Below are 115,343 nucleotides of genomic sequence, written 5' to 3' on the forward strand. Positions count from 1 at the left end.
ACTCCGAGAGGCCGCTACTAAGCGACCCGTCCGCCGTTAGAACCTTGATAGCCGGCTGCACCCTGTAGGGGTGTGGCGCGGCCTTCGGCTGCCCTGAATACCCTGACTGCCCTGCCGGCGAGCCCGCTGGCGGCCCGCGCCTGCGCGCTTGTCGGGGACCCAACGTGCCCATGGCCAGGGGAATGGCCGTGCGACTAGAGAAAGGAGAAACATGGTGAACATTACACAGCTGAAAGCGGCCCTGCCGCGTGAGTTGCTGGCTTCGGTGGTGGTCTTTCTGGTGGCCCTGCCCTTGTGCATGGGCATTGCCATCGCCTCGGGCATGCCGCCGGCCAAGGGCCTGATTACCGGCATTATCGGCGGTGTCGTCGTCGGCTTCCTCGCCGGTTCGCCGTTGCAAGTCAGTGGTCCGGCGGCGGGCCTTGCGGTGCTGGTCTTCGAGCTGGTCCGCCAGCACGGCATGGCCATGCTCGGGCCGATCCTGTTATTGGCCGGTTTGCTGCAATTGCTGGCCGGGCGCCTGCGCCTGGGCTGCTGGTTCCGCGTCACCGCGCCGGCGGTGGTCTACGGCATGCTGGCAGGCATTGGCGTGTTGATCGTGCTGTCGCAGGTGCATGTGATGTTCGACACCGCACCGCAGCCATCGGGTATGCAGAACCTTGTGCAGTTCCCGGCGACCCTCGCTGCGGCCATGCCGCACGAAAGCGCCGGCGCTGGCTGGATAGCCGGTGCGCTGGGCCTGGGCACCATCGCCATCATGTGGGGCTGGGAACGTTTGCGGCCGCAGCGCCTGCGCTTTGTGCCAGGCGCCCTGCTGGGTGTGGCGAGCATGACCATCATCAGCATGTGGTTGGCCTTGCCCGTGAACCGCGTGGAAGTACCGGCTGACTTGTCCGAAGCCATCGACTGGCTCCGCCCCGGTGACTTGATGCAACTGGCCGACCCTGCCCTGCTCGTCGCCGCCTTTGCCCTGGCATTCATTGCCAGTGCCGAAACCTTGCTGTCAGCGGCTGCGGTCGACCGCATGCACAGTGGCCAGCGTTCGGACTTCGACCGTGAGCTGTCCGCACAGGGCATTGGCAACATGCTCTGCGGGGTGCTGGGTGCACTGCCGATGACCGGTGTGATCGTACGTAGCTCGGCCAACGTGCAGGCAGGTGCGCAAACACGCGCTTCGGCCATTTTCCATGGCTTGTGGCTGCTGGCTTTCGTGGTGGCGTTGAGCAGTGTGCTGCAGCAGATACCGGTAGCCAGCCTGGCAGGTGTGCTGGTGTTCACGGGGATCAAGCTGGTCGACTTCAAGGCGTTCCGTGGGTTGGGCCGTTATGGCCGCATGCCGATGTTCACCTATGCGGCGACGGCGCTGGCGATCATCTTTACCGACCTGCTGACCGGCGTGTTGCTCGGCTTTGCCCTGACCTTGCTGAAGCTGGCATTCAGGGCGGCACGGTTGAAGATCAACCTGGTCGATCTGGCAAAGCCTGGGCACATGGAATTGCGGCTCAGTGGTGCCGCGACCTTCCTCAAGGTACCGGCATTGACCCAGGTGCTCGATGGCGTGCCGGTGGGCACCACGTTGCATGTGCCACTGGGTAACCTGAGCTATATCGACCACTCGTGCCTTGAATTGCTGGAGGACTGGGGGCGCAGCAATGCTGCCAATGGCTCGCGGTTGCTGATCGAACAGCGGCGGTTGAAGCGGCGAATCGAGGGGCGGTTACGGACCACGGCGGGTGTGGGGGCCTGAGGTTGAAGTTCTGTAGTGCCTGAACTGGCCTTTTCGCGGGTGAACCCGCGAAGAGGCCGGCACAGGAGTATCAGGTCGGCTGGCCCAGCTCGACACCCAGCTGACGCGACAGGCACGGCCAGCGCTTCCACGCCTCACCGGTTGCCGGGCTAGTCAGTGTCTCGCGGTAGGCTTCCACCGACTCAGCCGCAAAGCTTGCGTCATTGAGCATCTCATCCACCGAGTGGTGCACCACTTCATCCAGCTGGTTGGCAAATTCTTCGCCGATCAACTGGTGGGCAATCAGGTTGGCGACGGTGGTGTCGACCGGGATCAGCGGCTGCTGGAAGTGACGGATGTACAAGTCATTCACCTCCTCCACCAGGCGGTGCGCCAGGTACGCCTCATCTAGCAGGCAGTCCAGCCCCACATGGCCGTTCATGACCTCGGGTGGCTGCAGGAAGTAAGCCTCGGCAATTTTCAATACAGGCTTGATCTGCGACTCGATGCCGGCCTCAAGGGCGACTTCATGGGCCGCCTCCAGCAGTTCCGGAACCTGTTCGATGTAGGCGCTGACGAAGCGCGCCAAAGTACCCTGTGCGTCCTGCTCAGGCAGTTGGATCGAGGGGTGCAGGTGGGGCAGTTGCAGCTCGAGACGCTGTTTCAATTGGCCAGTCTGGCCTTCATGTTGATGGGCTTGGCTTACCTGCTCGCGTACAGCAGCGATGTTCATGACAACTCCAGGGACATTACGTTTCAAACGGAAGACACTAAATTAGCTCGGTATACGGCATACCTAAGACGAATTTGTTATAGATGATTTCAAATTCTGCGTTACCTGGAATATAGCATGGCCACTATTTGGCCATTCCTCCTCAAGCCTGCGGTTTTCAAGGGATATAGCTGTTTCGTGAAGTTCATTTCATTGCCTTCGTTGCGCGGCATTGGTCGCTGTCTATACTCCCGGTGAACGTGATTCGTTGATGAGGCCCGACTGCTTTTAGCAGGGGCTCGGTCGTTGAAGCCAGGCAGTCTTGACCGCCGTTCCCTCTTGCCGCAGGCCACGCCTCCGGGAAAACAAGAACGAGAAGGGGAACCCGCAATGATGCGACATCCACCTGTCTGGATGGGCCTGCTGTTGTGGTCGGTTCTGGGTCAGGCCAACGCTGCCTGGACCGTGAACATGCACCCGGGGGCGACGGAAGTCTCCAACGCCGTCTTCGATCTGCACATGACCATCTTCTGGATCTGCGTGGTCATCGGCATCGTGGTGTTCGGCGCGATGTTCTGGTCCATGGTCATCCACCGCCGCTCCACCGGCCAGCAGGCCGCGCATTTCCACGAGCATACCTGGGTGGAAATCCTCTGGACCGTGGTCCCGTTCCTGATCCTTGTGGCCATGGCCATACCGGCCACCAAGACCCTGATCGACATCTATGACGCCAGCGAGTCGGATATCGACATCCAGGTCACCGGCTATCAGTGGAAGTGGCATTACAAGTACCTGGGCCAGGACGTGGAGTTCTTCAGCAACCTGGCCACACCCGCCGAGCAGATTCACAACCAGGCGCCCAAAGACGAGCACTACCTGCTGGAAGTCGACCAACCGCTGGTGTTGCCGGTGGGTGCCAAGGTGCGCTTCCTGGTGACGGCGGCCGATGTAATTCACTCATGGTGGGTGCCCGCCTTCGCGGTCAAGCGCGACGCCATTCCCGGCTTCGTCAACGAAGCCTGGACGCGCATCGAGAAGCCAGGCATCTACCGCGGCCAGTGTACCGAGTTGTGCGGCAAGGACCACGGTTTCATGCCCGTTGTAGTCGAGGTCAAGTCCCAGGCCGACTACGACACCTGGCTTGGCGAGCGCAAGGCAGAGGCGGCCAAGCTCAAGGAGCTGACCAGCAAGGAATGGACCCTGGACGAGCTGGTGGCGCGCGGCGACAAGGTCTACCACACCACCTGCGTGGCCTGTCACCAGGCCGAAGGCCAGGGCCTGCCGCCGATGTTCCCGGCGCTGAAAGGCTCGAAGATCGCTACCGGGCCGAAGGAAGGTCACTTGAGCATCGTTTTCCACGGCAAACCCGGTACCGCCATGGCCGCCTTCGGCAAGCAACTGTCGGAGGTCGATATCGCTGCCGTGGTGACCTACGAACGCAACGCCTGGGGCAACAACAAGGGCGACATGGTCACGCCGAAGGACGTGCTGGCGCTGAAGCAGGCAGAAGCCAAGTGAACCGGGTTACTCGCGGCAATCAGTGGATTGCAGGAGACAGGACATGAGTGCAGTGATCGACGACCACGCCCACGGCCATGACCATGCGCACGGCCCGGCCAAGGGCCTGATGCGCTGGGTGCTGACCACCAACCACAAGGATATCGGCACCCTGTACCTGTGGTTCGCCTTCCTCATGTTCCTGTTGGGTGGCTCGTTCGCCATGGTGATCCGCGCCGAGCTGTTCCAGCCGGGGCTGCAGATCGTCGAACCGGCGTTTTTCAACCAGATGACCACCATGCACGGGCTGATCATGGTCTTCGGCGCCGTGATGCCGGCCTTCGTCGGCTTGGCGAACTGGATGATCCCGCTGATGATCGGCGCGCCGGACATGGCCCTGCCGCGCATGAACAACTTCAGCTTCTGGTTGTTGCCGGCGGCGTTCCTGCTGCTGGTTTCAACCTTGTTCAGCCCCGGTGGCGGGCCGAATTTCGGCTGGACCTTCTACGCCCCGCTGTCGACGACCTATGCCCCGGCCAGCGTCACCTTCTTCATCTTCGCCATCCACCTGATGGGTGTCAGCTCGATCATGGGGGCGATCAACGTGATCGCGACCATCCTGAACCTGCGTGCCCCCGGCATGACCTTGATGAAAATGCCACTGTTCGTCTGGACCTGGTTGATCACTGCGTTCCTGCTGATTGCAGTGATGCCGGTGCTGGCAGGGGTGGTTACCATGATGTTGATGGACATCCACTTCGGCACCAGTTTCTTCAGTGCGGCTGGCGGTGGTGACCCGGTGCTGTTCCAGCATGTGTTCTGGTTCTTCGGCCACCCCGAGGTGTACATCATGATCCTGCCCGCCTTTGGCGCGGTCAGCTCGATCATCCCGGCATTCTCGCGCAAGCCCCTGTTTGGCTACACCTCGATGGTGTACGCCACCGGGGCCATCGCCTTCCTGTCGTTCATCGTGTGGGCGCACCACATGTTCGTGGTCGGTATTCCGGTGGTCGGCGAGCTGTTCTTCATGTACGCCACCATGCTGATTGCGGTGCCCACCGGCGTGAAAGTGTTCAACTGGGTCAGCACCATGTGGGAAGGCTCGTTGACCTTCGAAACCCCGATGCTGTTCGCCATCGCCTTTGTCATCCTGTTTACCATCGGCGGCTTCAGTGGGCTGATGCTGGCGATTGCACCGGCCGACTTCCAGTACCACGACACCTACTTCGTGGTGGCGCACTTCCACTATGTGCTGGTGCCGGGGGCGATCTTTGGCATCTTCGCCTCGGCCTACTACTGGCTGCCGAAATGGACCGGCCATATGTATGACGAGACCCTGGGCAGGCTGCATTTCTGGCTGTCGTTCGTCGGCATGAACCTGGCCTTCTTCCCCATGCATTTCGTGGGGCTGGCCGGTATGCCGCGGCGCATACCTGATTACAACCTGCAGTTCGCCGATTTCAACATGGTGTCTTCGATCGGCGCGTTCATGTTCGGTGCCACGCAGATCTTCTTCCTGTTCATCGTCATCAAGTGCATCCGTGGCGGCGCCCCTGCGCCGGCCAAACCCTGGGACGGCGCCGAAGGCCTGGAGTGGTCCATCCCCTCGCCTGCGCCCTACCACACCTTCCAGACACCGCCGGAAGTGAAGTAGGAGCGCCGCCATGACAGGCCTTTCGCTGAAGCGCCTGGTAACGCGCCTGCTGATGCTGACGGTGGTGATGTTCGCCTTCGGCTTTGCCCTGGTGCCGATCTACGACGTGATGTGCAAGGCCTTCGGCATCAATGGCAAGACCGGCGGGCAGTACGAGGGCAGCCAGGTCAGTGACCCCTCGCGGTCGGTCCGGGTGCAGTTCATGTCGACCAACGCCAGCGACATGGTCTGGGACTTCTACTCCAGCGCCGATCAGCTGGAGGTCCACCCTGGTGCGGTCAACCAGATGATCTTCATTGCCCATAACCCGACCGACCGGCCGATGAGTGCCCAGGCGATACCCAGCATTACCCCCGCCGAAGCCGCGGCGTACTTCCACAAGACCGAGTGCTTCTGCTTTACGCAGCAGGTGCTGCAACCCGGCCAACGCATCGAAATGCCGGTGCGCTTCATCGTCGACCGCGACCTGCCGGCCAGCGTGAAGCACCTGACGCTGGCCTACACCTTGTTCGACATCACCGCTCGCCACCCGCCGGTCGCTCAAGTTGCGGCCCAGGCCGTCCAGGGCGCCCGTTAAGGGAAGGAGAACAGCAATGGCAAGTCATGAGCATTACTATGTTCCGGCGCAGAGCAAGTGGCCGATCATCGCTACCCTCGGCATGTTCATCAGCGTGTTCGGCCTGGGTACCTGGTTCAACGACATGAAGGCCGGGCACCCGGAATCGCACGGGCCGTTGATTTTCTTCGTGGGTGCTCTGTTTCTGGCCTACATGTTGTTCGGCTGGTTCGGGGCGGTGGTCAAGGAAAGCCGTGCAGGGCTATACAGCGCGCAGCTGGACCGCTCTTTCCGCTGGGGCATGAGCTGGTTCATCTTCTCGGAAGTGATGTTTTTCCTGGCCTTCTTCGGCGCGCTGTTCTACGTGCGCGTGCTGGCGGGGCCGTGGCTGGGTGGCGAAGGGGCCAAGGGTGTTGCCCATATGCTCTGGCCCGGCTTCGAGTTCACCTGGCCGCTGTTGCACACGCCGGACCCGAAGCTGTTCCCGCCGCCCAAGGAAGTGATCGACCCGTGGCACCTGCCGCTGATCAATACCCTGTTGCTGGTCAGTTCCAGCGTGACCATCACCCTGGCCCACCATGCGTTGCGCCGCGACCACCGCGGGGCGCTGAAAGGCTGGATGGCGCTGACCATCGTGTTGGGCATCAGCTTCATCGCGCTGCAGGCCTTCGAGTACCACGAGGCCTATACCAAGCTGGGGCTGACGCTGGGCTCGGGCATTTATGGCGCTACGTTCTTCATGCTCACGGGTTTCCACGGCGCGCACGTGACCTTGGGCACGATCATCCTCATTGTGATGTTCGTGCGTATTCTGCGTGGTCACTTCAACCCGCAGAAACACTTCGGCTTCGAAGCGGCCAGCTGGTACTGGCACTTCGTGGATGTGGTGTGGGTGGGGCTTTTCATCTTTGTGTATGTGCTGTGACTAGCGAACCCTGTGGGAGCGGGCGCGCCCGCGAATGCGCCGGTGCATTCAACATCGCATTCGCGGGCGTGCCCGCTCCCACAGGGCGAGGTGAAAACGTCAGAAAGGGGCGTGAGATACGAGCTGACCACTGATGAAGCCCCAGGCGACCAGCCCTATGGTCAGCGCCGCCAGGGTCACCCGCACCGTCAGCGCTTTCAGCAGGCGGGTCGAGTTTTCATCATCTTTGACCAGAAACACCAGGCCACTGAACAGACTGGCGATCGTGGCCAACAGCATCAGGACAATCGCGGCCTTGAGCATGGCGCTACTCCCGGGGGGTGCGGTGATGTGGATAAGTATAGCGAGGCGCCCGTGAGGCCGTTTCGCCCAGGTTGGGTACCCACCTTGGTGGTACTTGCACTGCTACCGGGGCTGATCGCGCTTGGCTGCTGGCAACTCGGCCGGGCCGAGGAAAAGCGCGCATTGCTGGCCAGCTACGCCGAGCGACGTATCGAAGCGCCGCTGGCCACCAGCCAGTTGAATGGCAACGAAGACAACGCCATGCGCCGCGTGCACCTGTACGGCCGCTTCGACGCCGAGCACAGCGTGCTGCTGGACAACCGCATGCGCGACGGTCAGGCCGGTGTCGAATTGCTGCAACCCTTCCACGACCAGGCCAGCGGCCTGTGGCTGCTGGTCAATCGCGGCTGGCTTCCCTGGCCGGACCGCCGCATACCGGTGCACTTCGATACCCCCGCCCAGGCCTTGGCCCTCGACGCCTCGGTGTATGTGGTACCCGGCAACACGTTCCAGCTGCACCCGGACCCAGTCGGCGGCCAGTGGCCGCACCTGTTGACCGCCATCGACGCAGCGCAACTGTGGGCGCAGCTCGGGCGTGAGGGGTTCGCCCACGAACTGCGCCTGGAACCTGGCCCGGCAAGCTACCGCCTGGGCTGGCCCATCGTGGCCATGGGGCCGGAAAAACACATGGGTTACGCCGTGCAGTGGTTTGCCCTGGCGATCGCCCTGGTGCTGCTCTACCTCTATTTCGGCTGGCGCCAAAACAAGGAGAAAAGCCATGGCCACCGCCACTCCACTGGACGTGCCTGAACGTAGCAAACCCAAAGCCCGCGGGCGTTTGCAGCTGTTGCTGATTCTTCTGGTGGTGCTGGGCCCGATGGTCCTGGCCACCAGCATGTACAAACTCAACTTCTGGGTGCCGGAGGGCCGCAGTTACCACGGCGCCATGATCGGCAACGGTGAGAGCCGTGCCGACCTGGGCGTGGCCGGCGAGGACGGGCGCTGGCAGTTGCTGGTCAGCGCGCCGCAGGCCTGTGCCGAGGAATGCCAGCGGCTGGTGTACCTGGCCCGGCAGATCCAGGTCGGCCTGGGCCGTGATGCCAGCCGGGCCAGCCATGCGCTGGCCGCCGCCCTGCCGCTGAGCGCCGACTACCAGGCCCTGCTCGGGCGCGAATACCCGCAATTGCAACGCTACCCGCTGGATGCGCCGCGCTACCTCAAGCAGGTCGGCGAGGTTGCCCCGCAGCTGTGGATCGTCGATCCGCACGGCAACCTGGTGCTGCGCTACGGCGCCAAGGTCAACGGCAAGCATGTGCTGGATGACCTGCGCCATCTGCTCAAGCTGTCCAATATCGGCTAGGAGCCTGCCATGGCCAGACCCGGATTCCGCCTTGCTGTGTGCGCCACCCTGCTGGCACTGCTGGTCGTCCTGCTCGGTGCCTATACCCGCCTGACCCACGCCGGCCTCGGTTGCCCCGACTGGCCCGGTTGCTACGGTTTCATCAGCGTACCCAAAAGCGAAGCGCAGCTGGCCCATGCCGAACTGCACTTTCCCGAACACCCGGTAGAGGCGGCGAAAGGTTGGGCCGAAATGGTTCATCGTTACTTCGCGGGCAGCCTTGCCGTGGTCATCGCCTTGCTCGCCTTGCAGGCAGTGCGCCGGCACCACAGCGACGGGCAACCCTATCGCCTGCCTGTGCTGTTGCTGGGTGTGGTGCTGGCCCAGGCGGCGTTCGGCATGTGGACGGTCACCCTGAAACTTTGGCCGCAGGTCGTCACGGCCCACTTGCTGGGCGGCTTTACCACGCTGAGCCTGCTGTTCCTTTTAACCCTGCGGCTTTCGCGGGCCTTTGCGCCGTTGCCCAAATTGCCGCTCAGCCTGCGGCGGGTCGCTGCGCTGGCCTTGCTGGTGGTGATCGGGCAGATCGCCTTGGGTGGCTGGGTCAGTGCCAACTACGCAGCGGTTGCCTGCATCGACCTGCCCACCTGCCATGGCCAGTGGTGGCCGGCGGCGGACTTCAGCAATGGTTTCCACCTGACCCAGCACGTTGGCCCCAACTACCTGGGGGGGCAGCTGGACAGTGATGCGCGCACGGCCATCCATGTCAGCCACCGGCTGGGTGCGTTGGTGGTCACCTGCGTGCTGCTGATGCTCAGCTGGAAACTGCAGCGCTGTGGTTTGGGCGGACTGGCTCGGCTGGTGTTGCTGGCGCTGGCCGTGCAGGTGGGCCTGGGCATCAGCAATGTGCTGCTGCACCTGCCGCTGGCCATAGCGGTGGCGCACAACGCCGGTGGGGCTTTGCTGTTGCTGTGCATGGTGCTGGTGAACTACCGCATTCGGGTGGTCGACAAGGTACGCGTGGGTGTCGGCCAAGGCTGGCGCTTGCGGCCAGTGACCGGCGTTGGCGTTTCCCATCACATGAGGAACGAGTCGTGGCGACGCTTCTGAGCACCCAGCGGGCCAGCTGGCGCGATTACCTGGAGTTGACCAAGCCCAAGGTGGTCGTGCTGATGTTGATCACCTCGTTGGCGGGCATGTTCCTCGCTACCCGTGCGGGGGTGGGCTGGGGTGTGTTGTTGTTCGGCAACCTGGGTATCGGCCTGTGCGCGGGTGGCGCGGCAGTGGTCAACCATGTGGTCGACCGGCGCATCGATGCGCTGATGGCGCGTACCCGCAAGCGGCCGCTGGCCCAAGGCCGTGTCGAACCCTTGCCCGCCTTGCTGTTTGCCCTGGCGCTGGCGCTGCTGGGCATGGCCCTGTTGCTGATTTTCACCAATGCCCTCACTGCCTGGCTGACCCTGGCCTCGCTGCTTGGGTATGCGGTGCTCTACACCGGTTTTCTAAAGCGTGCCACGCCGCAGAATATCGTGATTGGCGGCCTGGCCGGCGCTGCCCCACCCCTTCTGGGCTGGGTCGCGGTCAGTGGCCAGGTCAGTGCCGAGCCGTTGCTGCTGGTGCTGATCATCTTCGCCTGGACCCCACCGCACTTCTGGGCCCTGGCCATCCACCGCAAGGAGGAGTACGCCAAGGCCGACATTCCGATGCTGCCGGTGACCCACGGTGAGCGCTACACCAAGCTGCACATCCTGCTGTACACCCTGATATTGCTGGCGGTGAGCCTGTTGCCCTACGCCATCCACATGAGCGGCCCGCTGTACCTGGCCTGTGCCCTGGCCCTGGGCCTGCGCTTCCTGCGATGGGCCTGGGTGTTGTACCGTGGCAGCCGGCCGCACGCAGCGATCGGCACCTTCAAGTACTCTATCGTGTACCTGTTTGCGCTGTTCATCGCGTTGCTTCTCGACCACTACCTGTTGCTGAACCTATGACCCGAACCCAGAAAACCGTCTTTGTCCTCGTTGCCCTGGTCGCGCTGATCATGGGCCTCACCGTCAACAAAGTGCTCAAGGGTCGCGACCAGCCCAACCCTGCCGAGCTGATCGATGCCGGTATCATCCTGTTGCCGCAAAGCCGCGCCGTGGCAGATGTAACCATGACCAACCAGGATGGCCAGCCGGTGCACCTGGATGAACTGAAAGGCAAGTGGTCCCTGCTGTTCTTTGGCTACACCTACTGCCCGGACATCTGCCCGACCACCCTGGCCCAATTGCGCCAGGTGAAGAGCGAGCTGCCCAAGGACGCCGTCGACCGTTTGCAAGTGGTGTTGGTGAGCGTCGACCCGAACCGCGACACGCCGAACCAGCTGAAGCAGTACCTGGGTTATTTCGACAAGGACTTCATTGGGGTGGCGGGGTCGATCGAAGATACCCAGAAGCTGGCCAATGCCCTGAGCATTCCATTCATTCCGGCAGATACCAGCAAGCCGGGCTACACCGTGGACCACAGCGGCAACCTGGCGGTGGTCGGGCCGGACGGGCGTCAGCGTGGGTTCATTCGGGCGCCGTTCAACAACCAGAAGCTGGTGGCGCAGTTGCCTGGGTTGGTCAAACGGGATTGATGGGGTATTGAAAGCTTCGCGGGCACGCCCGCTCCCACAGGGATATCACAAGGCCTGAGGCTAGCGATGTCCCTGTGGGAGCGGGCGTGCCCGCGCAGAAGCCAGCGCGATTGCGAGGCTTAAAACGCCGGAACCACAGCGCCTTTGTACTTCTCGGTAATGAACTGCTTCACCTCAGGCGAGTGCAGCGCCGTTGCCAGCTTTTTCATCGCGTCCGAGTCCTTGTTGTCCGGGCGGGCAACCAGGATGTTCACATAGGGCGAATCGCTGCCTTCGATGGCCAGGGCATCTTTCTCGGGGTTCAGCTTGGCTTCCAGCGCGTAGTTGGTGTTGATCAGCGCCGCGTCCACCTGGGTCAGCACACGCGGGATGGTGGCGGCTTCCAGTTCACGGAACTTGATGTTCTTCGGGTTCTCGGCAACGTCCTTCACGGTCGACAGGATGTTCTTGTTGTCCTTGAGCTTGATCACGCCGGCCTTGTCCAGCAGCAACAGGGCGCGGCCGCCGTTGGTGGCATCATTCGGGATGACCACGGTAGCCCCGGAAGGCAGTTCGTCCAGCTTCTTGATCTTGGTCGAGTACACGCCCAGCGGCTCGATGTGCACGCCTACCACGCTTACCAGGTCGGTGCCCTTGGCCTTGTTGAATTCATCCAGGTACGGCTGGTGCTGGAAGAAGTTGGCGTCCAGGCGCTTTTCCGCCACCTGCACGTTCGGCTGAATGTAGTCGGTGAACTCCTTGACCTTCAGTTCCACGCCCTCTTTGGCCAGCGCCGGTTTGACGAAGTTGAGGATTTCGGCATGTGGCACCGGGGTAGCGGCGACGGTCAGGGTTTCGGCAGCATTGGCCGAGAAGGCCGCGACAGCGGCGACAACAGCAAGCAGCTTCTTCATTGATCACTCCTTGTGAGGGCCGCGACGGCCCCCGAACGGGTCGGCCAGGCCGACCCCATTGGGGTTACTTACGGGAAAAATGTACGACCAGTTTGTCGCCCACGCTTTGCAGCACTTGCACCAGTACCAGCAGCAGTACCACGGTGACCACCATCACGTCGGTCTGGAAACGCTGGTAACCGAAGCGGATCGCCAGGTCGCCGAGGCCACCGGCACCGACTACACCGGCCATGGCGGTGTACGAAACCAGGGTGATGGCGGTGACGGTGATGGCCGCGAAGATACCCGGACGGGCCTCAGGCAGCAGCGCGCTGGTGATGATCTGGCGGGTGGTGGCGCCCATCGACTGGGTCGCCTCGATGATGCCGCGGTCCACTTCCCGCAGGGCAGTTTCCACCAGCCGCGCGAAGAACGGCGTGGCACCCACCACCAACGGTGGAATGGCGCCGGCGACACCCAGCGAGGTGCCGGTGATCAGCACCGTGATCGGGATCATCACGATCAGCAGGATGATGAACGGCAGCGAGCGCAGAATGTTCACCACCAGCGACAGCAGCGCATACACGCCCTTCTGTTCGAACATCTGCTTCGGGCCGCAGAGGAACAGCAGCACGCCCAAGGGCAAGCCGAGCAGCACGGTGAAGAACAGCGAGCCGAACAGCATGATCATGGTATCGACGGTGGCCAGCCAGATTTCGGCCCAATCGACGTTGGCAAAGAAATTCAGGGCGTCCATCAACGCAGTACCTCCATATGTACGTCAGCTGCCTTGAAGTGGGCGAACGCCGCTTCCATGTCACCGCCGATCAGGGCGAGGGTGAGCTGGCCATAGGGGATATCCTTGATGCGGTCGATACGCCCGGCAAGGATGCTGTAGTCCACACCGGTTTCACGGGCCACGGTGCCCAGCAGCGGTGCGTAGGTGGCATCGCCCTGGAAGGTCAGGCGCACGATGCGGCCCGGGACGTGGGCGAAATCGTCGCGTTGCTCGCCTTCGTCGACCTGCTCGTCCTCCTGGACGAAGCGCTTGGTAGTGGCGTGCTGCGGGTGCAGGAATACCTCGGCCACCGAGCCCTGCTCGACGATCTGGCCTGCATCCATCACCGCCACGCGGTCGCAGACCCGGCGGATCACGTCCATTTCGTGGGTGATCAGCACGATGGTCAGCTTCAGCTCACGGTTGATTTCGGCGAGCAATTGCAGGACCGAAGCCGTGGTTTGCGGGTCGAGGGCGCTGGTGGCCTCGTCGCACAGCAGGATCTTGGGGTTGGTAGACAGGGCGCGGGCGATACCGACGCGTTGCTTCTGGCCGCCCGACAACTGCGCCGGGTACTTTTTGGCGTGGTCCGAGAGCCCGACGCGGGCCAGCAGTTCGGTGACGCGCTTGTCGATTTCGCCGCGCGACAGCTCGCCGGCCAGGGTCAGTGGCAGTGCCACGTTGTCGGCGACGGTTTTGGAAGCCAGCAGGTTGAAGTGCTGGAAAATCATCCCGACCTGCTGGCGGAAGCCGCGCAGCTGGCTGGCGTTGAACGCGGTAACGTCTTGGCCATCGACGATGATCTTGCCGCCCGAAGGCTCTTCAAGGCGGTTGATCAAACGCAGCATGGTGCTCTTGCCGGCGCCGGAGTGGCCGATAAGACCGAACACCTGGCCATCTTCGATGGTCAGGCTGGTCGGATTCAATGCGGGGATTTCCCTACCGGCAACGCGGTAGGTCTTGTGTACCTGTTGGAACTCGATCACGTAGCGAACCTTGTGGGGCGCATGGAAATTGGGTCAGCGGTTAGCTGGGGTGGCGCATTTTAGCCTTTTCCCCTGGCTGTTCTTAGCATTTATTTCGTCAGGCACCAATCCTTCGGGCATATGGCGACAATCGGTAAACCTGATTGAACGCTCGCCGCTCCCCTCTAGTCACTACCAGAACAAGCCCGAACGGGCATGCCTGAAGACTGACGAGGAGAGCCGACCCATGCCCAGCAAGAAAACGGACGCGCCCAAGCACAGTGAGGCCGCCGGCACCCAGACCCCTGACCGGGCCAACACCAATGCCAAGCTGCAGAGCCTGGAGCCGTTCCGTAGCGATGCTACCGGCCAGGCGCTGCGCACCAACCAAGGGGTGAAGATCGCCGACAATCAGAACAGCCTGAAGGCGGGTGCGCGCGGCCCTTCGCTGCTTGAAGACTTCATCATGCGCGAGAAGATCACCCATTTCGACCATGAGCGTATCCCGGAGCGTATCGTGCACGCCCGCGGTACCGGGGCGCACGGGTATTTTCAGAGCTATGGCTGCCATGCCGAACTGACCAAGGCGGGTTTCCTGCAAGACCCGGAAAAGATCACCCCGGTGTTCGTGCGCTTTTCCACTGTGCAGGGGCCACGCGGCTCGGGTGACACGGTGCGTGATGTGCGCGGCTTTGCCGTAAAGTTCTACACCGATGAAGGCAATTTCGACTTGGTTGGCAACAACATGCCGGTTTTCTTCATCCAGGACGCGATCAAGTTCCCGGATTTCGTGCATGCCGTGAAGCCTGAGCCGCACAACGAAATGCCGACCGGTGGCTCGGCCCATGACACGTTCTGGGATTTCGTTTCGCTGGTGCCCGAATCGGCGCACATGGTGATCTGGGCGATGTCCGACCGCGCCATTCCCCGTAGCCTGCGCATGATGGAAGGCTTTGGTGTACATACCTTCCGCCTGATCAACGCCGAAGGCGTGGCCAGCTTCGTCAAGTTTCACTGGAAACCGCGCCAGGGCGTGCATTCGGTGCTGTGGGACGAGGCGCAGAAACTGGCCGGCAAAGACACCGACTACCACCGCCGCGACCTGTGGGAAGCTATCGAGACCGGTGACTACCCAGAGTGGGAATTGGGCGTGCAGATCGTGCCCGAGGCAGACGAGCACAAGTTCGACTTCGACCTGCTCGACCCTACCAAGCTCATCCCTGAAGAGTTGGTGCCCGTGACGCTGCTGGGCAAGATGGTGCTCAACCGCAACCCGGACAACTTCTTCGCCGAAACCGAGCAGGTGGCGTTCTGCCCGGGCCATATCGTGCCCGGTATCGACTTCACCAACGATCCGCTGCTGCAGGGCCGGCTGTTCTCGTACACCGATACGCAGATCAGCCGCCTGGGTGGGCCGAACTTCCATGAAATCCCGATCAACCGGCCGGTGGCGCCCAATCACAGTGGCCAGCGCGACGCCATGCACCGCATGACCATCGACAAGGGCCGTGCTTCGTATGAGCCCAACTCCATCGATGGCGGCTGGCCGAAGGAAACCCCACCTGCTGCGCAGGATGGCGGCTTCGAGAGCTACCAGGAGCGCATCGATGCGCACAAGATCCGCCAGCGCAGCGATTCGTTTGGCGACCACTTCTCGCAGGCGCGGCTGTTCTTCCAGAGCATGAGCCCTACCGAGCAACAGCACATCATCAAGGCCTACAGCTTCGAGCTGGGCAAGGTGGAGCGTGAAAGCATTCGCCAGCGGGAAGTGAATGAGATTCTTGCCAATATCGACCTGAAACTGGCGGCGGCTGTCGCGGCGAACCTGGGGCTGCCCGCACCCAAGCAGGGTACGGTCCAGGTGAAAGGCAGCAAGCTGGCACAGTCCAAGGCGTTGAGCCAAATGAACCACCCTGGTTCGGTAGGCATCAAAGGCCGCAAGATTGCAGTGCTGGTGGCCGATGGCGTGGACGCGGCCAGTGTCGACAAGCTGGTGAAAGCGCTGGAGGCCCACAGTGCACGGCCCATGCTGCTGGGGCCGACGTCGGCGCCGGTGAAGGCGGCCGACGGCAAACAGCTACCGGTGGATGCGTCGATGGAAGGTATGCCGTCGGTCATGTTCGACGGGGTTGTGGTGCCGGCGGGCAAGGCCTCTACCGATGCGCTGGCGGCCAGCGGCTTGGCCAAGCACTTCCTGCTGGAAGGCTATAAGCACCTCAAGGCGATGGTGCTGACCAAAGACCTGGTCAGCGGCCTGGGGCTTAAAGAGGACAAGGGCCTGCTGGTGGGGGATGACCAGAAAGTGATGGATGCCTTCGTCAAGGCGGTAGAAGGGCATCGGGTTTGGGAGCGGGAGGCTGCTGCGGAGGCTGTGCCGGCCTAATACCAGCCAGTTAAGTAATTTGGGGCCGCTTTGCGGCCCTTCGCGGGCACGCCCGCTCCCACACATTTGGCGCTGAACTCAAGAAATGCGCGATCCCCTGTGGGAGCGGGCGTGCCCGCGAAGGGCTGCAAAGCAGCCCCAGCGCCCCAGCGTTTTCAGCGCTGATGCGGCACCAGAACCACCTGCGCCGGCAGCGAGCGCTGAATTTCATGCTTCTGCTTCAGCTCAAACCCGCTGTCGATCTTGCGCACGCGCTTCTCCAGCAAGGTTTTCAGCCAGGGCGCGTCGTGGGTGCGCGGCACTTGGAACACCACTTCACAGTCATAGCTCACCACGTCTGCCGCAATGTCATCCAGTTGGCGGCGCATGGCGCGGCTGTCGGTGGTTTTCAGGGCCACCACGGTGCTGGGTGCGGTGGGGTCGATGATCAGCGCCTTGGGCTTGGCCTCGGCGGCCTTCAGCGCCGCTTCGGCTTTGGCCAGCTCGGCCTTGCGCGCCTGGCTCACGGCGTCGCCCCCGGTCACCGCAGGGGCTTGCGGCATCAGCGCCCGGGCACGGGCCAAGGCCGTTGCAGCGGCATTCACGTCGCCTTTTTGCAGCACGATCTGGCTACGCTGCAGGTAGGCTTCGGCCAGTTGGCGCTGGTACTGCTCCAGGCGTGCGTCGTCGGGCGCCTGGGCCTGCAGGGCAGCCAGCTGGTCTTCGGCGGTGGCCAGCTCGTTGCTGGCGATGTTTTGTTGCAACTGCTGCCAGGCATCGGCTTGGGCAGGTGCGGTGGCCTGTTCCACCGGCGCACTGGAACAGGCAGCCAGGAACAGTGAAAACGCGGCAACAAGCAGATAACGGGAGGCGAACGGCTTCATTCCTGCGATTCTCTATTTGCGCAAAAAGCGAGCAAGTCTACACCCAGGTGCGCACGCTCGAAAACAGGTCTTACAGACCCTTTACCCGGGAAAAGGTTGCAAGGCGTGCCTGAGCACGCCTTGTAATCAGCGCTTTGGCAGGGCCAGGCTCAGCAAGAATAGCACCGCTGCACAGACCACGATCGACGGCCCGGCGGGGGTGTCCTTGAACCAGGACATGGCCAGGCCACCACAGACCGCGGTGATGCCCAGCAGGCTGGCACCCAGCGCCATCTGCTCGGGCGAGCGGGCGTGGCGCTGCGCCGCAGCAGCGGGGATGATCAGCAGCGAGGTGATCAGCAGCACGCCGACGATCTTCATGGCCACGGCGATCACCACTGCGATCAGCAGCATCAGCGCCAGGCGCAGGCCGGCTACGGGGAGGCCTTCGACCATGGCCAGTTCCTCATGCACGGTAACCGCCAACAGCGGCCGCCAGAGCACGCCCAGCAACAGCAGCACCAGCGCACTGCCGCCGAGGATCCAGGCAAGGTCGGTGGTGCTGATGGCCAGCAGGTCGCCGAACAGGTAGGCCATCAGGTCGATACGCACATCGTGCATGAAGCTGAGCACCACCAGGCCCAGTGACAAGGTGCTGGGGGCGAGGATGCCGAGCAGGGTGTCGGAGGCCAGCGGCTGGCGTTGCTGCAAGGTCACCAGCAGCACCGCCAGCAACAGGCAGCCAACGGTGACGGCCAGGGCCGGGCTTACATCCAGGGCGAAACCCATGGCCACGCCCAGCAATGCGGCATGGGACAGGGTGTCGCCGAAATACGCCATGCGCCGCCACACCACGAAAGAGCCGAGCGGGCCCGCGACAACGGCCAGGGACAGGCCTGCAAGCAAGGCGTAAAGAAGAAAATCAGCCATGCTTGCAGTGCTCTCCGTGAACGTGGGGGCTGGGGGCGACCACCGACCCATGCAGGTCGTGGCTGTGGTCGTGATGGTGGTGATAAACAGCCAGGCTAGGTGCGTTCTGCCCGAACAGTTCGACAAAGGCTGGGTCGTTGCTGACCTGTTCCGGGTGACCCGAGCAGCAGACATGGCGGTTCAGGCACACCACCTGGTCGGTGGCGCTCATGACCAGGTGCAGGTCGTGCGACACCATCAACACGCCGCAACCATGGCGGTCGCGCAGCCGGGTGATGAGGTTGTACAGCTCGGTCTGGCCGACCACATCCACCCCTTGCACCGGCTCGTCGAGTACCAGCAACTGCGGCGCACGCAACAAGGCACGCGCCAGCAGGACGCGCTGCATCTCGCCACCGGAGATGGTCTGGATCGGGCTGTCGATAACCTGTTCGGCGCCCACTTCCTGCAGGGCCGATACGGCTGCTGCCCGGTCTACCCCCGGCACCAGGCGCAGGAAACGCAGCACGGAAAGCGGCAGGGTGGCATCGACCTGGATTTTTTGCGGCATGTAGCCGATACGCAGCCTGGGCTTGCGCCATACCGTGCCGCGGTGCGGCTTGAGCAGCCCGAGCACGGCGCGCACCAAGGTGGTCTTGCCCGCGCCATTGGGGCCTATCAGGGTGACGATCTGGCGGGGCGCCACCGACAGGTCGATGCTGTCGAGCACTGCCTCGCCGCCATAGCTGACGCCCACCTGTTCCAGGCGGATCAGGGCATCGCTCATGCCGCGCTCCGGCAATTGCCGCACAGGCCGACCACTTCCACGGTTTGGGTCTCGACCGTGAAGCCCACGCCCTTGGCGCTGTCGATGATGGCCTCGCTGATGCTGTGTTGCTCCAGCTCGATGGCGACGTGGCATGCACGGCAGATCAGGAACTGGCCTTGATGCACGTGCTCGGGGTGGCTGCAGCCGATGAACGCGTTGAGCGAGGCAATGCGGTGCACCAGGCCGTTTTCCAGCAGGAAGTCCAGTGCGCGGTACACCGTGGGCGGTGCAGCGCGGCGGCCGTCCTGCTCGCTGAGCACGGCAAGGATGTCGTAGGCACCCAGCGGCTTGTGGCTTTGCCATACCAGCTCCAGCACCCGGCGGCGCAGCGCGGTCAGGCGCAGGCCCTGGCGGGTGCACAAGGCATCAGCTTCAGCCAGTGCGCTATGCACGCAATGGGAGTGATCATGGGGACGGTTGGCCAGCGGCGTGATGGACATGGGCAGCGACGATTCTGTATGGAGACGTTATTATGTTACCCGTTTCTCACGACTCGAGTATTCACCGTGTCCAGATTTCTAGTCCTTTTTGTCGCATTCATCGCCTGTTCTGCCCAGGCCGATGTCCGTGTGCTGACCAGCATCAAGCCGCTGCAACAGATTGCCGCTGCCGTGCAGGAGGGTGTTGGCAGCCCTGAGGTATTGCTGCCGCCAGGTGCTTCGCCGCACCACTATGCCCTGCGCCCATCCGACGTACGGCGGGTGGGCGATGCCGACCTGCTGTACTGGATCGGCCCGGACATGGAGAGCTTCCTGCCACGCGTATTGGGCAGTCGCAGCAAGGCAACCGTGGCCGTGCAGTCGCTGCCAGGCATGAAGCTGCGCCACTTTGGCGAAGACAGCCATTCCCATGAGGAAGCGGACCACGATGAGCATGACCATGACCACCGCCCAGGTAGCCTGGATGCGCACCTGTGGCTATCGTCGGTCAACGCGCGGGTAATCGCGGGGAAAATGGCTGCGGACCTGGCCCAGGCCGATCCCGCCAATGCGGCGCGCTACCAGCACAACCTGAAGGTCTTTTCAAACCGTATGGATGCGCTGGATGAGCGAATCAAAGCGCGGGTGGCGGGTATCGCTGGCAAGCCGTACTTCGTGTTCCACGAGGCGTTCGACTACTTCGAGGCGGAATATGGCCTGAAGCACACTGGCGTGTTCAGCGTGGCGTCCGAGGTGCAGCCGGGGGCTCAGCATGTAGCCGCCATGCGCAAGCGCCTGCAGGAAGTGGGCAAGACCTGTGTGTTCAGCGAGCCGCCACTGCGCCCGCGCCTGGCCGAGACCCTGACTGCCGGCCTGCCGGTGCGTCTGGCCGAGCTGGACGCGCTGGGTGGTACTGACCCGGTGGATGGCAAGGGCTATGAGCGTTTGCTGGAGAAGCTGGGTGGCGACTTGGCTGGGTGCCTGGAGCAGTTGTAATCCGGGTTTGCCTTGAATCCTGCACCCCGCCAAGCACCTCCAGCCTCACACCTTCTTCTGGGGATCAGTCGGCGACTCGCTCCCATCGAGTATCGCCTCCACTAACCCCTCCGCCATCTCAATGGAGTGCAGGCTCGACCAATACATTCGTGGCCTGCATCGAGCGGCCAAAGCGGCGAGTAGATGTGCAGGGTAAAGGTGGATCGGGGACAATTTTTAGCCATCGGAAAATGCTCCTCAGTGCCGCCACCCATCACTACCACGTGAATGGGTGGCGGCTGTACGCGAGGTGGTAGACCCGGGCATTTTCCAATCCAGGCAGGCTCGAAAGCCTCCCACGCACAGCCGCCATAGACTGTCATGGAACAAATGCATCCGGGCTACCACACCCGATCGTCAAGTTATTCGGCGATGGATGAAGCCTAGAGACACTGGTTCCCACTGAGAAGGTGATGGCAGGGGACGCGGATCGTAGGATATTTCCGCAAGCTGGACAGCCATTCGAGACAAAATCAGAAAAACCTGAAGCCGCGCACGTCCGTTGTAGGAGCGGCCTTGTGTCGCGAAAGGGCCGCAGAGCGGCCCCAGGATCTCAGCGTAGCAGCAGAAATTGCCGGGGCCGCTTTGCGGCCCTATCGCGACACAAGGCCGCTCCTACAAAGAGCAATTTCGGCTGGGTTCAGAGGGCGAACGGCAAATGCAACGCCACCTGCTGGCGCTGCGCCAAACGCACTTCGAACTCGCTCGGGTCATGGATCATCACATCCATCCCGGCAAACGATTCTGCCGCAATCAGCCGCGACAGCCAGAAGCGCACGCAGCCTACCCGCAACATCTCAGGCCACAGCTCGGCCTCGGCAGCGGTGAACGGCCGCAGTGCGGCATAGGCCGCCAGCAGCGCCTGGGCACGCGGCATGTCGATTGCGCCCTGCTCATCCAGGCACCAATCGTTCACGGTGATGGCGATGTCATACAGCATCGGCCCGGAGCAGGCGTTGTAGAAGTCGATCACGCCAGTCAGGTGGGTGCCCTCGAACATCACGTTGTCGCGGAACAGGTCGGCATGCAGGTTGGCCCGCGGCAGCGCCAGGATCTGCGCCTTGTGCGCGTTGATTTCGTTCAGGGCCGGTTGCAGCAGCGCGGCTTGCTCGGCAGTCAGGCGTGGCAGCAGCTCGGCGCCTGAAGCCAGCATCCAGTCCAGGCCACGGTCGGTGCGGCGCTCGATGATGCGGCCGCGGGTGGCCAGGTGTATATGCGCCAGCAGCTCACCCACCTGGGCGCAGTGCTGCGCGTTGGGCGCCTTGATGTGCTTGCCTGACAGCCTTGGCTGCAGCAGCGCCGGCTTGCCGCACAGCTCGCGCAGGCCGTTGCCGTCGCGGTCACGAACGGCATAGGGCACCGGCATGTCGGCTGCGTGCAGGGTGTCGAGCAGCTCGATGAAGAACGGCATGTCCTCGCTGGGCCCGCGTTCGATCAATGTCAGCACGAACTCCCCCTGTTCGAGGCTGACGAAGAAATTGCTGTTCTCGGTGCCGGCGGCTATGCCCTGGAAGTCGAGCAGGCGGCCCAGCGCGTACGGTGCCAGAAAGGTTTCCAGCTCAGGCCGGGTCACGGGGGTGAAGACTGACATGATGAAAAATTGCCCATACGGGCACTTCCGCCGGGAAGTGCCGGGTTGATGTGAACGGTGCGCGTCAGATTACCACTCGAAGATCTTCCAGGACGGAATCAGCATGTCCGGCTGGTCGGATCGAATGAAGTTGGCATCGGTGCCATCGGCGCGTACCAGGAAATAAGGCTTGCCGTTTTTCGGTGTGATCTTGATCGCATACAGGAAGCCGTTCTGCCGGTATTCCTGGATGGTCTTGTCGCCTTCCGTGCGAATGGTCACCTCGGGATCGGCCGAGGGGGCGTCTTCCGCCGCCAGGGTGACGACCGGCGTGGTTGCCAACAGGCCGAGCAGTAACAGGCGATTGAGTGTACGCATGATAACCTAGTCCCTTTGTCGTCAATGATTCTGGCTATTCTAGCGCCGGACCCGTCGAAAAGGTTGATTCTGCTCATGAGCCAAGCGCCCCTCGTCCTGGTGGACGGTTCCTCCTACCTGTACCGCGCCTTTCACGCGCTGCCGCCGCTGACCACGTCCAAGGGCATGCCGACCGGTGCGGTGAAGGGTGTGCTGAACATGCTCAAGAGCCTGCGCAAGCAATACCCGGATAGCCTCTTTGCCGTGGTGTTCGACGCCAAGGGTGGCACGTTCCGTGACGCCATGTTCGCCGAATACAAGGCCAACCGGCCGAGCATGCCCGACGACCTGCGGGTGCAGATCGAGCCGCTGCACGCCAGCGTCAAGGCCCTTGGCTACCCGCTGCTGTGCGTGGAAGGGGTCGAGGCCGACGACGTGATCGGCACCCTGGCGCGCAGCAGCGCCGCGTTGGGCCGCCCGGTCATCATCTCGACCGGTGACAAGGACATGGCGCAGCTGGTGGATGGCCACATTACCTTGGTCAACACCATGACCGGTAGCGTGCTGGACGTGGCGGGCGTGCATGAGAAGTTTGGCGTCGGCCCGGAGCACATCATCGACTTCCTGGCCCTGATGGGCGACAAGGTCGACAACATCCCCGGTGTGCCCGGTGTGGGCGAGAAAACCGCCGTGGGCCTGCTGACCGGTATTGGTGGCGGCCTCAGCGACCTTTACGCCAACCTCGACAAGGTGCCGGCACTGGCCATTCGCGGTGCCAAGACCCTGCCGGCCAAGCTGGAAGAGCACCGCGACGCGGCCTTCCTGTCGTATGAGCTGGCTACCATCAAGGTCGACGTGCCGCTGGATGTCGAGGTCGAGGCGCTGGTATGCGGCGAGCCTGACCGCGATGCGCTGCTGGCGCTGTACACCGAGATGGAGTTCAAGAGCTGGGTTGCCGACGTGCAGCGGGAGGCTGCCAGGGTGGGTGATGACGTTGCGCCGGTCGCGGAGCCGGTGGCCAAGGTCGAGCCGAAGTACGAAACCATCCTCGACCAGGCACGCTTCGATGCCTGGCTGGAGAAGCTGCGCCAGGCGCCGCTGTTCGCGTTCGACACCGAAACCACCGGCCTGGACGCCCAGAAGGCCCAATTGGTCGGCCTGTCGTTCGCGGTGGCGCCCCATGAAGCGGCCTACGTTCCGCTGGCCCACGACTACGAGGGCGCGCCGGCCCAGCTGGACCGCGACGCCGTGCTGCTGGCCTTGAAGCCCCTGCTGGAAGACCCGGTCAAGGCCAAGGTCGGGCAGAATGCCAAATACGATATCAACATCCTTGCCAACGGCTCGCCCGCCATCGCCATGCGCGGTGTTGCCTATGACACCATGCTCGAGTCCTACGTGCTGAACTCCACGGCCACCCGGCATGACATGGACAGCCTGGCGCAAAAGTATCTGGACCACACTACTATCGCCTTCGAGGATATCGCCGGCAAGGGCGCCAAGCAGCTTACGTTCAACCAGATCGACCTGGACAAGGCGGGCCCCTACGCTGCCGAAGACGCTGACATCACCCTGCGCCTGCACCATGCGTTGCAGGCCCGCCTGGCCCAGACCCCAAGCCTGCAGCCGGTGCTGATGGACATCGAGATGCCGCTGGTGCCGGTACTGGCCAAGATCGAACGCCAGGGCGCACTGGTCGATGCAGCCCTGCTGCACGTCCAGAGCGGTGAGCTGGGTGAGAAAATGGCCGAACTGGAACGGCGCGCCTACGAGCTGGCAGGCGAGGAGTTCAACCTGGGCTCGCCCAAGCAACTGGGGGCGATCCTGTACGACAAGCTGGGCATGCCGGTGCTGAGCAAGACCGCCAAAGGTCAGCCGTCTACGGCCGAAGCGGTGCTCGACGAGCTGGCGGAGCTGGGTTACCCACTGCCTGAAGTACTGATGCAGTACCGCAGCCTGAGCAAGCTCAAGAGCACTTACACCGACAAGCTGCCGGGGCAGATCAACCCGCGTACCGGGCGTATTCACACCTCTTACCAGCAAGCGGTGGCGGCGACTGGCCGGCTGTCGTCCAGCGACCCGAACCTGCAGAACATCCCGATCCGTACCGCCGAGGGCCGCCGAATCCGCCAGGCGTTCATCGCCAGCCCAGGCTACAAGCTGCTGGCGGCCGACTACTCGCAGATCGAGTTGCGCATCATGGCCCACCTGGCCAAGGACGAAGGCTTGCTGCACGCCTTCCGCAACGACCTGGACGTGCACCGTGCCACGGCGGCGGAGGTCTTTGGTGTAGCCCTGGAAAACGTCACCGTCGATCAGCGTCGCAAAGCCAAGGCCATCAACTTCGGCCTGATCTACGGCATGAGCGCATTTGGCCTGGCCAAGCAGATCGGCGTCGACCGCAAGCAGTCGCAGGACTATATCGACCGCTACTTCGCCCGCTACCCCGGGGTGCTGGCCTACATGGAGCGCACCCGTACCCAGGCTGCCGAGCAAGGTTTCGTCGAAACCCTGTTTGGCCGCCGCCTCTACCTGCCAGACATCAATGCCAAGAACCCGGCCCTGCGCAAAGGCGCCGAGCGTACGGCCATCAACGCGCCTATGCAGGGTACCGCCGCCGACATCATCAAGCGCGCCATGGTCAACGTGGATAACTGGCTGAGCGAGAGCGGCCTGGACGCGCGGGTGATCCTGCAGGTTCACGACGAACTGGTGCTTGAGGTGCGCGAGGACCTGGTTGAACAGGCCAAAGATGAAATTCGCCAGCACATGAGCAAGGCGGCGCAGCTGGATGTGCCGCTGCTGGTAGAAGCAGGAATTGGTGCGAACTGGGACGAAGCTCACTGATTGAGCCGTAAAAGCTGTGTAGGATCTGCGACGTGGTGACGCGGATCCTGGCAGCGCTGGCGCGCGCGGGGCTGGGCTTTCATGAAACTATCGCAAATAGTTTTCAGGGCTTCGGAACTAAACCAGTGAAGCGGAACTCAGAGTAACTGAATGGCTGGTGAAGCCTTTCGATGCTCCTATGTTGTGTTAAGTGTTGGCAGATATCTGGACCCCGCCCTAGCGGTCCGGACTTGGACCCCGAACTTCCCCCTCCCCATACGAAGTCCGGGGTTTTTTTTTGCCCGCAATTTGGCCTGAGCCTGGGCGAAGCCCAGGCCATGCTCCGCGCTGCAGGCCTCAGGCCACTGGCTTGTCTTCCAGCTCCATCCAGCCCGCCAGCACCCGATAGGCCTCTTCCACGCCCAGGCGCTTGGGCGCCGAGAACAGCTGGATGGTGACGCCGTCGCTCCAGCCCTTGCGAATTTCCGATTGCACCTTCAACAAGGTGTTCTTGCCCGCGCCGTGGGTCAGCTTGTCGGCCTTGGTCAGCAGGATGTGCATCGGCATGCCGCTGGCCTTGGCCCAGTCGAGCATCATCTTGTCGAAATCGGTCATGGGGTGGCGCACGTCCATCATCAGGATGATGCCGCGCAGGCACTCACGGCTGCCCAAATAAGCTTCCAGGTGCTTCTGCCAGTGCTGCTTGAGCGGAATCGGCACCTTGGCATAACCGTAACCTGGCAGGTCGACCAAACGCCGTTCATCGTCCAGACTGAAGAAATTCAACAGCTGGGTGCGCCCGGGGGTTTTCGAGGTGCGCGCCAGGCTGGCGTGAGTCAGGGTGTTGAGGGCGCTGGATTTGCCGGCGTTGGAACGGCCCGCAAAGGCCACCTCGTAGCCCTGATCGTCCGGGCATTGTTCGACCTTGGCTGCGCTGAGGGCGAATTTGGCTTTCTGGCAGAGGCCGAGGATGGGGTTCTTGACTTGCATGGGATATCCGATGTGGGTGTTGCCAAAGCCTAGGCCGGCAAGCGGTGTCGTTTCCGTTTGGCTGACAGAAGTATATAATGCCCCAGTTTTTGTGTGCCCATTCTCCCAGCGAAGGGGAACGGGCATGGGGTGCCGAACTATAGCTTGCGCATCAGAACGCAGCGCGTCCCCCAACCCTGTCAGGTCGTTTCGCCTGGCGAAATGGCTGCTAGCTGTCGGTATGTTCCTGCCGTATTTCAGCGCACAGGCTACACAGGATGCCGAGGTGTTGTACAACCGCACGTGTGCGGCTTGCCACACCGGGCAATTGCCCCAGGCACCCAGGCAGGGTGACCGGGCAGCCTGGGAGCCAAGGCTGGCGCAAGGTATGGATGTACTCGTCCGGCATGTGACCCAGGGTTTCAAGGCTATGCCGCCGCGTGGATTGTGCATGGACTGCAGTGCCGAGGACTACCGTTTGGTCATCCTTTGGATGAGTGGCAGTCCCGATACATAACATTTCACCCTTAGCCGTGTTGGATTAGCTGATGAACAAACTAGTCGTGAGTCTGCTGTTGACCCTGGGTGTCGCAGGTGCGGCCACTGCTGCGCAACCTATCAAAGGCGATGCCGCTGCCGGCCAGGCCAAGACGGCCGTCTGTGGCGCCTGCCACAACCCCGACGGCAACAGCCTGGCACCCAACTTCCCGAAACTGGCTGGCCAGGGCCAGCGCTACCTGGAAAAACAACTGCACGACATCAAGTCGGGCAAACGTACCGTGCTGGAAATGACCGGCATGCTGGCTGCTTTCAATGACCAGGACCTGGCCGATATCGCCGCCTACTTCGCCAGCCAGAAAGGCAGCGTGGGGGCTGCCGACCCCAAACTGGTCGAGCGCGGTCGCGCGCTGTTCAACGGCGGCGACCTGGAAAAAGGCATGCCCGCCTGCACCGGCTGCCACTCGCCCAATGGCGCGGGTATCGCCCTGGCCGGTTTCCCGCACTTGAGTGGGCAGCATGCCCAGTATGTGACCAAGCAGTTGACCGACTTCCGTGAAGGCAACCGCACCAACGACGGCGATGCCATGACCATGCGCACCATTGCCGGCAAGCTGAGCAACCACGATATCGAGGCATTGGCCAGCTATATCCAGGGCCTGCACTGACTGGCGGCGCGGTCCTGCAGGTGCTGCTCATGCCTTCAGGGGCCTGGCATTAACTTTCAGTTAATGTTGCAGGCCAATGATGAAAGGGTGGCTGGGCTACCCTTTTTTCAGTGCGTAGCCGGTACACTACAGAACTCAAGCCCTTCCCGGCCTGTCTCAAGGCAGGTCGCGTAGTGGCGACCCATGATTGCTCAGGAGTAAAGCATGCGTAAACTGATTCTCAGCGCTGCGCTGGTCGCCGCCAGCGTATTCGGTATGACTGCGGTGCAGGCCGCAGAGCCCGCCACTGCCGGCAAGCAATATATCGAGCTGAGCAACCCTGTTCCGGTTTCCGTGCCTGGCAAGATCGAAGTGGTTGAGCTGTTCTGGTACGGCTGCCCTCACTGCTACCATTTCGAGCCGACGCTCAACCCTTGGGTCGAAAAACTGCCCAAGGATGTCAACTTCAAGCGCGTACCGGCCATGTTCGGTGGCCCATGGGATGCCCACGGCCAGATGTTCCTGACCCTCGAAGCCATGGGCGTTGAGCAGAAGGTGCACGCGGCGGTGTTCGATGCTATCCAGAACCAGCGCAAGCGCCTGACTGACCCGCAAGACATGGCGGACTTCCTCGCCACCCAGGGCGTGGACAAGGACAAGTTCCTCGCCACCTTCAACTCGTTTGCCATCAAGGGCCAGATCAACCAGGCCAAGGAACTGGCGAAGAAGTACGAAATCACTGGCGTACCGAGCATGGTCGTCGACGGCAAGTACCGCTTCGACCTGGGTACCGCAGGTGGGCCCGAAGGCGTGCTGGAGGTCGCCGACCAACTGATCGCCAAGGAGCGCGCCGCTAAGTAAGCGGCGTATCCCATGCCCCGCTTCAGAGCTACGCGTGGCATTGGCCTGCACCAGCCGCAGGTCAACGAGCATCACCTGCAGGCACCCGGCCTGCCGGACGATGGTCGCCTGCGGCTGCTCAGCTTCAACATTCAGGTCGGCATCAGCACCGAACGTTATCGGCATTACCTGACCCGTAGCTGGCAGCACCTGCTGCCGCATAACGGGCGCGCCGGCAACTTGCAGAAGATCGGCAAGCTGTTGAGCGACTTCGACCTGGTGGCCCTGCAGGAGGCCGATGGTGGCAGCCTGCGTTCCGGGTTCGTGAACCAGGTCGAGCATCTGGCCCAGTTGGGTGCCTTCCCCTACTGGTACCAACAGCTCAACCGCAACCTTGGGCGTTTTGCCCAGCACAGCAACGGCGTGCTCAGCCGCCTGAAGCCGCAATTGCTCGAAGACCACCCGTTACCGGGCCCCGCCGGACGCGGGGCAATTCTGGTGCGGTTCGGCGAAGGCGAGGATGCGCTGATCGTGGTGATGATGCACCTGGCCCTCGGCGCCAAGACCCGCGCGCTGCAGTTGGGCTATATCCGCGAGCTGATTGGCGGCTACCGCCACCAGGTGCTGATGGGCGACATGAACACCCACGCCACCGACCTGCTCGAGCACTCGCCCCTGCGTGACCTGGGCCTGGTGGCCCCGCAGGTCGAAGCTACCTTCCCCAGTTGGCGACCCCAGCGTTGCCTGGACCACATTCTGCTCAGTTCCAGCCTTACACTGGAGCGTGTCGAGGTGTTGGCCCAGCCTATTTCCGACCACCTTCCGGTGGCGGTAGAGATCCGATTGCCTGATGCATTGACTGTGGATACGCTGCCGGCCTTGAGCTGAATCAGCCAAGGCGTCGCACGCCCTCAAGTGTTGGGCGTGCGCGCCGACAGCGTGTAATCAGACAGCCCCAGATGTATCACCCGTCGCGGATCCAGGCATGACCGAAGAAGCCGAGCGCTGGAAAGAAAAATACCTCAAAGCCATCGAGCAGCAAGAAAAGCTCGAACGTCGTTGGGACGCCCGTCTCGACTTGCTGCGCCGTGGCCTGGTGCGCAGTACCCTGGCTGCCGAAGGCAGTGACAAGGTGGTCGACGCGTGCATGAAAGAGATGCGCGAGGTCATTCGCAGCGACAACATGGATGCTGGCCTTGCCGGGCTGATTCCGCGCCTGGAGAAGGCGGTGCTGGATTCGGAACAGCGCCGCGAAAACCGCATGAACCAGGTAGGCGATGCTCTGGCTGCACTGGTGGGCCAATTACAGAACCTGCCGCTGCCTGGTGATATTGCCCGGCCGCTGAAAAAGCTGGCGAAGAAGCTCGATGGGGGCGTTACCCAGTCACGCGACCTGCCGCCATTGCTGGGTGAGCTGAGCGGTTTGCAGGGGCGTGCGCTGGCCGCCTTGGGCAAGCCGGGTGAAGAAACCCGCCCTGGTTTTCTGCAGCGGTTGTTCGGCAGCCGCGATGACGATGCCCAAGGGGAGCCGGCGCTTGTGCCCGAAGCGGTGCCGGATGCCCAGGCTCCACCGCACGCAGCGCCACCCAGCACCGACGCCGACCCGCATGTTGATATCGATGCATTGCAACCGTTGCCAGCACCTGCTGCACCGGCCGCCGAGCTGCCCGCAGCGCCCGAGCCAGAGCCAACGCAAGAAGCAGCTGGCCCGGCGCTGATCGAAGCGGCCGAAATACCCGCATCGCCAGGGCCGCAGCCAGGTGAAGGGCCGGCCGCCGAACACGGGGTCAGCCAGCCGCTGCCCGCGCCTGCACCGTTAGCGGAGCTTGAGCCAACGTTCGGCGAAGACGGCCCTTATGCCCTCCCCGACGCGGTGGAGCCGCCGTACAGTCAGGTCGCTGCACACATCGAGCAAACCTTGCTCGGCCTGCTCGACGACCTCAGCCTGCCGGAGCGGCACAAGGCCCAGGCACTGGAAATGCGTGCACGGGTGGCCCGCGGCCTGAACTGGTATGAGCTGATCCCGGTACTGGACGACCTTGCAGTGCTGATGCTAGCGATCACCGACAGTGGGCAGCATGAATTTGAAACCTACTTGCAGGAGCTCAACGAGCGCCTGGAAGGGTTCCAGAGCCATCTGCATGAAGCCAGCGCCGGCCATGCCGACAACAGCAGTGCCGCCCGCGCGCTGGACACCCAGTTGCGCGAGCACGTAGACGGGTTGCAGAGCAGCGTGCAAGGTGCCGCCGATGTCGACAGCCTCAAGCACATCCTGGAGAACCGCCTGGAAGGCTTGTTGGTGACCATGGACGAGCACAAGCACGAGCGTGATCGCCGCGAGCAGGAACTGGCCAACCGCCTGCAGGGGTTGTCGGAGCGTGTGGCAAGCATGGAGCACGAGGCACTCGGTTACCGTGAACACCTGGAAGAGCAGCGGCAAAAGGCCCTGCTCGACCCGCTCACCGGTCTGCCCAACCGGGCGGCCTGGAGCGAGCGGGTGGAACGGGAAATGCTCGAATGGCAGGCCCAGGGCGGCCATCTGGCAATGGCGATCCTCGATCTGGACCATTTCAAGCGCATCAATGACAGCTATGGGCACCTGGCTGGGGACAAAGTGCTGAAGATCGTTGCCGACCAGTTGCGCAAGTGCTTGCGCGGCCGTGACTTCATAGCCCGGTTCGGTGGCGAAGAGTTTGTCCTGTTGCTGCCGCAGACGGCCCCGCCGGCGGCTGCGCAAGCCGCTGAACTGCTGCGGGCGACCATCGAAGCCTGCCCGTTCCACTTCAAGGGTGAACGGGTGGTGATCACCACCTCCATCGGGTTGGCGGCGTTCCGCGCTGGCGAGCGCGCAGACCAGGTGCTCAAGCGCGCCGACACCGCGTTGTATCGGGCCAAGGAACTCGGGCGCAATCGCGTGGAACAAAACTGATGGGCAGCCGCTGACTCGCGGCAAACATTGCTGCTGGCGAGCACGTTATACTGTAGCGCTCTTACGCCGAGGCCTCCGACGTGCTTTCCACGCTGAAAAAAACCCTGATCACCTTTCTGCTGTTCACCGTCGCCGGTTGCTCCACGGGCCTGCGCATCGACCGCAGCCACCCTTCGGCGAACCAGGACAACCGTATCCAGTTCGTTGTTTTGCATTACACCAATGCCTCGCTGGAACGCTCGCTGGCATTGCTCACCCACGGTGAGGTCAGTAGCCATTACCTGATTGGTGATGGCCCGGCGACGGTGTACCAGTTGGTGGACGAGAGCCGTCGCGCCTGGCATGCCGGTGACAGCCAGTGGCAGGGGCGCACATGGCTGAATTCGTCGTCCATCGGCATCGAAATCGTCAACCCAGGCTTTGCCGATACACCCAACGGGCGGGTCTGGTACCCCTACAGCGAGGCGCAGATCCAGGCGCTGATCGCGTTGCTCAAGGACATCGTCAAACGTAACAATATCGAGCCCCGGCATATCATAGGCCACAGCGATATCGCCCCATTGCGCAAGCTTGACCCGGGCCCTTTGTTCCCGTGGAAACGCCTGGCCGATGCTGGGTTGGGGGTCTGGCCAGATGCCAACGCCGTGGCGCAGCAACAAGCGTACTTCAACGTCAACCCGCCCAGCGTTGGCTGGTATCAGCAGGAGCTGGCGCGGTTTGGTTATCAGATCGAGCAAACAGGCGTGCTCGATGTAGCCACCCGGCATGTCATCGCTGCCTTCCAGATGCGCTTCCGCCCGCAACGTTTCGACGGCATGCCCGATGCGCAGACGGCGGCCATGCTGCAGGTGCTCAACCGGACCCGTTGACTGTCACCAGGCCGCGCGCGGTGACAGGGGCGTTGGCCGTGCTGGCCGGGGCCTGGCATGGGCAAGCGAAGCGCTAAACGGCGCAGGTGATTATTGATTCAGTTGCTATACCTTAGTTATCAACTGGATGCCGTCCATGTCGTCTGCCATTGGCTTGCTGCGTCAAATTTTCTACCGTCCCTGGATGCTCGCCACGCTGGCAGCACTGGCCAGCGCCGCCCTGTTGCTTTCTGCCAGCATCGGCATCGCCCTGCAGCAGCTGAAACAGAGCGAAACCGAGCAGATGAATGCCCAGGGCGAGCGTTTTCTCGAGCGCCTGGAGCAGGTGTTCGGCCAGCTGCGCGAGGGCGTCGACCTGTTGCAGGCACAGCCGCTGCGTGGATGCAGCCCGGCCATGTTGGCGGCCTTGCAGCAGGTGGGCTTGAGTTCGCGCTTCATTTACGAAGCGGCCTACGTGGACGGCAATGTCGCCTGCTCGAACCGGGGTAACGAGCGCGCGTTCGTGCCCTTGCGGCCGCCGGACATCAAGGGGCCGGTCTACAGCTACTGGCTCAACACCACCACCGAGCCGAACGAGAACCTTGCCGCGCTGATGCTCGGCCGGGGCAGGTTCCTGGTCTCGACCTCACGTGGGCACCTGACCGATGTGGTCGACCTGCCACCGGGTGGCAGCCTGGTGGTAGTACTCGACAACGGTGCCCGCGCCATTCCGGTGCTGGGCCCGCCACCGGTATGGCCGCCGCCCTCGGCCTGGTCGAATAGCCACAAGTCGCTGCTCGAACTCAGTGACCGCCTGATCTACCGCATGCCAACCAAGTCGCCTGACTACCAACTGGTGCTGATCGCCCCGCGTGTCAGCTTGCCCCTGCGCATGAACGGCATGCTCTGGCTGTTGTTCCCGGGTAGCGTATTGGCCGCCTGCTTCATCGGCTGGCTGGTGTTGCAGCTGATCTTGCAGCGGCGCTCGATGAGCTCAGAGCTGCAGGGTGCACTGCGCCGTGGCGAGCTGCAGGTGTTCTACCAACCGATCATCGAGCTTGGCAGCCGGCGTTGTGTGGGCGCCGAGGCCCTGGTGCGCTGGCGCCGCCCGGACGGTACCTTGACCAGCCCCGACCTGTTCATACCGCTGGCGGAAGACACCGGGCAGATCCGCCAGATCACGGACTTCGTGCTGCAACGTGTGCTTGAACAACTTGGGCCGTTGCTGCGTTCGCACCCCAACCTTTATATCTCGATCAACCTGGCGGCTTGCGATGTGATGGAGCCGCGCATCGGCCGAGTATCGGCGCGCCTGCTGGCGTTGCACCGGGTGGCGCCCAGCCAGATTGCCTTCGAGGTGACCGAGCGGGGTTTGATCGACGTGGTAGTGGCCCGCGAAAATCTGCAGGCACTGCGCGCCGCAGGGCATCAGGTGCTGATCGACGATTTTGGTACTGGCTATTGCAGCCTGGCTTACCTGCAGACGTTGCCGGTGGACTGCCTGAAGATCGACAAGGCGTTCATAGACGCTCTTGGCCATGATGCCGCCAGCAGTGGCGTTGCCCCACACATCATTCGCATGGCCCACGACCTCCACCTGCGGGTGATTGCCGAAGGTATCGAGAGTGAGGACCAAGCGGCGCTGTTGAGCGGTGAAGGGGTCAACTACGGCCAGGGCTGGCTGTTTGCCCGGCCGTTGACGGCCAGGCAGTTTGCCCAGATGGTCACACGCGGGCATCAGCCGCGACGACCCGCGTAGGGTGTAGGCACGCGTGCGTCAGACTGGCAATGCCATATAGAACTGCGTGCCCTGCCCCGGCCGCGAAAACACGCCCATGCGCCCGCCATGCAGTTGCACGATCTCCTTGCACAGCGCCAAGCCCAGCCCCGCCCCACCTTTTTTGCGGCCAACCTGCACGAAGGGCTCGAAAATGCGCCCTTGCTGGCCGTAGGCGATGCCTTCGCCGTTATCCTCGACACTGATGATCACCCGCTCCGCATGGCGGCGGGCGTGCAAGCGGATGCGCCCGCCCTTGGGGGTATGGCGGATGGCGTTGTGCAGCAGGTTGTCCAGCACCCGATCGAGTTGCGCGGGGTCGGCCTGGATGCGCGGCAGTGGCTGCTCCAGGTCGCTGACCAACTCGATCTGCTTGTGCGCAGCCTGGTCGGCAACCCGCAGTTGTGCCCGCTCCACCAGCTCGTCGATGGCACAGGGAGCCAGCTCCAGTTTCTGTAGCCCGCTTTGATAACGCGAGAAGTTGAGCAGGTCGTTGATCAGTTGGGTAAGGCGCTGCATTTCTTCGCCGATGGTTTCCAGCAAGTCATTCTCCCGCGCTTCTGGCGGGAACTTGACGCGCTCGCGCAACAGGCCGAAGGCCATGTGCATGCCGGTAACGGGCGTACGCAACTCATGGGAGGCGCGCAGCACGAATTCACTGCGCACACGTTCGAAGGCGCGCTGCTCGGTTACGTCGTGCAGCACCATCACTGCGCCAAGAATCGGCCCCTGCGGGTGGCTGACCGGGGTCAGGCTGTAGGTAAGCAGGCGCGATTCTTCATCCACCTCCATGTTCAGATCGTCTGGTGGCCGGTCCAGGCTGCCGCCCCGCAGCACTTGGCGCAGCTGCTGTTCCAGCTCTGGCCGTTGCAACGCTTCGGCAAGGCTGCTGCCTACCCGGCTGTCATTCCAGCCCAGCTGGCGCTGGGCTACCGGGTTGAGGTGTTCCAGCCGGCCCTGGCGGTCGATGATCAACAGGCCATCGTCGATGCTGTCCAGCACCGCCTGCAAGCGTTGCTGGCCGGCCAGCAGCTCGTCGACGTTGGTGGCCTGGTGCTTGCGCAAGGCATCGGCCATCAAGCCGAAGCGGCGGGTGAGCTGGTTGAGTTCGGCCGCCTGGGTGACTGGCAGGGTGACGTCGAAATTGCCCTTGCCCAACTGGTCGGCTGCCGTGGCCAGCGCCTCGATCGGCTGGCCGAAGCGCCGGGCGATGTTGTGCGCACTGATAAAGCCGAGTACCAGCACCACCAGGCCCATCAAGCCCAGCACACCGCTGACCAGCAAGGCGCGGTCACGGCTGCGCTCCTCGCTGCGGGTAATCAGGTCCAGGGCCTGCCTGTGGGAGTCGATCAGGTCGGTGCGGACCTGATTGAATGCGGCGCCCAGCGGCTGGTCCACACCCATGCTGCGGGCAGGGGCCGGGCTGTCGCGGTAAGCCTGGAGGAAGGCCTGATAGTTGCTGTTGGCTTTGCTGAAACCGGTGCGCTCGCCGCCTTGCTCCAGCCCCTTGGCCAGAAGGGACTGGAAGTTGTCCTGCAGCGATCGCAGGTTTTCCGGGGCGGTGTCGTCATCCAGAATCAGGTTCAACTGCTCGCCAAGGTTCTGCCGCAGCTTGAGCCCCACCTCCAATGAGTGGGTGGTGTCGCGCACCAGTTGCTGTTGCATCGTGGCCATCTGCAGAACACTGACCAGGCCCAGCAGCAGACCGAGCAGCGCCACGGTGACCAGTGCCGAGATACTGAGGAAAAGCCGCGTGCGCAGCTTCATGGGTGGCCATTTCATAAGTTGTATTGCTTGCGTTTGCGGTACAGGGTGGAGGCGTCGATGCCCAAGGTCTTCGCGGCCTGGTCCAGGGTGTCGCTGGCGGCCAGTACGGCACCGATGTGCGCACGCTCCAACTCGTCGAGGCTAAGCGCGGCGCCAACGCGTGGGGCGTTGCCAGCCGGCTGCTCACCCATGCCCAGGTGGCTGATTTCTACCCGCTCTTGCGGGCATATGATGCTGGCTCTTTCCACTACGTTGCGCAATTCGCGAATGTTGCCGGGCCAGCGGTAGTTGAGCAGCGCCGCGCGGGCTTCTTCGCTGAAGCCGCGTGCTGGCCGCGAGTACTCCTTGACGAAGCGGGCGAGGAAGCGGTCGGCGAGGGTCAGAATGTCCTCGCTGCGCTCGCGCAGGGGCGGCAGGTGCAGGGTGATGACGTTCAGGCGGTAGAGCAGGTCTTCGCGGAAGCGGCTTTCGCGCACCATCTCTTCTAGGTTGAGGTTGGTGGCAGCCAGGATGCGCACGTCCGCCCGGCGGGTAACCGGGTCACCCACGCGCTCGTATTCCTTGTCCTGAATAAAACGCAGCAGCTTGGGCTGCAAGGTCAGTGGGAAGTCGCCGATCTCGTCGAGGAACAGCGTGCCGCCGTCAGCCTGGCTCACCCGCCCAAGCGTGCTTTCACTGGCGCCGGTGAAGGCGCCGCGGGTATGGCCGAACAGCTCGCTCTCCATCAGCTCCGCATTCAGCGACGGGCAGTTGATGGTCACACAGGCTTTGCGTGCACGCTTGCTCCAGCCATGAATGGCGCGGGCCAGCTCGCCCTTGCCGGTGCCGGACTCGCCGAGGATGAGGATGTTGGCGTCAGTGGTAGCGACCTGGCGGGCGGTTTCCAGCACGGCCATCATCGCCGGGCTGTGCGAGTCGAGGCCGTCCTTGGGTTTACGCACCTCACCTTCCAGCGCTTCGAGGCGGGCCGAGAGTTGCCGCACTTCCAGTTGCTTGGCGGTGGCCAGGCGCAGTTGGTCTGGGCTGCAGGGCTTGACCAGATAGTCGGCGGCACCCGCCTGGATGGCGTCCACTGCCGTGTCGATTGCCGAGTGCGCGGTAACGATCACCACGCGCATCCAGGGCGCCTGAATGCGCATCTGCGCCAGTACATCAAGCCCGTTGTCCTCACCCAGGCGCAAATCCAGGAAGCACAGGTCGAACACCTGGCGCTGCAGCAGGCTCTCTGCCTGGGCGGCGCTATTGGCGGTGGCCACGCTGTAGCCCTCGTCCTCCAGGCAATAGCGGAAAGTGCGCAGGATCGCGGACTCGTCATCCACCAGCAGAATGCGGCCTTGGTTGTCCTGGGCTGATTCCATTTCCTGCGCTCCTTAAGGGTAGATCTTTATTTAGTGTGGGAAAAATCGGGCAAGTTGCATGGTCAATTCTGAAGGATTCTGTCCTTTGCATGCTAGCCAATGGCTAAACGACGCCTTCAGGCCCCATTTCCCGGTGCTTTGCTTAGAGGCATAGGGTGGCACATTGGTTGCGATGATTTTCAGCTTTTGCCTACAGAAGGAGGTAACGCCATGACCTTTGCCCTACGCAGCGCTGTGTTAGCAGCCGCTTTGCTTCCCGTGTTCACCCCCGCTCTCGCGGACCCCGTGCATGACGCCCGGCTTGAAGGGGCGCTGCAAACGGCGTTGTCGCTGAACCGCATGCTCAACCCGTTCCGTATCAAAGTCGAGGTAGACGGCAAACAGGCGCGGCTTTCCGGCGAGGTAGAAAACGAGGTGGAGCGCCGGTTGGCCGAAGACGTGGCCTTGGCTACCCGAGGTGTCGAGCAGGTCGATAACCAGCTGCAGGTCAACGCTGAACTGGTCGAGCGCCCGCTCGAGCTGCGGGCCTATGCCCAGCGCCTGGAGGACGCCACCCTGGCAGCGGTGATCCGTGCGCGGTTGCTGTGGAGCCGTACCACCGAGAAGGCTGCAATCGAAGTGCAAAGCAGCGAGGGCGTGGTGACCTTGCGGGGTAAAGTCGACAGCGCCGAGGCCAAGGAGCTGGCGGGCGTGGTGGCGCGCACTACCGATGGCGTGCACCTGGTGAACAATCTTGTCAGCCTCGACAGCGCTGCCATGGCCAAAGCGCGGGAAACCGCTGTGGGAACACCAAGCGGCCCGCAGCCAAGCGACCCCTGGATCATCGACAAGATCCAGAGTAGCTACCGCTACAGCCGCAACCTTGATGGGCTGAACCTTAAAGTGGCCAGTGAAGAGGGCATGGTGCGGTTGTCCGGTGAAGTGGTCAGTGCGGAGCAAAAAACCATCGCAGTGGAAATAGCCCGGCAGATCATTGGCGTGCGGGGGGTGGATGCCGATCTGCTGAAGGTCGCGACCAAGGTCGAAGGCTGATCGTGCAATTCGCACGACCCCAGCATGGCCATCGTGCAGGATACGTCCTGACACGCCCGCGGCTAAATGGTTAAGTTATTGTTTTTAAAGGATTTTTATTTATTTATAAGGCTGGCATGCAGGCTGCTATTACCTGTTCAGGTTTGAACAAAAATTACAGCAGGAGGAGCCGGCATGAATCGCCAGTCCGTCAACCACTCGCAAGTCGCCACCCTGTCACTGCGCCACCTGGTGTCGGTAGGGATCGCACTGGTTTTGACCTTGGCTGCCGGCCTCTTCTACTACAGCTGGCAAACAGCGCGTCTGGCCGACCAGGTGGCTGCACAGACCGCGCTGCTGAGCCAGATCCAGTCGACCCGGGCCAACAGTTTCGTCAAGGCGGCGGACCCGTTGCCCTCCCAGGGCAAGGCGGCGTCGCCGGCCACTCTGGAACACGTCGTGCCTCAAGACCGCTGGGTGTTCTAAGGCGGACCGTTTGAAGTTCTGAAAAAGAAAGGAGAAACACCATGCTGAGCTGGGCTATCACTTTCCTCATCATCGCCATTGTCGCTGCCGTTCTGGGCTTCGGTGGTATCGCCGGCGCTGCTACAGGTATTGCGAAGATCCTGTTCATTGTCTTCCTGGTCCTGTTTGTAGCCTCCTTCTTCTTTGGACGGGGTCGAGGTTGACAATGAGCAGGAAGCTACACACTGCCCTGGCTGCTGCCCTGCTGATGGGTAGCAGTGCAGCGGCACTGGCTGCCAATGATGGCCAGGTCCGTGCCAACCAGCTGCTGGGTTCGGACCCGGAATACCGGGAAACCTGGCAGGACACGATCAAAGGCGAGGAGCGCCTGCCCGATTGGGTGGTCAATCTCACTGGCAGCTCGGAGCAGCAAATGTCTGCTGTTACGGAAGATGGCGACAAGTACTTGGTCGGCCCCCTGTGCGAGGCCCAGGACAAGTGCACCTACAAGCGCCTGATCGTTGCGTTCAGCTGGGACAAGGATGATGCCTACGGCATGCTCGTGGAGGTGCCTGAAGGCTTGCCCAAGGACAAGTCGCCAACCCGGCATGCGCAGTACCGCTGGCTGGGCAAGCCGGATGACGGCATGAAGTCGATGCTGCAGGAGCAGCTCAAACGTGACCCGAATTGGTACTGAGCCGTGGTTGCCAGTGCTGGTGAGTGGTCACCCACTGACACGAAATAGAAGCTGAACCTTTGTAGCGTTCAGCCTTCTATGATGCGCCGCCCCGAGGAGGGGTTGCACATGACCAAGGGGCCGGGCTGTTCTGGTTGAGACATGATCGGAGTGGCCTAGGGGTACAGGGAGTGCCTCCAGCGTTGGGCCGGGTCAGGAACGGCGGAATCGGAAGCTTCAGGTCGGCGGTATCGCTGGGATACCCAAGCCGACCTGACTTCCGAGGAGCCACGTAGGAAACGCCTCTTTCCTTGCGCGTTTTCTTCCCCGAGACACATTTTGTCTCGACCGTACATCAAATTTTTTCCCTCCGCATCGACTCCCTCACAAGTGGCATTTCGGCCATTCGGATTGTCGAACACGACATATTTGTCGCTTCTTTTGAGAGTGCCAGATCCGCCTGAATATGGCTGTCTCGTCTTGTTCGGGATTCCGAACGTTATAAATCAATGACTTGCAAACCTACCTCGTCGGTCGAAAACGGTATGCATAACCTGCATGGGGTATGCGTTTCCGGCATTAGATTTCCCCCCCTGCCATCGCAATAGTTGCCGCCTTTTTCGCTGGCCAGGGCGCCCTGTCGCTCGCCTGCGGTGTCCTTACATAACGTCGCCGGACAGAAACCGTTATTGCGTGTGACTTGGCCAAGGGCTCTGTCACGCCTGTTTCCACCCGGTGTCATGACCACTAGAACAAAGGGTAAAGACATGAAGAAGGCAAAACTGAGCCTCGCCTGGCAGATCGTCATCGGTCTGGTGCTGGGTGTTGCAATCGGCGCGCTGCTGAACCACTTCAGTGCAGAAAAGGCCTGGTGGATCAGTAACGTCCTCCAGCCCGCCGGTGACATCTTCATTCGCCTGATCAAGATGATCGTCGTCCCGATCGTGATTTCGTCGCTGATCGTGGGTATCGCCGGGGTTGGCGATGCGAAGAAACTGGGCAGCATTGGCCTGAAGACCATCATCTACTTCGAGGTGGTGACCACGATCGCCATCGTCGTCGGCCTGGTGCTGGCAAACCTGTTCCACCCCGGTGCCGGTATCGACATGAGCACGCTGGGTACCGTGGATATTTCCAAGTATCAGGCGACCGCGGCCGAAGTGCAGCATGAGCACGCCTTCATCGAGACCCTGCTCAACCTGATCCCGTCGAACATCTTCGCAGCGCTGATGCGCGGCGAAATGCTGCCGATCATCTTCTTCTCGGTCATGTTCGGGCTGGGGCTGTCGAGCCTGCAGGCAGAGCTGCGCGACCCGCTGGTACGTACCTTCCAGGCCGTATCGGAAACCATGTTCAAGGTCACCCACATGATCATGAACTACGCGCCGATCGGTGTGTTCGCCCTGATCGCCGTGACTGTCGCCAACTTCGGCTTCAGCTCGCTGCTGCCGCTGGCCAAGCTGGTGCTGCTGGTATACTTCGCCATTGCCTTCTTCGCCTTCATGGTACTGGGCCTGGTGGCTCGCCTGTTTGGCTTCTCGGTGATCAAGATCATGCGCATCATGAAAGATGAGCTGATTCTGGCCTACTCCACTTCCAGTTCGGAAACCGTGCTGCCACGGGTGATCGAGAAAATGGAGAAGTACGGTGCACCGAAGTCGATCTGCTCGTTCGTGGTACCGACCGGCTACTCCTTCAACCTCGATGGTTCGACCCTGTACCAGAGCATTGCGGCGATCTTCATTGCCCAGCTGTACGGTATCGACCTGTCGTGGAGCCAGCAGCTGCTGCTGGTGCTGACCCTGATGGTCACGTCCAAGGGTATTGCTGGTGTGCCGGGCGTTTCGTTCGTGGTACTGCTGGCCACCCTCGGCAGCGTGGGCATTCCGCTGGAAGGCCTGGCCTTCATCGCCGGCGTCGACCGCATCATGGACATGGCCCGCACCGCGCTGAACGTGATCGGCAACGCCCTGGCGGCATTGGTCATCTCGCGCTGGGAAGGCATGTATGATGCGGCCAAGGGCGAGCAGTACTACGCCTCGCTCATGGCTGACAAACAGCAAACTGCGGTGGTTGGCGAAGCGGCCAAGCGCTGAGTTCATACCCCGCTGGACAAAAAGCCCCGACCCGTCGGGGCTTTTTGTTGTCTGTGATGTTGCGCGGCCGCGGTCTGCAGCCTTGCGCCCCGATACGCTATCATTCGGGCACTTTTCTGGGGGAACACACGGATGCTCAATGGCCTTTGGCTCGGCTTTTTCCTGGTGGCGGCGGTGTCCGCCCTGGCCCAATGGCTGATAGGCGGCAACGCGGGCATTTTTGCGGCCATGGTCGAGAGCATCTTTGCCATGGCCAAGCTCTCGGTCGAGGTGATGGTGCTGCTGTTTGGCACTCTGACCCTGTGGCTGGGCTTTCTCAAAATTGCCGAAAAGGCCGGCATCGTCGAGTGGCTGGCCAAGGTACTGGGCCCGTTGTTTGCGCGCTTGATGCCGGAAGTACCACCCGGCCACCCGGCACTGGGCCTGATCACCATGAACTTCGCGGCCAACGGCCTGGGGCTGGACAACGCCGCCACACCGATTGGCCTCAAAGCCATGCGCGCGTTGCAGGAGCTGAACCCCAGCAGCACCACGGCGAGCAACGCGCAGATCCTGTTCCTGGTGCTCAACGCCTCTTCGTTGACCCTGCTGCCTGTGACCATCTTCATGTACCGCGCCCAGCAAGGCGCGCCCGACCCGACCATGGTGTTCCTGCCGATCCTGCTGGCCACCAGTGTCTCGACCCTGGTCGGGCTGTTGTCGGTGGCCGTCATGCAACGCCTGCGTTTGTGGGACCCGGTCGTACTTGCCTACTTCGTCCCCGGTGCGCTGCTGCTGGGTGGCTTCATGGCCTTCCTGGGCACATTGTCGGCAGCGGCACTGGCCAGCTTGTCGTCGATCCTAGGTAACTTGACGCTGTTTGGCGTGATCCTGCTGTTCGTGGTGATCGGTGCGTTGCGGCAGGTGAAGGTGTACGAAGCCTTTGTCGAGGGCGCCAAAGAGGGCTTTGACGTCGCCAAGAACCTGCTGCCCTACCTGGTGGCCATGCTGGTGGCTGTGGGCGTGCTGAGAGCCTCGGGCGCGCTGGAATTGGCGTTGGACGGTATTCGCCATGCGGTCAACTGGCTGGGCCTGGACACGCGCTTCGTCGAAGGCCTGCCGACAGCGTTGGTCAAGCCGTTCTCCGGGAGCGCGGCGCGGGCAATGCTGATCGAGACCATGCAGAGCCAAGGGGTGGACAGCTTCCCTGCCCTGGTGGCGGCAACCATCCAGGGCAGTACCGAGACGACTTTCTATGTGCTGGCGGTGTATTTTGGCGCGGTGGGCATCCAGCGTGTGCGGCATGCGGTGGGGTGTGCGCTGCTGGCTGAGTTCTCTGGTGTAGTGGCAGCCATCTGCGTGTGTTACTGGTTCTTTGCCTGAACGATCTGCAGGCCTGCACCGCATCAGGCTGCAAGGGCGCCGGGGGTAAACGCGTATCGGCGTCTCGACACTGCCCGTCGTAGGAGCGGGTTCACCCGCGAATAGGCCGGGCCTGCTGGCAGCTATCTCCTAGCTATTCACCGTCGCATCTGCCACCGCATTCGCGGGTAAACCCGCTCCTACACGATGATGGCCACATATCAATGGCTTGCGCCGTCCGTTGTAGGAGCGGGTTCACCCGCGAATAGGCCGGGCCTGCTGGCAGCTATCTCCTGGCTATTCACCGTCGCATCTGCCACCGCATTCGCGGATAAACCCGCTCCTACACGATGATGGCCACATATCAATGACTTGCGCCGTCCGTCGTAGGAGCGGGTTCACCCGCGAATAGGCCGGGCCTGCTGGCAGCTATCTCCTGGCTATTCACCGTCGCATCTGCCACCGCATTCGCGGGTAAACCCGCTCCTACACGATGATGGCCACATCTCAATGACTTGCGCCGTCCGTCGTAGGAGCGGGTTCACCCGCGAATAGGCCGGGCCTGCTGGCAGCTGTCTCCTGGCTATTCACCGTCGCATCTGCCACCGCATTCGCGGGTAAACCCGCTCCTACACGATGATGGCCACATATCAATGGCTTACGCCGCCCGTCGTAGGAGCGGGTTCACCCGCGAATAGGCCGGGCCTGCTGGCAGCTGTCTCCTGGCTATTCACCGTCGCATCTGCCACCGCATTCGCGGGTAAACCCGCTCCTACACGATGATGGCCACATATCAATGGCTTGCGCCGTCCGTTGTAGGAGCGGGTTCACCCGCGAATAGGCCGGGCCTGCTGGCAGCTGTCTCTTGGCTATTCACCGTCGCATCTGCCACCGCATTCGCGGGTAAACCCGCTCCTACACGATGATGGCCACATATCAATGGCTTGCGCCGTCCGTTGTAGGAGCGGGTTCACCCGCGAATAGGCCGGGCCTGCTGGCAGCTGTCTCCTGGCTATTCACCGTCGCATCTGCCACCGCATTCGCGGGTAAACCCGCTCCTACACGATGATGGCCACATATCAATGGCTTGCGCCGTCCGTTGTAGGAGCGGGTTCACCCGCGAATAGGCCGGGCCTGCTGGCAGCTGTCTCCTGGCTATTCACCGTCGCATCTGCCACCGCATTCGCGGGTAAACCCGCTCCTACACGATGATGGCCACATATCAATGGCTTACGCCGCCCGTCGTGGGAGCGGGTTCACCCGCGAATCGGCCGGGCCTGCTGGCAGCTGTCTCTTGGCTATTCACCGTCGCATGTGCCACCGTATTCGCGGGTAAACCCGCTCCTACACGGTGATGGCCATATGTCGGCGGATCTGCCGGCGGCCTTGTGGCTTGGCGGCAACAGCGGGTAAACCCTAGCGGGTTGAGCCGCTGCCAGCCTGGGCAATCGTCCAGTCGACCACCTGCCCGGTGAGTAGGTCGCACGCTTGGCCAAACCCGGCCACTACCCCGGCTACTTGCTTGTCTGCCAGCGGCTGGCGGACTTCGAAGCGTTTGCTGGCGAGGATACGCTGAGTGCGGCCTTGCACCAGCCGTGCGTCATAGCGGATCACCACCTCCACGGTGCCGTCCGCGCGGTATTCGCTCTGGAACGCCTGCAACTCGCCAGCCAGCTCGTAGTCAGCCTGCAAGTTGCTGTCGTCGGCGCTCAGGCGCTGCACCTGGCCGTCGCGCTGAAAGCCGTCGAGCAGCCGGTTGCGCAGCAGCATCGGGGCCGGATCGCTCCAGCGCGCGCCCTTGTAGCTGCTGACCACATTGCCCTGCGGGATGACCGCAATCCGTGGCCCGGCCAATACCTCGCTGGCCAGCGGTTTGTTCAGGCGCAATGACCAGTCCAGCGGCGGCGCGCTGCGGCTGACCTGGTTGACCGGCAAGCGATACAGGTCCACAGGCTCGCTCGTGGGCAGGATCGAGCAGGCGCTGGCCAGCCCAATCGTGAACGCCAAAGCCACTAAGCGCAGCGACGATTTCATGGCTGGAACTCCTTGTTGTTGTCGCGGCCGAGCAGGTAGCCGCTGGGGTCTGCTTCCAGTTGCCGGGAAATGCCTTTGAGTGCGTTGAGGGTTTCGCGCAGTTCGCGAATGGCCGGGGTCAGCTGGTTCAGGCCCTGGGCGCCGTCGCCGATGGCTTCGCTGTTGTCCTTCAGCAGGCTGTTGATGGTGGCAGTGCTCTGCGCCAACGACTGCATGGCTTGCTCGGCGCTGCCGATGGCCTGCTTGCCCTCGGTGCCCAGCAAGCCATTGGCATTGCGCATCAGCACCTGGGTTTCGGCCAGGGTCGCGCTGGCCTGCTTGCCTACCTGGACCAGTTGCTCGATAGCCTGGCTGATGCTGCCATGCTCCCCGGCGAAGGCGCCGGTGGTCTTGTCGAGGTTGGCCAAGGTATTGCTGAGGTGGTCGATGTTGCCCTCGGAGAACATCTGGTTGGCGTTGTGCAGCAGCAAGTTGATGTTGGTCACCAGGTCGCTGCTGTCATTGAGCAGGCGCGAGATGGGCGATGGCGAGGCGATGATCACCGGCAGCTTGCCGTCTTTGCCTTTCAGCTCGGGGCTCTGTGGGGTACCGCCGCTGAGCTGGATGAACGAGTTGCCGGTCACCCCGGCCAGGGTCAGTTTGGCCTGGGTGTCTTCTTTGACTGGGGTGTCGCCGCTAAGGCGCACCCGTGCCAATACCCGACGCGGGTCTTTAGGGTCCAGGCGCAGGGTGGAAACGTCACCCACCTTGATCCCGTTGTACTGCACCGGGCTGCCACGAGACAGGCCGGAAACTGCCTCGTTGAACACGACTTCGTAGTCCTTGAACGCATCGTCGACGCTGGACTTGGTCAGCCACAGGCCGAACAGCATGGCACCGGCTACCACCAGGACGGTGACCAGGCCGATAAGAACGTGATGGGCTCGGGTTTCCATTGCTCAGCGCTCCTGGCCAGTGCGGGTGGCGGCCTGTTCGGCTGCGCGCCCGCGTGGGCCGTGAAAGTATTCTTGGATCCAGGCGTCGTTGGCCTGTTCGACCTCGGCCAATGGGCCGGCCACCAGGACCTTTTTCTGCGACAGTACGGCGATGCGGTCGGTGATGGTGTACAGGGTGTCAAGGTCGTGGGTGATCAGGAACACCGACAGGCCGAGCGCATCGCGCAGGGTGAGGATCAACTGGTCGAAGGCCGCAGCGCCGATCGGGTCCAGGCCTGCGGTCGGCTCGTCGAGGAACAGTATGTCCGGGTCCAGGGCCAGGGCCCGGGCCAGCGCTGCGCGCTTGATCATGCCCCCCGACAAAGAAGCAGGGTACTTGTCGGCCGCGGAGATGGGCAGCCCGGCCAATGCCAGCTTTACCCCGGCCAGGTGCTCGGCATCGGCGCGGGATAACCCGGCATGCTCGATCAGTGGCAGGGCAACGTTCTCGGTCACTGTCAGGGAAGAGAACAGCGCGCCCTTCTGGAACAGTACGCCAAAACGCCGTTCGACCAATGAGCGCTGCGTTTCGCGCAGGCCGGCCAGGTCCTGGCCGAACACCTTGATCTGCCCTTCGTTGGGCCGGCGCAGGCCGATGATACTGCGCAGCAGCACCGACTTGCCGCTACCAGACCCGCCCACCACGGCAAGGATCTCGCCGCGGTACAGGTCCAGGTCGAGGTTTTCGTGCACCACTTGCCGGCCAAAGCGGTTACAGATGCCGCGGGCTTCGATCACGCTCTCACGTCGGTTCACCAGCCCATCTCCATGAAGAACAGCGCGGCCACCGCGTCGAGCACGATAACCACGAAGATCGACTGCACCACGGCCGAAGTCGTGTGTGCACCGACCGACTCGGCGCTGCCGCTGACCTTGAAGCCTTCCAGGCAGCCAATGGCGGCAATCAGAAAGGCAAAGAACGGCGCCTTGGCCAGCCCGACCAGAAAGTGCTGCACGCCAATATCGCTTTGCAGCAATGACAGGAACATGGCCGGCGAAATGCCCAGTGAAAGGGCGCACACCACGGCCCCGCCGACGATACCGCAGAGCATGGCGACAAACGTGAGCAGCGGCAGGGTAATCAGCAGGGCCAGCACCCGGGGTACCACCAGCAGTTCCATGGGGTTGAGGCCCAGGGTGCGGATCGCGTCTATTTCCTCATTGGCTTTCATCGAGCCGATCTGCGCGGTAAATGCGCTGGCGGTGCGGCCGGCCATGAGGATGGCGGTGAGCAACACGGCGAACTCGCGCAGGAACGAGAACGCCACCAGGTCGACGGTGAACACCGTTGCGCCGAAGTCGGCCAGCACCGTGGCGCCAAGGAAGGCCACCACGGCACCCACCAGAAAGGTCAGCAAGGCCACGATTGGCGCGGCATCCAGCCCTGTCTGTTCGATGTGGGCGACGACCGGGGTGATGCGCCAGCGGTGTGGCTGTAGGGCACGGCGTAGCAGCGTTTCGAGGATGACGCCGATGAAGCCGAGCAGTTGCATGCTGTCTTGCCACAGGGTGCCGACGGCGCAGCCTATACGCTCCAGCAGCAACAGCAGCACGTTGCGCTCGGGCTCCTTGACCGGGATGCAATAGTCCTGGACCGATTGGTAGACATTCTTCAGCAGCGCCCGGCTGGCTTCCGGCAGGTCGTGGGTGCAGCGCGACAGACGCTCGGTGCCGAGCAGTTCGGCCAGCAGCGACGCACCGGCCGTGTCCAGGCGCCCCAGCTGGCTGAGGTCGGCGACGGTGTCGAGGGTGTATTGCGCACGCAGCCGCTCGCTGTCGCGTTTCAGGCTGGCGTAGTGCGCCAAGGTCCAGTCACCGGCAATGCGCAGGCAGGCCGGTTGACTGCTGGTATCCAGAGTGAGGCTGGGGGTGGTCATAGGCTCCATGCAACTGACTCGGCGCTAAGGCTCAGGGGCTGATCATAGCGCAGCAGGCCGGGGCTGTTTGGTGATTATGTGCTGTGTACCAGCAGGTGTTGATTACCCGGCTGGCGCATCGTCGACCACCTTGAAGCGTAGTACGCCAATCACTTGGCCATCCTCGGTCAGAACCCGCACCTGCCACCTCCCCACCGGGTTGGGTGGGAAGTTCTGCTTGTGCGTCCAGGCCCGGTAGCCTTCCTTGCGCCCACCGTGGATGTCGAGGGCAATGCGGTCCACCTCCTGGCCGTCCTTCTGCCACACGTGGTAGATCCGCTCATTCAGGCCGCGTGGTGCGTTGATGGCGGTATAGGCGTACAAGCCGCTGCTGCGAATGCTGCTGGCGGCAATTTCGTGCAGCGACTCGCCTGGCTGGCGGTTCAGCACTTCGGTGCTCACCGCCACCTCGGTCATCCACAGGGTTGCCGGCGGTACCCAGGAGCGCAACAACCAGCCGCCAGCACCCACCGACAGCGTGACCAGCAACAAGGCCACAGCCCGGCGCCAGTTGTTGATCGGAAAACTGCTGGCCAAGCTGGGAAACGACAGCGCCATGGCGATGATCAGCGCCAGCTTGAAGCTTTGCGCGGTGGTCAGGTGGACGATGATCGGCAGCGCCGTGAGCAACGCAGCGAACAGGGTCAGGGTATGCAGCGCCAGGAACAGCCAGCGCCGCGGAGCCAGCCATTTGTAGTACAGCGGGTCGATGATCGACACCAGGCCGGCAGCGCCGAGCAGGCCGGTGAACACCAGCTGGCCGCTGTTCCAGGTCGTGGTGATGAAGAAGAAGGGCAAAACGAAGAACAGTGTTTCCTGGTGGATCATCTGCGTGGCGTAGCGAAGCAGTGGCTGCGGGATTTCGCGGTTGAACGTGCGCGCGAACAGGCCGGTGAGTGTGTTTTCCAGCATCAGCCACACCCAGCTCACCAGCATCAGCACGGCAACCCAACTGGCCAGGCCCGCCTGGCGATCGACCAAGATGAAGCTGCCGATGCCGGAAAGAAAACCCCCAAGCGCGATGATGCCGGGATAGCGTTTGAGCAGTTCGATGATGCGCTGGACGATGCGGGGGATCTGGGGCATTGGCTCTACAACAGGAGAGAGTTGGGTGGCTGTGCCGGCCGCTTCGCGGGTAATCCCGCTCCCACAGTATCACCACAGCTTCTGCAACAGTGGGGTCCCTGTAGGAGCGGGTTTACCCGCGAAGAGGCCAGTACTGGCGAAAGAATACCGCTGATTCACGCCCGGCGTGTAGCACCGCTCGGCCGCTGTGGGCCATGCCGCCGCCAGCGCAACAGCCCCGCGGCCACGATCAGCCCTACCAACAGGGCACCCAGCCCATAGAATTCGTCATAACCGAGCAGCGGCTTTTCAATGCGTATGTAGCCGTCTTCCTTGAGCAATTCCCGCAACGCCTGGTTGGCCTGCTCCAGGGTGACCTGGCGCAGTTTGCGCACCGGGTTGGTGAAGCGGCCGTCGGTGTAGTCGTTCAGCGCTCCCCAGTAATAGTCGGCCAACGCACTGTTGCCTTGGGTGCTCCAGCTTTCCTTGGCGACGCTGGCATCCTTGATGCGGGCGAACGTATCCGGGTCCAGCCCCTCTTTGCGCAGGTGCTTGAACAACCGCTGCATAACCGCTACGGCTTTGTCGATGTCATCGCGCTCCAGGTCGGCATTGACGCTCAGCAGGCCGGTGTCACCAAAACTTTCGCGCTGCACCGAGGGCCCGTACGACAAGCCATTGCGCAGGCGCAGCTGGTCGTAGATGGCCCAGTCCAGGTAGCGTGCCAGCAGGTCAAGGGTGGCCTGGTGGTCGTTGTCCAGTATCGGCTCGATGAAGAGCCAGTGCAGTTTCACGCCGTCACCGAGCCAGCCACGGGTCAGATCGCGACGCTGTTCGGCCTGCTGGGTGATGCTCTCCAGGTTGCGGCGCTCTTCCGGCTCGGTGGCCGGCAGCTCGCCAAACGAGCGTTCCAGATAGGCCGGCAACAGGCGGTCCAGGCCGCCGACCATGATCAGGGTCATGTTGTTGGCGGCGTACCAGCGGTCGCGCAGGGCCTGTACTTGTTCCAGGGTCATGTCGTCGACGTTGGAGCGCTCTGGGCACTTCAGGCCCAGCTCGGTGGCCAGTTGGTCGCTGGCGGGGTGGCCGATGTCCTGGCGGTCGAGCCAGCGCTGCAGGTGACCGTAGTGGCCGCCATCCTCGCGTTCGATGATGCGTTTGGCGGTGGCCAGGGCCTTGGCATCGATGTGGGTATCGCGGATGACCGCCAGCAACAGGTCGAGTACCTTGCGCTGGTTGCGCGCCGGTGCTTCGATGACGAAAGTGGTATCGGCACTGCTGGTAAAGGCGTTCCATTCCCCGCCCAGCGCCTGCAGGCGCTCTTCCAGGCCGCCTTCGCCGGTTTCATCGATGCCGCTGAACAGCAGGTGCTCAAGCAGGTGGGGCAGCTCTTTCTGCTCGCAATCGAAATCATCCAGCCCAACCCCGACCACCAGGCGTATCGCCACATGGTCACGCTCGTAGCCATTTTTCAGAATCACCTGCAGGCCGTTGGGCAACAGGTAGCCTTCCACCCGCGACCGGTCGAGGGCGAAAGTGGGCAGGCTGCAGATCAGGATGCAAACGAACATCAGGCAACGCATGGGCGAGCTAGGGTCCTCAGCTAGGCAGAATCATGGCTGGCTTCGTCTGGCACACTGTCGAGCATCAACCCGCCGGTGTCCGAGCCGCCCAGTACCACATAGGCACTGCTACAGAACAAAGAGTTCAAACGCTTCATGTCGGCGATCAGCTCCAAGTGTAGCGAACTGGTCTCGAGGCTTTGCATGACTTTGCGCTGCAGGCGGCTGACGTGGGCGTGGGCCAGGCGCCGCTCCTGGGCCCGGAACCGGCGTTTTTCACGCAGCAGCAAGCGGGCGCTTTCCGGGTCGGCGCTGAGGAACACCGACAAGCCCAGGCGCAGGTTGGCCAGCAATTGTTCCTGCAGGCCGGTCAGTTCTTCCAGGCCGACCTGGGAAAACTCACGGCGCTGGCTGGTCTTCTGCTGCTGGACCTTGCGCAGCATGCGCTCGATGAGGTCGCAGGCCAGCTTGAGGTTGATAGCCACTTCGATGATTTCCGCCCAGCGACGGTTGTCTTGCTCGCTGAGGTCCTCGCGTGTCATCTGCGCCAGGTACAGCTTGATCGCGCTGTACAGGGCGTCGGCATCTTCGCCCAGGGCGCGTACCTGCTGGGGCAGCGCCGTCTGGGTGCCCCGCAGGGCCCCCAGCATGGCTTCGAGCAGGCTGTCGACGATGTCGCCCAGGCGCAGGGTTTCCCGTGCGGCATTGGCAAGGGCCAGGCTGGGGGTCTCCAGTGCGGACGCGTCGAGGTGGCGCGCACGGATCTGGCCGTTGCTGTGTTCCCGCTCGGGCAGCAGCACATTGCACAACCGACCCATGGGGTTGACCGTGGGTAGCATCAGCAAGCAACGGGAGGTGTTGTAGAGCAGGTGGAAGCCGATGACCAGCTCTTGCGGGCTGAAGCTCAGCGAGTCCATCCAGCCTACCAGCGGGTGCAGTACGGGAATGATCAACACCAGGCCGATCAGCTTGTACAGCAGGCTGCCCAAGGCCACCCGGCGGCCGGCGGCGTTCTGCATGCTGGTGCTGATGAACGCCAGCAGGCCACTGCCGATGTTGGCGCCGACTACCAGGCCAATGGCCACCGGCAGGCTGATGACCTCGGCACCCGCCAGGGTCGCCGTGAGCAGAACGGCCGCCAGGCTGGAATAAGAGACCATGGCGAACATCGCCCCGACCAGGGCATCGAGCATGATGTCGCCCGTCAGCGAGGCGAACAGCACCTTCACGCCCTGGGCATGGGTGATGGGCGCGGCGGCCTGTACGATCAGCTCCAGCGCCAGGATGATCAGGCCCAGCCCGATACCCACCCTGCCCAATTGGCCAGCCCGCGTCTGTTTGCGCGAAAGGAAGAAGATGACGCCGAGGAAGATCAACAGCGGCGACAGCCAGGATAGGTCGAACGTGAGTACCCGGGCCATCAGCGCAGTGCCGACATCGGCGCCGAGCATGATTGCCAAGGCGGGGGTCATGGCCATCAGGCCCTGGCCGACGAACGAGGTGACCAGCATGGCCGTGGCGTTGCTGCTTTGCACCATGGCAGTGACCAGAATGCCGGCAATGAATGCCAGCGGGCGCTTGTTCATGTTCTGGCCAATGATGCGCCGCAGATTCGAGCCGAATACCCGAAGGATGCCGGTGCGCACGATATGGGTGCCCCAGACCAGTAGCGTTACGGCCGAGAGCAGGTTGAGCAGGGTCAGCATGGCGAAGGCCCCCTGAAGCACAGGCCCATGGGGCCAAGGGAAGAAACGTGAGCGTTCGAATAGGTTTTCATTGCTCACTCAAAGCTTTAGCTGTTTTGCGCAGTGCTTGCCAGCTTCGCACGGTAGTCATCAATTTGAAACATACCGTGAATGAATCATTGCCGGTCTTGCAGGCGCCACGTAGCAGCCATTCAAAAATGAAAAAGGGGCCCCGTAGGGCCCCCGCTGTCCTGCACGTTCCGCTGTTACTGACCCGGAATGTCCTTGCGCAGTTTCACTGGGTCATGCTCTTTGCCGTCCTTGCGGGCCAGGGCAGTGCGCATGCGAATGTTGATGGCCTCTACCGCCAGCGAGAAGGCCATGGCGAAGTAGACGTAGCCTTTGGGCACGTGCACGTCGAACGCTTCGGCGATCAGTACGGTACCGACCACGATCAGGAACGACAGTGCGAGCATCTTCAGCGATGGGTGCTTGTCGATGAAGTTGCTGATGGCGCCGGCGCACAGCATCATCACCAGTACGGCCACGACGATGGCAGCGATCATCACTGGCACGTGGGACACCATGCCTACTGCGGTGATCACCGAGTCCAGCGAGAACACGATGTCGATGATGGCAATCTGAATGATGGTGTAGAAGAACTTGCCACCTGCGCCTTTGGGCGCTTCATCGTTTTCGTCCTCACCTTCCAGGCCGTGGTAGATCTCTTGCGAGCTTTTCCACAGCAGGAACAGGCCGCCGAAGAACAGGATCAGGTCACGCCCGGAGATGCCTTGGCCGAGCACCACGAACAGGTCGGCGGTAAGGCGCATGACCCAGGTGATCGACAACAGCAGCATGATGCGGGTGACCATGGCCAGGGCCAGGCCGAAGATCCGGGTGCGCGGCTGCATGTGCTTGGGCATGCGGCTGACCAGGATCGAGATCATGATGATGTTGTCGATCCCGAGGACGATCTCAAGCGCGGTGAGGGTAAAAAAGGCAACCCAGATTTCCGGGCTGGTCAGCCATTCCATGTTGTTTCCTTCGAGCGGTAAAGGCGACGCGCCCTGCAGGGCGCGTCGCGGTGGGGTAATACGCGTTTATTAAAGACTACTGAACAGCGGGAAAATGCCCATCAGCAGCGCGGCGAACATTATGCACAGGCACACCAGCACTGCCCACTTGAGCGTGAAGCGCTGGTGATCGCCAAACTCGATACCGGCCAGGGCTACCAGCAGGTAGGTCGAGGGTACCAGTGGGCTGAGCAGGTGTACCGGCTGGCCGACGATCGATGCGCGGGCCATTTCAACCGGGCTGATGCCGTAGTGGCTGGCGGCCTCGGCCAACACTGGCAAAACCCCGTAGTAGAACGCGTCGTTGGACATGAAGAAGGTGAACGGCATGCTCACGATTGCGGTGATCACTGCCATGTAGGGGCCCATCGCTTCAGGGATGACTGCCAGCAGGCTCTTGGACATGGCATCGACCATGCCGGTGCCCGACAGAATGCCCGTGAAGATGCCCGCGGCGAAGATCAGCCCGGTGACTGCCAGCACGCTGCCGGCATGGGCGGCGATGCGGTCTTTCTGCTGTTGCAGGCAGGGGTAGTTGACGATCATGGCAATGCTGAAGGCGATCATGAACAGCACCGGCAGCGGCAGGATACCGGCGATCAGCGCGACCATCAGGGCGGCAGTCAGCGCGCCATTGAAGTACAGCAGCTTGGGGCGGCGGGCCTCAGGGAATTGCGAAACGGTGATATCGCTATGGTCGGTGTCATCGGTTGGCAGGTGCAGTTCACCCAGGCGGGCACGCTCACGCTTGCCGTACAGGTAGGCAATGGCCAGGATGGCCAGTACGCCGAACAACATGGCCGGGATCATCGGCACGAAAATGTCCGAGGGGTCCACGTGCAGGGCGCTGGCGGCACGTGCGGTCGGGCCGCCCCAAGGGGTCATGTTCATCACGCCGCCGGCCAGAATGGTCAGGCCGGCCATGATTCGCGGGCTCATCCCCAGGCGGCTGTACATCGGCAGCATGGCGGCGCAGCAAATCATGTAAGTGGTGGCGCCATCACCATCGAGCGAAACCACCAGGGCCAGTACGGCGGTACCCACCGAGACTTTCAGCGGGTCGCCCTTGACCAGCTTGAGGATCTTGCGCACGGCCGGGTCGAACAGGCCGGAGTCGATCATCAGGGCGAAATACAGGATTGCGAACATCAGCATCACGCCGGTAGGCGCGAGCTTGCTGATGCCCTCAAGCATCATCGGGCCGATCTTGGCGGAAAAACCGCCGAACACGGCGAACAGGATCGGTACCAGGATCAGCGCGATCAAGGCCGACAGGCGCTTGGTCATGATCAGGTACATGAAGGTGATGACCATGGCAAAGCCGAGGAAGGTCAGCATGGCAATACTCCAGGCGTGGCGCTACGAAAGGAACGTCGATTCGGGCGGGTCAGCGCGTTTGGCGCTGCACGGGGAGCATGCGGAGGGAGATTGCGCGAAGGCGGGCACAGGAATACATCAGGATCACCATTGTTGTTGTTGATTGGGCCGGGCGCGGTTGTTACCGGGTGCCCTGGCTGACCGGTCTTGTGCCGGTGGTGGGGGCTATCCTATGAGCACAAGCTTTCAGCCAGCTTTCGCTGATGCAAAGGCGACGAGAGGTAGATGATGCAGCATGTGACCGAGGGTGGCTGCCATTGCGGCGCGTTGCGGTATCGGCTGGCGGGTGACCTGACGGACATCGCCCACTGCCACTGCACGATCTGTCGGCGGGTAAGTGGTGGGCTGGTCGTGACCTGGCTCACCCTACCCCGCTCGGATTTCCATTGGTTAACGGGTAAGCCGAACTGCTACGTGGCCCCGCCCAGTTGCAGCCGTTACTTTTGTGGGCGGTGTGGGGCCCATGTGGCGCTGGTGACCACGCACAGTCCCGAGACCATCGATGTGACCGTAGCCACCCTCGACCACCCGGAGGGCTTGCGCGCCAACCGCCATATCTGGGTAGGCAGCCGGTTGCCTTGGCTGCACCTTGATGAGGATTTGCCGGGGGAGCACGGGGAACGCCTTTAAGATGCTGTGCTCGTGCTGCGGGTCATGCCGCTGGCAAGCCAACTCCACTAGGCGGAAGCCGGCTCGCCGCGGATAGGCGCAATTACAACTGCAGGCCACCTGCAGCCTTGTGCAGTGCCCGCAAATGCTCGCCTATCTGCTTCACATTGGCCTCTACCGCAGAAATTTCCCTGGCCCGCGAAGGGTCCAGCAGCGCCCTCACCTCCTTGTCCAGGTTGGTACTCAGGCGCAGCAACCTGGCCTGCCGTTCCTTGCTCTCCCGCTCCAGGCGTTCGCGTTCTTCGGGCTGCGGCAGTCCATAGCCTTTGCTGTCGAGCAATTCTGCCGGGCGGCTGAGGAAGCCGCTGTTGGCAAGCATTTGCTTGAGGGTGGCATCGGCCTTGTTGACGCTGCCATCTTTCAACGCTGCGGCATTCAGGTAGCGCTGCTTGACCTCGTCCTGGGCCAGCAACAGTTGCCGGCGCAGGCTGGCCTGCTCCAGCAGCAGCAGCGCAGCGCTGGTGCGCAGGTCGGCCTGGGCGAACCAGGGGCGACGTTGCTCGGCGCTCAAGGCCAGCCAGTCTTCTACCAGTTGCTGCTTGATCGGCAATTGCTTGCGCAGCACCTCGAACATGGCCTGGTACCGCTCGCGGTAGGAGTCGAAGCGGTAGCCCAGGCGCAGCGCCTCGCGGGGGTTGTCGAGCACGCTCGTGTCGGCCAGCCCCCTGCCCTTGAGCACGGCCAGCAAACCGTTGGGCATGATGCTGTCCAGGTCATTCAATTGCGGGTTGGCGGTGCCGCTGCGCAGCAACTTCAGTGACTCTACGGCACAGTTGTTGGACAGGAACCAGTAGTTGCCGTCGTAGCTCCAGTGCATTTCGGCAGCCTGGCGCACCAGGTTTTCAACCTCTTCGCGGTTCAGCTTCAAGGGCACCGAGGCCAGGCTGCGCAGCTCTGTCTTGGTGTATTCGTCGATGACCTGGCCCAGCGGCAGCACGAACAAGCGCGATGGATAGACGCCGACCAGGCCGTCCCAGCTCGATAGCTGCACATCGTTGACGAACGCGCGGTACGACAGTACCAGGCTCTGGTCCAGGTCGAGGCGGCAGTCTGGCCCGCGGGGGCGGCCGGGTTTGCAGATGACCAGGCGCAGCATGCTGTGGCCCCAGCGGCTGACCAGGTTCTGGTTGGCTTCGGCCAGCAGGTAGTCCACTTCATAAACCCGTTCGGGGTCGATTTCGCCCAGTGGCTGGCGGGCGAAGTCGCTACCGGCATTGATGAATGGCAAGCCTTTGGCGCAAGTGTTCTGTGGCGGTGCCCAGCCGAAATGCTCATGCAGGTACTGGTTGAGCGCCGGGCGGCGGCAACCGTAGCTCGGGTCCAGGAGGAAGTACTCCATGTTTACCGCGAGGTATTCCTTGGGGCTGCTGAGTTCATAGCTGTCGGGGCTGCGCACGAACTGGCCGTTGTGCTGCTCACGCTCACCCCGGCGGCCCACGTATTGCGGCCAGCCGGCCAGGTCAAGCAGGCGTGGGTCATCGCTCAGGGTGAAGCGGCGCTCAGCCTGGCCGCGGCATTCCTCAGGCAGGCCGATTTTGCCCACGGTGCCCTGTTGGCGTTTACAGCGGGCAATCAGCGATCTTTCACGGCTGGGCCATAGGCGCGCACGGTCGTAGATATGGCTGAGCTCGTGCAGGACAGTGGCCAGTAGCTCTTGTCGCACGGTGCCATGAGGGCGGTTGGTGCGCTCAATGGCGGCACTGCCATCGGTGAGCGCGGGCAGCAGGCGACGGTTGAGCTGAAGCGTGGACACCAGTGTGGCCTGCCCATAGGCGTCGGCTGGCATGTTGTCGCTCCAGCTGACCTGCACGCGGCGGTCGAGTTGCTGCTTGAAGCGTGGGGGCAGCTTGGCCATGGCCTCGTCAAGCAGGGCCTGGCTGGCTTGGGTCTGCTGTGGGTCGAGGCCGGACGACTGCAGCTCGAGCTGCAGGCCGGCCAGGGCGGGCGTGCCGAGCAGCGTCAGGGCGCAGCCGAGCAGCCAGGCACGCACGGGCTTCACAGTGCGAGGATTGCTTCGGCCAATACCTGGTCGCTGGCGCCGCGTGCTTCCGGAACGCGCTCGCGCAGGGTAGTGAGGGCAGCTTCGAGCTGCGCGCCACGGATGTCTCCGTTGCTGGCCACGAAGCTGGCCGCGTCGTCGTGGGCTTCGCGTACCACTTTCGAGTCGCGGATCGAGGTCGTGGTGTCCGAGGTGAAGTCGATCGAACGGCCAAAGGCACGCACGATGATGTTGCTGGTGGCCACCAGGGTCTGTGCCTGGGCCAGGTCAGCCAGCAGGAGCATGCCGAGGGTAGCGGCAATCAGCGGTTTACGCATGGAGCATCTCCGAAAAATTACAGGGAGTCAGATGTAGTCATTGGACGAGAATTGCTTGCGCCAGTTCCAGATCGCCAACGCTCTGCCGCACGCAATTATGGCGTAATGATTCCAGGGCAGCTTCCAGCCGTGCACCGCGGATCTGGCCATGGGTGGCGACGAATGCCGCGGCATCGTCACGCGCCTCACGCACCAATTTGCGGTCAAAGGGTGCAGTGGTGACCTGGCTGGTGGCGTAGGCCGAGATCACCAGGCCTTGGGTGGTGGTGTCCATGGCATGGGCGCTGGCCATGCCGGCAAGGGAAAACAGCAGCGGCAACAGATAACGCATGGGTTCTACGACAACTGGAATGAAGGGTGGCGAGGGCTGGCCCGGCTGTACGGGGGCACCCGGCACAGCCTGGGCGCTTGTCGGCGCTTAGATTGCCAGGATGGCCTGGGCCAGTTCGGCGTCGCTGGCCTGCAGGCTCGGCATTTGTGCGCGGATGTGCAGGAACGCGCTTTCCAGCTTGGCACCGCGGATATCGCCTTGGCTGCCTACGAAGCTGGCAGCGTCGTCACGGGCGGCCTGGACGATTTTATCGTCACGGAACGACGAAGAAACATCCGAGGTGGCGTCGGTGGACGCAGCTACCGCCCCTACTACAGCGTCGGTGGTGACGACGAAACTGGTGGCGTTTGCGGTGCCAGCCAGGCTCAGCATAAGAGCGGCGCCAATCAGATATTTACGGGACATTTCGTGGACTCCTGAACTCGGGTCGGGTGGTTCTGCTTATCGGACGCTCGCATTGCTGGTCGCGGTACTTATGACAGTGGTTTCTACCAGACTGCCAAGCCAAGCGTATCACGCGCGGGTGTTTCCAGATGTTAACTGAAGAAGGCCCTGCGGAACTGTGTTGGTTAATTTTTTGTATTTAAAAACTGTACCTGTCCAGCGCTCGGCGCTAAGCGCTGTATGCCACAAATAAAAAAACCCGTCGCAGTTGCCTGCAACGGGTTTCAGGAATTCGCGGTGCCGGCCGAAGCCGGCAAGCCGGTGCTTAGCGCCAGAAAGGCTTGCTCAGCTCTTCGTAACGCTGCGACTCGCTGATGCCAGCGTCGGCCAGCAAGCGAGCGTCCAGGCGAGCCAGTTGACGGCGGCTTGCCATGCGGCGCTGCCACAGCAGCAGAGTGGACAGTGCGCGCAGCGGCAGCGATGCGTTGGATTGCTGGGCGTTGCTTTCAAAAACCAGACCGGAACTGAGGGTACGTTCCATGATGCTTCATCCTTCCGCTTATGGCGGGATTAGGTAGTGATTTAACTGATGCCAATGATCCTCCTCTCTTGTCCAGAACAGTAGATACAGTTAATGCGAAAGACGATGGCTCAGTTAACTGTGTAACCCTTCTGTTGCACTCGAAACAGGCGCAACTGTACTGGTCTGCATCTTTATGGTGCATTTTTGGTGTGTGGCGATGTTCTGCAGGCTTGAAAGAAGCCTAGGACAGGTACAGTAGTACAGTTCTGGATATTCTTGTGTCTGGACGTGAAACGCGAATGGGCTGGAACAGCAGAAGCGGGGCTGCTGTTCCAGGCCGCCGCTGGATCAGCTCGCTTGCATGCGGCCGGTTTCTTCCAGGTTCTCGTGCCAGCTCAGCGCTTCGCGCAGGATATGTGGCGTATGGCCGCCACGTTGGCAAGCGCGCTCGAAGTAATCGTTCAGTGCCGCGCGGTAGTCTGGGTGCACACAATTGTCGATGATCACGCGTGCCCGCTCGCGCGGGGCCAGGCCACGCAGGTCGGCCAAACCTTGTTCGGTGACCAGGATGTCCACGTCGTGTTCGGTATGGTCCACATGGCTGACCATTGGCACCACACTGGAAATTGCACCGCCTTTGGCAATCGACTTGGTAACGAATACAGCAAGGTGGGCGTTACGGGCGAAGTCACCCGAGCCACCGATGCCGTTCATCATCCTGGTGCCACACACGTGGGTGGAATTGACGTTGCCGTAGATGTCGAACTCCAGCGCGGTATTGATACCGATGATGCCCAAGCGTCGCACGACCTCCGGATGGTTGGAGATTTCCTGCGGGCGCAGTACGAGCTTGTCCTTGTAGCGTTCGAGGTTACCGAATACATCGGCATTGCGGCGGGTCGACAGGGTGATGGAGCTGCCCGATGCAAAACGCAGCTTGCCGGCGTCGATCAGGTCGAAGGTCGAGTCCTGCAGCACTTCGGAGTACATGGTCAGGTCTTCGAAGGGCGACTCGATCAAGCCGCACATCACGGCGTTGGCAATGCTACCGATGCCGGCCTGCAGTGGGCCGAGCTTGTTGGTCATGCGGCCAGCTTCCACTTCCTTCTTCAGGAAGTTGATCAGGTGGTTGGCGATACCCTGGGTTTCGTCATCTGGCGGCAACACGGTAGATGGCGAGTCCGGTTGGTCGCTGATGACGATACCCACGATCTTCGCCGGGTCGATCGGGATGGCGGTGCTGCCGATACGATCGTCGACCTTGACCAGCGGAATGGGCGTGCGGGTCGGGCGATAGGTGGGGATATAGATGTCGTGCAAACCTTCGAGGTTGGTGTTGTGCGAGAGGTTGATCTCGACAATCACCTGCTTGGCGAAGATGGCGAAACTGGCCGAGTTACCCACCGATGTAGTAGGTACGATGTGGCCCTGCTCAGTGATGGCCACGGCTTCGATGACCGCGATGTCCGGCAGCTTCAATTGCTGGTTGCGCAGTTGTTCGACGGTTTCCGACAGGTGCTGGTCGATGAACATCACCTTGCCGTCGTTGATGGCCTTGCGCAGGGTGCTGTCTACCTGGAAAGGCATGCGGCGGGCCAATACACCGGCCTCGGTCAGTTGCTTGTCCAGGTCGTTGCCCAGGCTGGCGCCGGTCATCAGGCTGATCTTCAGTGGCGACTGTTTGGCACGTTCGGCCAGTGCATGCGGGACGGCCTTGGCCTCACCGGCGCGGGTAAAGCCGCTCATGCCGACAGTCATGCCGTCCTCAATCAGACCAGCGGCATCAGCCGCACTCATTACCTTGCTGTGCAGAGAGGACAAGCGGATACGGTCACGGTACATGGATTGTTATCTCGGGCTGCTGAAACTACTGCAGCGCAGTCTAGAGATTTCGCCCATTGCCGTCCCACGACCATGGTCGTATGAGAAGCCTCTCGGTAGAGCCGTTGATCCGGATCAACAAAAAGAACGCCCCGGTAGATGCTTACCGGGGCTTTCTTTATATCGGCGGGTTTGCTGCCGTGTTCTATTCCACTGCCTTGACCATGTCTTCGATGACCTTCTTGGCGTCACCGAATACCATCATGGTTTTGTCCAGGTAGAACAGTTCGTTATCCAGGCCGGCGTAGCCACTGGCCATCGAGCGCTTGTTGACGATGATGGTCTTGGCCTTGAACGCTTCGAGAATCGGCATGCCGGCAATGGGCGACTTGGGGTCGTTTTTTGCCGCCGGGTTGACCACGTCGTTGGCGCCCAGCACCAGTACCACGTCGGCCTGGCCAAACTCGGCGTTGATGTCTTCCATCTCGAAGACCTGGTCGTAAGGGACTTCGGCTTCGGCCAGCAGCACGTTCATGTGCCCAGGCATACGCCCCGCAACCGGGTGAATCGCGTACTTCACGGTCACACCGTTGTGGGTCAGCTTTTCGGTCAGTTCCTTGAGTGCATGCTGGGCACGGGCCACCGCCAGGCCATAGCCCGGAACGATGATCACGCTGTCGGCATTGCTCAACAGGAAGGTGGCATCGTCAGCCGAGCCGGACTTGACCGGGCGCTGCTCTTGCGAGCCTTGCGCCGCCCCCGCGTCGGTATCGCCACCAAAGCCGCCGAGGATGACGTTGAAGAACGAACGGTTCATCGCCTTGCACATGATGTACGAAAGGATGGCGCCAGAAGAGCCCACCAACGAGCCCGCGATGATCAGCATCGAGTTGTTCAGCGAGAAGCCGATACCCGCAGCTGCCCAACCCGAGTAGCTGTTGAGCATTGAAACAACCACCGGCATGTCGGCGCCGCCAATCGGAATGATGATCAGCACACCCATGACAAAGGCCAGGGCCAGCATCAGGGTGAAGGCACTGTAATGGCCGGTGAACGTGAACAGCAGGCCCAAGGCGATGGTGGTCAGGCCCAGGATCAGATTGAGCTTGTGCTGACCGGCGAACTGTACGGGTGCGCCCTGGAAGAGGCGGAATTTGTATTTGCCCGACAGCTTGCCGAAAGCGATCACCGAGCCAGAGAAGGTAATGGCACCAATGGCTGCGCCGAGGAACAGTTCCAGGCGGTTACCGGTAGGGATCGGGTCGCTGATGGCTGCAACGATGCCCATCGACTGCGGTTCGAGCACTGCGGCGATGGCGATGAACACCGCAGCCAGGCCGATCATGCTGTGCATGAAGGCGACCAGCTCGGGCATCTTGGTCATCTCGACCCGCTTGGCCATGATCGAACCGGCGGTACCACCCACCAGCAGGCCGACCAGTACGTAACCGATGCCGGTCGTAGCCCCACCGTTGCCGATGGAGAGCGCCGCGAGCTTGTAGATGAGGCCAACCGTAGTGAGGATGGCGATGCCCATGCCGATCATGCCGAACAGGTTGCCGCGCCGCGAGGTGGTCGGGTGCGACAGGCCCTTGAGCGCCTGGATGAAGCACACCGAGGCGACGAGGTAGAGGAGCGTTACCAGATTCATGCTCATGCTTACTTCTGCGCCTCGTTCTTGGTTTTCTTCTTGAACATTTCCAGCATGCGGCGGGTGACCAGGAAGCCACCGAACACATTGACTGCGGCCAGGGCCACCGCCAGGGTGCCCATCAGTTTGCCGGCCGGGGTCACGGTCAGTGCGGCGGCCAGCATGGCACCGACGATGACGATCGCCGAGATGGCATTGGTGACCGCCATGAGTGGGGTGTGCAGCGCCGGGGTGACGTTCCACACCACGTGGTAGCCCACATAAATGGCCAGCACGAAGATGATCAGGTTGTAGATGCCGTGGGAAATCAGCATGTCTTCCATTGTCGTGCTCCTTAGCCGTTCTTGCGGACGACCTGGCCATCGCGGCACATCAGGCAGGCCGCGACGATGTCGTCTTCGAGGTTGATGGTCAGTGCGCCGTCCTTGTCGAACAGCAGCTTCATGAAGTCCAGCAGGTTGCGCGCATACAGCGCCGAGGCATCGGCGCCGACCTGGGCCGGCAGGTTGGTAGGGCCGACGATGGTCACGCCATGCGCCTGAACGACTTGGTCCGCCACGGTCAGCGGGCAGTTGCCGCCTTGGGCCGCGGCCAGGTCGATGACGACCGAGCCAGGCTTCATCTGGGCCACTGTTTCGGCACTGAGCAGGGTTGGTGCCTTGCGGCCAGGGATCAATGCGGTGGTGATGACGATATCCGCCTGCTTGGCGCGCTCGTGCACGGCCTGGGCCTGGCGTTGCATCCAACTGGCTGGCATCGGCCGGGCATAGCCGCCGACGCCTTCGGCGCACGCCCGTTCTTCGTCGGTCTCGTAGGGGACGTCGATGAACTTGGCGCCCAGCGACTCGATCTGCTCCTTCACCGCCGGGCGTACGTCGGACGCCTCGATCACTGCGCCCAGGCGCTTGGCCGTGGCGATGGCCTGCAGGCCGGCAACGCCCGCACCCAGGATCAGTACCCGGGCGGCTTTGACCGTACCGGCGGCGGTCATCAGCATGGGCATGAAGCGTGGGTAGTGATGGGCAGCCAGCAGCACGGCCTTGTAACCGGCGATGTTCGCCTGTGACGACAGCACGTCCAGGCTCTGCGCCCTTGACGTGCGGGGCGCGGCCTCCAGCGCGAAGGCGGTGATCCCGCGTTCGGCCATCTTGCCGATCATTTCGCTGTTGAAGGGGTTGAGCATACCTACCAGCAGGCTGCCGCTGTTGATCAGGGCCAGTTCCTGGTCGTTGGGCGCGACCACCTTCAGGACCAGTTTGGCGCCGTATGCATCGGCTGCGGTCCCCAGGGAAGCACCCACGGCCTCATAGGCACTGTCCGGAATGGCGGCGTTGAGCCCTGCCCCCCGTTGAACGGTGACCTGATGGCCCTGGCCAATCAGTTTCTTGATGGTTTCGGGGGTCGCAGCGACCCTTGTCTCACCGGTCTGCGTCTCGAGAGGAACACCAATGTGCACGACTATTTCTCCTGCGGTGACCTTTGTTTTTGTCAAAGCCAGCGCACTGCGAATGGTGTGCTGGGTGGCTGTGGAGCGCCATCCCGCCGGATCCTGGGCGGGCGAAGCATTTTGCAGACGAACCCATAGGGCTTCAACCGGTTCTGGAGCGAAACGAAGTTAAAACTACAAGTCACCCTGTGACCGCTTGTCGCACGCATAAGGTCGCAGCCCATCAACTACGGGCTTTTGCCAGATTAGGAGAAAAAAACAAAAAAATTTTGGCCAGTTCGCTGATGGCTTGTTCGATGTCGCAAAATAACCCGCAAAGCCGCGTAGTCAGGACGGTTAGCGGGTATTTTTGTGCGTACGTAACAGTTTACGAATATGCGACAAATACATATATCTGTAGGTGTTAAAAATAATTGACTACGGGGTCAGGTTATCCCGTTCCTGGGCATATGCCTGCGCTTGGCTCACCAGCCAGTCACGGAATGCGCGCAGTGATGCGGACTCCACCTTGCGTTCTGGAATCATCAGATAGTAGGCCTTGTCGCTAGTCAGGACGTGTCTGTTAGCGACTACCAGCCTACCCTCCTGCAACTCGCGCTGGATCAGAAACGGTGGTATCAGCGCGACGCCCATCTCGTGCATGGCCGCTTGGGCAAGCATCGAAAATAGCTCATAGCGTGGGCCGGTCATGTCACGTTCCACATTCATGGCCACGCTGGCAAACCATTGCCGCCACGCGTACGGCCGCGTGCTCTGCTGCAACAGTGGCAGCTCAGCGATGTGCCGTGCTTCGAGCGTGCCTTGCCCGCCCAGCAGTGCCGGGCTGCATACGGGTAACGGGTTTTCCCCCATCAGCCGCTGCGACTGTGTGCCAGACCAGTCGCCATCACCAAAATAGATGGCGGCATCGAATGTTGTGTCCGCGAACAGAAATGGCCGGGTGCGGTTGGTGAGGTTCACGGTGACCTCCGGGTGGCGCTGCTGGAAGTCTTTGAGGCGCGGTAGCAGCCATTGGGTACCGAATGTCGGTACTACTGCCAGTTCGATCACGCTGGCGCCCTGCTGTCGCATCACTGACAAGGTGTCGCGCTCCACTGCGTCCAGTTGCGCGGCAACCTGGCGGCTGTACGACAGGCCCGCCTCGGTCAGCTTCACACCACGGCGCGAGCGGCGAAACAACTCTACGTTAAGGAACGTTTCCAGGCTGGCAATCTGTCTGCAGACGGCGCCCTGGGTCAAGGAAAGCTCCTGGGCGGCCTTGGTGAAGCTCTGGTGACGCGCAGCGGCCTCGAAGCAAACCAATGCAGAGGTGCTGGGGATCTTGCGTCGCATGTACGTCAACCTCACTCGTCAGGCCGCAAATGTGGCGGGGTTCTGATTTTCGAAGTGACAAAATATCACTATATGGTGCGCAATCCTCGTTTGTATCAGCGGGCAATCAGTCCTAGGCTCAAAGGCACATAAAAACTCCGCCCCCTTCTCGAGGATTCCGCTCATGGCTGGTAAAGCAAGCTTCAACTGGATCGATCCACTGCTGCTGGATCAGCAGCTCACTGAAGAAGAGCGCATGGTGCGTGACAGCGCGTATCAGTTCGCCCAGGGCAAGCTGGCCCCGCGTGTACTCGAGGCGTTTCGTCATGAGCAGACCGACCCGGCGATTTTTCGCGAAATGGGGGAAGTGGGCCTGCTGGGTGCGACCATCCCCGAGCAATACGGCGGCAGCGGCTTGAACTATGTGTGCTATGGGCTGATTGCTCGCGAAGTGGAGCGTATCGACTCCGGCTATCGTTCGATGATGAGCGTTCAGTCTTCGCTGGTGATGGTGCCGATCAACGAATTCGGTACCGAAGCCCAGAAACAGAAGTACTTGCCCAAGCTGGCGAGTGGGGAATGGATCGGTTGCTTCGGTTTGACCGAGCCTAACCATGGCTCTGACCCGGGCTCGATGATTACCCGGGCCAAGAAGGTCGAGGGCGGTTATCGCCTGAGCGGCAGCAAAATGTGGATCACCAACAGCCCGATCGCTGACGTATTCGTGGTCTGGGCCAAGGATGACGCTGGTGATATCCGTGGCTTCGTCCTGGAAAAGGGCTGGCAGGGCCTGAGTGCGCCTGCAATTCATGGCAAGGTCGGTTTGCGCGCGTCGATCACTGGCGAGATCGTCATGGATAACGTGTTTGTGCCGGAAGAGAACATCTTCCCCGATGTACGTGGCCTCAAAGGTCCGTTCACTTGCCTGAATTCGGCCCGTTACGGCATTTCCTGGGGGGCGCTGGGTGCTGCAGAGGCCTGCTGGCACACCGCCCGCCAATACACGCTGGACCGTCAGCAGTTCGGTCGCCCACTAGCTGCAAACCAGCTGATCCAGAAAAAGCTGGCGGACATGCAGACCGAGATCACGCTGGCGCTGCAAGGCTGCCTGCGCCTTGGGCGCATGAAGGACGAGGGCACCGCGGCGGTGGAAATTACCTCGATCATGAAGCGCAACTCCTGCGGCAAGGCGCTGGATATCGCACGCATGGCGCGCGACATGCTTGGCGGTAACGGGATTTCCGACGAGTTCGGTGTCGCCCGTCATCTGGTCAACCTGGAGGTGGTCAACACCTATGAAGGTACGCACGACGTGCATGCGCTGATCCTGGGCCGCGCGCAAACCGGTATCCAGGCTTTCTATTGATAAGGAGCCAGTTCATGGGCGCGTTATCACATCTGCGGGTGCTGGACCTGTCGCGCGTGTTGGCTGGTCCGTGGTCTGGCCAGATCCTCGCCGACCTGGGGGCTGACGTGATCAAGGTCGAGCGGCCGGGCAGTGGGGACGATACCCGTGCCTGGGGGCCGCCCTTCCTTAAAGGTGCCAATGGCGAGAACACGAGCGAGGCGGCTTATTATCTGTCGGCCAACCGCAATAAGCGGTCGGTGACGATAGATTTCACGCGGCCAGAGGGCCAGCGCCTGGTGCGTGAGCTGGCGGCGAAGTGCGATATCGTCATCGAGAACTTCAAGGTGGGTGGGCTGGCGGCCTATGGGCTGGATTACCAGAGCCTCAAGGCCGACAATCCGCGGCTTATCTATTGCTCCATCACCGGTTTCGGGCAGACCGGGCCTTATGCCCGGCGCGCTGGCTATGACTTCATGATCCAGGGGCTGGGTGGGCTGATGAGCCTGACGGGGCGCCCGGAAGGTGAGGAAGGCGCAGGCCCGGTCAAGGTGGGTGTCGCCCTTACCGACATTCTGACCGGGCTGTACTCAACGGTGGCTATGTTGGCTGCCCTCGCCCACCGTGACCAGACTGGGGTCGGTCAGCACGTCGACATGGCGCTGCTGGATGTGCAGGTGGCTTGCCTGGCGAACCAGGCAATGAACTACCTGACCACGGGCACGGCGCCCCGTCGCCTGGGTAATGCGCACCCCAACATCGTGCCTTATCAGGACTTTCCGACGGCGGATGGCGATTTCATTCTTACCGTGGGCAACGACAGCCAGTTCCGCAAGTTCGCCGAGGTGGCCGGGCAGCCTCAATGGGCGACTGACCCTCGCTTTGCCACCAACAAGCTGCGTGTGGCCAACCGGGCTGAGCTGATTCCATTGATTCGCCAGGCCACCGTGTTCAAGACCACGGCCGAATGGGTGAGCCAGCTGGAGGCAGCGGGTGTGCCGTGTGGGCCAATCAATGATCTTGCCCAGGTGTTCCGCGACCCCCAAGTGCTGGCTCGCGGGCTGGCGGTCAGTATCCCGCATGCGTTGGCAGGCAATGTGCCGCAGGTGGCGAGCCCGATACGTTTGTCGGCGACGCCTGTCGAGTATCGGCTGGCGCCGCCTATGTTGGGTGAGCATACCGAGGTCGTGCTTGAAGAGGTGTTAGGGCTAGGAGCGGAAGAAGTGCGCCAGCTGCGCAGCGCTGGCGTGTTGTAGGGAATGCTGGTCTAGCTATATAGCGGGGAGGCCGCCAGGCCTCCCCGCTTTGCTTTTTAAGCGCCCTGAAAGTTTATTTGAATTAAAGGTTGACGCCCTCTCGAATCCCCTTATAATGCGCCCCACTTCCAGCGACAACGGAACGACAAACTCCTTGAAATTCAATGAGTTGAATGATTCGGAAGGCGCTGTAAGGGCTACGATCGAATGATCGAATGCGGTTGAGATGATGGTTGACAGCGCTTCTAAACGCTGTATGATTCGCCTCCCGCTACGAGAGATCGCAGCGAGTCAAGTGTTTGAAGCTAAACGAGTTTCTCGCAAAAAACTTCAAAATAAACGCTTGACAGCAAGTGAGGAAAGCGTAGAATGCGCGCCTCGGTTGAGACGAAACACTCTTAGCCAACCGCTCTTTAACAAATCGAATCAAGCAATTCGTGTGGGTGCTTGTGAGTACGGACTGATAGTCAAAAAGATTATCAGCATCACAAGTGACCATGCGAGAAATCACATAGTCATTTGAGATTGCTGAGCCAAGTTTAGGGTTTCTTAAAAACCCAAGCAGTATTGAACTGAAGAGTTTGATCATGGCTCAGATTGAACGCTGGCGGCAGGCCTAACACATGCAAGTCGAGCGGATGGCGGGAGCTTGCTCCTTGATTCAGCGGCGGACGGGTGAGTAATGCCTAGGAATCTGCCTGGTAGTGGGGGACAACGTTTCGAAAGGAACGCTAATACCGCATACGTCCTACGGGAGAAAGCAGGGGACCTTCGGGCCTTGCGCTATCAGATGAGCCTAGGTCGGATTAGCTTGTTGGTGAGGTAATGGCTCACCAAGGCGACGATCCGTAACTGGTCTGAGAGGATGATCAGTCACACTGGAACTGAGACACGGTCCAGACTCCTACGGGAGGCAGCAGTGGGGAATATTGGACAATGGGCGAAAGCCTGATCCAGCCATGCCGCGTGTGTGAAGAAGGTCTTCGGATTGTAAAGCACTTTAAGTTGGGAGGAAGGGCAGTAAGTTAATACCTTGCTGTTTTGACGTTACCGACAGAATAAGCACCGGCTAACTCTGTGCCAGCAGCCGCGGTAATACAGAGGGTGCAAGCGTTAATCGGAATTACTGGGCGTAAAGCGCGCGTAGGTGGTTTGTTAAGTTGGATGTGAAAGCCCCGGGCTCAACCTGGGAACTGCATCCAAAACTGGCAAGCTAGAGTACGGTAGAGGGTGGTGGAATTTCCTGTGTAGCGGTGAAATGCGTAGATATAGGAAGGAACACCAGTGGCGAAGGCGACCACCTGGACTGATACTGACACTGAGGTGCGAAAGCGTGGGGAGCAAACAGGATTAGATACCCTGGTAGTCCACGCCGTAAACGATGTCAACTAGCCGTTGGAATCCTTGAGATTTTAGTGGCGCAGCTAACGCATTAAGTTGACCGCCTGGGGAGTACGGCCGCAAGGTTAAAACTCAAATGAATTGACGGGGGCCCGCACAAGCGGTGGAGCATGTGGTTTAATTCGAAGCAACGCGAAGAACCTTACCAGGCCTTGACATGCAGAGAACTTTCCAGAGATGGATTGGTGCCTTCGGGAACTCTGACACAGGTGCTGCATGGCTGTCGTCAGCTCGTGTCGTGAGATGTTGGGTTAAGTCCCGTAACGAGCGCAACCCTTGTCCTTAGTTACCAGCACGTTATGGTGGGCACTCTAAGGAGACTGCCGGTGACAAACCGGAGGAAGGTGGGGATGACGTCAAGTCATCATGGCCCTTACGGCCTGGGCTACACACGTGCTACAATGGTCGGTACAGAGGGTTGCCAAGCCGCGAGGTGGAGCTAATCTCACAAAACCGATCGTAGTCCGGATCGCAGTCTGCAACTCGACTGCGTGAAGTCGGAATCGCTAGTAATCGCGAATCAGAATGTCGCGGTGAATACGTTCCCGGGCCTTGTACACACCGCCCGTCACACCATGGGAGTGGGTTGCACCAGAAGTAGCTAGTCTAACCTTCGGGAGGACGGTTACCACGGTGTGATTCATGACTGGGGTGAAGTCGTAACAAGGTAGCCGTAGGGGAACCTGCGGCTGGATCACCTCCTTAATCGACGACATCAGCCTGCTGATGAGCTCCCACACGAATTGCTTGATTCATTTGCTGATGAGAATTCAGAAATGAACATTCGTTGATGAATGTTGATTTCTGACTTTTGTCAGACCGTTCTTTAAAAAATCGGATATGTGATAGATATAGACTGACACGCACTTTCACTGGTGTGTGATCAGGCTAAGGTAAAATTTGTGAGTTCTGCTCTTAATTGAGCGAAATGCGAATTTTCGGCGAATGTCGTCTTCACAGTATAACCAGATTGCTTGGGGTTATATGGTCAAGTGAAGAAGCGCATACGGTGGATGCCTTGGCAGTCAGAGGCGATGAAAGACGTGGTAGCCTGCGATAAGCTTTGGGGAGTCGGCAAACAGACTGTGATCCAGAGATCTCTGAATGGGGGAACCCACTCAGCACAAGCTGAGTATCTTGTACTGAATACATAGGTGCAAGAGGCGAACCAGGGGAACTGAAACATCTAAGTACCCTGAGGAAAAGAAATCAACCGAGATTCCCTTAGTAGTGGCGAGCGAACGGGGACCAGCCCTTAAGTTGGTTTGAGATTAGTGGAACGCTCTGGAAAGTGCGGCCATAGTGGGTGATAGCCCCGTACACGAAAATCTCTTATCAATGAAATCGAGTAGGACGGAGCACGAGAAACTTTGTCTGAATATGGGGGGACCATCCTCCAAGGCTAAATACTACTGACTGACCGATAGTGAACCAGTACCGTGAGGGAAAGGCGAAAAGAACCCCGGAGAGGGGAGTGAAATAGAACCTGAAACCGTATGCGTACAAGCAGTGGGAGCCTACTTTGTTAGGTGACTGCGTACCTTTTGTATAATGGGTCAGCGACTTATATTCAGTGGCGAGCTTAACCGAATAGGGGAGGCGTAGCGAAAGCGAGTCTTAATAGGGCGTTTAGTCGCTGGGTATAGACCCGAAACCGGGCGATCTATCCATGGGCAGGTTGAAGGTTAGGTAACACTGACTGGAGGACCGAACCGACTACCGTTGAAAAGTTAGCGGATGACCTGTGGATCGGAGTGAAAGGCTAATCAAGCTCGGAGATAGCTGGTTCTCCTCGAAAGCTATTTAGGTAGCGCCTCATGTATCACTGTAGGGGGTAGAGCACTGTTTCGGCTAGGGGGTCATCCCGACTTACCAAACCGATGCAAACTCCGAATACCTACAAGTGCCGAGCATGGGAGACACACGGCGGGTGCTAACGTCCGTCGTGAAAAGGGAAACAACCCAGACCGTCAGCTAAGGTCCCAAAGTCATGGTTAAGTGGGAAACGATGTGGGAAGGCTTAGACAGCTAGGAGGTTGGCTTAGAAGCAGCCACCCTTTAAAGAAAGCGTAATAGCTCACTAGTCGAGTCGGCCTGCGCGGAAGATGTAACGGGGCTCAAACCATGCACCGAAGCTACGGGTATCACCTTATGGTGATGCGGTAGAGGAGCGTTCTGTAAGCCTGTGAAGGTGAGTTGAGAAGCTTGCTGGAGGTATCAGAAGTGCGAATGCTGACATGAGTAACGACAATGCGAGTGAAAAACTCGCACGCCGAAAGACCAAGGTTTCCTGCGCAACGTTAATCGACGCAGGGTTAGTCGGTCCCTAAGGCGAGGCTGAAAAGCGTAGTCGATGGAAAACAGGTTAATATTCCTGTACTTCCAGTTATTGCGATGGAGGGACGGAGAAGGTTAGGCCAGCCTGGCGTTGGTTGTCCAGGTTTAAGGTGGTAGGCTGAAATCTTAGGCAAATCCGGGATTTCAAGGCCGAGAGCTGATGACGAGTTGCCTTTAGGCGACGAAGTGGTTGATACCATGCTTCCAAGAAAAGCTCCTAAGCTTCAGATAACTGGGAACCGTACCCCAAACCGACACAGGTGGTTAGGTAGAGAATACCAAGGCGCTTGAGAGAACTCGGGTGAAGGAACTAGGCAAAATGGCACCGTAACTTCGGGAGAAGGTGCGCCGGCGAGGGTGAAGGACTTGCTCCGTAAGCTCATGCCGGTCGAAGATACCAGGCCGCTGCGACTGTTTATTAAAAACACAGCACTCTGCAAACACGAAAGTGGACGTATAGGGTGTGACGCCTGCCCGGTGCCGGAAGGTTAATTGATGGGGTTAGCGCAAGCGAAGCTCTTGATCGAAGCCCCGGTAAACGGCGGCCGTAACTATAACGGTCCTAAGGTAGCGAAATTCCTTGTCGGGTAAGTTCCGACCTGCACGAATGGCGTAACGATGGCGGCGCTGTCTCCACCCGAGACTCAGTGAAATTGAAATCGCTGTGAAGATGCAGTGTATCCGCGGCTAGACGGAAAGACCCCGTGAACCTTTACTATAGCTTTGCACTGGACTTTGAATTTGCTTGTGTAGGATAGGTGGGAGGCTTTGAAGTGGGGACGCCAGTTCTCATGGAGCCATCCTTGAAATACCACCCTGGCAACTTTGAGGTTCTAACTCAGGTCCGTTATCCGGATCGAGGACAGTGTATGGTGGGTAGTTTGACTGGGGCGGTCTCCTCCCAAAGAGTAACGGAGGAGTACGAAGGTGCGCTCAGACCGGTCGGAAATCGGTCGTAGAGTATAAAGGCAAAAGCGCGCTTGACTGCGAGACAAACACGTCGAGCAGGTACGAAAGTAGGTCTTAGTGATCCGGTGGTTCTGTATGGAAGGGCCATCGCTCAACGGATAAAAGGTACTCCGGGGATAACAGGCTGATACCGCCCAAGAGTTCATATCGACGGCGGTGTTTGGCACCTCGATGTCGGCTCATCACATCCTGGGGCTGAAGCCGGTCCCAAGGGTATGGCTGTTCGCCATTTAAAGTGGTACGCGAGCTGGGTTTAGAACGTCGTGAGACAGTTCGGTCCCTATCTGCCGTGGACGTTTGAGATTTGAGAGGGGCTGCTCCTAGTACGAGAGGACCGGAGTGGACGAACCTCTGGTGTTCCGGTTGTCACGCCAGTGGCATTGCCGGGTAGCTATGTTCGGAAGAGATAACCGCTGAAAGCATCTAAGCGGGAAACTTGCCTCAAGATGAGATCTCACTGGGATCTTGAATCCCCTAAAGGGCCGTCGAAGACTACGACGTTGATAGGTTGGGTGTGTAAGCGCTGTGAGGCGTTGAGCTAACCAATACTAATTGCCCGTGAGGCTTGACCATATAACACCCAAGCAATTTGCTAGCGCAGATTGCGGTGGTGAAGATGACATGAACCGAAAGTTCGCAAGGCATCACAAACATCACATATCCGGATTCGCTGGGCTGTCCAACTGGACATTCTGGCTACAGAATTTCTTGACGACCATAGAGCATTGGAACCACCTGATCCCATCCCGAACTCAGTAGTGAAACGATGCATCGCCGATGGTAGTGTGGGGTTTCCCCATGTGAGAGTAGGTCATCGTCAAGATTCATTTCGCAAAACCCCTATCTGCGCATGCAGGTAGGGGTTTTGTCTTTAAGTAGAAGCTGTCGCTTCTCCTGGTTGGCTCACGAGCCCTCCAGTGGTGGTAAAAGGTGGTTGACAGTGTTTTTGAATACTGTATTATTCACCTCCCGCGACGAGAGATCGAAGCGAGTCAAGTGTCTGAAGTTAAACGAGTTTCTCGAAAATCTTCAAAATTAACGCTTGACAGGCTCTGAGGAAAGCGTAGAATGCGCGCCTCGGTTGAGACGAAACACTCTTAGCCAACCGCTCTTTAACAAATCGAATCAAGCAATTCGTGTGGGTGCTTGTGAGTACGGACTGATAGTCAAAAAGATTATCAGCATCACAAGTGGCCATGCGAGAAATCACATAGTCATTTGAGATTGCTGAGCCAAGTTTAGGGTTTCTTAAAAACCCAAGCAGTATTGAACTGAAGAGTTTGATCATGGCTCAGATTGAACGCTGGCGGCAGGCCTAACACATGCAAGTCGAGCGGATGACGGGAGCTTGCTCCTTGATTCAGCGGCGGACGGGTGAGTAATGCCTAGGAATCTGCCTGGTAGTGGGGGACAACGTTTCGAAAGGAACGCTAATACCGCATACGTCCTACGGGAGAAAGCAGGGGACCTTCGGGCCTTGCGCTATCAGATGAGCCTAGGTCGGATTAGCTTGTTGGTGAGGTAATGGCTCACCAAGGCGACGATCCGTAACTGGTCTGAGAGGATGATCAGTCACACTGGAACTGAGACACGGTCCAGACTCCTACGGGAGGCAGCAGTGGGGAATATTGGACAATGGGCGAAAGCCTGATCCAGCCATGCCGCGTGTGTGAAGAAGGTCTTCGGATTGTAAAGCACTTTAAGTTGGGAGGAAGGGCAGTAAGTTAATACCTTGCTGTTTTGACGTTACCGACAGAATAAGCACCGGCTAACTCTGTGCCAGCAGCCGCGGTAATACAGAGGGTGCAAGCGTTAATCGGAATTACTGGGCGTAAAGCGCGCGTAGGTGGTTTGTTAAGTTGGATGTGAAAGCCCCGGGCTCAACCTGGGAACTGCATCCAAAACTGGCAAGCTAGAGTACGGTAGAGGGTGGTGGAATTTCCTGTGTAGCGGTGAAATGCGTAGATATAGGAAGGAACACCAGTGGCGAAGGCGACCACCTGGACTGATACTGACACTGAGGTGCGAAAGCGTGGGGAGCAAACAGGATTAGATACCCTGGTAGTCCACGCCGTAAACGATGTCAACTAGCCGTTGGAATCCTTGAGATTTTAGTGGCGCAGCTAACGCATTAAGTTGACCGCCTGGGGAGTACGGCCGCAAGGTTAAAACTCAAATGAATTGACGGGGGCCCGCACAAGCGGTGGAGCATGTGGTTTAATTCGAAGCAACGCGAAGAACCTTACCAGGCCTTGACATGCAGAGAACTTTCCAGAGATGGATTGGTGCCTTCGGGAACTCTGACACAGGTGCTGCATGGCTGTCGTCAGCTCGTGTCGTGAGATGTTGGGTTAAGTCCCGTAACGAGCGCAACCCTTGTCCTTAGTTACCAGCACGTTATGGTGGGCACTCTAAGGAGACTGCCGGTGACAAACCGGAGGAAGGTGGGGATGACGTCAAGTCATCATGGCCCTTACGGCCTGGGCTACACACGTGCTACAATGGTCGGTACAGAGGGTTGCCAAGCCGCGAGGTGGAGCTAATCTCACAAAACCGATCGTAGTCCGGATCGCAGTCTGCAACTCGACTGCGTGAAGTCGGAATCGCTAGTAATCGCGAATCAGAATGTCGCGGTGAATACGTTCCCGGGCCTTGTACACACCGCCCGTCACACCATGGGAGTGGGTTGCACCAGAAGTAGCTAGTCTAACCTTCGGGGGGACGGTTACCACGGTGTGATTCATGACTGGGGTGAAGTCGTAACAAGGTAGCCGTAGGGGAACCTGCGGCTGGATCACCTCCTTAATCGACGACATCAGCCTACTGATGAGCTCCCACACGAATTGCTTGATTCATTGTAAAAGACGATCAAGACCCAAAGTTATACCATTAGGTCTGTAGCTCAGTTGGTTAGAGCGCACCCCTGATAAGGGTGAGGTCGGCAGTTCAAATCTGCCCAGACCTACCATTTTTGGTTGGAATGTTGAGCACCCCATGCCTCTGGATAAAGAGTGGTGAGGACGGCTCTTCTGCAGTTCAAATCTGCCCAGGCCTACCATTACATGGTTCAGCCGTAGAATACGGGGCCATAGCTCAGCTGGGAGAGCGCCTGCCTTGCACGCAGGAGGTCAGCGGTTCGATCCCGCTTGGCTCCACCACTTTCTGCGGTAGATGTTGCTCCTGCTCAGAAATTAGAAATGAACATTCGTTGATGAATGTTGATTTCTGACTTTTGTCAGATCGTTCTTTAAAAATTCGGATATGTGATAGATATAGACTGACACGCACTTTCACTGGTGTGTGATCAGGCTAAGGTAAAATTTGTGAGTTCTGCTCTTAACTGAGCGAAATGCGAATTTTCGGCGAATGTCGTCTTCACAGTATAACCAGATTGCTTGGGGTTATATGGTCAAGTGAAGAAGCGCATACGGTGGATGCCTTGGCAGTCAGAGGCGATGAAAGACGTGGTAGCCTGCGATAAGCTTTGGGGAGTCGGCAAACAGACTGTGATCCAGAGATCTCTGAATGGGGGAACCCACTCAGCATAAGCTGAGTATCTTGTACTGAATACATAGGTGCAAGAAGCGAACCAGGGGAACTGAAACATCTAAGTACCCTGAGGAAAAGAAATCAACCGAGATTCCCTTAGTAGTGGCGAGCGAACGGGGACCAGCCCTTAAGTTGGTTTGAGATTAGTGGAACGCTCTGGAAAGTGCGGCCATAGTGGGTGATAGCCCCGTACACGAAAATCTCTTGTCAATGAAATCGAGTAGGACGGAGCACGAGAAACTTTGTCTGAATATGGGGGGACCATCCTCCAAGGCTAAATACTACTGACTGACCGATAGTGAACCAGTACCGTGAGGGAAAGGCGAAAAGAACCCCGGAGAGGGGAGTGAAATAGAACCTGAAACCGTATGCGTACAAGCAGTGGGAGCCTACTTTGTTAGGTGACTGCGTACCTTTTGTATAATGGGTCAGCGACTTATATTCAGTGGCGAGCTTAACCGAATAGGGGAGGCGTAGCGAAAGCGAGTCTTAATAGGGCGTTTAGTCGCTGGGTATAGACCCGAAACCGGGCGATCTATCCATGGGCAGGTTGAAGGTTAGGTAACACTGACTGGAGGACCGAACCGACTACCGTTGAAAAGTTAGCGGATGACCTGTGGATCGGAGTGAAAGGCTAATCAAGCTCGGAGATAGCTGGTTCTCCTCGAAAGCTATTTAGGTAGCGCCTCATGTATCACTGTAGGGGGTAGAGCACTGTTTCGGCTAGGGGGTCATCCCGACTTACCAAACCGATGCAAACTCCGAATACCTACAAGTGCCGAGCATGGGAGACACACGGCGGGTGCTAACGTCCGTCGTGAAAAGGGAAACAACCCAGACCGTCAGCTAAGGTCCCAAAGTCATGGTTAAGTGGGAAACGATGTGGGAAGGCTTAGACAGCTAGGAGGTTGGCTTAGAAGCAGCCACCCTTTAAAGAAAGCGTAATAGCTCACTAGTCGAGTCGGCCTGCGCGGAAGATGTAACGGGGCTCAAACCATGCACCGAAGCTACGGGTATCACCTTTTGGTGATGCGGTAGAGGAGCGTTCTGTAAGCCTGTGAAGGTGAGTTGAGAAGCTTGCTGGAGGTATCAGAAGTGCGAATGCTGACATGAGTAACGACAATGCGAGTGAAAAACTCGCACGCCGAAAGACCAAGGTTTCCTGCGCAACGTTAATCGACGCAGGGTTAGTCGGTCCCTAAGGCGAGGCTGAAAAGCGTAGTCGATGGAAAACAGGTTAATATTCCTGTACTTCCAGTTATTGCGATGGAGGGACGGAGAAGGTTAGGCCAGCCTGGCGTTGGTTGTCCAGGTTTAAGGTGGTAGGCTGAAATCTTAGGCAAATCCGGGATTTCAAGGCCGAGAGCTGATGACGAGTTGCCTTTAGGCGACGAAGTGGTTGATACCATGCTTCCAAGAAAAGCTCCTAAGCTTCAGATAACTGGGAACCGTACCCCAAACCGACACAGGTGGTTAGGTAGAGAATACCAAGGCGCTTGAGAGAACTCGGGTGAAGGAACTAGGCAAAATGGCACCGTAACTTCGGGAGAAGGTGCGCCGGCGAGGGTGAAGGACTTGCTCCGTAAGCTCATGCCGGTCGAAGATACCAGGCCGCTGCGACTGTTTATTAAAAACACAGCACTCTGCAAACACGAAAGTGGACGTATAGGGTGTGACGCCTGCCCGGTGCCGGAAGGTTAATTGATGGGGTTAGCGCAAGCGAAGCTCTTGATCGAAGCCCCGGTAAACGGCGGCCGTAACTATAACGGTCCTAAGGTAGCGAAATTCCTTGTCGGGTAAGTTCCGACCTGCACGAATGGCGTAACGATGGCGGCGCTGTCTCCACCCGAGACTCAGTGAAATTGAAATCGCTGTGAAGATGCAGTGTATCCGCGGCTAGACGGAAAGACCCCGTGAACCTTTACTATAGCTTTGCACTGGACTTTGAATTTGCTTGTGTAGGATAGGTGGGAGGCTTTGAAGTGGGGACGCCAGTTCTCATGGAGCCATCCTTGAAATACCACCCTGGCAACTTTGAGGTTCTAACTCAGGTCCGTTATCCGGATCGAGGACAGTGTATGGTGGGTAGTTTGACTGGGGCGGTCTCCTCCCAAAGAGTAACGGAGGAGTACGAAGGTGCGCTCAGACCGGTCGGAAATCGGTCGTAGAGTATAAAGGCAAAAGCGCGCTTGACTGCGAGACAAACACGTCGAGCAGGTACGAAAGTAGGTCTTAGTGATCCGGTGGTTCTGTATGGAAGGGCCATCGCTCAACGGATAAAAGGTACTCCGGGGATAACAGGCTGATACCGCCCAAGAGTTCATATCGACGGCGGTGTTTGGCACCTCGATGTCGGCTCATCACATCCTGGGGCTGAAGCCGGTCCCAAGGGTATGGCTGTTCGCCATTTAAAGTGGTACGCGAGCTGGGTTTAGAACGTCGTGAGACAGTTCGGTCCCTATCTGCCGTGGACGTTTGAGATTTGAGAGGGGCTGCTCCTAGTACGAGAGGACCGGAGTGGACGAACCTCTGGTGTTCCGGTTGTCACGCCAGTGGCATTGCCGGGTAGCTATGTTCGGAAGAGATAACCGCTGAAAGCATCTAAGCGGGAAACTTGCCTCAAGATGAGATCTCACTGGGATCTTGAATCCCCTAAAGGGCCGTCGAAGACTACGACGTTGATAGGTTGGGTGTGTAAGCGCTGTGAGGCGTTGAGCTAACCAATACTAATTGCCCGTGAGGCTTGACCATATAACACCCAAGCAATTTGCTGACGCAGATTGCGGTGGTGAAGATGACATGAACCGAAAGTTCGCAAGGCATCACAAACATCACATATCCGGATTCGCTGGGCTGTCCATCTGGACATTCTGGCTACAGAATTTCTTGACGACCATAGAGCATTGGAACCACCTGATCCCATCCCGAACTCAGTAGTGAAACGATGCATCGCCGATGGTAGTGTGGGGTTTCCCCATGTGAGAGTAGGTCATCGTCAAGATTCATTTCGCAAAACCCCTATCTGCACATGCAGGTAGGGGTTTTGTCTTTAAGTAGGAACTACAGAGATTCGCAGGCACGTTCGAGTGACGGGCCAGCACACAGAATTTCTTGACGACCATAGAGCATTGGAACCACCTGATCCCATCCCGAACTCAGCAGTGAAACGATGCATCGCCGATGGTAGTGTGGGGTTTCCCCATGTGAGAGTAGGTCATCGTCAAGATTCAAACCCAAAGCCCCTGTCTGCGATGCAGACAGGGGCTTTGTCTTTTCAGGGCTGCAGTGAAAGCGCCAAACAGCCCTGGCCATCTGCCTAGAACTGATAACTCACTGTTGCACTCACATTGCGCTCTTCACCCATGTAGCAGTAGTTCAGGCTGGCACATGAAGTGATGTAGCTTTCATTGGTGAGGTTATTGGCGTTCAGGCGCACATCTACACCGGTCAGGCCGACCTTGCCCAGGTCATAGCCCACGGAAGCATCGAACAGCGTGTAGGAGGGCACCTTCATGCTGTTTTCCGCATCCACCCAGCTGTACCCCACATAACGAACGCCGCCGCCCAGCCGCAGGCCATCCAGGACCCCTTGGTGGAAGTTGTAGTCAGCCCATAGCGAGAGCATCTGCTTTGGCGCCTGAGTCGGCGAGTTGCCCTTGTTGTCCAGGTTGCCCGACACCAGGCTCGGCATCGACTTGGAATACTCGATATCGGTAAAGGTGTAGCCACCCAGCAGCTTCAGGCTGTCGCTGAGCTGCACATGTGCCTCCAGCTCCAGGCCCTGCGAGCGCACTTGACCTACAGCGCGATAGAAGTCTTCGTTCGGTTGTTTCGACGCCAGGTTCTCTTGCTCGATGCGGAATACCGACGCGGTGAACAAATTGTCGCTGCCGCTGGGTTGATACTTGATGCCCGCCTCCCACTGCGTACCCTCGGTAGGTGCCAGAGGCCGGCCATCCTGATCGGAGACGGTATTCGGGTTGAATGACTCCGAGTAACTGACATAGGGCGCAATGCCATTTTCGAACAGGTAAAGCACGCCGGCACGCGTTGTGAACTTCGAACGCTGGTCATTCACCTTGGTATCACTGTCACGGTTCTGTTCGGACACCTTCACCCAGTCCTGACGCAGCCCCAGGGAAAAGCGCCACTGATCAAGCTCCAGCAGATCCTGCAGGTATACCCCCGTTTGCTGCAAACGGCGCTGATAGCGGTTTTCTCCCAGCAGCTGCAGATTGCCATTACCGTACTGCGGGTTGCCGGCGTCCAACGGGTTTACGGTACCGTAACGCCATTCAACGTCAGCTTTGCGTCGCTGGTAGTCCGTGCCCATTAGCAGGGTGTGCTTGGCGGCGCCGGTGAAGAATTCTGCCTGCAGCATGTTATCGATGATGTACGAATGCAGCCGCTCGTCGCCGCCGGTGTAGGCGCGGTTCAGGATATTGCTTTCGGCATCTGCCCAACCGGCGGAATAAACCTGGTCCATCGACACATCGGAATCCTGGTAACGGAAGTTCTGCCGAGCGGTGAAGATGTCATTGAAGCGGTGCTCGAACTGATAGCTGAACGACTGTTGCGTACGTTCGTAGCTGTCGATACCCGTTTCGCCTTCAAAGAAGTGATCGGAAAGGCGCAAGCCATTACGCGGGTGCAGCATGCCGTCTGCCGGGTTACCGCCGTGGTAGCCGCCGTTGGGGTCGTGCTGCAGATAGGCCTGCAAGGTCAGCGAAGTATCTTCGCTGAAGTCCACGCTGATCGCGGGAGCAATGGCGTAGCGTTCTTCCTTGTTGTGGTCGAACTGCGTGTCAGAGGCATCCGCCAGGCCCGTCAGGCGATAGGCGATACGCTGGTCTTCATCCACTGGGCCGCTGAAATCGAAGCCCATGCCGCGCTGGCCCTGGGTGCCGACCGTAGCTTGTACCTGATGGTAGGCGGAAAACAGCGGTTTCTTGGTGGTCAACGCGACCAGCCCACCTGGTGAGCTGCGGCCGTACAGAACCGAGGACGGCCCCTTGAGGATGTCGATGCGCTCCAGGAAATACGGGTCCACCTGCATGGTGCTGTAGGTGCCGTTGTCGCCCATGGATTTGAGCCCGTCGACGTAGATGTTGTCTACCGAGCCGTCGTTGAAGCCGCGCATCGCCACATAGTCATAGCGGTGCGTGGCACCGTAGGGGTTGGTTAGCACCCCGGGTGTATAGCGCATGGCCTGGGCGACGGTCTGTGACCCTTGGTCGTCGATCTGCTGGCGGGTCACCACAGACACCGATTGCGATGTTTCCACAAGCGGCATGCTGGTCTTGGTCGCCACTTGGCTGTGGGTCGCGTTGTAGCCCTCGGTGCTACCCAGCGCATTACCCAGGCTGAAACCGCGGACGTCGGTGTCTGGTAACGACAACGCTGCGTCCAGCGGCTGCGCCTGCAACACGTAGCTGTGCCCCCCTTGGCTGACAGCTCGCAAACCACTGCCATTGAGAAGTTGGCGCAGAGCCTGTTCGGTGGCGTATTGCCCATTGAGGCCGCTGGACTGCAAACCGTTGGTGAGCTGCGGCGTGCTCGACAGTGTGATGCCGGCTTGGCGGGCGAACTGGCTGAGCACATCGTCCAGCTGGCCTGCAGGTATGGAATAGTGCTGGCTGACCTGGGCTGTTTCCGCCGCCATGGCGGCCAGTGGAATAGTACTCAGGCCCAGGGCCGTACCAAGTACGGCTGCCCGCACTGCATTGCGTAACAATGCTGAGTGCAAGACAGGTCGAAAACCATTCGCGTTGAGTGTGCATACGTGCACGGTGTCGTTAGACATGTTCAAGTCCGTAGGGATGTTGAGGGCGGAAGGTGTTGCTTACTGTCCTAGCCGGACTGCCATTCAAAACCCGCCAAAATACCTGGCACCGCCCTACGGCCACACCTGCATGGGCCGCCTGATCAAGCCAGGCTTTCCACGCGTACCCACCAGCGTGTGCGTTGGCGCAGCCTCACTGGCAGCGTCTGGGGGAGTAGCTGTAGCAAAAGCTCCGGGTCTTCAAGACGGAAGACCCCTGAGAGGCGCAAGCCGGCAACCGCTTCGCTGCAACCGAGGTAACCACGGCGATAGCGGCTGACCTGCGCGAGGAAGTCCGCCAGGCGCATGTCCCGGGTAACGATCAGCCCCTCGCTCCAGGCCATTGCGTCCATGTCCACGTGCTGCAGACGCTGCGCACCCTGTGCATCCAGGCGCCAGTTCTGGCCGCTTTCGATCCACTGCAGCGGGCCGGTAGCAGGCTGGTGGATCGCTACCCTGCCAGTGCCGACGCTGACGTGCGTACAGTCGCTGTCCTGGCGTACCACGAAGTGCCCGGCAAACCCTTCAAGCAAGGCATCGCGGCTTTGTACCAGCAGGGGGCGCTGCGCCGTGGTTGCTTGGCCGCAGGTAATCATCATTTCCCCCTGCTTCAGGCGAACCAGTCGCTGCTGCTCGTCGAAGGCCAGGTCCACGGCGCTGTCTGTATTGAGTTGCATCAGAGTGCCATCTGGCAGCGTGAAGCTGCGGCGTTCACCCATGCTCGTGGCGTAGTCGGCGGTCCAGTAGCTGAGCCCATCCAGGTCTCGGCCCAGCCATGCCGCTGCGCCGACCATGGCCGTGCCACCCAGCAGTTTCAGCGCCTGGCGACGGTGCAGCCGACGCTGGCTGGTTTCAAGGGTCTGCAAGGCCAAACCGGCACCGGGAATGCCGCGCAGGTCAAGATCCTGGTACATCTGCATCACCCGTTGCCAGGCTTGCTCATGCTCTTGGCGGGCCGCGCGCCACTGCACGCATTGCTGTTGCAGGGCGGCATCGTGCCCGTTCTCGCGCAGCCTCAACATCCAGTGAATGGCCTGCTTGACCGCTTGTGTTCCGGGTTGTGCAGCAGCCATGGCGTCAGCATTCATCCTGATAGCGCAGCACGTAGCAGTGGTAGAGCGCATCGGCGATGTAGCGCTCCACGGTACGCACGGAGATACCCATCTGGTCAGCGATGGCCTGGTGCTTCAGCCCCTCGCACTGGGCGAGCAGGAAAGCCCGGCGCACTTTGGGTTTCAGGCCATCGAGCATGCGCGCGATGCGCTCCAGCAACTCCAGCAACAGTTCGCGGGTTTCAGCCGCAGGCGCCAATGCTTCTGGCAGATGGGACAAGGCCTCGAGGTACGCCTTGTGTAGCTCCTCGCGACGCCAATGATCGATCACCAGCCCGCGTGCAACTTTGCGCAGAAACGCACGTGGTGTGTTCAAGTGCAGTTGCTCACGGCGCTGTAACAGGCGAAGGAAGGTGTCCTGGGCCAGGTCGGCAGCATCAGCGGCGTTGCCCAGCTGGCTGCGCAGCCAGGCATGCAGCCAGCCGTGATGGTCACTGTAAAGCGTTTGCACGGAGTCGTCGCTGGGCATGGGCGAGGTATCAACAATGGACATTAATGATAATTAGTCTCATTGTTGGCGGCGGCGCCATAATTTGCAACCTGTGCGTTTCCAGCGGCCCATTGGCGGACGCACACTAGTGTCGCGGTTGGCCATCCAGGTATTTGCGGATCACCCTTGCGCCGCTGTTCAGGTGTCGCTCCAGCACGGTAATGGCTTCTTCGACGTGCTTGTCACTGGCGGCGTTAACCAATGCGTTGTGATCATCCTGGGTGAGCTTGCCCAGCCCCATGGAGGAGAGGTGGAAGCGCAAAAAGCGTTCCTCCTCGTTGAGCTCGTCTTCGATCAGGCGTAGCAACTTCTTGTTTTTTGCCTTGCTGTACAGGGCCATGTGCAACAGACGGTTTAGCCGGCCGATTTCAGCGTGGCGGGCTTCATTCTCCAACTGCTGGATGTAGCCGCGTGCCTGGGCGATGTCGCTGGGCTCCAGCAAAGGGATGGACTGGCGTAGCGCCTCGCTCTCAAGCAGTATGCGCAGCGCGTAGGTGTCTACCGCGTCCTCGCCGATCAAGGGCGCAACCACGGCGCCCTTGTGCATTTCCACTTTCAGCAGTGATTGCGCTTCCAGCTGGCGCAAGGCTTCGCGTACAGGCATGCGGCTCACCCCGAACAAGCTGGCCAGCTCTTGCTGGCGCACGGCGGTGCCAGGGGGCAAGCGACCGTCGAGAATGGCACTGCGCAGGCGTTCTTCGATCACGCCACGAGCCTGGTGCGGCAACAGTTGCTCGCTGGCCAACACATTGCTCAGTTTGAGTTTCTCGGCCACGTAAAGCCTGCCTTAACGATGACTAAAGTTGGATCCAATTACACTAGTAACTGCCTGTCAGGGTGTCAAACTCGCTCGATAGCGCCAGTAGCACCCCACAAGGCGCGGCTATGGTGGATGAAGTCGCCTGCCAAAGGAAGCAGCCTATAAAAGGATATAGTCATAAAGAGGGTGCAAGCTGACCAGCGGGTGGATGATTGCAGGGTGCCATTGTCTTTTGCCTTGGCAAGCCCCACCATCGCTGCTTTCGACTGGCCTGAACAGGGCTTCGCAGTGGCGATATCCTGGATGCTCAAACGCCTTGTGCGACCTGCCTTCCTTGCCGTGCTGCTGGGCGGTCTACTGCTGGGCGGCTTGCACGCGGATTGGGACTTTTCCCAGATCAGCCGCAAGTCCCAGGCCTTGTATGGCCCGCTAGGCGCGGGGCAGGGTCGTATCGACGCCTGGCAGCGCCTGATGGCAACGCAGGCTCAAGGCAGCGAGCTGGAACGGTTGCAGGTGGTGAACCGCTTTTTCAACCAGCAACTGCGTTATGTCGAGGACATCGACCTGTGGCATGAGGTCGATTACTGGGCCACACCGGTGCAGGCACTCATCAAAGGGGCCGGTGACTGCGAGGACTACGCCATAGCCAAGTATTTCAGCTTGCGGCGCATGGGTATTGCCAGCGAAAAGCTGCGTATCACCTACGTCAAGGCGTTGCGGCAGAACCGAGCGCACATGGTCCTGACCTATTATTCAAGCCCACAGGCCCAGCCATTGGTCCTCGATAGCCTGATGGACGCCATCAAACCTGCCAGCCAACGAACCGACCTGTTGCCGGTCTATGCCTTCAATGGCGAGGGGTTGTGGCTGACGGGGGGCGCAGGCAACAAAAAGGTCGGTGATACCAAGCGGCTTTCCCGCTGGCAGGATTTGCTGAAGAAAATGCAGGCCGAAGGCTTCCCGGCCGAACCGGTCTATTGAAGGAGCACTGATGTCACTGTTCAAACAATTGCTGTTGGCCATTTGCCTGTTCCTGGTGGTCGCCTTCAGTGGCAGTTTCATGGTCAGCCTGGAAAGCTCACGCAGCCAGTATGTCAACCAGCTGCGCTCGCATGCCCAGGATGCGGCGACCGCGCTGGCGCTGTCGCTGACGCCGAACATCGACGACCCGGCGATGGTCGAGCTGATGGTCAGTTCGATCTTCGACAGTGGTTACTACGCAAGCATCAAAGTTGTCGACTTGGGCTCAAATGCGGTCCTGGTGGAGCGCCACGCCGAGCCGGACCCTGGCGGCGTGCCACAGTGGTTCGTGCGCTTGATCGGCCTTGAAGCCGCAGGTGGCGATGCCATCGTCAGCCGCGGCTGGCAGCAGGCCGCGCGCGTCGAGGTGGTCAGCCACCCGATGTTCGCCATTGCCAAACTTTGGCAGAGCGCTCTGGGCAGCTTGGGTTGGCTGCTGTTGTGTGGTGCCGCCAGTGCCGTGCTCGGTGCCTTGTTATTGCGCCGCCAGCTGCGCCCGCTGGACTATATGGTCGAGCAGTCCCATGCCATTGCCCGCCGCGAATTCCTGAGCCTGCCAGAGCTGCCGCGTACCCCGGAGCTGCGCCGGGTCGTGCAGGCCATGAACCAGATGGTTGAAAAGCTCAAGGCGCTGTTTACCGAACAGGCCGAGCGCAGTGAGCGGCTGCGGGCAGAGTCTTACCAGGACAGCCTCACCGGGCTGTCCAACCGCCGTTATTTCGAGATGCAACTGAACACCCGGGTCAGTAATCTGGAAGAGGCCCGCGCCGGCTACTTGCTGCTCTTGCGGGTACAAGGCCTGGCCGGTTTGAACGCCCGCCTGGGCGGTCAGCGCACCGACCAGTTGCTACAGGCGGTGGGGGAGCAGTTGCGCCGTACCTGTGCCAGTTTCCCGGAAACCAAAGACCTGATTTCCCGCAGCCGCGGCGGCGAGTTCGCTGTATTGGCGCCGAGCATGGTGCATGAAGAGGCGGTACAGCTTGCCCAGGCGCTGGAAGCGACCCTGCTCAGCCTGCATGAAACCGGCGCCAGTGATGTTCACCCGGTGGCCTGCATCGGCCTTGCACCCTATAGCCCTGGTGACGCGCCGCAGGCGCTGCTCAAGCTCGCCGACGAAGCCCTGGCCCGCGCCGAGAACCAGCCTACCCCTGGCTGGGTGTGCCTTGAACAAGGCGTTGCCGCCGTAGCGGCGGACAGCCAGCATGCGTGGCACGAGCGCCTGGACCAGGCTTTCAACAATGGCCGCTTCGAGTTGTTCTTCCAACCGGTGGTGGACACCGCCACAGCGCAACGGGTACTGCACCACAAGGTGATTTCGCGCTTGCAGGACGGGCAGGGCGAGGCCTTGCCCGCAGGGCGCTTCCTGCCTTGGCTGGAACGCTTTGGTTGGATGCCGCGCCTGGACATACTAGTACTGGAGAAAGTACTGGCCCACCTGCGCGGGCACGATCAGGTGGTGGCGCTCAACCTCTCCGCAGCCACCCTTGGCGACGCCAAGGCGCTGCAGCGGGTCTTCGAGCTGCTAGGCCAGAACGCAGCATTGGGCCCGCGGCTGGTGTTTGAAATCGGCGAAGAGCAACTGCCTGACCAGGCCGCCCTGGAACACCTCACCCGGCGGCTGCACGGGCTAGGCTTCGGCCTGGCGCTGCAGCGTTTCGGCGGGCGCTTCAGCATGATTGGCAACTTGGCCCATCTGGGCTTGGCCTATCTCAAGATCGACGGCAGCTACATCCGTAACATCGACCACGAGCAGCACAAGCGGCTGTTCATCGAAGCGATCCAGCGGGCCGCGCACAGCATTGATTTGCCATTGATCGCCGAACGGGTCGAGACCGAAGGGGAGCGCAAGGTACTGCAGGAGATGGGCGTAGGCGGAATACAGGGGCAACTGGTTGGCGAGCCCGCGCCCTGGCGCTGATCGCATTAGGGAAGGAGCAGCCTGGTGTTGTGAAAGGGCCGCAGTGCGGCCCCTGTCGCGACGCAAGGCCGCTCCTGCTGTTAGCCCTTCACAGCCCTTGATCAGCGCTCGCGCAATGCTTCCGAACGTGCCTTCATGATCGGCTTGAGCAGGTAGCTCATGATGGTCTTCTTGCCGGTCATGATATCCACCGTTGCCACCATGCCCGGGATGATCAGCAGGGGCTTCTCATCGGTGCCCAGGTGGCTGCGATCGGTGCGCAGCTTGATCAGGTAGTACGTGGTCTTTTTGTCTTCATCGGTGATGGTGTCGGCACCGATCTGCTCCAGCTTGGCCTTGAGCCCGCCATAGATGGTGTAGTCATAGGCTGTGAACTTGACTGTGGCTTCCTGGCCAGGGTGCAGGAATGCGATGTCCTTGGGCAGGATCTTCGCCTCGATCACCAGCGTGTCGTCCAGCGGTACCACTTCGATGATGTCGCTACCTGGCTGGATAACCCCGCCAATGGTGTTCACCAGCATCTGCTTGACGATACCTCGCACTGGCGAGGTCACCAGCGTGCGGTTTACCCGGTCGTCCAGCGCCTTGCTGGTTGCGGTGGCCTTGTTCAGCTCGGTGCGCGCTTCGTTCAACTGGGTCAGCGCTTCACTGCGGAACTTGCCGCGGGTCTCTTCGATCTTGCTCTGCACCTCGCGGATGGCCGCCTCTGCGCGGGGAATGGCCAGTGCCGTGGAGTCCAGCTGACCGCGGTTTTCCACTTCGGCACGGCGCAGGCGCAGCACCTCGACTTGGGAAATCGCGCCGGTGGCCACCAGCGGTTCAGACATGCTGATTTCCTTGCGCAGCAACTCCAGGCTGTTGGCGTACTGGGCGCGCTTGGAGCTGTATTCGCGCAGTTCCTGCTGGCGCTGGACCAACTGCTGCTGCAAGCCGCCAATCTCGTCCTGCAGCTGCTGGCGCCGGCTCTGGTACAGCGACTCTTCGCTGGCAGCCTGGCTGGGTGCCGCCTTGCGCAAGGCTTCGTCGATTTTCAGTGGGCTGTCCTGCACCTCTGCACTCAGGCGCTCGACACGCAGGGCCATGGCCAGTCGGTCGGCCTCGGTTTCACCCACGTTGGAGGCGAAGCGGGTTTCATCCAGGCGCAATAGCGGCTGGCCCACTTCGACAATCTGCCCTTCCTTGGCGAAGATCTCGGCGACGATGCCACCCTCCAGGTTCTGGATTTTCTGCACCTTGGACGACGGAATGGCCTTGCCTTCACCCCGGGTGACCTCGTCAATGGGGGCCACGCTGGCCCACACGATCAGGAACACGAAAAACAGGATGACGCCCCAGATAGTCAGCCGCACCACCCGTGGGGCATCCTCGATCAGGGCCTTGTTGACCTCTGGCAGCGGCTGGCCGCCCAGTGACTCGGAGCCTTTGAAATAGCGCCGCAAGCTATCCTTGAACTGCCCGATATCCAGCTTATGCAACACTGATCTGCCCCTTCTTCAGCGCGTCCATGACCGCGGCTTTCGGGCCGTCGGCGACAATCTGCCCGCGATCGATCACGATCAACCGGTCTACCAGCGACAGCAGCGAGGCACGGTGGGTGACGAGCAGTACTGTCTTGCCTTCCACCACCGCCTGCAAACGTTGCTTGAGGCGCTCCTCACCGGTGTTGTCCATGGCACTGGTGGGTTCGTCCAGCAGCAGGATCTGCGGGTTGAGCAGCAGCGCACGGCCCAGGGCAACGTTCTGCCGCTGACCGCCGGACAGGTTCTGCCCACGTTCGCCTACCTGCAGCTCATAGCCGTCCGGGTGCAGCCGGGCGAATTCATGTACGCCAGCCAGTTCAGCGGCCTGCAGGATCAGTTCGTCCTCGATGTAACGCGCACCGCTGACCAGGTTGTCACGCAGGGTGCCCGCCAGCAGTTGGATATCCTGCGGGACGTAGCCAACGTTATGGCGCAATTCGCTGACGTCGATCTGGCGGATGTCCACACCGTCCACCAGCAGCGACCCGCCGTCGGCCTCGTACAGGCCGACGATGAGCTTGGCCAGTGAGCTCTTGCCCGAACCACTGCGGCCGATGATGCCGACCTTCTCACCAGGGCGTATGGTCAGGTTGATGTTCTTCAGCGCCATGTTCTGCTGGTTCGGGTAGGTGAAGTCGACCCCACGAAACTCCACGCTGCCCTGCAGTACCTTGCGGCTCAGTGGGCGCTCTTCGAAATTGCGCTCCTGCGGCAGCTCCATCATGTGGTCCGTGGAGACCATGGTCACCTTGGCTTGCTGGTATCGCGCGAGCAGGCCGTTGAGCTGGCCCAGCGGGCCCAGGGCACGGCCGCTGAGCATGTAGCACGCTACCAGGCCACCCATGCTGAGGTTGCCGTCGATGATCAGGTACACGCCGACGCAGATCATTGCCACGCCTGCCAACTGCTGTATCAGCAGGGTGATGTTCATCGCCAGGCTCGACAGCACCTTCACACGCAGCTCCAGACGGCTGAGGGTGCCAAGGGTCTGCTCCCACATGTATTGGCGTTCGCTTTCGGCATTGTTGACCTTGACCGCATCCAGGCCGGCCAATGTCTCGATCAGGCTGGACTGGCGCTCAGAGGCTAGCGCCATGGTTCGCTCCATGGTTGCCATCAACGGCCGCTGCAGGGCATAGCCGATACCCAGGGCCAGGGGGAAGGCGATGATCGGAATCCATACGAGGTGCCCGCCAATGATGGCGATCACGATCAGGATCAGGATCGTGAAGGGCAGGTCGATCAGGCTGGTCAGGGTCAGCGAGGCAAGGAAGTCGCGTAGGCCCTGGAACTCGTGAATGTTCTGGGCAAAGCTGCCTACCCTCGCCGGCCGGTATTTCATCGACATGCCGACAATACGTTCAAACAGCGTTGCCGAGATGATCAGGTCGGTTTTCTTGCCGGCCAGGTCCAGGCACAGGCCGCGCAGGCCTTTGAGAATCAAATCGAAGATATAGGCGCCGGCGATACCGATGGCCAATACCCAGAGCGTCGAAGTGGCTTGGTTGGGTACCACCCTGTCATACACGTTCATCACGAACAGCGGGGCGGCAAGGGCAATCAGGTTGATCACCAGGCTGGCGGCGATGGCATCGATGTACAGCCACTTGCTGCGCAACAGCGTGTCGCGGAACCACGACTTCGCTCGCGGGATCAGGTTGCCGTGGTTGACGTCGAACTTGTGCTGCGGCTGTGCGAAGAACACACGGCCGCTGTAGTCGCCGAGCAGGGCTTCGCGGCTGACGTGCACCTCGCCGCCGTCGCTTTCGCTAAGCAACAGGCGGGCGGTATCTTCGTTCTCCCAGCCCAGCAGAACGGCGCTGCGGCCCTCCTTGAGCAGCAGCATGGCCGGCATGGCTATAGTCGGGATCTGCTCAAGCTTGCGCTGCAGCAGGCGCCCTTGCAGGCCGGCGCGGGCGGCGGCGCGGGGCAGCAGCTCGGGGCTCAGGCGCTGGGCGGGCAGCGGCAGGCCTGTGGTCAGCATCACCCGGCTGGCGGGTTTCTGGTGCAGGACACACAGGCTCAGCAGACTATCCAGCAACGGATCGTCATGCTGACTGCGTGGATCGTGGCTGAGTTGGACTCGACTGACTTCGGATTCCACGCGGCGCTCTCTTCATCCTTGTGGTGGGTGGGATAGGTGGGCTGCCGTTCAAGCTCGGCCGGCTCACCTTGGCATTCTATGGTGCTGCCAGGCAGTACTGATGGCGGTGTGATACCGCAGGGCTCGGGCAGATGGCCATGGTCGCCTTGAATCGTTACTGAGTAAACAGTTCTGCGTGCTTCATTTCGACCAGAGGGTGCCGTGCAGTGAATGTTTCATATTCTGACTTGGCCCGTCGTGGTTTTGACGCCTGAATTCAGCATAGCTTGCCCTTTTTTCATGGCATGTGGTCTTGGAAAACCAGTGTAGACATGGTCAGTAAGCAGGCGCTGTTTTATTGGCGTTTTCTCGTCGGTTGTTAGTCAAAATTCATCTATAAAAAGCAGCCGGCCAAAGCATCCGCGATCAATAATCGCAGCTGGGTTTCAATCCCTCCTGGCGCAGCACTTCGCGCCGATCGTTATCTCTTTGATTTGCAGCGCGGCACGGCCCCTGACGGGGTGTCGTATTCAGGTTGCCTGGTGGTCTGGCGACTCGGTTTTGCGAGGTTCGCGGAGCCGTTCGGCAAGGTTTATGCTTGCAAAGCGATAGCATTGTCGAGTGATTGCAGGCGATCAGAATAATGGCGCCAGGTTGCTGCCTATCCAGTGGAAACCGGCCGTTGTGGCGCGGAAATAGTTAACCGTACTGCGCGCGAAACACCGGTTCGCTGACGTACGACATTTGTCCTGCAGATAGGCTTGGCTAAGGTACAAATATCAATGTGACATTACATTGCCGATTGTTTAGGATGGCCTGTATAAGGTCAATAGTTTGGCAGTTAAGTAATTCCAAACAGTTATAGACGGAATATTGACGTCAAAAAACGTCAAAGATCATCGACATAGTTCCGCCTGAAGTGGCCTGCAAGTGCCGCTCTGGCACGGAAGTACCCACCGGGTCACACGGAGAGTCCAATGAGCAGCGTTGTAGCCATCGTCAAAAGTATTGTCGGCCAGGTTATCGCGGTATCCCCAGAGGGCATCCGGCGTGTACTCATTGAAGGTGACCGTCTGTTGGCCGGTGAGGAGGTGCTCACTGGCCCTGGTGGCGCAGTTACTCTGGAACTGGCTGATGGCCGCCTGCTCGACCTTGGCCGTGACAGCCAGTGGAGCGCCGATACACCTGACAGCAGCACCGACCTCGATCAGGCCACTGCCCAGGCAGCGCCTTCGGTAGAAGAGCTGCAGCAGGCGATTGCTGCGGGTGTCGACCCGACTACCGAGCTTGAAGCTACCGCTGCTGGTCCGTCGGCAGCGGGTGGTGGTGGCGCGGCGGGCGGCGGCCATAGCTTCGTAATGCTGGAAGAGACTGCGGGCCGGGTTGACCCGACCGTCGGTTTCCCCACCGAGGGTTTAAGCTCTGCAGCCGCGCTCAACAGCGTGCAGGTCGGTCAGCTGGGCACCAACAACAATCTGGTGACCCCACCGACCACCGACGCCACCGTTGCTACCGACCTTGTCCTCGGCGCCACCCCTTCCATCAGTGAAGCGGGTGGCGTCATCGTCTATACCGCCACCGTGGGTCAGGCGCCAACTACCAACCTGGTGATTACCCTGTCCAATGGTGCCGTGATCACCATACCGGCCGGGCAGACAAGCGGCAGTGTCAATGTCCAGGTACCGGCAAACGATACGCCTTATATTGATGGTGGGCAGATCTCGACGACTGTCACCGGGAGCACTGGCGGTGGTGGCCTGACCGTTACATTGCCGCAAACGCCGGCGGTCACCCAGGTGACTGATACCATCGACACCACTACCGCAACGCTTACGGCTTCGCCGAGTGTGACCGAGGGCGGCGTGATCACCTATACCGTGACCCTGAGCAACCCTGCTCAGACCCCGGTAACCGTGACCCTGTCCAACGGCCAGACTGTGACTGTTGAAGCTGGCAAGACCCAGGGCAGTGTCGATTTCCAGACGCCGGCCAACGACGTCTACAACAACGGCTCGACTGTCAGCGTCACCATCGAGAACACCACCGGCGGTAACTTCGAGCAACTGACCCCGAACCCGACTCCGGCCCAGACCACGATCAATGATTCGGTCGACACCACCACCGCGACCCTTACGGCTTCGCCGAGTGTGACCGAGGGCGGCGTGATCACCTACACCGTCACCCTGAGCAACCCTGCTCAGACGCCGGTTACTGTGACCCTGTCCAACGGCCAGACCGTGACTGTTGAAGCGGGCAAGACTCAGGGCAGTGTCGATTTCCAGACGCCGGCCAACGACGTCTACAACAACGGCTCGACCGTCAGCGTCACCATCGAGAACGCCATTGGCGGTAACTTCGAGCAACTGACCCCGAACCCGACTCCGGCCCAGACCACGATCAATGATTCGGTCGACACCACCACCGCGACCCTTACGGCTTCGCCGAGTGTGACCGAGGGCGGCGTGATCACCTACACCGTCACCCTGAGCAACCCTGCTCAGACGCCGGTTACTGTGACCCTGTCCAACGGCCAGACCGTGACCGTTGAAGCGGGCAAGACTCAGGGCAGTGTCGATTTCCAGACGCCGGCTAACGACGTTTACAACAATGGCTCCACCGTTAGCGTCACCATCGAAAACGCCACAGGCGGTAACTTCGAACAACTGACGCCGAACCCGACCCCGGCTCAAACCACGATCAATGACTCGGTCGACACCACCACTGCAACGTTGACCGCGAGCCCGTCGGTGACCGAAGGCGGTGTGATCACCTACACCGTGACCCTGAGCAATCCTGCCCAGACGCCGGTTACTGTGACCCTGTCCAACGGCCAGACCGTAACCGTTGAAGCCGGCAAGACTCAGGGCAGTGTCGATTTCCAGACGCCGGCCAACGACGTTTACAACAATGGCTCGACTGTCAGCGTCACCATCGAGAACGCCACCGGCGGTAACTTCGAGCAACTGACCCCGAACCCGACTCCGGCTCAGACCACGATCAATGATTCGGTCGACACCACCACCGCGACCCTCACTGCATCGCCGAGCGTGACCGAAGGCGGCGTGATCACCTATACCGTCACCCTGAGCAATCCTGCTCAGACGCCGGTAACCGTGACCCTGTCCAACGGCCAGACTGTGACCGTTGAGGCGGGCAAGACTCAGGGCAGTGTCGATTTCCAGACGCCGGCCAACGACGTCTACAACAACGGCTCGACCGTCAGCGTCACCATCGAGAACGCTACTGGCGGTAACTTCGAGCAACTGACGCCGAACCCGACCCCGGCTCAAACCACGATCAATGATTCCGTCGACACCACCACCGCGACCCTCACTGCATCGCCGAGCGTGACCGAAGGCGGCGTGATCACCTATACCGTGACCCTGAGCAACCCTGCTCAGACCCCGGTAACCGTGACCCTGTCCAACGGCCAGACTGTGACTGTTGAAGCGGGCAAGACCCAAGGAAGTGTCGACTTCCAGACCCCGGCCAACGACGTTTACAACAACGGCTCGACCGTCAATGTCACCATCGAAAAAGCAACCGGTGGCAATTTCGAGCAACTGACACCGGACCCAACACCTGCATCGACTGTCATCCAGGACAGCATCGACCCTGTAACTGTGAGCATCGTCAGCAATGGCAATGTGACTGAAGATCAGCAGCCTGTCTTTACTGTAAAAGTCAGTCAGGCGCTGGATCGGCCACTGACCGTTACCCTGTCCAATGGCGACAAGGTCACCATTGAAGCCGGTAAAACAGAGGTGGAGTACAAGGCGGCAGCCCAAGGTGATGATGTCTTCAAAGATCCCGGCTCTCTCACTCTTGGCGTTACTGACGCAAGCGTCCCAGGTGCCACCTTTGAGAAGCTGGAGTTCGGTAGCCCCGCGACTGTTGAAATCTCAGACACCATCAGTGAAGTTGTAGCCACGCTGACCGCGAGCCCTTCGGTAACCGAAGGCGGCGAGATTACGTACACCATCACGCTGACCAACAAAGATGGTCTGCCGATCAACAACCCTTCGGACCTGTACTTCAAGCTGACCGACGGCACCAATATCGTCGTGGCGGCCAACAGCACCACCGGTTCGGCCACTGTTATCGCGCCGGACAACGTGTACGTCGGCACTAACGCGCCAGTGGTCAACGCCATTGATTCGGTCAGCGGCCAGGATGCGTGGAAGTTCGAGCAGCTGACCCTGGACAAGGCTGAGGTCAGCACCCAGGTCACCGACGAGCCTGGCACTCCGGGCAACGAAGGTGACATCGTCAAGGTCACCATCACAGCTGACCAGACCTCGGTGGCCGAGAACGTCAAACCGACGTTCACCGTGCATATCAATCAGCCTTTGGCTCACGACCTGGTCGTGACCCTGAGCAATGATGCCAAGGTCACCATCAAGGCTGGCGAAACCACCGCGGCTTACGAGCACGCAGCACAGGGCGATGACGTCTACCAAGACGCCGGCGAAATCACCTTGGGCATCAAGTCGGCGGCCGATGCTACGGGTGCAGCGTTCGAGAACCTGCAGCTGGGTGGCGATGCTTCGGTAAAAGTCACCGATACCATCGATGAAGTGGTCGCCAAACTGACCGCTACCCCATCGGTAACCGAAGGCGGCGAGATTACGTACACCATCACGCTTACCAACAAAGATGGCCTGCCGATCAACAACCACGCGGAGCTGTTCTTCAAGCTGACCGACGGCACCAACATTGTCGTGGCGGCCAACAGCACCACCGGTTCGGCCACGGTTATCGCGCCGGACAACGTCTACGTCGGCACCAATGCGCCAGTGGTCAACGCCATTGACTCGGTCAGCGGCCAAGACGCGTGGAAGTTCGAGCAGCTGACCCTGGACAAGACCGAGGTCAGCACCCAGGTCACCGACGAGCCTGGCACCCCGGGCAACGAAGGTGACATCGTCAAGGTCACCATTACAGCTGACCAGGTTTCGGTCGCCGAGAACGTCAAGCCGACGTTCACCGTGCATATCAATCAGCCTTTGGCTCACGACCTGGTCGTGACCCTGAGCAACGATGCCAAGGTCACCATCAAGGCTGGCGAAACCACCGCGGCTTACGAGCACGCAGCACAGGGCGATGACGTCTACCAAGACGCCGGCGAAATCACCTTGGGCATTAAGTCGGCGGCGGATGCTACCGGTGCAGCGTTCGAGAACCTGCAACTGGGTGGCGATGCTTCGGTAAAAGTCACCGACACCATCGATGAGGTGGTCGCCAAACTGACCGCTACCCCATCGGTAACCGAAGGCGGCGAGATTACCTACACCATCACGCTGACCAACAAAGATGGTCTGCCGATCAACAACCACGCGGACCTGTACTTCAAGCTGACCGACGGCACCAATATCGTTGTGGCGGCCAACAGCACCACCGGTTCGACCACGGTTATCGCGCCGGACAACGTCTACGTCGGCGCCAATGCGCCAGTGGTCAACGCCATTGACTCGGTCAGCGGCCAGGATGCGTGGAAGTTCGAGCAACTGACCCTGGACAAGGCTGAGGTCAGCACCCAGGTCACCGACGAGCCTGGCACCCCGGGCAACGAAGGTGACATCGTCAAGGTCACCATTACAGCTGACCAGGTTTCGGTCGCCGAGAACGTCAAGCCGACGTTCACCGTGCATATCAATCAGCCTTTGGCTCACGACCTGGTCGTGACCCTGAGCAACGATGCCAAGGTCACCATCAAGGCTGGCGAAACCACCGCGGCTTACGAGCACGCAGCACAGGGCGATGACGTCTACCAAGACGCCGGCGAAATCACCTTGGGCATTAAGTCGGCGGCGGATGCTACCGGTGCAGCGTTCGAGAACCTGCAACTGGGTGGCGATGCTTCGGTAAAAGTCACCGACACCATCGATGAGGTGGTCGCCAAACTGACCGCTACCCCATCGGTAACCGAAGGCGGCGAGATTACCTACACCATCACGCTGACCAACAAAGATGGTCTGCCGATCAACAACCACGCGGACCTGTACTTCAAGCTGACCGACGGCACCAATATCGTTGTGGCGGCCAACAGCACCACCGGTTCGACCACGGTTATCGCGCCGGACAACGTCTACGTCGGCGCCAATGCGCCAGTGGTCAACGCCATTGACTCGGTCAGCGGCCAGGATGCGTGGAAGTTCGAGCAACTGACCCTGGACAAGGCTGAGGTCAGCACCCAGGTCACCGACGAGCCTGGCACCCCGGGCAACGAAGGTGACATCGTCAAGGTCACCATTACAGCTGACCAGGTTTCGGTCGCCGAGAACGTCAAACCGACCTTTACCGTGCACATAAACACGGTCCTGGCGCATGACCTGACTGTGACCCTGAGCAATGACGCGGTCGTGACAATCAAGGCCGGTCAAACTTCGAGCGAGCCGTACACTCACGACGCACAGGGCGATGACGTTTACCAAGACGCCGGCGAAATCACCTTGGGCATCAAGTCGGCGGCCGATGCTACCGGTGCAGCGTTCGAGAACCTGCAACTGGGTGGCGACGCTTCGGTAAAAGTCACCGACACCATCGATGAAGTGGTCGCCAAACTGACCGCTACCCCATCGGTGGCCGAAGGCGGCGAGATTACCTACACCATCACGCTGACCAACAAAGATGGTCTGCCGATCAACAACCACGCGGAGCTGTTCTTCAAGCTGACCGACGGCACCAACATTGTCGTGGCGGCCAACAGCACCACCGGTTCGGCCACTGTTATCGCACCGGACAACGTCTACGTCGGCACCAACGCACCAGTGGTCAACGCCATTGATTCGGTCAGCGGCCAGGATGCGTGGAAGTTCGAGCAACTGACCCTGGACAAGGCCGAGGTTCAAACTCAGGTTACTGACGAGCCGTCTGGCCAAGGCAACTTGGTCAAGGTCAGCATCGCTGCCGATCAGCTGTCTGTGAATGAGGCTACTGCGCCGACCTTCACCGTTACCCTGAACCAGGCGCTCGACAAGCCATTCACCGTGACTTTGAGCACCGGTGCCACCCTGACCTTCGCGGCCGGTGAAACCACCAAGTCCTATGCCGCTCCGGCGCAGGGCGATGACGTGTTCAAGGACGAGGGCAAGATCACCGTCAGCATCACCAAGGCGGAAGTGGTCGGCGAGCAGCTGGAAAATCTGCAGATCGGCCAGCCTGCTACTGTGGCGGTCACCGATACGCAGAGCCCGGTTACTGCCCAGCTCACTGTGGATAACACCACTGTGGCCGAAGGCGGCAAGATCACCTACACCGTGACTCTGGTCAGCGCAGATCCGAGCCTGCCAGTAACCAACCACAAGGGTCTGACCTTCACGCTGACAGACGGGACCACTGTGACCGTTAAAGCAGGCGAGGCCACCGGTTCGGTTACCGTCACCGCTCCAGACAACGTCTACGTCAACGATCCGGTGACCATTACCCAAGGCCTGACCAAGGTTGAAGGCGCTGGCGCTGATCAGTTCGAACAACTGAATCTGGGCAAAGATACCGTCAGCACAGTAGTCACCGATGAGCCAGGCACTCCGGGTAACCCGGGCGGCAACAACGAAGGTGACTTGGTCAAAGTCAGCATCGTGGCCGATCAAGTTTCGGTCAACGAAGCAACCGAACCAACCTTCACCGTCACCCTGAATAAGGCTTTGGATAAGCCGTTCACCGTAACCCTGAGCACCGGTGCGACCCTGACCTTCGCGGCCGGCGAGACCACCAAGTCCTACGCCGCTCCGGCGCAGGGCGATGACGTGTTCAAAGACGAGGGCAAGATCACCGTCAGCATCACCAAGGCGGAAGTGGTCGGCGAGCAGCTGGAAAACCTGCAGATCGGTCAGCCTGCGTCCGTAGCTGTGACCGATACGCAGAGCCCGGTTACTGCAGAACTGTCGGTAGACAACACTACCGTCGCTGAAGGCGGCAAGATCACCTACACCGTGACTCTGGTAAGCGCTGATCCAAGCTTGCCAGTAACCAACCACAAAGGTCTGACCTTCACGCTGACAGACGGGACCACTGTGACCGTTAAAGCAGGCGAGGCCACCGGTTCGGTTACCGTCACCGCGCCAGACAACGTCTACGTCAACGATCCAGTCACTATCACCCAAGGTCTGACCAAGGTCGAAGGCGCTGGCGCCGATCAGTTCGAACAACTGAACCTGGGCAAAGATACTGTCAGCACCTCCGTGACTGACGAGCCGGGTACTCCGGGTAACCCAGGCGGCAACAACGAAGGTGACTTGGTCAAGGTCACCATCGCTGCCGATCAGCTGTCCGTGAATGAAGCCACTGAGCCGACCTTCACCGTCACCCTGAACAAGGCTTTGGATAAGCCGTTCACCGTGACCCTGAGCACCGGTGCCACCCTGACCTTTGCGGCCGGCGAGACCACCAAGTCCTACGCCGCACCGGCGCAGGACGATGACGTGTTCAAGGACGAAGGCAAGATCACCGTCAGCATCACCAAGGCGGAAGTGGTTGGCGAGCAGTTGGAAAACCTGCAAATCGGCGAGCCTGCTACCGTTGCGGTCACCGATACTCAGAGCCCGGTTACTGCCCAGCTCACTGTGGATAACACCACAGTGGCCGAAGGCGGCCAGATCACTTACACCGTGACCTTGGTCAGTGCTGATCCAAGCCTGCCAGTGACCAACCACAAGGGTCTGACCTTCACCCTGACTGACGGCACCACTGTGACTGTCAAGGCAGGCGAGGCTACCGGCTCGGTTACCGTCACTGCGCCAGACAACGTCTACGTCAACGATCCGGTGACCATTACCCAAGGCCTGACCAAAGTCGAAGGCGCCGGCGCCGATCAGTTCGAACAACTGAACCTGGGCAAGGATACTGTCAGCACAGTAGTTACCGATGAGCCGGGTACTCCGGGTAACCCAGGTGGCAATAACGAAGGCGACTTGGTCAAGGTCACCATCGCTGCGGATCAGCTGTCCGTGAATGAGGCGACTGAGCCAACCTTCACCGTTACCTTGAACAAAGCGCTCGACAAGCCATTCACCGTGACCCTGAGCACTGGTGCCATCCTGACCTTCGCGGCAGGTGAAACCACCAAGTCCTACGCCGCACCGGCGCAGGGCGATGACGTGTTCAAGGACGAAGGCAAGATCACCGTCAGCATCACCAAGGCGGAAGTGGTCGGCGAGCAGCTGGAAAACCTGCAGATCGGCCAGCCTGCGTCCGTAGCTGTGACCGATACCCAGAGCCCGGTTACTGCTGAACTGTCGGTAGACAACACTACCGTCGCTGAAGGCGGCAAGATCACCTACACCGTGACCCTGGTCAGCGCTGACCCAAGCTTGCCAGTGACCAACCACAAGGGCCTGACCTTCACCCTGACCGACGGCACAATCGTCACGGTCAAAGCCGGTGAGTCGGTCGGCACCACCACTGTCACTGCGCCAGACAACGTCTACGTCAACGATCCGGTGACCATTACCCAAGGCCTGACCAAAGTCGAAGGCGCCGGCGCCGATCAGTTCGAACAACTGAACCTGGGCAAAGATACTGTCAGCACAGTAGTTACCGATGAGCCAGGCACTCCAGGTAACCCAGGTGGCAATAACGAAGGCGACCTGGTCAAGGTCACCATCGCTGCGGATCAGCTGTCCGTGAATGAGGCTACTGAGCCAACCTTCACCGTCACTCTGAACAAGGCGCTCGACAAACCATTCACCGTGACCCTGAGCACCGGTGCGACCCTGACCTTCGCGGCAGGTGAGACCACCAAGTCCTACGCCGCACCGGCGCAGGGCGATGACGTGTTCAAGGATGAAGGCAAGATCACCGTCAGCATCACCAAGGCGGAAGTGGTCGGCGAGCAGCTGGAAAATCTGCAGATCGGCCAGCCTGCGTCCGTAGCTGTGACCGATACTCAGAGCCCGGTGACTGCTGAACTGTCGGTAGACAACTCTACCGTCGCCGAAGGCGGTCAGATCACTTATACCGTGACCTTGATCAGCGCTGATCCAAGCCTGCCAGTGACCAACCACAAGGGCCTGACTTTCACCCTGACTGACGGCACCACTGTGACCGTTAAAGCAGGTGAGGCCACCGGCTCGGTTACCGTCACCGCGCCAGACAACGTCTACGTCAACGATCCAGTCACCATCACTCAAGGCCTGACCAAGGTTGAAGGCGCCGGGGCTGATCAGTTCGAGCAACTGAACCTGGGCAAAGATACTGTCAGCACAGTAGTCACCGATGAGCCAGGCACTCCAGGTAACCCAGGTGGCAATAACGAAGGCGACCTGGTCAAGGTCACCATCGCTGCGGATCAGCTGTCCGTGAATGAGGCGACTGAGCCGACCTTCACCGTTACCTTGAACAAAGCGCTCGACAAGCCATTCACCGTAACCCTGAGCACCGGTGCGACCCTGACCTTCGCGGCAGGCGAGACCACCAAGTCCTATGCCGCTCCGGCGCAGGGCGATGACGTGTTCAAGGACGAAGGCAAGATCACCGTCAGCATCACCAAGGCAGAAGTGGTCGGCGAGCAGCTGGAAAACCTGCAGATCGGCGAGCCTGCTACTGTGGCAGTCACCGATACCCAGAGCCCGGTGACTGCGCAGCTCACTGTGGATAACGCCACCGTGACCGAAGGTGGCCAGATCACTTATACCGTGACCCTGGTCAGCGCCGATCCGAGCCTGCCAGTGACCAACCACAAGGGCCTGACTTTCACCCTGACTGACGGCACCACTGTGACCGTTAAAGCAGGTGAGGCCACCGGCTCGGTTACCGTCACCGCGCCAGACAACGTCTACGTCAACGATCCAGTCACCATCACTCAAGGCCTGACCAAGGTTGAAGGCGCCGGGGCTGATCAGTTCGAGCAACTGAACCTGGGCAAAGATACTGTCAGCACAGTAGTCACCGATGAGCCAGGCACTCCAGGTAACCCAGGTGGCAATAACGAAGGCGACCTGGTCAAGGTCACCATCGCTGCGGATCAGCTGTCCGTGAATGAGGCGACTGAGCCGACCTTCACCGTTACCTTGAACAAAGCGCTCGACAAGCCATTCACCGTAACCCTGAGCACCGGTGCGACCCTGACCTTCGCGGCAGGCGAGACCACCAAGTCCTATGCCGCTCCGGCGCAGGGCGATGACGTGTTCAAGGACGAAGGCAAGATCACCGTCAGCATCACCAAGGCAGAAGTGGTCGGCGAGCAGCTGGAAAACCTGCAGATCGGCGAGCCTGCTACTGTGGCAGTCACCGATACCCAGAGCCCGGTGACTGCGCAGCTCACTGTGGATAACGCCACCGTGACCGAAGGTGGCCAGATCACTTATACCGTGACCCTGGTCAGCGCCGATCCGAGCCTGCCAGTGACCAACCACAAGGGCCTGACCTTCACCCTGACCGACGGCACAATCGTCACGGTCAAAGCCGGTGAATCGGTCGGCACCACCACTGTCACTGCGCCAGACAACGTCTACGTCAACGATCCGGTGACCATTACCCAAGGCCTGACCAAGGTCGAAGGTGCCGGGGCCGATCAGTTCGAACAACTGAACCTGGGCAAAGATACCGTCAGCACAGTAGTCACCGATGAGCCAGGCACTCCGGGTAACCCTGGCGGCAACAACGAAGGTGACTTGGTCAAAGTCAGCATCGTGGCCGACCAAGTCTCGGTCAACGAAGCAACCGAACCAACCTTCACCGTTACCTTGAACAAGGCGCTCGACAAGCCGTTCACCGTAACCCTGAGCACTGGTGCCACCCTGACCTTCGCTGCAGGTGAGACCACCAAGTCCTACGCCGCACCGGCGCAGGGCGATGACGTGTTCAAGGACGAAGGCAAGATCACTGTCAGCATCACTAAGGCCGAAGTGGTCGGTGAGCAGCTGGAAAACCTGCAGATCGGCCAGCCTGCGTCCGTAGCTGTGACCGATACCCAGAGCCCGGTTACTGCCCAGCTCACTGTGGATAACACCACTGTGGCCGAAGGTGGGAAGATCACTTACACCGTGACCCTGGTCAGCGCCGATCCGAGCCTGCCAGTGACCAACCACAAGGGCCTGACCTTCACCCTGACTGACGGTACCATCGTCACGGTCAAAGCCGGTGAATCGGTCGGCACCACCACTGTCACTGCGCCAGACAACGTCTACGTCAACGATCCGGTGACCGTTACCCAAGGCCTGACCAAGGTCGAAGGTGCCGGGGCCGATCAGTTCGAACAACTGAACCTGGGCAAAGATACTGTCAGCACAGTAGTTACCGATGAGCCGGGTACTCCGGGTAACCCAGGTGGCAATAACGAAGGTGACTTGGTCAAGGTCACCATCGTGGCCGATCAAGTCTCGGTCAACGAAGCAACCGAGCCAACCTTCACCGTCACCCTGAATAAGGCTTTGGATAAGCCGTTCACCGTGACCCTGAGCACCGGTGCCACCCTGACCTTCGCGGCAGGCGAGACCACCAAGTCCTATGCCGCACCAGCGCAGGGCGATGACGTGTTCAAGGACGAAGGTAAGATCACTGTCAGCATCACCAAGGCCGAAGTGGTCGGTGAGCAACTGGAAAACCTGCAGATCGGTCAGCCTGCGTCCGTAGCTGTGACCGATACCCAGAGCCCGGTTACTGCCCAGCTCACTGTGGATAACACCACTGTGGCCGAAGGCGGCCAGATCACCTATACCGTGACTCTGGTCAGCGCAGATCCGAGCCTGCCAGTAACCAACCACAAGGGTCTGACCTTCACGCTGACAGACGGGACCACTGTGACCGTTAAAGCAGGCGAGGCCACCGGTTCGGTTACTGTCACTGCGCCAGACAACGTCTACGTCAACGATCCGGTGACCATTACCCAAGGCCTGACCAAAGTCGAAGGCGCCGGCGCCGATCAGTTCGAACAACTGAACCTGGGCAAAGATACTGTCAGCACAGTAGTTACCGATGAGCCAGGCACTCCAGGTAACCCAGGTGGCAATAACGAAGGCGACCTGGTCAAGGTCACCATCGCTGCGGATCAGCTGTCCGTGAATGAGGCGACTGAGCCGACCTTCACCGTTACCTTGAACAAAGCGCTCGACAAGCCATTCACCGTGACCCTGAGCACTGGTGCCATCCTGACCTTCGCGGCAGGTGAAACCACCAAGTCCTACGCCGCACCGGCGCAGGGCGATGACGTGTTCAAGGACGAAGGCAAGATCACCGTCAGCATCACCAAGGCGGAAGTGGTCGGCGAGCAGCTGGAAAACCTGCAGATCGGCCAGCCTGCGTCCGTAGCTGTGACCGATACCCAGAGCCCGGTTACTGCTGAACTGTCGGTAGACAACACTACCGTCGCTGAAGGCGGCAAGATCACCTACACCGTGACCCTGGTCAGCGCTGACCCAAGCTTGCCAGTGACCAACCACAAGGGCCTGACCTTCACCCTGACCGACGGCACAATCGTCACGGTCAAAGCCGGTGAGTCGGTCGGCACCACCACTGTCACTGCGCCAGACAACGTCTACGTCAACGATCCGGTGACCATTACCCAAGGCCTGACCAAAGTCGAAGGCGCCGGCGCCGATCAGTTCGAACAACTGAACCTGGGCAAAGATACTGTCAGCACAGTAGTTACCGATGAGCCAGGCACTCCAGGTAACCCAGGTGGCAATAACGAAGGCGACCTGGTCAAGGTCACCATCGCTGCGGATCAGCTGTCCGTGAATGAGGCGACTGAGCCAACCTTCACCGTTACCTTGAACAAAGCGCTCGACAAGCCATTCACCGTGACCCTGAGCACCGGTGCCACCCTGACCTTCGCGGCAGGCGAGACCACCAAGTCCTATGCCGCACCAGCGCAGGGCGATGACGTGTTCAAGGACGAAGGTAAGATCACTGTCAGCATCACCAAGGCCGAAGTGGTCGGTGAGCAACTGGAAAACCTGCAGATCGGTCAGCCTGCGTCCGTAGCTGTGACCGATACCCAGAGCCCGGTTACTGCCCAGCTCACTGTGGATAACACCACTGTGGCCGAAGGCGGCCAGATCACCTATACCGTGACTCTGGTCAGCGCAGATCCGAGCCTGCCAGTAACCAACCACAAGGGTCTGACCTTCACGCTGACAGACGGGACCACTGTGACCGTTAAAGCAGGCGAGGCCACCGGTTCGGTTACTGTCACTGCGCCAGACAACGTCTACGTCAACGATCCGGTGACCATTACCCAAGGCCTGACCAAAGTCGAAGGCGCCGGCGCCGATCAGTTCGAACAACTGAACCTGGGCAAAGATACTGTCAGCACAGTAGTTACCGATGAGCCAGGCACTCCAGGTAACCCAGGTGGCAATAACGAAGGCGACCTGGTCAAGGTCACCATCGCTGCGGATCAGCTGTCCGTGAATGAGGCGACTGAGCCGACCTTCACCGTTACCTTGAACAAAGCGCTCGACAAGCCATTCACCGTGACCCTGAGCACTGGTGCCACCCTGACCTTCGCGGCAGGCGAGACCACCAAGTCCTATGCCGCACCAGCGCAGGGCGATGACGTGTTCAAGGACGAAGGCAAGATCACCGTCAGCATCACCAAGGCGGAAGTGGTCGGCGAGCAGCTGGAAAATCTGCAGATCGGCGAGCCTGCTACCGTTGCAGTCACCGATACGCAGAGCCCGGTTACTGCTGAACTGTCGGTAGACAACACTACCGTCGCTGAAGGCGGCCAGATCACCTACACCGTGACCTTGGTCAGCGCTGATCCAAGCTTGCCAGTGACCAACCACAAAGGTCTGACCTTCACCCTGACTGACGGCACCACTGTGACCGTCAAGGCAGGCGAGGCCACCGGTTCGGTTACCGTCACCGCTCCAGACAACGTCTACGTCAACGATCCGGTGACCATTACCCAAGGCCTGACCAAGGTTGAAGGCGCTGGCGCTGATCAGTTCGAGCAACTGAATCTGGGCAAAGATACCGTCAGCACAGTAGTCACCGATGAGCCAGGTACTCCTGGCAATCCAGGTGGCAATAACGAAGGCGACTTGGTCAAAGTCAGCATCGTGGCCGATCAAGTTTCGGTCAACGAAGCCACTGAACCTACCTTCACCGTCACCCTGAACAAGGCTTTGGACAAGCCATTCACCGTAACCCTGAGCACTGGTGCCACCCTGACCTTCGCGGCAGGCGAGACCACTAAGTCCTACGCCGCACCGGCGCAGGGCGATGACGTGTTCAAGGATGAAGGCAAGATCACCGTCAGCATCACCAAGGCGGAAGTGGTCGGCGAGCAGCTGGAAAATCTGCAGATCGGTCAGCCTGCGTCCGTAGCTGTGACCGATACTCAGAGCCCGGTTACTGCTGAACTGTCGGTAGACAACACTACCGTCGCTGAAGGTGGCCAGATCACCTACACCGTAACCCTGGTCAGCGCTGATCCAAGCTTGCCAGTGACCAACCACAAAGGCCTGACCTTCACCCTGACCGATGGCACCGTCGTCACGGTCAAAGCCGGTGAATCGGTCGGCACCACCACTGTCACTGCGCCAGACAACGTCTACGTCAACGATCCGGTGACCATTACCCAAGGCCTGACCAAGGTTGAAGGCGCTGGCGCTGATCAGTTCGAGCAACTGAACCTGGGCAAAGATACTGTCAGCACAGTAGTCACCGATGAGCCAGGCACCCCTGGCAATCCAGGTGGCAATAACGAAGGCGACTTGGTCAAAGTCAGCATCGTGGCCGATCAAGTTTCGGTCAACGAAGCCACTGAACCTACCTTCACCGTCACCCTGAACAAGGCTTTGGATAAGCCGTTCACCGTGACCCTGAGCACCGGTGCCACCCTGACCTTCGCGGCAGGCGAGACCACCAAGTCCTACGCCGCACCAGCGCAGGGCGATGACGTGTTCAAGGACGAAGGTAAGATCACTGTCAGCATCACCAAGGCCGAAGTGGTCGGTGAGCAACTGGAAAACCTGCAGATCGGTCAGCCTGCGTCCGTAGCTGTGACCGATACCCAGAGCCCGGTTACTGCCCAGCTCACTGTGGATAACACCACTGTGGCCGAAGGCGGTCAGATCACCTATACCGTGACTCTGGTCAGCGCAGATCCGAGCCTGCCAGTAACCAACCACAAGGGTCTGACCTTCACGCTGACAGACGGGACCACTGTGACCGTTAAAGCAGGCGAGGCCACCGGTTCGGTTACTGTCACTGCGCCAGACAACGTCTACGTCAACGATCCGGTGACCATTACCCAAGGCCTGACCAAAGTCGAAGGCGCCGGCGCCGATCAGTTCGAACAACTGAATCTGGGCAAAGATACCGTCAGCACAGTAGTCACCGATGAGCCAGGTACTCCTGGCAATCCAGGTGGCAATAACGAAGGCGACTTGGTCAAAGTCAGCATCGTGGCCGATCAAGTTTCGGTCAACGAAGCCACTGAACCTACCTTCACCGTCACCCTGAACAAGGCTTTGGACAAGCCATTCACCGTAACCCTGAGCACTGGTGCCACCCTGACCTTTGCGGCCGGCGAGACCACCAAGTCCTACGCCGCACCGGCGCAGGGCGATGACGTGTTCAAAGACGAGGGCAAGATCACCGTCAGCATCACCAAGGCGGAAGTGGTCGGTGAGCAGCTGGAAAACCTGCAGATCGGCCAGCCTGCGTCCGTAGCTGTGACCGATACCCAGAGCCCGGTTACTGCTGAACTGTCGGTAGACAACACTACCGTCGCTGAAGGCGGCAAGATCACCTACACCGTGACTCTGGTCAGCGCTGACCCAAGCTTGCCAGTGACCAACCACAAGGGCCTGACCTTCACCCTGACCGACGGCACAATCGTCACGGTCAAAGCCGGTGAATCGGTCGGCACCACCACTGTCACTGCGCCAGACAACGTCTACGTCAACGATCCGGTGACCATTACCCAAGGCCTGACCAAGGTCGAAGGCGCCGGCGCCGATCAGTTCGAACAACTGAACCTGGGCAGCACCAAAGTCAGCACATCGGTCACCGACGAGCCGTCTGGCCAAGGCGACCTGGTCAAGGTCAGCATCGTTGCCAACCAGTCTTCGGTCAACGAAGCCACTGCACCGACCTTCACCGTCAGCCTGAACAAGCCGCTGGACAAGGACCTGACCGTCACCCTGAGCAACAACGACACCGTGCTCTTCAAGGCGGGTGAGACCAGCAAGGTCTACACCGCACCGGCGCAAGGTGACGACGTGTTCAAGGACCCGGGCACCGTCACGGTGGGTATCAGCAAGGCCGAAGTGCCGAACGCCACCTTCGAGAAGCTGGAGTTCAGCAACCCGGCCTCGGTCAGCGTGACCGATACCGAAAGCAAGGTCACTGCAGTGCTGTCGGTGGACAAGTCCACCGTGGCCGAAGGTGGCGCGATCACGTACACCGTGACCCTGGTGGGCGATAACAGCAACCTGCCGGTTACCGGCCATGGCGGTGTGACCGTTACCCTGAGCGGTGGCACCCAGGTCACCATCAATGCGGGTTCGGCCACCGGCAGCGTGACCATCAATGCGCCGGACGACGTGTACGTAGGCGGTCAGCCGACGATCACCAAGTCGATCACCGACATCACCGTGAGCGGCGACAAGGTGTTCGAGAAACTGGTACCGAGCACCACCAGCGTCAGCACATCGGTAACCGACGAGCCGTCTGGCCAAGGTGACGTTGCCAAAGTCAGCATCAACGGCACGACGTCTCTGAACGAAGGCGAGACGGGTACTTACACCCTGAACCTCACCCACGAGGCCAAGGACGAAGTCACCGTCACGCTCAGCTACAGCGGCACCGCCAAGAACGGCGAGGACTTCATCGGTGTGACCACTGTGAAGATTCCGGCCAATAGCAGCGGTACCACGTTCACCATCGGCACCATCGACGACAAGCTGGTCGAAGGTACCGAAAACTTTGTGGTAACGATCGTAGGCGTGTCGGGTGGCAAGTTCGAGAACCTGCAGGTGGATACCAGCAAGTCGAGCGTTACCACGGCCATCGTGGACAACGACCACGTGCCGGTTTCGCGCGACGGTGCAGTGTTTGGTGTGGAAGACACCGACTATGTGTTTGCCTGGAGCGACTTCAATGTTTCCGACCCCGATGGCAACACTGGTCTGTCGGTAACCATCAGCTCGATCCCGGGTTCCGGCACGTTGCAGTTCTTCAACGGCACGGCCTGGACGAATGTGGGCGTTGGCCAGGTTGTCAGCCAGGCCAGCATCGAGGCCGGCAACCTGAAGTTCGTTCCGCTGCGCAACGAGTCGGGTACCGATAATTATGGCGGCAACGGCGTGGGCAACCAGCAAGCCGACTACGCGCAATTCAAGTTCAAGCCGAATGACGGCACCAACGTAGGCACAGATTCGACCATGAAGGTCGACATTCGCCCGGTTGCCGACAAGCCGACGCTGAGTTTCGGCAGCGCCGACATCGATTCCAAAGGCCTCACCAAGGAAGTCTGGAACAGCCTCAAAGGTCTTGGCACGGGTGGTAACGGCATTACCGGCGATGACCTGAAGACGGTCTTTGCCAACTCGGGCAGTGCCAGCTCCAGCAGCACCACGACCAATGTTCAGTCCGATGGCAGCGTTGCAGGTGGCACCGGCTCGAAAACCTCTGGCCTGATCTACCTCGAAGCCGGCAAGACCTACACCTTCAGCGGCACTGCCGACGACAGCTTCGTGGTCACCATCGGCGGCAAGACTGTGGTCACTGCCACCTGGGGTGCTGGTGGCCAGGTGTCGGGGACCTTTACCCCGAACACCAGCGGCTACTACCCGATCGAGGTCTACCATGCCAACCAGGCTGGCCCAGGCAGCTATGACCTGAACATCAAGGTCGGCGACGGTGGCGTCACCGACCTGAGCAGCTCGAACATAAAGATGTACCAGAACGTGACCGAGATGGCCAAGGCTGGCCTGGGCGTGTCCGATCTGCACACTGTGAACGGGCAAAGCTACTATGACGGTTACAAGCTCAATGAGGGGCCGGAAGGCGGCTCGGTCAAACTGGTGGCTATCTCCACCGCCCTCACCGACACTGACGGTTCGGAAACCCTGAGCGTAAGCCTGAGCGGTATCCCCAAAGGGACCGTGCTCAGCGACGGTGCAGGCCATACTGTCACTGTAGGCAGCACGCCGGTGGATGTAACGGGCTGGAAACTCAGCAGCCTGACGCTGACGCCACCGACCTACTACAAAGGTTCGTTCGACGTCACGGTCATCTCGACTGCCACTGAAAGCGTGGGTGGTTCGGCTATTACCACCGGCAATATCCCGGTGACCGTGTATCCCGCGACCTACAAGGCCAGCGTAGGCACATCGGGCAACGACGCCCTCACCGGCAGCGAAGGTAACGACATCATCGTCGCCGACGTGGCGGGCCTGAACGTGGTCCAGGGCAAGAACTACAACATTGCCTTCATGGTCGACAGCTCGGGCAGCATGAGCGATAAGTCGATTGCCGATGCCAAGACGCAGTTGGCTTCGGTATTCAACTCGCTCAAGGCCAGCCTGGGTGCTGATACCTCGGGTACGGTGAACATCTTCCTCGTCGACTTCGACAGCCAGGTGAACAAGAACGTGGCGGTGAACCTTGCCGACGCGGATGCATTGAGCAAGTTGCAGGCGGTACTTAACTCGATGGTGGGTGGTTACTACGGGGGCGGCACCAACTATGAAGACGCCTTCAAGACCACGTCCAACTTCTTCAAGAGCACCATGGCCACCGGTAACAAAGGTGCTGAAAACCTGACGTACTTCATTACCGATGGTAAGCCAACGTTCTATCAGAGTGGCGAATCGACCAACCCCCGCCTGTGGACCGGCGGCAAGTACCTGGACGATGTGGTGAACGTCAACAATTACAAAATTGGCGATACGTTCAGCACCATGGTCGATAGTACGCACAGGTTGGACATCGACAGCAGTGGCACTGTTTACGTCTACACGTACAAGAGCAATGGTTCTGTCGATACCTACGAAGTGGGCACCATCCATGCCCAAGGTGATGGCACCTACGAGATATCCTCGCGAGCGGGCTGGGGGAATGAGTGGAGCTATAGCGATGCGGCCTCGGGTTCCACGGCGAGCTTCGCTGTGCTGGGTGGCACTAACGGTTTGAGCAAAGTCCAGGCTATCGGCTTGAACAGCGATGTGACGCTCACTGATTTGAAGCCTTACGACAGCGCAGGCAAGCCGCAGACCAACATCGACCCGTCCGACCTGGCGAAGGCGATTCTCGGTCATACCGAAGCCACGGTCCCAGGTGCCGATACCATCGACGGTGGCAACGGCAACGACATCATCTTCGGTGACCTGATTACCCTCAATGGTGTCGTCAGCGAGGGCTACCAGGCCCTGCAAAGCTATGTCGCACAGAAGAGCGGCGTTGATGTCAGCTCCATCACCACCAGCAATGTCCACCAGTACATCACTGAGCACTACAACGAGTTCGACATCTCCGGCGCCAAAGACGGCAACGACATCCTGTCGGGCGGCAATGGCAACGACATTCTCTTTGGCCAAGGTGGTAACGACACGCTCGATGGTGGCAAAGGCAACGATATCCTGCTGGGCGGTACCGGCAATGACACCCTTATCGGTGGGCAGGGCGACGATATCCTGATCGGTGGCAGCGGCGCAGACACCTTCGTGTGGAAAGCGGGTGATTTCGGTAACGACGTCATCAAAGACTTCAAGATGGGGGACAAGGACAAGATCGACTTGAGCGATCTGCTGCAAGGCGAGAAGGGCAGTACCATCGACAATTACCTGAAGCTCACCACGGTTGAAGGTACGACCACCTTGCAGGTCAGCAGCGAAGGCAAGCTCAACGCCGCAGGCGGTATCGCCAATGCCGATGTGACCATCAAGCTCGAAGGGGTGAACTGGTCCAACACCACGATCAACTCGTTGATCAGCGGTGCTGACCCGACCATCATCATCCACAACAAAGACAGCTGATGTGTTGAAGGGGCCGCGCCTGACCGTCGCGGCCCCTGTTTCATTCCACAAGGCCGCGCCCGCAAGGGCCCCATGAACCAGGTAATGGCCGTGCCGGCTCTTTCCTGGCACCTTCCGACAGCGCATACTCAGGCGCTGGGCCTGCGTGCCTGCTGATCTTTGCCTATGCTGCTGCCTACCAACAAGGAACCAAAGTGACGAGGGACACCGCCATGTTCTACGTGCAACGCAATGCCGCCGGTGAGTTGCTGCGTGTAGAGGCAGCCGCTTTTGATGAGTTCACCGAGATGCTCCCAGCCGACCACGCCGATATTCAGGAATGGTTTGCCGATGATGTCGTGGAAAACAGCCTCAATCAGCTCAAGCAAAGTGACCTGGACATGATCCGCGTACTTGAAGACCTGATCGATGTGCTGACTGCCAAAGGGGTATTCAAGATCACTGACCTGCCGCCGGGTGCACAGGCCAAGCTGCTGAATCGCGCTACCGCGCGCAAGGCCCTCAGCAGCCTGAATAACCTGATCGACGAAGATGAGCAGGGCGGGTTGATCTAAGCCTGATTCAGCCCCGGCGCAGGCTAGCGATTCTGGTACTGCGCAGCCGCATTGCTCAAGGTTTTGCCAATCTCCTCGCGCAACCCCATCGGCTGCTCCACCACCACCCCGTCCCCCTGGCTCAACAGCCACCAGCGCAGCGGCCAGCCATCGCTGACCGTGGCTCGCAGCCGGTGCCCATGCTCCAGCGCCGTCAGCTGCATGTCGCTGCTCAGCGGCGCCTCGCGTAACTGCCGCGCCAATGCATCGCTGATCCACGCCACCAACTCCACGCCCTCCCCCTGGGCCGGTTGCAGTGCATCGCCGCGCAAGTGGCTCAACAAGTCGAAATTACCGCGCAGTTCGCCCACGGCACTGGCCGCCCAGTGCCAGCCGAACGGTATGCTCTTGTCATTGCGCTCCAGCGGAAAAATCAACGAAAGCTCATTCAGGTCGCGTTCAACGGTACGCTTGCTGACAGTGAAGCCCACGTCGCGCAGGCGCCACACCAGCTCGGCGCTGGTAATGCCCGGGGAGCGACTGGGTAGCTGACGCAGCAGCGCCCATTGGCGGCTGAGGGTGGCGCGAGTGGTGGCGAACGGCAAAAGATAACGTCCTTGTCTAGGCTTGCCGTCATAGCATGGCGGCAGGCGAGGGGCATGGCAATTGGCCACGCCCTGCTCAGATCAAGTAAGTCGCATTTGGTTGCCTGGTGCCGAATCGTTCGCGACAGGTTTTGACGTGACATCACGCAGAATCACGCCTCATCACAGCCGAAGGTTGGGGTTGTGCGTCGTTCAATGAGGATGAACATGTCTGCTGCCAGCAATATCCATTCGCTGCTTGCCCGCCTTTTGCCCGAACGGGTCATCGCCGCCCCGGCACCGGCCGGCAGGCGGCATCGGTTGTTCGCCGGGGTAGGCTTGCCCAGCCAGCGCTCGCTGCTGATCAACCGCCTGGACGAAGCCAGTGACCTGCAGGCGGTTTACGCCGACCTGCGCCGCCAGGCATTGCAAGGTAGCGTAGCGGCACTCAACGACCTGGGCTGGATCTGGCTCAACGGCAAGTATTGGCGCGCTGATACCGTGTTGGCCGGGCACCTGTTGCGCATGGCGGCGCTGCAGGGCAATGCTGCTGCGTGGTTCAACCTTGGGCAGCAGCATTACTTCGGCAAGGGTGTCGACCCCTCCTATGCCCAGGCGGCGGATTGCTACCGGCAGGCCTTCGAGCGCGGCATGCTGCATGCCGCGGCGGCACTGGGTGACCTGTATGAAGAAGAAGTGTGCGATGGCGAGCAGCAATGGCAGGTAGACCTGGTGCAGGCCTACCAGTGGTTCATGCGCGGGGCCGAGCGTGGCGAAGCGCGTTGCCGCTTCGAGGTGGGTTATCGCTTGATGCACGGGTTGTACGTGGAACCCGACATCAAGGCTGCATTGTACTGGCTGGAACTGGCGGCAGCCGCAGGGGTGGTACAGGCGGCCGAAGAGCTGGCGGTGCATTTCAGCAGCCGTGACAGCGTGCGCTACCTGCAGTGGCGCGACCGCGCCTTGCAGATGGGCAGCACACTCGCCCTGACCATGAAGCTGGAAGACCAGATACACCCCTGATTCCCCCGCTCGCACAGGCGACCACAGGCTGCAATATGTTTGCAATACCTGTGGGAGCCGGCTTGCCGGCGATAGCGCCAGCACAGGCAATACACCCTCCAGCATGCACAACCATTCACCCATACCCCTCGTCACCCGCTGTTGACGACAGGGGGAGGTACGAGCGTATATTGATAGTTAGCAAACTATGAATATACCTGGATACTGTTCATGTCCCTTGATCTTCTGCGCCTGCAGGTCAGCAGTGGCATGGTAGTTGCGGCTCGCCATTGGCGGCGCATCTGCCATTGCGCGTTGACCGGTTACGGTATCTCCGAGGCCTGCGCTGCGCCGCTGCTGATGATCGTGCGCCTCGGCGACGGTGTGCATCAGGTGGCGGTGGCCCAGGCAGCCGGCCTGGAAAGCCCGTCACTGGTACGCCTGCTCGACCAACTGTGTAAGGCTGGCCTGGTCTGCCGCAGTGAAGACCCCCTCGACCGTCGCGCCAAGGCCCTGAGCCTCACCGCTGAAGGCCGCCGCTTGGCCGAAGCCATCGAAGCCGAACTGGTGCGCGTGCGCAGGGATGTGCTGCAAGGCATCGATCAGGCTGACCTGGAAGCCGCCTTGCGCGTGCTGCGCGCCTTCGAGGCTGCCGGCCTGGGCGGTGCAGGCGGGGTGGCATGAACGGCTTCTTCAGCTCGGTCCCCCCGGCGCGGGACTGGTTCTACGGTGTGCGCACCTTCGCGGCCTCGATGATCGCCCTGTACATTGCCCTGCTCATGCAGTTGCCGCGGCCCTACTGGGCCATGGCCACGGTGTACATCGTTTCCAGCCCCTTCGTTGGCCCAACCAGCTCCAAGGCGCTGTACCGTGCCGTGGGCACCTTGCTCGGTGCCGGGGGGGCGGTTCTTCTGGTGCCACCGCTGGTACAGTCGCCGTTGCTGCTGAGCATTGCCATCGCCCTGTGGACCGGCACCCTGCTGTTCCTTTCGCTGAACCTGCGCACGGCCAACAACTACATGCTGATGCTGGCCGGCTATACCTTGCCGATGATCGCACTGGCGGTTGTGGATAACCCCCTGGCGGTGTTTGACGTCGCGTCTTCCCGCGCCCAGGAAATCTGCCTGGGCATCGTCTGCGCAGCCGTCGTTGGCGCCATTTTCTGGCCTCGTCGGCTGGCCCCAGTGGTGGTCGGCGCCACCGGCAACTGGTTTACCGAGGCCCTTAACTACAGCGATACCTACCTGGCCCGCGCTGGCAGCACCGACAAGGTCGGCGGCATGCGCGGGGCGATGGTCACCACCTTCAACTCGCTGGAGCTGATGATCGGCCAGCTCGGCCACGAAGGGGCTGGACCGCACACCCTGAAAAACGCCCGTGAGCTGCGTGGGCGGATGATTCACCTGCTGCCGGTCATCGATGCGCTCGATGATGCGCTGGTTGCACTGGAGGGCCGCGCCCCGGCCCAGTTCGCCCAGTTGCAGCCTGTGCTCGCCAGCGCTCGCGAATGGCTGCAAGGGACTGCCGCCAGCGCTTCTGTCGCCCGCTGGGCTGCGCTGCACCAGCAGATCGAGCGCCTGCAGCCCGCTGCCGCCATGCTCGACCAGCGCGCCGAGCTGCTGTTATCCAACGCCCTGTACCGGCTGACCGAATGGGCCGACCTGTGGCAGGACTGCTGCACCTTGCAACATGCCCTGCGCACCGACGATGCCACGCCCTGGCGGGCCGTGTACCGGCACTGGCGCCTGGGCCGCCTGACACCGTTCTTCGACCGTGGCCTGATGCTGTACTCGGTGGCCACCACGGTGCTGGCGATCATCGTCGCTTGTGGCCTGTGGATTGGCCTGGGCTGGAACGACGGCGCCAGCGCGGTAATTCTCGCGGCCGTGTCGTGCAGTTTCTTCGCGGCCATGGACGACCCGGCACCGCAGATCTACCGGTTCTTCTTCTGGACCTTGCTGTCGGTGATCTTCTCCAGCCTGTACCTGTTCCTGGTGCTGCCCAACCTGCACGACTTCCCGATGCTGGTGCTGGCCTTTGCCGTGCCGTTCATCTGCGTCGGCACCCTGACCGTGCAACCGCGTTTTTACCTGGGCACGTTGCTGACCATCGTCAACACCTCGACTTTCATCAGCATCCAGGGCGCCTATGATGCCGACTTCTTCACCTTCCTGAATTCCAACCTGGCCGGCCCTGTCGGCCTGCTGTTCGCCTTCATCTGGACGTTGGTCATGCGCCCCTTTGGGGTAGAGCTGG

General features: G+C 60.5%; 77 protein-coding genes, 2 tRNA genes, 7 rRNA genes and 1 pseudogene (2 of these 87 cut by a window edge). 46 read left to right on the forward strand and 41 right to left on the reverse strand.

Annotated features, from left to right (window positions below; all coding sequences use genetic code 11):
- Positions 1-21: the end of a carbonic anhydrase gene (locus K4A76_RS00285; RefSeq protein ID WP_274411309.1), read on the forward strand. 699 nt of this gene lie to the left of the window's left edge; the window shows 21 of its 720 coding nt (coding positions 700-720); its start codon lies off the left edge, out of view; it ends in the stop codon at positions 19-21.
- A 190-nt stretch (positions 22-211) separates the two neighbouring features.
- Positions 212-1,747: a SulP family inorganic anion transporter gene (locus tag K4A76_RS00290; protein WP_220460455.1), complete on the forward strand. Its 1,536-nt coding sequence runs from the start codon at positions 212-214 to the stop codon at positions 1,745-1,747.
- A 70-nt stretch (positions 1,748-1,817) separates the two neighbouring features.
- Here K4A76_RS00290 and K4A76_RS00295 read toward each other — a convergent pair whose 3' ends face one another.
- Positions 1,818-2,459 carry a hypothetical protein gene (locus K4A76_RS00295; RefSeq protein ID WP_029886289.1) on the reverse strand — a complete coding sequence of 214 codons (642 nt, stop codon included), beginning with the start codon at positions 2,457-2,459 and terminating at the stop codon, positions 1,818-1,820.
- A 369-nt stretch (positions 2,460-2,828) separates the two neighbouring features.
- Here K4A76_RS00295 and coxB point away from each other — a divergent pair, with 369 nt between their 5' ends.
- Genes coxB through K4A76_RS00315 form a run of 4 tightly spaced genes read left to right on the forward strand, consistent with a single transcriptional unit; the run spans position 2,829 to position 7,070 of the window.
- Positions 2,829-3,956: a cytochrome c oxidase subunit II gene (coxB, locus tag K4A76_RS00300; protein ID WP_054911457.1), complete on the forward strand. Its 1,128-nt coding sequence runs from the start codon at positions 2,829-2,831 to the stop codon at positions 3,954-3,956.
- Positions 3,957-3,999: 43 nt separating this feature from the next.
- Positions 4,000-5,589, forward strand: a complete 1,590-nt coding sequence (gene ctaD, locus K4A76_RS00305; protein ID WP_054911456.1) for a cytochrome c oxidase subunit I — start codon at positions 4,000-4,002, stop codon at positions 5,587-5,589.
- A 10-nt stretch (positions 5,590-5,599) separates the two neighbouring features.
- Positions 5,600-6,166: a cytochrome c oxidase assembly protein gene (locus tag K4A76_RS00310; protein ID WP_029886291.1), complete on the forward strand. Its 567-nt coding sequence runs from the start codon at positions 5,600-5,602 to the stop codon at positions 6,164-6,166.
- 16 nt (positions 6,167-6,182) lie between these two features.
- A complete protein-coding gene (locus K4A76_RS00315) occupies positions 6,183-7,070 on the forward strand; it encodes a cytochrome c oxidase subunit 3 (protein WP_029886292.1) in 888 nt (295 codons plus the stop codon).
- A gap of 99 nt (positions 7,071-7,169) precedes the next feature.
- Here K4A76_RS00315 and K4A76_RS00320 read toward each other — a convergent pair whose 3' ends face one another.
- On the reverse strand, positions 7,170-7,373 hold the full coding sequence (locus K4A76_RS00320) for a twin transmembrane helix small protein (RefSeq protein ID WP_003258925.1): 204 nt from the start codon (positions 7,371-7,373) through the stop codon (positions 7,170-7,172).
- Between the two features lie 51 nt (positions 7,374-7,424).
- On the opposite strand from K4A76_RS00320, the gene K4A76_RS00325 reads away from it, so the two are divergent.
- The 5 genes from K4A76_RS00325 to K4A76_RS00345 are packed head-to-tail and all read left to right on the forward strand — an operon-like array spanning position 7,425 to position 11,308.
- The gene (locus K4A76_RS00325; protein ID WP_274411310.1) at positions 7,425-8,162 is read left to right on the forward strand and encodes an SURF1 family protein; all 738 of its coding nucleotides are present in this window, start codon (positions 7,425-7,427) and stop codon (positions 8,160-8,162) included.
- Positions 8,131-8,712, forward strand: coding sequence for a hypothetical protein (locus tag K4A76_RS00330; RefSeq protein WP_274411311.1), 582 nt, complete (start codon positions 8,131-8,133; stop codon positions 8,710-8,712). The genes K4A76_RS00325 and K4A76_RS00330 overlap by 32 nt, the downstream gene beginning before the upstream one ends.
- A gap of 9 nt (positions 8,713-8,721) precedes the next feature.
- A complete protein-coding gene (locus tag K4A76_RS00335; protein ID WP_274411312.1) occupies positions 8,722-9,801 on the forward strand; it encodes a COX15/CtaA family protein in 1,080 nt (359 codons plus the stop codon).
- A complete protein-coding gene (gene cyoE, locus K4A76_RS00340; protein ID WP_029886295.1) occupies positions 9,786-10,679 on the forward strand; it encodes a heme o synthase in 894 nt (297 codons plus the stop codon). The genes K4A76_RS00335 and cyoE overlap by 16 nt, the downstream gene beginning before the upstream one ends.
- Positions 10,676-11,308, forward strand: coding sequence for an SCO family protein (locus K4A76_RS00345; protein ID WP_144187325.1), 633 nt, complete (start codon positions 10,676-10,678; stop codon positions 11,306-11,308). The genes cyoE and K4A76_RS00345 overlap by 4 nt, the downstream gene beginning before the upstream one ends.
- A gap of 119 nt (positions 11,309-11,427) precedes the next feature.
- Here the strand turns inward: K4A76_RS00345 and K4A76_RS00350 are convergent, their stop codons facing one another.
- The 3 genes from K4A76_RS00350 to K4A76_RS00360 all read right to left on the reverse strand — a co-directional run bounded on the left by K4A76_RS00350 (position 11,428) and on the right by K4A76_RS00360 (position 13,944).
- The gene (locus tag K4A76_RS00350; protein WP_009683599.1) at positions 11,428-12,201 is read right to left on the reverse strand and encodes a MetQ/NlpA family ABC transporter substrate-binding protein; all 774 of its coding nucleotides are present in this window, start codon (positions 12,199-12,201) and stop codon (positions 11,428-11,430) included.
- A gap of 64 nt (positions 12,202-12,265) precedes the next feature.
- Complete coding sequence (locus tag K4A76_RS00355; protein ID WP_009683598.1) at positions 12,266-12,937, reverse strand: methionine ABC transporter permease; 672 nt, start codon at positions 12,935-12,937, stop codon at positions 12,266-12,268.
- Positions 12,937-13,944 carry a methionine ABC transporter ATP-binding protein gene (locus tag K4A76_RS00360; RefSeq protein ID WP_274411313.1) on the reverse strand — a complete coding sequence of 336 codons (1,008 nt, stop codon included), beginning with the start codon at positions 13,942-13,944 and terminating at the stop codon, positions 12,937-12,939. Before K4A76_RS00360 ends, K4A76_RS00355 begins: the two co-directional genes overlap by 1 nt.
- 199 nt (positions 13,945-14,143) lie before the next feature.
- Between K4A76_RS00360 and katE the strand changes: the two genes are divergently transcribed.
- Positions 14,144-16,306 carry a catalase HPII gene (katE, locus tag K4A76_RS00365; RefSeq protein WP_232108589.1) on the forward strand — a complete coding sequence of 721 codons (2,163 nt, stop codon included), beginning with the start codon at positions 14,144-14,146 and terminating at the stop codon, positions 16,304-16,306.
- Positions 16,307-16,461: 155 nt separating this feature from the next.
- On the opposite strand, the gene K4A76_RS00370 is transcribed toward katE, so the two are convergent.
- The 4 genes from K4A76_RS00370 to zur form a co-directional block, all read right to left on the reverse strand.
- The gene (locus K4A76_RS00370; protein WP_054904498.1) at positions 16,462-17,169 is read right to left on the reverse strand and encodes a PA5502 family lipoprotein; all 708 of its coding nucleotides are present in this window, start codon (positions 17,167-17,169) and stop codon (positions 16,462-16,464) included.
- Positions 17,170-17,295: 126 nt separating this feature from the next.
- On the reverse strand, positions 17,296-18,078 hold the full coding sequence (gene znuB, locus K4A76_RS00375) for a zinc ABC transporter permease subunit ZnuB (RefSeq protein ID WP_009683594.1): 783 nt from the start codon (positions 18,076-18,078) through the stop codon (positions 17,296-17,298).
- Positions 18,071-18,844: a zinc ABC transporter ATP-binding protein ZnuC gene (gene znuC, locus K4A76_RS00380; RefSeq protein ID WP_110679177.1), complete on the reverse strand. Its 774-nt coding sequence runs from the start codon at positions 18,842-18,844 to the stop codon at positions 18,071-18,073. Before znuC ends, znuB begins: the two co-directional genes overlap by 8 nt.
- A complete protein-coding gene (zur, locus tag K4A76_RS00385; RefSeq protein WP_054911449.1) occupies positions 18,841-19,326 on the reverse strand; it encodes a zinc uptake transcriptional repressor Zur in 486 nt (161 codons plus the stop codon). Before zur ends, znuC begins: the two co-directional genes overlap by 4 nt.
- Positions 19,327-19,344: 18 nt before the next feature.
- On the opposite strand from zur, the gene K4A76_RS00390 reads away from it, so the two are divergent.
- Positions 19,345-20,301 carry a zinc ABC transporter substrate-binding protein gene (locus K4A76_RS00390; RefSeq protein WP_274411314.1) on the forward strand — a complete coding sequence of 319 codons (957 nt, stop codon included), beginning with the start codon at positions 19,345-19,347 and terminating at the stop codon, positions 20,299-20,301.
- Between the two features lie 45 nt (positions 20,302-20,346).
- Here the strand turns inward: K4A76_RS00390 and K4A76_RS00395 are convergent.
- From K4A76_RS00395 to K4A76_RS00405, 3 genes and pseudogenes are all read right to left on the reverse strand, one after another.
- Positions 20,347-20,533: pseudogene (locus tag K4A76_RS00395) on the reverse strand (hypothetical protein).
- A gap of 447 nt (positions 20,534-20,980) precedes the next feature.
- Positions 20,981-21,931: a homoserine kinase gene (locus K4A76_RS00400; protein ID WP_009683590.1), complete on the reverse strand. Its 951-nt coding sequence runs from the start codon at positions 21,929-21,931 to the stop codon at positions 20,981-20,983.
- A gap of 69 nt (positions 21,932-22,000) precedes the next feature.
- Positions 22,001-22,288 (reverse strand): DUF2782 domain-containing protein, encoded by a 288-nt coding sequence (locus K4A76_RS00405; RefSeq protein WP_009683589.1) that lies wholly within the window; start codon positions 22,286-22,288, stop codon positions 22,001-22,003.
- Positions 22,289-22,363: 75 nt separating this feature from the next.
- On the opposite strand from K4A76_RS00405, the gene polA reads away from it, so the two are divergent.
- Complete coding sequence (polA, locus tag K4A76_RS00410) at positions 22,364-25,111, forward strand: DNA polymerase I (protein ID WP_274411315.1); 2,748 nt, start codon at positions 22,364-22,366, stop codon at positions 25,109-25,111.
- A 336-nt stretch (positions 25,112-25,447) separates the two neighbouring features.
- Here polA and yihA read toward each other — a convergent pair whose 3' ends face one another.
- Positions 25,448-26,080, reverse strand: a complete 633-nt coding sequence (gene yihA, locus K4A76_RS00415) for a ribosome biogenesis GTP-binding protein YihA/YsxC (protein WP_274411316.1) — start codon at positions 26,078-26,080, stop codon at positions 25,448-25,450.
- A gap of 193 nt (positions 26,081-26,273) precedes the next feature.
- Here yihA and K4A76_RS00420 point away from each other — a divergent pair, with 193 nt between their 5' ends.
- The 7 genes from K4A76_RS00420 to K4A76_RS00450 all read left to right on the forward strand — a co-directional run bounded on the left by K4A76_RS00420 (position 26,274) and on the right by K4A76_RS00450 (position 33,580).
- Positions 26,274-26,576: a c-type cytochrome gene (locus K4A76_RS00420; RefSeq protein WP_029886304.1), complete on the forward strand. Its 303-nt coding sequence runs from the start codon at positions 26,274-26,276 to the stop codon at positions 26,574-26,576.
- 31 nt (positions 26,577-26,607) lie between these two features.
- On the forward strand, positions 26,608-27,225 hold the full coding sequence (locus K4A76_RS00425) for a c-type cytochrome (RefSeq protein WP_009683585.1): 618 nt from the start codon (positions 26,608-26,610) through the stop codon (positions 27,223-27,225).
- Positions 27,226-27,429: 204 nt separating this feature from the next.
- Positions 27,430-28,065, forward strand: a complete 636-nt coding sequence (gene dsbA / locus K4A76_RS00430; protein ID WP_054911447.1) for a thiol:disulfide interchange protein DsbA — start codon at positions 27,430-27,432, stop codon at positions 28,063-28,065.
- A 12-nt stretch (positions 28,066-28,077) separates the two neighbouring features.
- Positions 28,078-28,932: an endonuclease/exonuclease/phosphatase family protein gene (locus K4A76_RS00435; protein WP_054904504.1), complete on the forward strand. Its 855-nt coding sequence runs from the start codon at positions 28,078-28,080 to the stop codon at positions 28,930-28,932.
- Positions 28,933-29,029: 97 nt separating this feature from the next.
- Complete coding sequence (locus tag K4A76_RS00440) at positions 29,030-30,973, forward strand: GGDEF domain-containing protein (protein ID WP_274411317.1); 1,944 nt, start codon at positions 29,030-29,032, stop codon at positions 30,971-30,973.
- Positions 30,974-31,053: 80 nt separating this feature from the next.
- The gene (locus K4A76_RS00445; protein ID WP_029886308.1) at positions 31,054-31,842 is read left to right on the forward strand and encodes an N-acetylmuramoyl-L-alanine amidase; all 789 of its coding nucleotides are present in this window, start codon (positions 31,054-31,056) and stop codon (positions 31,840-31,842) included.
- Positions 31,843-31,978: 136 nt separating this feature from the next.
- On the forward strand, positions 31,979-33,580 hold the full coding sequence (locus K4A76_RS00450; RefSeq protein ID WP_274411318.1) for an EAL domain-containing protein: 1,602 nt from the start codon (positions 31,979-31,981) through the stop codon (positions 33,578-33,580).
- A gap of 18 nt (positions 33,581-33,598) precedes the next feature.
- Here the strand turns inward: K4A76_RS00450 and K4A76_RS00455 are convergent, their stop codons facing one another.
- The gene (locus tag K4A76_RS00455; RefSeq protein ID WP_009683579.1) at positions 33,599-35,380 is read right to left on the reverse strand and encodes a KinB sensor domain-containing domain; all 1,782 of its coding nucleotides are present in this window, start codon (positions 35,378-35,380) and stop codon (positions 33,599-33,601) included.
- Positions 35,377-36,723: a sigma-54-dependent response regulator transcription factor AlgB gene (gene algB / locus K4A76_RS00460; RefSeq protein WP_029885350.1), complete on the reverse strand. Its 1,347-nt coding sequence runs from the start codon at positions 36,721-36,723 to the stop codon at positions 35,377-35,379. The genes K4A76_RS00455 and algB overlap by 4 nt, the downstream gene beginning before the upstream one ends.
- Positions 36,724-36,933: 210 nt before the next feature.
- Here algB and K4A76_RS00465 point away from each other — a divergent pair, with 210 nt between their 5' ends.
- The 6 genes from K4A76_RS00465 to K4A76_RS00490 all read left to right on the forward strand — a co-directional run bounded on the left by K4A76_RS00465 (position 36,934) and on the right by K4A76_RS00490 (position 42,333).
- Positions 36,934-37,755: a BON domain-containing protein gene (locus tag K4A76_RS00465; RefSeq protein WP_144187334.1), complete on the forward strand. Its 822-nt coding sequence runs from the start codon at positions 36,934-36,936 to the stop codon at positions 37,753-37,755.
- Positions 37,756-37,929: 174 nt separating this feature from the next.
- Positions 37,930-38,220, forward strand: a complete 291-nt coding sequence (locus K4A76_RS00470; protein WP_029885352.1) for a hypothetical protein — start codon at positions 37,930-37,932, stop codon at positions 38,218-38,220.
- 41 nt (positions 38,221-38,261) lie between these two features.
- Positions 38,262-38,423 carry a DUF1328 domain-containing protein gene (locus K4A76_RS00475; RefSeq protein WP_003252966.1) on the forward strand — a complete coding sequence of 54 codons (162 nt, stop codon included), beginning with the start codon at positions 38,262-38,264 and terminating at the stop codon, positions 38,421-38,423.
- 2 nt (positions 38,424-38,425) lie between these two features.
- Positions 38,426-38,896: an inhibitor of vertebrate lysozyme family protein gene (locus K4A76_RS00480; RefSeq protein WP_274411319.1), complete on the forward strand. Its 471-nt coding sequence runs from the start codon at positions 38,426-38,428 to the stop codon at positions 38,894-38,896.
- A gap of 746 nt (positions 38,897-39,642) precedes the next feature.
- Entirely contained in the window at positions 39,643-40,971 is a 1,329-nt protein-coding gene (gene gltP / locus K4A76_RS00485) for a glutamate/aspartate:proton symporter GltP (RefSeq protein ID WP_009683574.1), read from the forward strand.
- Positions 40,972-41,103: 132 nt separating this feature from the next.
- On the forward strand, positions 41,104-42,333 hold the full coding sequence (locus tag K4A76_RS00490; RefSeq protein ID WP_274411320.1) for a nucleoside recognition domain-containing protein: 1,230 nt from the start codon (positions 41,104-41,106) through the stop codon (positions 42,331-42,333).
- Between the two features lie 1,395 nt (positions 42,334-43,728).
- Here the strand turns inward: K4A76_RS00490 and K4A76_RS00495 are convergent.
- From K4A76_RS00495 to K4A76_RS00535, 9 genes are all read right to left on the reverse strand, one after another.
- Positions 43,729-44,346 (reverse strand): ABC-type transport auxiliary lipoprotein family protein, encoded by a 618-nt coding sequence (locus K4A76_RS00495; protein ID WP_274411321.1) that lies wholly within the window; start codon positions 44,344-44,346, stop codon positions 43,729-43,731.
- Positions 44,343-45,281 (reverse strand): MlaD family protein, encoded by a 939-nt coding sequence (locus K4A76_RS00500; RefSeq protein ID WP_009683571.1) that lies wholly within the window; start codon positions 45,279-45,281, stop codon positions 44,343-44,345. The genes K4A76_RS00495 and K4A76_RS00500 overlap by 4 nt, the downstream gene beginning before the upstream one ends.
- 3 nt (positions 45,282-45,284) lie before the next feature.
- On the reverse strand, positions 45,285-46,076 hold the full coding sequence (locus tag K4A76_RS00505) for an ABC transporter ATP-binding protein (protein ID WP_236184855.1): 792 nt from the start codon (positions 46,074-46,076) through the stop codon (positions 45,285-45,287).
- A complete protein-coding gene (locus K4A76_RS00510; protein WP_182389561.1) occupies positions 46,073-47,206 on the reverse strand; it encodes an ABC transporter permease in 1,134 nt (377 codons plus the stop codon). Before K4A76_RS00510 ends, K4A76_RS00505 begins: the two co-directional genes overlap by 4 nt.
- A 93-nt stretch (positions 47,207-47,299) precedes the next feature.
- The gene (locus K4A76_RS00515; RefSeq protein ID WP_009683568.1) at positions 47,300-48,322 is read right to left on the reverse strand and encodes a DUF5924 family protein; all 1,023 of its coding nucleotides are present in this window, start codon (positions 48,320-48,322) and stop codon (positions 47,300-47,302) included.
- A gap of 155 nt (positions 48,323-48,477) precedes the next feature.
- Positions 48,478-49,884: a M16 family metallopeptidase gene (locus K4A76_RS00520; protein WP_274411322.1), complete on the reverse strand. Its 1,407-nt coding sequence runs from the start codon at positions 49,882-49,884 to the stop codon at positions 48,478-48,480.
- A 20-nt stretch (positions 49,885-49,904) separates the two neighbouring features.
- Positions 49,905-51,569 carry a Na/Pi cotransporter family protein gene (locus K4A76_RS00525; protein WP_009683566.1) on the reverse strand — a complete coding sequence of 555 codons (1,665 nt, stop codon included), beginning with the start codon at positions 51,567-51,569 and terminating at the stop codon, positions 49,905-49,907.
- A 245-nt stretch (positions 51,570-51,814) separates the two neighbouring features.
- A complete protein-coding gene (locus tag K4A76_RS00530) occupies positions 51,815-52,585 on the reverse strand; it encodes a TerC family protein (protein ID WP_029885361.1) in 771 nt (256 codons plus the stop codon).
- Between the two features lie 69 nt (positions 52,586-52,654).
- Complete coding sequence (locus K4A76_RS00535) at positions 52,655-53,962, reverse strand: CitMHS family transporter (RefSeq protein WP_009683564.1); 1,308 nt, start codon at positions 53,960-53,962, stop codon at positions 52,655-52,657.
- Positions 53,963-54,229: 267 nt separating this feature from the next.
- Here K4A76_RS00535 and K4A76_RS00540 point away from each other — a divergent pair, with 267 nt between their 5' ends.
- The gene (locus tag K4A76_RS00540; protein ID WP_274412325.1) at positions 54,230-54,631 is read left to right on the forward strand and encodes a GFA family protein; all 402 of its coding nucleotides are present in this window, start codon (positions 54,230-54,232) and stop codon (positions 54,629-54,631) included.
- Between the two features lie 82 nt (positions 54,632-54,713).
- On the opposite strand, the gene K4A76_RS00545 is transcribed toward K4A76_RS00540, so the two are convergent.
- The 10 genes from K4A76_RS00545 to K4A76_RS00590 all read right to left on the reverse strand — a co-directional run bounded on the left by K4A76_RS00545 (position 54,714) and on the right by K4A76_RS00590 (position 64,475).
- The gene (locus K4A76_RS00545) at positions 54,714-56,669 is read right to left on the reverse strand and encodes a DUF7844 domain-containing protein (RefSeq protein ID WP_274411323.1); all 1,956 of its coding nucleotides are present in this window, start codon (positions 56,667-56,669) and stop codon (positions 54,714-54,716) included.
- On the reverse strand, positions 56,666-56,986 hold the full coding sequence (locus K4A76_RS00550; protein WP_009683561.1) for a DUF2388 domain-containing protein: 321 nt from the start codon (positions 56,984-56,986) through the stop codon (positions 56,666-56,668). Before K4A76_RS00550 ends, K4A76_RS00545 begins: the two co-directional genes overlap by 4 nt.
- A gap of 37 nt (positions 56,987-57,023) precedes the next feature.
- On the reverse strand, positions 57,024-57,317 hold the full coding sequence (locus K4A76_RS00555) for a DUF2388 domain-containing protein (protein ID WP_274411324.1): 294 nt from the start codon (positions 57,315-57,317) through the stop codon (positions 57,024-57,026).
- An 87-nt stretch (positions 57,318-57,404) separates the two neighbouring features.
- Entirely contained in the window at positions 57,405-57,722 is a 318-nt protein-coding gene (locus K4A76_RS00560) for a DUF2388 domain-containing protein (protein WP_054913238.1), read from the reverse strand.
- Between the two features lie 304 nt (positions 57,723-58,026).
- Positions 58,027-58,242 (reverse strand): DUF1127 domain-containing protein, encoded by a 216-nt coding sequence (locus K4A76_RS00565; protein WP_003256968.1) that lies wholly within the window; start codon positions 58,240-58,242, stop codon positions 58,027-58,029.
- A gap of 330 nt (positions 58,243-58,572) precedes the next feature.
- A complete protein-coding gene (locus tag K4A76_RS00570; RefSeq protein WP_029885367.1) occupies positions 58,573-60,066 on the reverse strand; it encodes an acetyl-CoA hydrolase/transferase family protein in 1,494 nt (497 codons plus the stop codon).
- Positions 60,067-60,250: 184 nt separating this feature from the next.
- Complete coding sequence (locus K4A76_RS00575; RefSeq protein ID WP_009683557.1) at positions 60,251-61,702, reverse strand: NAD(P)(+) transhydrogenase (Re/Si-specific) subunit beta; 1,452 nt, start codon at positions 61,700-61,702, stop codon at positions 60,251-60,253.
- 2 nt (positions 61,703-61,704) lie between these two features.
- On the reverse strand, positions 61,705-62,019 hold the full coding sequence (locus K4A76_RS00580) for an NAD(P) transhydrogenase subunit alpha (protein WP_003256966.1): 315 nt from the start codon (positions 62,017-62,019) through the stop codon (positions 61,705-61,707).
- A gap of 11 nt (positions 62,020-62,030) precedes the next feature.
- Entirely contained in the window at positions 62,031-63,152 is a 1,122-nt protein-coding gene (locus tag K4A76_RS00585; RefSeq protein ID WP_274411325.1) for a Re/Si-specific NAD(P)(+) transhydrogenase subunit alpha, read from the reverse strand.
- Positions 63,153-63,560: 408 nt separating this feature from the next.
- Positions 63,561-64,475: a LysR family transcriptional regulator gene (locus K4A76_RS00590; RefSeq protein WP_054904518.1), complete on the reverse strand. Its 915-nt coding sequence runs from the start codon at positions 64,473-64,475 to the stop codon at positions 63,561-63,563.
- Between the two features lie 163 nt (positions 64,476-64,638).
- Here K4A76_RS00590 and K4A76_RS00595 point away from each other — a divergent pair, with 163 nt between their 5' ends.
- From K4A76_RS00595 to rrf (K4A76_RS00645), 11 genes are all read left to right on the forward strand, one after another.
- Positions 64,639-65,820 (forward strand): acyl-CoA dehydrogenase, encoded by a 1,182-nt coding sequence (locus K4A76_RS00595; RefSeq protein ID WP_054904519.1) that lies wholly within the window; start codon positions 64,639-64,641, stop codon positions 65,818-65,820.
- A 14-nt stretch (positions 65,821-65,834) separates the two neighbouring features.
- Positions 65,835-67,055: a CaiB/BaiF CoA transferase family protein gene (locus K4A76_RS00600; RefSeq protein ID WP_274411326.1), complete on the forward strand. Its 1,221-nt coding sequence runs from the start codon at positions 65,835-65,837 to the stop codon at positions 67,053-67,055.
- A gap of 569 nt (positions 67,056-67,624) precedes the next feature.
- Positions 67,625-69,161 (forward strand): 16S ribosomal RNA (locus K4A76_RS00605).
- A gap of 281 nt (positions 69,162-69,442) precedes the next feature.
- A 23S ribosomal RNA gene (locus K4A76_RS00610) occupies positions 69,443-72,335 on the forward strand.
- A 134-nt stretch (positions 72,336-72,469) separates the two neighbouring features.
- A 5S ribosomal RNA gene (gene rrf, locus K4A76_RS00615) occupies positions 72,470-72,585 on the forward strand.
- A gap of 445 nt (positions 72,586-73,030) precedes the next feature.
- Positions 73,031-74,567 (forward strand): 16S ribosomal RNA (locus tag K4A76_RS00620).
- A gap of 86 nt (positions 74,568-74,653) precedes the next feature.
- A tRNA-Ile gene (locus K4A76_RS00625) sits at positions 74,654-74,730 on the forward strand.
- A gap of 114 nt (positions 74,731-74,844) precedes the next feature.
- Positions 74,845-74,920 (forward strand) — tRNA-Ala (locus K4A76_RS00630).
- A gap of 249 nt (positions 74,921-75,169) precedes the next feature.
- A 23S ribosomal RNA gene (locus K4A76_RS00635) occupies positions 75,170-78,062 on the forward strand.
- Between the two features lie 134 nt (positions 78,063-78,196).
- Positions 78,197-78,312, forward strand: a 5S ribosomal RNA gene (rrf, locus tag K4A76_RS00640).
- A 109-nt stretch (positions 78,313-78,421) separates the two neighbouring features.
- A 5S ribosomal RNA gene (gene rrf / locus K4A76_RS00645) occupies positions 78,422-78,537 on the forward strand.
- Together the 16S, 23S and 5S rRNA genes with 2 tRNA genes alongside form the textbook arrangement of a ribosomal RNA operon.
- Before the next feature lie 90 nt (positions 78,538-78,627).
- Here rrf (K4A76_RS00645) and K4A76_RS00650 read toward each other — a convergent pair.
- The 4 genes from K4A76_RS00650 to K4A76_RS00665 form a co-directional block, all read right to left on the reverse strand.
- Positions 78,628-81,114 (reverse strand): TonB-dependent siderophore receptor, encoded by a 2,487-nt coding sequence (locus tag K4A76_RS00650; RefSeq protein ID WP_274411327.1) that lies wholly within the window; start codon positions 81,112-81,114, stop codon positions 78,628-78,630.
- A gap of 122 nt (positions 81,115-81,236) precedes the next feature.
- On the reverse strand, positions 81,237-82,205 hold the full coding sequence (locus K4A76_RS00655; RefSeq protein WP_274411328.1) for a FecR domain-containing protein: 969 nt from the start codon (positions 82,203-82,205) through the stop codon (positions 81,237-81,239).
- Between the two features lie 4 nt (positions 82,206-82,209).
- Entirely contained in the window at positions 82,210-82,713 is a 504-nt protein-coding gene (locus K4A76_RS00660; protein ID WP_274412255.1) for a sigma-70 family RNA polymerase sigma factor, read from the reverse strand.
- 106 nt (positions 82,714-82,819) lie between these two features.
- Positions 82,820-83,509 (reverse strand): GntR family transcriptional regulator, encoded by a 690-nt coding sequence (locus K4A76_RS00665; protein ID WP_274411329.1) that lies wholly within the window; start codon positions 83,507-83,509, stop codon positions 82,820-82,822.
- Positions 83,510-83,713: 204 nt separating this feature from the next.
- On the opposite strand from K4A76_RS00665, the gene lapG reads away from it, so the two are divergent.
- Together lapG and lapD are read left to right on the forward strand one after the other, a co-directional pair.
- Positions 83,714-84,475, forward strand: coding sequence for a cysteine protease LapG (gene lapG, locus K4A76_RS00670; protein WP_274411330.1), 762 nt, complete (start codon positions 83,714-83,716; stop codon positions 84,473-84,475).
- A gap of 10 nt (positions 84,476-84,485) precedes the next feature.
- Positions 84,486-86,432, forward strand: a complete 1,947-nt coding sequence (gene lapD, locus K4A76_RS00675; RefSeq protein WP_054914041.1) for a cyclic di-GMP receptor LapD — start codon at positions 84,486-84,488, stop codon at positions 86,430-86,432.
- A gap of 101 nt (positions 86,433-86,533) precedes the next feature.
- Here the strand turns inward: lapD and K4A76_RS00680 are convergent, their stop codons facing one another.
- Together K4A76_RS00680 and K4A76_RS00685 are read right to left on the reverse strand one after the other, a co-directional pair.
- Entirely contained in the window at positions 86,534-87,910 is a 1,377-nt protein-coding gene (locus K4A76_RS00680) for an HlyD family type I secretion periplasmic adaptor subunit (protein WP_054914040.1), read from the reverse strand.
- Positions 87,900-90,056 carry a type I secretion system permease/ATPase gene (locus K4A76_RS00685; RefSeq protein ID WP_029886243.1) on the reverse strand — a complete coding sequence of 719 codons (2,157 nt, stop codon included), beginning with the start codon at positions 90,054-90,056 and terminating at the stop codon, positions 87,900-87,902. Before K4A76_RS00685 ends, K4A76_RS00680 begins: the two co-directional genes overlap by 11 nt.
- A gap of 956 nt (positions 90,057-91,012) precedes the next feature.
- On the opposite strand from K4A76_RS00685, the gene K4A76_RS00690 reads away from it, so the two are divergent.
- Together K4A76_RS00690 and K4A76_RS00695 are read left to right on the forward strand one after the other, a co-directional pair.
- The gene (locus tag K4A76_RS00690; protein WP_274411331.1) at positions 91,013-110,968 is read left to right on the forward strand and encodes a retention module-containing protein; all 19,956 of its coding nucleotides are present in this window, start codon (positions 91,013-91,015) and stop codon (positions 110,966-110,968) included.
- 212 nt (positions 110,969-111,180) lie between these two features.
- Positions 111,181-111,522 carry a hypothetical protein gene (locus K4A76_RS00695; protein ID WP_054912040.1) on the forward strand — a complete coding sequence of 114 codons (342 nt, stop codon included), beginning with the start codon at positions 111,181-111,183 and terminating at the stop codon, positions 111,520-111,522.
- A gap of 23 nt (positions 111,523-111,545) precedes the next feature.
- On the opposite strand, the gene K4A76_RS00700 is transcribed toward K4A76_RS00695, so the two are convergent.
- On the reverse strand, positions 111,546-112,106 hold the full coding sequence (locus tag K4A76_RS00700; RefSeq protein ID WP_054912039.1) for a WYL domain-containing protein: 561 nt from the start codon (positions 112,104-112,106) through the stop codon (positions 111,546-111,548).
- 207 nt (positions 112,107-112,313) lie between these two features.
- Here K4A76_RS00700 and K4A76_RS00705 point away from each other — a divergent pair, with 207 nt between their 5' ends.
- The 3 genes from K4A76_RS00705 to K4A76_RS00715 all read left to right on the forward strand — a co-directional run.
- Positions 112,314-113,108 carry a tetratricopeptide repeat protein gene (locus K4A76_RS00705; RefSeq protein WP_110678977.1) on the forward strand — a complete coding sequence of 265 codons (795 nt, stop codon included), beginning with the start codon at positions 112,314-112,316 and terminating at the stop codon, positions 113,106-113,108.
- Between the two features lie 210 nt (positions 113,109-113,318).
- On the forward strand, positions 113,319-113,771 hold the full coding sequence (locus tag K4A76_RS00710; protein WP_182390264.1) for a MarR family winged helix-turn-helix transcriptional regulator: 453 nt from the start codon (positions 113,319-113,321) through the stop codon (positions 113,769-113,771).
- Positions 113,768-115,343, forward strand: partial view of an FUSC family protein gene (locus tag K4A76_RS00715; RefSeq protein WP_274411332.1) — the 5' portion only. The gene runs 512 nt beyond the window's last position; only the first 1,576 of its 2,088 coding nucleotides appear in the window; the start codon lies at positions 113,768-113,770; its stop codon lies off the right edge, out of view. Before K4A76_RS00710 ends, K4A76_RS00715 begins: the two co-directional genes overlap by 4 nt.

Origin of the sequence: Pseudomonas sp. NEEL19, from assembly GCF_028751975.1 — a bacterium.
Taxonomy (GTDB): domain Bacteria; phylum Pseudomonadota; class Gammaproteobacteria; order Pseudomonadales; family Pseudomonadaceae; genus Aquipseudomonas; species Aquipseudomonas juntendi.

Excerpts from the sequence above, each read along its gene's own strand:
- K4A76_RS00425 (WP_009683585.1), top strand. The coding sequence starts at position 26,608 with ATGAACAAACTAGTCGTGAGTCTGCTGTTGACCCTGGGTGTCGCAGGT.
- K4A76_RS00500 (WP_009683571.1), bottom strand. The coding sequence starts at position 45,281 with ATGGAAACCCGAGCCCATCACGTTCTTATCGGCCTGGTCACCGTCCTG.
- K4A76_RS00510 (WP_182389561.1), bottom strand. The coding sequence starts at position 47,206 with ATGGAGCCTATGACCACCCCCAGCCTCACTCTGGATACCAGCAGTCAA.
- K4A76_RS00345 (WP_144187325.1), top strand. The coding sequence starts at position 10,676 with ATGACCCGAACCCAGAAAACCGTCTTTGTCCTCGTTGCCCTGGTCGCG.
- K4A76_RS00310 (WP_029886291.1), top strand. The coding sequence starts at position 5,600 with ATGACAGGCCTTTCGCTGAAGCGCCTGGTAACGCGCCTGCTGATGCTG.
- K4A76_RS00335 (WP_274411312.1), top strand. The coding sequence starts at position 8,722 with ATGGCCAGACCCGGATTCCGCCTTGCTGTGTGCGCCACCCTGCTGGCA.
- K4A76_RS00435 (WP_054904504.1), top strand. The coding sequence starts at position 28,078 with ATGCCCCGCTTCAGAGCTACGCGTGGCATTGGCCTGCACCAGCCGCAG.
- K4A76_RS00370 (WP_054904498.1), bottom strand. The coding sequence starts at position 17,169 with ATGAAGCCGTTCGCCTCCCGTTATCTGCTTGTTGCCGCGTTTTCACTG.
- K4A76_RS00320 (WP_003258925.1), bottom strand. The coding sequence starts at position 7,373 with ATGCTCAAGGCCGCGATTGTCCTGATGCTGTTGGCCACGATCGCCAGT.
- K4A76_RS00595 (WP_054904519.1), top strand. The coding sequence starts at position 64,639 with ATGGCTGGTAAAGCAAGCTTCAACTGGATCGATCCACTGCTGCTGGAT.
- K4A76_RS00315 (WP_029886292.1), top strand. The coding sequence starts at position 6,183 with ATGGCAAGTCATGAGCATTACTATGTTCCGGCGCAGAGCAAGTGGCCG.
- K4A76_RS00330 (WP_274411311.1), top strand. The coding sequence starts at position 8,131 with ATGGCCACCGCCACTCCACTGGACGTGCCTGAACGTAGCAAACCCAAA.
- polA (WP_274411315.1), top strand. The coding sequence starts at position 22,364 with ATGAGCCAAGCGCCCCTCGTCCTGGTGGACGGTTCCTCCTACCTGTAC.
- K4A76_RS00390 (WP_274411314.1), top strand. The coding sequence starts at position 19,345 with ATGGAGACGTTATTATGTTACCCGTTTCTCACGACTCGAGTATTCACC.
- K4A76_RS00705 (WP_110678977.1), top strand. The coding sequence starts at position 112,314 with ATGTCTGCTGCCAGCAATATCCATTCGCTGCTTGCCCGCCTTTTGCCC.
- dsbA (WP_054911447.1), top strand. The coding sequence starts at position 27,430 with ATGCGTAAACTGATTCTCAGCGCTGCGCTGGTCGCCGCCAGCGTATTC.
- K4A76_RS00355 (WP_009683598.1), bottom strand. The coding sequence starts at position 12,937 with ATGGACGCCCTGAATTTCTTTGCCAACGTCGATTGGGCCGAAATCTGG.
- K4A76_RS00535 (WP_009683564.1), bottom strand. The coding sequence starts at position 53,962 with ATGCTGACCTTCCTCGGCTTTGCCATGGTCATCACCTTCATGTACCTG.
- K4A76_RS00600 (WP_274411326.1), top strand. The coding sequence starts at position 65,835 with ATGGGCGCGTTATCACATCTGCGGGTGCTGGACCTGTCGCGCGTGTTG.
- lapD (WP_054914041.1), top strand. The coding sequence starts at position 84,486 with ATGTCACTGTTCAAACAATTGCTGTTGGCCATTTGCCTGTTCCTGGTG.
- K4A76_RS00470 (WP_029885352.1), top strand. The coding sequence starts at position 37,930 with ATGAATCGCCAGTCCGTCAACCACTCGCAAGTCGCCACCCTGTCACTG.
- K4A76_RS00295 (WP_029886289.1), bottom strand. The coding sequence starts at position 2,459 with ATGAACATCGCTGCTGTACGCGAGCAGGTAAGCCAAGCCCATCAACAT.
- K4A76_RS00710 (WP_182390264.1), top strand. The coding sequence starts at position 113,319 with ATGTCCCTTGATCTTCTGCGCCTGCAGGTCAGCAGTGGCATGGTAGTT.
- K4A76_RS00515 (WP_009683568.1), bottom strand. The coding sequence starts at position 48,322 with ATGCCCCAGATCCCCCGCATCGTCCAGCGCATCATCGAACTGCTCAAA.
- K4A76_RS00400 (WP_009683590.1), bottom strand. The coding sequence starts at position 21,931 with ATGTCAGTCTTCACCCCCGTGACCCGGCCTGAGCTGGAAACCTTTCTG.
- K4A76_RS00530 (WP_029885361.1), bottom strand. The coding sequence starts at position 52,585 with ATGGAATGGCTGACCAGCCCGGAAATCTGGGTTGCCTTTTTTACCCTC.
- K4A76_RS00695 (WP_054912040.1), top strand. The coding sequence starts at position 111,181 with ATGTTCTACGTGCAACGCAATGCCGCCGGTGAGTTGCTGCGTGTAGAG.
- K4A76_RS00450 (WP_274411318.1), top strand. The coding sequence starts at position 31,979 with ATGTCGTCTGCCATTGGCTTGCTGCGTCAAATTTTCTACCGTCCCTGG.
- K4A76_RS00480 (WP_274411319.1), top strand. The coding sequence starts at position 38,426 with ATGAGCAGGAAGCTACACACTGCCCTGGCTGCTGCCCTGCTGATGGGT.
- zur (WP_054911449.1), bottom strand. The coding sequence starts at position 19,326 with ATGTCCATCACGCCGCTGGCCAACCGTCCCCATGATCACTCCCATTGC.
- K4A76_RS00490 (WP_274411320.1), top strand. The coding sequence starts at position 41,104 with ATGCTCAATGGCCTTTGGCTCGGCTTTTTCCTGGTGGCGGCGGTGTCC.
- K4A76_RS00660 (WP_274412255.1), bottom strand. The coding sequence starts at position 82,713 with ATGCCCAGCGACGACTCCGTGCAAACGCTTTACAGTGACCATCACGGC.
- K4A76_RS00440 (WP_274411317.1), top strand. The coding sequence starts at position 29,030 with ATGACCGAAGAAGCCGAGCGCTGGAAAGAAAAATACCTCAAAGCCATC.
- K4A76_RS00570 (WP_029885367.1), bottom strand. The coding sequence starts at position 60,066 with ATGTACCGTGACCGTATCCGCTTGTCCTCTCTGCACAGCAAGGTAATG.
- coxB (WP_054911457.1), top strand. The coding sequence starts at position 2,829 with ATGATGCGACATCCACCTGTCTGGATGGGCCTGCTGTTGTGGTCGGTT.
- K4A76_RS00540 (WP_274412325.1), top strand. The coding sequence starts at position 54,230 with ATGCAGCATGTGACCGAGGGTGGCTGCCATTGCGGCGCGTTGCGGTAT.
- gltP (WP_009683574.1), top strand. The coding sequence starts at position 39,643 with ATGAAGAAGGCAAAACTGAGCCTCGCCTGGCAGATCGTCATCGGTCTG.
- K4A76_RS00560 (WP_054913238.1), bottom strand. The coding sequence starts at position 57,722 with ATGTCCCGTAAATATCTGATTGGCGCCGCTCTTATGCTGAGCCTGGCT.
- K4A76_RS00290 (WP_220460455.1), top strand. The coding sequence starts at position 212 with ATGGTGAACATTACACAGCTGAAAGCGGCCCTGCCGCGTGAGTTGCTG.
- K4A76_RS00465 (WP_144187334.1), top strand. The coding sequence starts at position 36,934 with ATGACCTTTGCCCTACGCAGCGCTGTGTTAGCAGCCGCTTTGCTTCCC.
- K4A76_RS00690 (WP_274411331.1), top strand. The coding sequence starts at position 91,013 with ATGAGCAGCGTTGTAGCCATCGTCAAAAGTATTGTCGGCCAGGTTATC.
- znuB (WP_009683594.1), bottom strand. The coding sequence starts at position 18,078 with ATGGCTGATTTTCTTCTTTACGCCTTGCTTGCAGGCCTGTCCCTGGCC.
- K4A76_RS00555 (WP_274411324.1), bottom strand. The coding sequence starts at position 57,317 with ATGCGTTATCTGTTGCCGCTGCTGTTTTCCCTTGCCGGCATGGCCAGC.
- K4A76_RS00580 (WP_003256966.1), bottom strand. The coding sequence starts at position 62,019 with ATGGAAGACATGCTGATTTCCCACGGCATCTACAACCTGATCATCTTC.
- K4A76_RS00575 (WP_009683557.1), bottom strand. The coding sequence starts at position 61,702 with ATGAGCATGAATCTGGTAACGCTCCTCTACCTCGTCGCCTCGGTGTGC.
- ctaD (WP_054911456.1), top strand. The coding sequence starts at position 4,000 with ATGAGTGCAGTGATCGACGACCACGCCCACGGCCATGACCATGCGCAC.
- K4A76_RS00405 (WP_009683589.1), bottom strand. The coding sequence starts at position 22,288 with ATGCGTACACTCAATCGCCTGTTACTGCTCGGCCTGTTGGCAACCACG.
- znuC (WP_110679177.1), bottom strand. The coding sequence starts at position 18,844 with ATGAGCGATGCCCTGATCCGCCTGGAACAGGTGGGCGTCAGCTATGGC.
- K4A76_RS00495 (WP_274411321.1), bottom strand. The coding sequence starts at position 44,346 with ATGAAATCGTCGCTGCGCTTAGTGGCTTTGGCGTTCACGATTGGGCTG.
- K4A76_RS00650 (WP_274411327.1), bottom strand. The coding sequence starts at position 81,114 with ATGTCTAACGACACCGTGCACGTATGCACACTCAACGCGAATGGTTTT.
- K4A76_RS00590 (WP_054904518.1), bottom strand. The coding sequence starts at position 64,475 with ATGCGACGCAAGATCCCCAGCACCTCTGCATTGGTTTGCTTCGAGGCC.
- K4A76_RS00350 (WP_009683599.1), bottom strand. The coding sequence starts at position 12,201 with ATGAAGAAGCTGCTTGCTGTTGTCGCCGCTGTCGCGGCCTTCTCGGCC.
- K4A76_RS00455 (WP_009683579.1), bottom strand. The coding sequence starts at position 35,380 with ATGAAATGGCCACCCATGAAGCTGCGCACGCGGCTTTTCCTCAGTATC.
- yihA (WP_274411316.1), bottom strand. The coding sequence starts at position 26,080 with ATGCAAGTCAAGAACCCCATCCTCGGCCTCTGCCAGAAAGCCAAATTC.
- K4A76_RS00655 (WP_274411328.1), bottom strand. The coding sequence starts at position 82,205 with ATGGCTGCTGCACAACCCGGAACACAAGCGGTCAAGCAGGCCATTCAC.
- K4A76_RS00525 (WP_009683566.1), bottom strand. The coding sequence starts at position 51,569 with ATGCTGACCCTGCTCAACCTGCTCTCGGCCGTAACGCTACTGGTCTGG.
- K4A76_RS00550 (WP_009683561.1), bottom strand. The coding sequence starts at position 56,986 with ATGCGTAAACCGCTGATTGCCGCTACCCTCGGCATGCTCCTGCTGGCT.
- algB (WP_029885350.1), bottom strand. The coding sequence starts at position 36,723 with ATGGAATCAGCCCAGGACAACCAAGGCCGCATTCTGCTGGTGGATGAC.
- K4A76_RS00475 (WP_003252966.1), top strand. The coding sequence starts at position 38,262 with ATGCTGAGCTGGGCTATCACTTTCCTCATCATCGCCATTGTCGCTGCC.
- K4A76_RS00520 (WP_274411322.1), bottom strand. The coding sequence starts at position 49,884 with ATGCGTTGCCTGATGTTCGTTTGCATCCTGATCTGCAGCCTGCCCACT.
- K4A76_RS00565 (WP_003256968.1), bottom strand. The coding sequence starts at position 58,242 with ATGGAACGTACCCTCAGTTCCGGTCTGGTTTTTGAAAGCAACGCCCAG.